This is a genomic window from Robiginitalea myxolifaciens (assembly GCF_900115205.1).
Classification (GTDB): domain Bacteria; phylum Bacteroidota; class Bacteroidia; order Flavobacteriales; family Flavobacteriaceae; genus Robiginitalea; species Robiginitalea myxolifaciens.
Genome location: NZ_FOYQ01000001.1, coordinates 1,556,996 through 1,672,338 on the forward strand (window position 1 = coordinate 1,556,996; position 115,343 = coordinate 1,672,338).

99 protein-coding genes (2 of these 99 running past the window's edge) are annotated in these 115,343 nt (G+C 50.8%); 47 read left to right on the forward strand and 52 right to left on the reverse strand.

All coding sequences use genetic code 11. The features are described 5' to 3' along the window. A protein-coding gene (locus BM318_RS06860) for a sensor histidine kinase (RefSeq protein WP_092981736.1) crosses the window boundary here: on the reverse strand, nt 1-133 show its 5' portion. 1,016 nt of this gene lie to the left of the window's left edge; 133 of the gene's 1,149 nt are visible here — the first part of the coding sequence; its start codon is at nt 131-133; the stop codon falls past the left edge of the window. A 110-nt stretch (nt 134-243) separates the two neighbouring features. On the opposite strand from BM318_RS06860, the gene BM318_RS06865 reads away from it, so the two are divergent. From BM318_RS06865 to aat, 4 genes are all read left to right on the forward strand, one after another. Beyond that, nucleotides 244-1,140 (forward strand): flavin reductase family protein, encoded by an 897-nt coding sequence (locus BM318_RS06865; protein WP_092981738.1) that lies wholly within the window; start codon nt 244-246, stop codon nt 1,138-1,140. Between the two features lie 64 nt (nt 1,141-1,204). Further along, the gene (locus BM318_RS06870) at nt 1,205-1,582 is read left to right on the forward strand and encodes a DUF3127 domain-containing protein (protein WP_092981740.1); all 378 of its coding nucleotides are present in this window, start codon (nt 1,205-1,207) and stop codon (nt 1,580-1,582) included. Nucleotides 1,583-1,621: 39 nt separating this feature from the next. Further along, nucleotides 1,622-3,040: a short-chain fatty acid transporter gene (locus BM318_RS06875; RefSeq protein WP_092981742.1), complete on the forward strand. Its 1,419-nt coding sequence runs from the start codon at nt 1,622-1,624 to the stop codon at nt 3,038-3,040. A gap of 18 nt (nt 3,041-3,058) precedes the next feature. Further along, complete coding sequence (gene aat, locus BM318_RS06880) at nt 3,059-3,724, forward strand: leucyl/phenylalanyl-tRNA--protein transferase (protein ID WP_092981744.1); 666 nt, start codon at nt 3,059-3,061, stop codon at nt 3,722-3,724. Here the strand turns inward: aat and BM318_RS06885 are convergent. The 4 genes from BM318_RS06885 to BM318_RS06900 are packed head-to-tail and all read right to left on the reverse strand — an operon-like array spanning nt 3,711 to nt 5,950. After that, a complete protein-coding gene (locus BM318_RS06885) occupies nt 3,711-4,427 on the reverse strand; it encodes a DUF2490 domain-containing protein (protein WP_092981746.1) in 717 nt (238 codons plus the stop codon). The two genes, aat and BM318_RS06885, sit on opposite strands and share 14 nt — an antisense overlap. Then, on the reverse strand, nt 4,414-5,022 hold the full coding sequence (locus BM318_RS06890; protein WP_092981748.1) for a hypothetical protein: 609 nt from the start codon (nt 5,020-5,022) through the stop codon (nt 4,414-4,416). Before BM318_RS06890 ends, BM318_RS06885 begins: the two co-directional genes overlap by 14 nt. Beyond that, nucleotides 5,009-5,572 (reverse strand): DNA-3-methyladenine glycosylase I, encoded by a 564-nt coding sequence (locus BM318_RS06895; protein ID WP_092981750.1) that lies wholly within the window; start codon nt 5,570-5,572, stop codon nt 5,009-5,011. The genes BM318_RS06890 and BM318_RS06895 overlap by 14 nt, the downstream gene beginning before the upstream one ends. A 27-nt stretch (nt 5,573-5,599) precedes the next feature. Further along, nucleotides 5,600-5,950, reverse strand: a complete 351-nt coding sequence (locus tag BM318_RS06900; protein WP_143099936.1) for a hypothetical protein — start codon at nt 5,948-5,950, stop codon at nt 5,600-5,602. Nucleotides 5,951-6,107: 157 nt separating this feature from the next. On the opposite strand from BM318_RS06900, the gene BM318_RS06905 reads away from it, so the two are divergent. Genes BM318_RS06905 through BM318_RS06930 form a run of 6 tightly spaced genes read left to right on the forward strand, consistent with a single transcriptional unit; the run spans nt 6,108 to nt 12,990 of the window. Further along, nucleotides 6,108-6,797: a TetR/AcrR family transcriptional regulator gene (locus BM318_RS06905; RefSeq protein WP_092981754.1), complete on the forward strand. Its 690-nt coding sequence runs from the start codon at nt 6,108-6,110 to the stop codon at nt 6,795-6,797. Continuing rightward, nucleotides 6,781-8,448 carry a peptidase domain-containing ABC transporter gene (locus BM318_RS06910; RefSeq protein WP_092981756.1) on the forward strand — a complete coding sequence of 556 codons (1,668 nt, stop codon included), beginning with the start codon at nt 6,781-6,783 and terminating at the stop codon, nt 8,446-8,448. The genes BM318_RS06905 and BM318_RS06910 overlap by 17 nt, the downstream gene beginning before the upstream one ends. 6 nt (nt 8,449-8,454) lie before the next feature. Further along, nucleotides 8,455-9,807 carry an HlyD family secretion protein gene (locus BM318_RS06915; protein ID WP_092981758.1) on the forward strand — a complete coding sequence of 451 codons (1,353 nt, stop codon included), beginning with the start codon at nt 8,455-8,457 and terminating at the stop codon, nt 9,805-9,807. Next, the gene (locus BM318_RS06920) at nt 9,804-11,420 is read left to right on the forward strand and encodes a TolC family protein (protein ID WP_245759761.1); all 1,617 of its coding nucleotides are present in this window, start codon (nt 9,804-9,806) and stop codon (nt 11,418-11,420) included. The genes BM318_RS06915 and BM318_RS06920 overlap by 4 nt, the downstream gene beginning before the upstream one ends. A 31-nt stretch (nt 11,421-11,451) precedes the next feature. Further along, entirely contained in the window at nt 11,452-12,318 is an 867-nt protein-coding gene (locus BM318_RS06925) for a YitT family protein (RefSeq protein ID WP_245759762.1), read from the forward strand. A gap of 30 nt (nt 12,319-12,348) precedes the next feature. Further along, on the forward strand, nt 12,349-12,990 hold the full coding sequence (locus BM318_RS06930) for a thioredoxin family protein (RefSeq protein WP_092981762.1): 642 nt from the start codon (nt 12,349-12,351) through the stop codon (nt 12,988-12,990). Here BM318_RS06930 and BM318_RS06935 read toward each other — a convergent pair. The 5 genes from BM318_RS06935 to BM318_RS06955 are packed head-to-tail and all read right to left on the reverse strand — an operon-like array spanning nt 12,978 to nt 16,444. Next, the gene (locus BM318_RS06935; RefSeq protein WP_092981764.1) at nt 12,978-13,694 is read right to left on the reverse strand and encodes a hypothetical protein; all 717 of its coding nucleotides are present in this window, start codon (nt 13,692-13,694) and stop codon (nt 12,978-12,980) included. The two genes, BM318_RS06930 and BM318_RS06935, sit on opposite strands and share 13 nt — an antisense overlap. A gap of 26 nt (nt 13,695-13,720) precedes the next feature. After that, on the reverse strand, nt 13,721-14,473 hold the full coding sequence (truB, locus tag BM318_RS06940; RefSeq protein ID WP_092981766.1) for a tRNA pseudouridine(55) synthase TruB: 753 nt from the start codon (nt 14,471-14,473) through the stop codon (nt 13,721-13,723). A gap of 3 nt (nt 14,474-14,476) precedes the next feature. Next, complete coding sequence (locus tag BM318_RS06945) at nt 14,477-15,274, reverse strand: undecaprenyl-diphosphate phosphatase (RefSeq protein ID WP_092981768.1); 798 nt, start codon at nt 15,272-15,274, stop codon at nt 14,477-14,479. Next, nucleotides 15,275-15,547 carry a DUF3098 domain-containing protein gene (locus BM318_RS06950; protein ID WP_092981770.1) on the reverse strand — a complete coding sequence of 91 codons (273 nt, stop codon included), beginning with the start codon at nt 15,545-15,547 and terminating at the stop codon, nt 15,275-15,277. An 18-nt stretch (nt 15,548-15,565) separates the two neighbouring features. Next, nucleotides 15,566-16,444: a cell division protein FtsX gene (locus BM318_RS06955; RefSeq protein ID WP_092981772.1), complete on the reverse strand. Its 879-nt coding sequence runs from the start codon at nt 16,442-16,444 to the stop codon at nt 15,566-15,568. 102 nt (nt 16,445-16,546) lie between these two features. Here BM318_RS06955 and leuS point away from each other — a divergent pair, with 102 nt between their 5' ends. The 3 genes from leuS (at nt 16,547) to BM318_RS06970 (ending at nt 21,505) form a co-directional block, all read left to right on the forward strand. Then, nucleotides 16,547-19,384, forward strand: coding sequence for a leucine--tRNA ligase (gene leuS, locus BM318_RS06960; RefSeq protein ID WP_092981774.1), 2,838 nt, complete (start codon nt 16,547-16,549; stop codon nt 19,382-19,384). Nucleotides 19,385-19,591: 207 nt separating this feature from the next. Then, on the forward strand, nt 19,592-20,695 hold the full coding sequence (ald, locus tag BM318_RS06965; protein WP_092981775.1) for an alanine dehydrogenase: 1,104 nt from the start codon (nt 19,592-19,594) through the stop codon (nt 20,693-20,695). 114 nt (nt 20,696-20,809) lie between these two features. Beyond that, nucleotides 20,810-21,505 carry a zinc metallopeptidase gene (locus BM318_RS06970; RefSeq protein ID WP_092981776.1) on the forward strand — a complete coding sequence of 232 codons (696 nt, stop codon included), beginning with the start codon at nt 20,810-20,812 and terminating at the stop codon, nt 21,503-21,505. 15 nt (nt 21,506-21,520) lie between these two features. Here BM318_RS06970 and BM318_RS06975 read toward each other — a convergent pair whose 3' ends face one another. Both BM318_RS06975 and BM318_RS06980 read right to left on the reverse strand, forming a co-directional pair. Then, nucleotides 21,521-21,991 (reverse strand): Lrp/AsnC ligand binding domain-containing protein, encoded by a 471-nt coding sequence (locus BM318_RS06975; protein ID WP_092981777.1) that lies wholly within the window; start codon nt 21,989-21,991, stop codon nt 21,521-21,523. A gap of 41 nt (nt 21,992-22,032) precedes the next feature. Beyond that, the gene (locus tag BM318_RS06980; protein WP_092981778.1) at nt 22,033-23,406 is read right to left on the reverse strand and encodes a saccharopine dehydrogenase family protein; all 1,374 of its coding nucleotides are present in this window, start codon (nt 23,404-23,406) and stop codon (nt 22,033-22,035) included. 68 nt (nt 23,407-23,474) lie between these two features. Here BM318_RS06980 and BM318_RS06985 point away from each other — a divergent pair, with 68 nt between their 5' ends. Next, nucleotides 23,475-23,858 (forward strand): DUF423 domain-containing protein, encoded by a 384-nt coding sequence (locus BM318_RS06985; protein WP_092981780.1) that lies wholly within the window; start codon nt 23,475-23,477, stop codon nt 23,856-23,858. 68 nt (nt 23,859-23,926) lie between these two features. Continuing rightward, nucleotides 23,927-25,543: a phosphoenolpyruvate carboxykinase (ATP) gene (gene pckA, locus BM318_RS06990; protein ID WP_092981782.1), complete on the forward strand. Its 1,617-nt coding sequence runs from the start codon at nt 23,927-23,929 to the stop codon at nt 25,541-25,543. Between the two features lie 90 nt (nt 25,544-25,633). Here pckA and BM318_RS06995 read toward each other — a convergent pair whose 3' ends face one another. The 3 genes from BM318_RS06995 to BM318_RS07005 are packed head-to-tail and all read right to left on the reverse strand — an operon-like array spanning nt 25,634 to nt 28,740. Next, nucleotides 25,634-26,380: a uroporphyrinogen-III synthase gene (locus tag BM318_RS06995; RefSeq protein ID WP_092981784.1), complete on the reverse strand. Its 747-nt coding sequence runs from the start codon at nt 26,378-26,380 to the stop codon at nt 25,634-25,636. A gap of 4 nt (nt 26,381-26,384) precedes the next feature. Then, a complete protein-coding gene (locus BM318_RS07000; protein WP_092981785.1) occupies nt 26,385-27,044 on the reverse strand; it encodes a DUF4271 domain-containing protein in 660 nt (219 codons plus the stop codon). Between the two features lie 22 nt (nt 27,045-27,066). Further along, entirely contained in the window at nt 27,067-28,740 is a 1,674-nt protein-coding gene (locus BM318_RS07005) for an ArnT family glycosyltransferase (RefSeq protein ID WP_218154990.1), read from the reverse strand. 97 nt (nt 28,741-28,837) lie between these two features. Between BM318_RS07005 and BM318_RS07010 the strand changes: the two genes are divergently transcribed. The 3 genes from BM318_RS07010 to BM318_RS07020 are packed head-to-tail and all read left to right on the forward strand — an operon-like array spanning nt 28,838 to nt 31,358. Beyond that, complete coding sequence (locus BM318_RS07010) at nt 28,838-29,569, forward strand: polyprenol monophosphomannose synthase (protein WP_092981788.1); 732 nt, start codon at nt 28,838-28,840, stop codon at nt 29,567-29,569. Between the two features lie 9 nt (nt 29,570-29,578). Beyond that, nucleotides 29,579-30,916 carry a dihydroorotase gene (locus tag BM318_RS07015; protein WP_092981790.1) on the forward strand — a complete coding sequence of 446 codons (1,338 nt, stop codon included), beginning with the start codon at nt 29,579-29,581 and terminating at the stop codon, nt 30,914-30,916. Nucleotides 30,917-30,953: 37 nt separating this feature from the next. Then, on the forward strand, nt 30,954-31,358 hold the full coding sequence (locus tag BM318_RS07020; protein ID WP_092981791.1) for a DUF4296 domain-containing protein: 405 nt from the start codon (nt 30,954-30,956) through the stop codon (nt 31,356-31,358). Here BM318_RS07020 and BM318_RS07025 read toward each other — a convergent pair. Next, nucleotides 31,327-32,349: an NAD-dependent epimerase/dehydratase family protein gene (locus tag BM318_RS07025; RefSeq protein WP_092981793.1), complete on the reverse strand. Its 1,023-nt coding sequence runs from the start codon at nt 32,347-32,349 to the stop codon at nt 31,327-31,329. The genes BM318_RS07020 and BM318_RS07025 overlap by 32 nt on opposite strands. A gap of 51 nt (nt 32,350-32,400) precedes the next feature. Here BM318_RS07025 and tyrS point away from each other — a divergent pair, with 51 nt between their 5' ends. After that, nucleotides 32,401-33,696, forward strand: coding sequence for a tyrosine--tRNA ligase (gene tyrS / locus BM318_RS07030; RefSeq protein WP_092981794.1), 1,296 nt, complete (start codon nt 32,401-32,403; stop codon nt 33,694-33,696). Then, the gene (locus BM318_RS07035) at nt 33,697-34,386 is read left to right on the forward strand and encodes a hypothetical protein (RefSeq protein ID WP_092981795.1); all 690 of its coding nucleotides are present in this window, start codon (nt 33,697-33,699) and stop codon (nt 34,384-34,386) included. 7 nt (nt 34,387-34,393) lie between these two features. Here BM318_RS07035 and BM318_RS07040 read toward each other — a convergent pair whose 3' ends face one another. The 3 genes from BM318_RS07040 to BM318_RS07050 form a co-directional block, all read right to left on the reverse strand. Continuing rightward, a complete protein-coding gene (locus tag BM318_RS07040) occupies nt 34,394-35,365 on the reverse strand; it encodes a long-chain-fatty-acid--protein ligase (protein ID WP_092981796.1) in 972 nt (323 codons plus the stop codon). 33 nt (nt 35,366-35,398) lie between these two features. After that, entirely contained in the window at nt 35,399-35,713 is a 315-nt protein-coding gene (locus BM318_RS07045) for a T9SS type A sorting domain-containing protein (RefSeq protein WP_177218268.1), read from the reverse strand. A gap of 146 nt (nt 35,714-35,859) precedes the next feature. After that, on the reverse strand, nt 35,860-36,168 hold the full coding sequence (locus BM318_RS07050) for a T9SS type A sorting domain-containing protein (protein ID WP_092981800.1): 309 nt from the start codon (nt 36,166-36,168) through the stop codon (nt 35,860-35,862). Nucleotides 36,169-36,390: 222 nt separating this feature from the next. On the opposite strand from BM318_RS07050, the gene BM318_RS07055 reads away from it, so the two are divergent. From BM318_RS07055 to BM318_RS07100, 10 genes are all read left to right on the forward strand, one after another. Then, nucleotides 36,391-37,074 (forward strand): response regulator transcription factor, encoded by a 684-nt coding sequence (locus BM318_RS07055; RefSeq protein WP_092981802.1) that lies wholly within the window; start codon nt 36,391-36,393, stop codon nt 37,072-37,074. Then, complete coding sequence (locus BM318_RS07060; RefSeq protein ID WP_092981804.1) at nt 37,074-38,123, forward strand: sensor histidine kinase; 1,050 nt, start codon at nt 37,074-37,076, stop codon at nt 38,121-38,123. The genes BM318_RS07055 and BM318_RS07060 overlap by 1 nt, the downstream gene beginning before the upstream one ends. Nucleotide 38,124: 1 nt before the next feature. After that, nucleotides 38,125-38,802, forward strand: a complete 678-nt coding sequence (gene trmB / locus BM318_RS07065) for a tRNA (guanosine(46)-N7)-methyltransferase TrmB (protein WP_092981806.1) — start codon at nt 38,125-38,127, stop codon at nt 38,800-38,802. Further along, a complete protein-coding gene (locus BM318_RS07070; protein WP_092981807.1) occupies nt 38,799-39,428 on the forward strand; it encodes a LysE family transporter in 630 nt (209 codons plus the stop codon). Before trmB ends, BM318_RS07070 begins: the two co-directional genes overlap by 4 nt. Nucleotides 39,429-39,439: 11 nt before the next feature. Beyond that, complete coding sequence (locus BM318_RS07075) at nt 39,440-39,772, forward strand: MGMT family protein (RefSeq protein WP_092981808.1); 333 nt, start codon at nt 39,440-39,442, stop codon at nt 39,770-39,772. Nucleotides 39,773-39,826: 54 nt separating this feature from the next. After that, nucleotides 39,827-40,972 carry an Mrp/NBP35 family ATP-binding protein gene (locus BM318_RS07080; RefSeq protein WP_092981809.1) on the forward strand — a complete coding sequence of 382 codons (1,146 nt, stop codon included), beginning with the start codon at nt 39,827-39,829 and terminating at the stop codon, nt 40,970-40,972. 3 nt (nt 40,973-40,975) lie between these two features. After that, the gene (locus BM318_RS07085) at nt 40,976-41,215 is read left to right on the forward strand and encodes a NifU family protein (RefSeq protein WP_092981810.1); all 240 of its coding nucleotides are present in this window, start codon (nt 40,976-40,978) and stop codon (nt 41,213-41,215) included. Then, nucleotides 41,212-42,273 (forward strand): NAD(P)/FAD-dependent oxidoreductase, encoded by a 1,062-nt coding sequence (locus BM318_RS07090; RefSeq protein WP_092981812.1) that lies wholly within the window; start codon nt 41,212-41,214, stop codon nt 42,271-42,273. The genes BM318_RS07085 and BM318_RS07090 overlap by 4 nt, the downstream gene beginning before the upstream one ends. A 34-nt stretch (nt 42,274-42,307) precedes the next feature. Continuing rightward, nucleotides 42,308-42,637 carry a 2Fe-2S iron-sulfur cluster-binding protein gene (locus BM318_RS07095; protein WP_092981813.1) on the forward strand — a complete coding sequence of 110 codons (330 nt, stop codon included), beginning with the start codon at nt 42,308-42,310 and terminating at the stop codon, nt 42,635-42,637. Between the two features lie 79 nt (nt 42,638-42,716). Further along, a complete protein-coding gene (locus BM318_RS07100) occupies nt 42,717-45,164 on the forward strand; it encodes a penicillin acylase family protein (protein ID WP_092981815.1) in 2,448 nt (815 codons plus the stop codon). Here the strand turns inward: BM318_RS07100 and BM318_RS07105 are convergent. The 6 genes from BM318_RS07105 to BM318_RS07130 form a co-directional block, all read right to left on the reverse strand. After that, nucleotides 45,161-45,814 (reverse strand): hypothetical protein, encoded by a 654-nt coding sequence (locus tag BM318_RS07105; RefSeq protein WP_092981817.1) that lies wholly within the window; start codon nt 45,812-45,814, stop codon nt 45,161-45,163. The two genes, BM318_RS07100 and BM318_RS07105, sit on opposite strands and share 4 nt — an antisense overlap. Nucleotides 45,815-45,902: 88 nt before the next feature. After that, nucleotides 45,903-47,051 carry a D-TA family PLP-dependent enzyme gene (locus BM318_RS07110; protein ID WP_092981818.1) on the reverse strand — a complete coding sequence of 383 codons (1,149 nt, stop codon included), beginning with the start codon at nt 47,049-47,051 and terminating at the stop codon, nt 45,903-45,905. A 3-nt stretch (nt 47,052-47,054) separates the two neighbouring features. Continuing rightward, nucleotides 47,055-48,377 carry a gluconate:H+ symporter gene (locus BM318_RS07115; protein WP_092981819.1) on the reverse strand — a complete coding sequence of 441 codons (1,323 nt, stop codon included), beginning with the start codon at nt 48,375-48,377 and terminating at the stop codon, nt 47,055-47,057. Nucleotides 48,378-48,408: 31 nt separating this feature from the next. Next, entirely contained in the window at nt 48,409-49,560 is a 1,152-nt protein-coding gene (locus tag BM318_RS07120) for an acyltransferase family protein (protein WP_092981820.1), read from the reverse strand. A 92-nt stretch (nt 49,561-49,652) separates the two neighbouring features. Beyond that, nucleotides 49,653-50,828 carry a helix-turn-helix domain-containing protein gene (locus BM318_RS07125; RefSeq protein ID WP_092981821.1) on the reverse strand — a complete coding sequence of 392 codons (1,176 nt, stop codon included), beginning with the start codon at nt 50,826-50,828 and terminating at the stop codon, nt 49,653-49,655. Beyond that, on the reverse strand, nt 50,825-51,730 hold the full coding sequence (locus BM318_RS07130; RefSeq protein WP_092981822.1) for a metallophosphoesterase: 906 nt from the start codon (nt 51,728-51,730) through the stop codon (nt 50,825-50,827). Before BM318_RS07130 ends, BM318_RS07125 begins: the two co-directional genes overlap by 4 nt. A 139-nt stretch (nt 51,731-51,869) precedes the next feature. On the opposite strand from BM318_RS07130, the gene BM318_RS07135 reads away from it, so the two are divergent. Further along, entirely contained in the window at nt 51,870-54,245 is a 2,376-nt protein-coding gene (locus tag BM318_RS07135) for a GAF domain-containing protein (RefSeq protein ID WP_092981823.1), read from the forward strand. A gap of 11 nt (nt 54,246-54,256) precedes the next feature. Here the strand turns inward: BM318_RS07135 and BM318_RS07140 are convergent, their stop codons facing one another. Next, a complete protein-coding gene (locus BM318_RS07140; RefSeq protein ID WP_092981824.1) occupies nt 54,257-55,462 on the reverse strand; it encodes a Pycsar system effector family protein in 1,206 nt (401 codons plus the stop codon). Between the two features lie 12 nt (nt 55,463-55,474). Here BM318_RS07140 and BM318_RS07145 point away from each other — a divergent pair, with 12 nt between their 5' ends. Continuing rightward, the gene (locus BM318_RS07145) at nt 55,475-59,311 is read left to right on the forward strand and encodes a metallophosphoesterase (protein ID WP_245759763.1); all 3,837 of its coding nucleotides are present in this window, start codon (nt 55,475-55,477) and stop codon (nt 59,309-59,311) included. On the opposite strand, the gene BM318_RS07150 is transcribed toward BM318_RS07145, so the two are convergent. Next, entirely contained in the window at nt 59,301-60,197 is an 897-nt protein-coding gene (locus BM318_RS07150) for an NHL repeat-containing protein (protein ID WP_092981825.1), read from the reverse strand. The two genes, BM318_RS07145 and BM318_RS07150, sit on opposite strands and share 11 nt — an antisense overlap. Before the next feature lie 100 nt (nt 60,198-60,297). Between BM318_RS07150 and BM318_RS07155 the strand changes: the two genes are divergently transcribed. Then, nucleotides 60,298-61,950 (forward strand): solute:sodium symporter family transporter, encoded by a 1,653-nt coding sequence (locus BM318_RS07155; RefSeq protein ID WP_092981826.1) that lies wholly within the window; start codon nt 60,298-60,300, stop codon nt 61,948-61,950. An 8-nt stretch (nt 61,951-61,958) separates the two neighbouring features. Here the strand turns inward: BM318_RS07155 and BM318_RS07160 are convergent, their stop codons facing one another. From BM318_RS07160 to BM318_RS07190, 7 genes are all read right to left on the reverse strand, one after another. Further along, on the reverse strand, nt 61,959-62,873 hold the full coding sequence (locus BM318_RS07160; RefSeq protein ID WP_092981827.1) for a GyrI-like domain-containing protein: 915 nt from the start codon (nt 62,871-62,873) through the stop codon (nt 61,959-61,961). Nucleotides 62,874-62,897: 24 nt separating this feature from the next. After that, nucleotides 62,898-64,265 carry a vanadium-dependent haloperoxidase gene (locus BM318_RS07165; protein WP_092981828.1) on the reverse strand — a complete coding sequence of 456 codons (1,368 nt, stop codon included), beginning with the start codon at nt 64,263-64,265 and terminating at the stop codon, nt 62,898-62,900. 4 nt (nt 64,266-64,269) lie between these two features. Beyond that, the gene (locus BM318_RS07170; RefSeq protein WP_092981829.1) at nt 64,270-67,533 is read right to left on the reverse strand and encodes a VCBS repeat-containing protein; all 3,264 of its coding nucleotides are present in this window, start codon (nt 67,531-67,533) and stop codon (nt 64,270-64,272) included. After that, on the reverse strand, nt 67,533-70,925 hold the full coding sequence (locus BM318_RS07175) for a VCBS repeat-containing protein (protein WP_092982111.1): 3,393 nt from the start codon (nt 70,923-70,925) through the stop codon (nt 67,533-67,535). The genes BM318_RS07170 and BM318_RS07175 overlap by 1 nt, the downstream gene beginning before the upstream one ends. Continuing rightward, on the reverse strand, nt 70,912-74,325 hold the full coding sequence (locus tag BM318_RS07180; protein WP_092981830.1) for a VCBS repeat-containing protein: 3,414 nt from the start codon (nt 74,323-74,325) through the stop codon (nt 70,912-70,914). The genes BM318_RS07175 and BM318_RS07180 overlap by 14 nt, the downstream gene beginning before the upstream one ends. Before the next feature lie 226 nt (nt 74,326-74,551). After that, nucleotides 74,552-76,171: a RagB/SusD family nutrient uptake outer membrane protein gene (locus tag BM318_RS07185; protein ID WP_092981831.1), complete on the reverse strand. Its 1,620-nt coding sequence runs from the start codon at nt 76,169-76,171 to the stop codon at nt 74,552-74,554. A 17-nt stretch (nt 76,172-76,188) separates the two neighbouring features. Next, nucleotides 76,189-79,317, reverse strand: coding sequence for a SusC/RagA family TonB-linked outer membrane protein (locus BM318_RS07190; RefSeq protein WP_092981832.1), 3,129 nt, complete (start codon nt 79,315-79,317; stop codon nt 76,189-76,191). Nucleotides 79,318-79,714: 397 nt separating this feature from the next. On the opposite strand from BM318_RS07190, the gene BM318_RS07195 reads away from it, so the two are divergent. The 5 genes from BM318_RS07195 (at nt 79,715) to BM318_RS07215 (ending at nt 87,547) form a co-directional block, all read left to right on the forward strand. Continuing rightward, the gene (locus tag BM318_RS07195; RefSeq protein ID WP_092981833.1) at nt 79,715-80,761 is read left to right on the forward strand and encodes a LacI family DNA-binding transcriptional regulator; all 1,047 of its coding nucleotides are present in this window, start codon (nt 79,715-79,717) and stop codon (nt 80,759-80,761) included. A gap of 18 nt (nt 80,762-80,779) precedes the next feature. Next, a complete protein-coding gene (pgmB, locus tag BM318_RS07200) occupies nt 80,780-81,430 on the forward strand; it encodes a beta-phosphoglucomutase (protein ID WP_092981834.1) in 651 nt (216 codons plus the stop codon). A gap of 17 nt (nt 81,431-81,447) precedes the next feature. After that, entirely contained in the window at nt 81,448-83,754 is a 2,307-nt protein-coding gene (locus BM318_RS07205) for a glycoside hydrolase family 65 protein (protein ID WP_092981835.1), read from the forward strand. Between the two features lie 63 nt (nt 83,755-83,817). Continuing rightward, nucleotides 83,818-85,644 (forward strand): glycoside hydrolase family 13 protein, encoded by a 1,827-nt coding sequence (locus BM318_RS07210; RefSeq protein ID WP_092981836.1) that lies wholly within the window; start codon nt 83,818-83,820, stop codon nt 85,642-85,644. Between the two features lie 25 nt (nt 85,645-85,669). Further along, entirely contained in the window at nt 85,670-87,547 is a 1,878-nt protein-coding gene (locus BM318_RS07215; RefSeq protein WP_092981837.1) for an alpha-amylase family glycosyl hydrolase, read from the forward strand. 76 nt (nt 87,548-87,623) lie between these two features. Here BM318_RS07215 and BM318_RS07220 read toward each other — a convergent pair whose 3' ends face one another. Next, the gene (locus tag BM318_RS07220; RefSeq protein WP_092981838.1) at nt 87,624-88,055 is read right to left on the reverse strand and encodes a hypothetical protein; all 432 of its coding nucleotides are present in this window, start codon (nt 88,053-88,055) and stop codon (nt 87,624-87,626) included. 141 nt (nt 88,056-88,196) lie between these two features. Here BM318_RS07220 and BM318_RS07225 point away from each other — a divergent pair, with 141 nt between their 5' ends. Further along, nucleotides 88,197-88,940, forward strand: a complete 744-nt coding sequence (locus tag BM318_RS07225; RefSeq protein WP_092981839.1) for a glycerophosphodiester phosphodiesterase — start codon at nt 88,197-88,199, stop codon at nt 88,938-88,940. After that, entirely contained in the window at nt 88,940-90,256 is a 1,317-nt protein-coding gene (locus BM318_RS07230) for a BaiN/RdsA family NAD(P)/FAD-dependent oxidoreductase (protein ID WP_092981840.1), read from the forward strand. Before BM318_RS07225 ends, BM318_RS07230 begins: the two co-directional genes overlap by 1 nt. A gap of 16 nt (nt 90,257-90,272) precedes the next feature. On the opposite strand, the gene BM318_RS07235 is transcribed toward BM318_RS07230, so the two are convergent. The 3 genes from BM318_RS07235 to BM318_RS07245 form a co-directional block, all read right to left on the reverse strand. Continuing rightward, entirely contained in the window at nt 90,273-91,004 is a 732-nt protein-coding gene (locus BM318_RS07235) for an MIP/aquaporin family protein (RefSeq protein WP_092981841.1), read from the reverse strand. A 30-nt stretch (nt 91,005-91,034) separates the two neighbouring features. Next, nucleotides 91,035-92,531: a glycerol kinase GlpK gene (gene glpK, locus BM318_RS07240; protein WP_092981842.1), complete on the reverse strand. Its 1,497-nt coding sequence runs from the start codon at nt 92,529-92,531 to the stop codon at nt 91,035-91,037. Between the two features lie 77 nt (nt 92,532-92,608). After that, nucleotides 92,609-93,091, reverse strand: coding sequence for a TspO/MBR family protein (locus BM318_RS07245; RefSeq protein ID WP_092981843.1), 483 nt, complete (start codon nt 93,089-93,091; stop codon nt 92,609-92,611). A gap of 70 nt (nt 93,092-93,161) precedes the next feature. Here BM318_RS07245 and BM318_RS07250 point away from each other — a divergent pair, with 70 nt between their 5' ends. The 5 genes from BM318_RS07250 to BM318_RS07270 all read left to right on the forward strand — a co-directional run bounded on the left by BM318_RS07250 (nt 93,162) and on the right by BM318_RS07270 (nt 98,119). Then, entirely contained in the window at nt 93,162-94,280 is a 1,119-nt protein-coding gene (locus tag BM318_RS07250) for a diphosphomevalonate decarboxylase (protein ID WP_092982112.1), read from the forward strand. Between the two features lie 69 nt (nt 94,281-94,349). Further along, nucleotides 94,350-95,288: a mevalonate kinase family protein gene (locus BM318_RS07255; RefSeq protein WP_092981844.1), complete on the forward strand. Its 939-nt coding sequence runs from the start codon at nt 94,350-94,352 to the stop codon at nt 95,286-95,288. Nucleotides 95,289-95,299: 11 nt separating this feature from the next. After that, a complete protein-coding gene (locus tag BM318_RS07260) occupies nt 95,300-96,205 on the forward strand; it encodes a geranylgeranylglycerol-phosphate geranylgeranyltransferase (protein ID WP_092981845.1) in 906 nt (301 codons plus the stop codon). A gap of 27 nt (nt 96,206-96,232) precedes the next feature. Beyond that, a complete protein-coding gene (locus tag BM318_RS07265; RefSeq protein WP_245759764.1) occupies nt 96,233-97,204 on the forward strand; it encodes a carbon-nitrogen hydrolase family protein in 972 nt (323 codons plus the stop codon). A gap of 18 nt (nt 97,205-97,222) precedes the next feature. Next, nucleotides 97,223-98,119, forward strand: a complete 897-nt coding sequence (locus BM318_RS07270) for a pseudouridine synthase (protein WP_092981847.1) — start codon at nt 97,223-97,225, stop codon at nt 98,117-98,119. A 25-nt stretch (nt 98,120-98,144) separates the two neighbouring features. On the opposite strand, the gene argH is transcribed toward BM318_RS07270, so the two are convergent. The 14 genes from argH to BM318_RS07340 form a co-directional block, all read right to left on the reverse strand. Next, entirely contained in the window at nt 98,145-99,431 is a 1,287-nt protein-coding gene (argH, locus tag BM318_RS07275; protein WP_092981848.1) for an argininosuccinate lyase, read from the reverse strand. Between the two features lie 4 nt (nt 99,432-99,435). Further along, nucleotides 99,436-100,503: a M20 family metallo-hydrolase gene (locus BM318_RS07280; RefSeq protein ID WP_092981849.1), complete on the reverse strand. Its 1,068-nt coding sequence runs from the start codon at nt 100,501-100,503 to the stop codon at nt 99,436-99,438. A gap of 26 nt (nt 100,504-100,529) precedes the next feature. After that, a complete protein-coding gene (gene argB / locus BM318_RS07285) occupies nt 100,530-101,312 on the reverse strand; it encodes an acetylglutamate kinase (protein ID WP_092981850.1) in 783 nt (260 codons plus the stop codon). A 12-nt stretch (nt 101,313-101,324) separates the two neighbouring features. Beyond that, a complete protein-coding gene (locus tag BM318_RS07290; protein WP_092981851.1) occupies nt 101,325-102,293 on the reverse strand; it encodes a Rossmann-fold NAD(P)-binding domain-containing protein in 969 nt (322 codons plus the stop codon). A 33-nt stretch (nt 102,294-102,326) separates the two neighbouring features. Further along, complete coding sequence (locus BM318_RS07295) at nt 102,327-103,454, reverse strand: aspartate aminotransferase family protein (protein ID WP_092981852.1); 1,128 nt, start codon at nt 103,452-103,454, stop codon at nt 102,327-102,329. A 2-nt stretch (nt 103,455-103,456) separates the two neighbouring features. Next, on the reverse strand, nt 103,457-104,251 hold the full coding sequence (gene proC / locus BM318_RS07300; RefSeq protein ID WP_092981853.1) for a pyrroline-5-carboxylate reductase: 795 nt from the start codon (nt 104,249-104,251) through the stop codon (nt 103,457-103,459). A gap of 10 nt (nt 104,252-104,261) precedes the next feature. Further along, nucleotides 104,262-105,236, reverse strand: coding sequence for an N-acetyl-gamma-glutamyl-phosphate reductase (gene argC / locus BM318_RS07305; protein WP_092981854.1), 975 nt, complete (start codon nt 105,234-105,236; stop codon nt 104,262-104,264). Beyond that, nucleotides 105,233-106,417, reverse strand: a complete 1,185-nt coding sequence (gene argG / locus BM318_RS07310; protein ID WP_092981855.1) for an argininosuccinate synthase — start codon at nt 106,415-106,417, stop codon at nt 105,233-105,235. The genes argC and argG overlap by 4 nt, the downstream gene beginning before the upstream one ends. After that, nucleotides 106,414-107,028 (reverse strand): GNAT family N-acetyltransferase, encoded by a 615-nt coding sequence (locus BM318_RS07315; protein ID WP_092981856.1) that lies wholly within the window; start codon nt 107,026-107,028, stop codon nt 106,414-106,416. Before BM318_RS07315 ends, argG begins: the two co-directional genes overlap by 4 nt. A gap of 197 nt (nt 107,029-107,225) precedes the next feature. Next, nucleotides 107,226-108,614, reverse strand: coding sequence for an MptA/MptB family glycosyltransferase (locus tag BM318_RS07320; RefSeq protein WP_092981857.1), 1,389 nt, complete (start codon nt 108,612-108,614; stop codon nt 107,226-107,228). A 61-nt stretch (nt 108,615-108,675) separates the two neighbouring features. Next, a complete protein-coding gene (locus tag BM318_RS07325; RefSeq protein WP_092981858.1) occupies nt 108,676-110,160 on the reverse strand; it encodes a cellulose synthase family protein in 1,485 nt (494 codons plus the stop codon). Nucleotide 110,161: 1 nt separating this feature from the next. Continuing rightward, the gene (locus BM318_RS07330) at nt 110,162-110,854 is read right to left on the reverse strand and encodes a glycosyltransferase family 2 protein (RefSeq protein ID WP_092981859.1); all 693 of its coding nucleotides are present in this window, start codon (nt 110,852-110,854) and stop codon (nt 110,162-110,164) included. An 8-nt stretch (nt 110,855-110,862) separates the two neighbouring features. Next, on the reverse strand, nt 110,863-112,446 hold the full coding sequence (locus BM318_RS07335; protein WP_092981860.1) for a 4Fe-4S binding protein: 1,584 nt from the start codon (nt 112,444-112,446) through the stop codon (nt 110,863-110,865). A 7-nt stretch (nt 112,447-112,453) separates the two neighbouring features. Then, complete coding sequence (locus BM318_RS07340) at nt 112,454-113,779, reverse strand: NAD(P)/FAD-dependent oxidoreductase (RefSeq protein WP_092982113.1); 1,326 nt, start codon at nt 113,777-113,779, stop codon at nt 112,454-112,456. A 90-nt stretch (nt 113,780-113,869) separates the two neighbouring features. Here BM318_RS07340 and BM318_RS07345 point away from each other — a divergent pair, with 90 nt between their 5' ends. Next, on the forward strand, nt 113,870-114,892 hold the full coding sequence (locus BM318_RS07345) for a glycoside hydrolase family 113 (RefSeq protein WP_143099937.1): 1,023 nt from the start codon (nt 113,870-113,872) through the stop codon (nt 114,890-114,892). A 61-nt stretch (nt 114,893-114,953) separates the two neighbouring features. Next, on the forward strand, nt 114,954-115,343 hold the 5' end (the start) of the coding sequence (locus BM318_RS07350; RefSeq protein ID WP_092981861.1) for an N-acetylmuramoyl-L-alanine amidase family protein. It continues 762 nt past the right edge of the window; the window shows 390 of its 1,152 coding nt (coding positions 1-390); it begins with the start codon at nt 114,954-114,956; the stop codon falls past the right edge of the window.

Here is a 115,343-nt window from a genome sequence, read left to right on the forward strand (position 1 = left end):
CCATTTTGTGCCGTTCTTCCTCCTTGAATTTTTTAAAGAAGCTGTTGGTATTCCACAGGATCAGGCTTACGATCACAAAGGCCGAGATCAGGAGTACGGCGTTGGTGATTTTTTTTGGTGGATTAAAGCGCATGGCCGGCGGGTAGGTATTGGTAAAGATAACTCAATTTAGCCGGTTTTGTTGTGGACAAGTGCCCGCCGGCAGCCTTCGCTTTGGACCTAAATTTCCCTACCTTTGGCGCTATGTCTGAATCGATCTTAAGTTTGGATCCCAAGGAGCTGGAAACGCGGGAAGTACACAGCTTTTTGCTGGGTGCCGTTGGCCCCAGGCCCATTGCTTTTGCCAGTACTATGGGTAGTGGAAGTACGCCGAATTTATCGCCCTACAGCTTCTTCAATGTCTTCAGCGCGAATCCCCCGGTCATGATCTTTTCTCCTGCCCGCCGGGTCCGTGACAACACGGTAAAGCACACCCTGGAAAATATACGTTCCAACAAGGAAGTAGTGATCAATACCGTGAGCTATGAGATGGTTCAGCAAATGTCCCTGGCCAGTACAGAGTATCCCCGCGGGGTCAATGAATTCGAAAAGGCGGGATTCACCATGCTGCCTTCTGAAGTGGTGCGTCCGCCCCGGGTTGCCGAATCTCCCGCTCAATTCGAATGCAAGGTGACGAAAATTGTTCCCCTGGGCCGCAAGGGCGGTGCGGGGAATCTCATTTTTTCTGAAGTCGTCCGCATGCATTTTAAAACAGGAATACTCAATGCGCAGGGGTTTCCCGATCCTCAAAAACAGGACCTGGTTTCCCGAATGGGAGGAAATTGGTACAGCCGGGCAAACAACGGTTTGTTTGAGGTGGAAAAACCACTTTCCACCCTGGGAATTGGCGTAGATCAGATCCCTGCACCCATACGATTGAGTAAGGTGCTTACCGGAAATGACCTGGGTCGCCTGGGCAATATCGAACAGCTCCCCAATGCGAAAGCTGTAACCGGCTTTGTAAATGCCAACCTTCAGGTTCGCAAGCTATTGAGTGCCGGAGATACCGAGGCCATTCACCGACAGGCCGCTAAATTGCTCGAAGCCGGAGACACCCATTCGGCCTGGTGCCTTTTACTGGCCGGCTTAGGAGGAGAATAGTGTATTGGGAAGCACAACGGAATATCGAACACGAACAACAACAATTATTACTGCAAATACAGCGATGGAAGTACAAGGAACAATTAAAAAAATAGACGAGACAAAGACTTTTGGATCCAACGGGTTCCGCAAAAGAGAATTGGTGCTGACCACGGAGGATCAGTACCCGCAACACCTGCTCATTGAATTTGTACAGGACAAAACCGATCTGCTGGATGCCTACAAAGAAGGACAGCAAATTAAAGTTAGCATTAACCTGAGAGGAAGGGAATGGACCAGCCCTCAGGGAGAGGTAAAGTACTTCAATTCAATTCAGGGTTGGCGGATCGAAGCCCTGCAGGCAGAACAGGCCGAAGGCGGGATGCCTCCTGTTCCTCCCATGGACGCTTTTGAGCCAGCCGATGACATCAAGGAAGAGGATTACGACGACCTGCCTTTCTAACAGGCTACAGGCCGCACCCGGGTAGGGCAAGCATTGTTTATGGGGATATCGAAGCTTATAGCCACGGCTTACCGAAGGTTTCTGCCTTCCCCTCTGGCTATTGCTATTTTGCTCACGGCCCTGACCGTAGTGCTGGCCCTGGCTTTTGGCCGTTTTGAGGCGGAAGGAAATGCATTGGTCCAGGTTCTCGATGCCTGGGAAAAGGGGCTATGGAACCGCGACCTGCTGGTTTTTGCCTACCAGATGATGCTGATCCTGGTCCTCGGGCATGTATTGGTCCTCAGCCGGCCAGCTGGCCGATTGATCAACCGCCTGACCAGCGGGATACATTCTAACGCACAGGCCGCTGTTATCGTAGGGATTTCCACCATGTTGGTGGCCTTTTTCAATTGGGGGCTGGGTCTGATTTTCGGGGCCATCCTGGCCAGAAAAGTGGGGGAGGCTGCCCATGAGAAGGGCTTGTCTATAAACTATCCGCTTATTGGGGCCTGCGGGTATCTGGGGCTAATGGTCTGGCATGGGGGGATCAGCGGGTCAGCCCCTATCAAAGCGTCTGAGGCGGGTCATGTAGCAGCCTTGTTGTCCCAGAATACCGGGTTGGCGGCTTTTGCCGATCTTCCCTCCAGTATTTCGACCTCCGCCACGATCTTTTCCATCCAGAATCTTTTGATTTTTGCCGCGGTCCTTACCGTTTGCGGGTTGGTTGCCTATACCCTTGGCAAACGGGATACCCCCAGTGCCGGAACAGCTGCCTGGTTTGCGGGCGGTGAGCCCGGAAGCAGGCACATTTCTGCCGCAGAAAATGCATCTCCGGTAAAAAACCCGCAGGCCGGAGGAGCTGAGCGCATTGATCGCTCCCCCTTCGTTGCAACCGGGTTTGCCCTGCTGATTTTCGGGGCCTTCCTGCTTCAATATTTGCCCGCCTTGCGCAGTCTAAACCTCAATCCCGATATGCTCAATTTGTTTATGCTGGGTCTTGCTGTACTCCTTCATGGCTCCCTGGCCAATTTTGGAAAAGCGGTAGAGGAAGCTATTGGAGATACCTCCGGGATACTCATTCAGTTTCCGCTCTATTTCGGGATTATGGGGATCATGAATAACTGTGGGCTGGTAGAACAGATATCCGACTTGTTTGTACAATGGGGAACACCGGGAAGCCTGCCCATATTAACGTTCTTCAGTGCCGGTCTGGTCAATATTTTCGTTCCCAGCGGAGGGGGACAGTGGGCCGTACAGGGGCCTATATTCCTGGAGGCGGCCTTAAAACTCGATATCCCCTTATCCAAGGCACTCATGGCACTGGCCTATGGAGACCAGCTGACCAATATGCTGCAGCCCTTCTGGGCACTGCCATTGCTGGGCATTACCCGATTAAAGGCCCGTGAAATCCTTCCCTATTCCCTGATATTTATGCTTGCAGGGGGTAGCATTTACCTGCTGGGTTTATTACTTTGGTAGGGTGTAAACAGCCCTGCGATGTCGAATTCCAGAACCCCGGTTCCCTTGCTTACTGAAGCCCTGGTTTTTCCCGCGCCCGAACTCGCCGGACCGGAAGGCTTGCTCGCGGTGGGCGGCGATCTGCGACCTGAACGGCTGTTGCTGGCCTATCGCATGGGTATTTTTCCCTGGTTCAATGAGGATTCCCTGATTCTTTGGTGGAGTCCCGATCCGCGAATGGTACTGTACCCGGAGGAATTGAAAATCAGCAAGAGTATGCGCAGCGTGATCCGCAAAGGCAGGTTTCAGGTAACCCGGAACCGGGACTTTGCGGCAGTAGTTTCTCAATGTGCGCGTACACCGCGAAAAGATCAGGAAGGAACATGGATTACCGAGCGGATGGAAGAAGCATATCTGGAACTACATAAACGGGGCCATGCGGTCTCGTATGAAGTCTGGGAGGAAGGGACCCTGGTTGGGGGACTCTACGGGGTGGAACTCGGACATGTTTTTTGTGGAGAAAGTATGTTCAGTACAACCAGCAATGCCTCTAAGGTTGGGTTTATCCACATGGTCCAAGAGCAACAAAAAAAAGGATGTGTGCTTATCGATTGCCAGATTCATAGCGATCACCTGGAGAGTCTGGGCGCGCGGGAAATCCCGAGGGCGGTATTTTTGGAGCAGCTCGCCGCTAAAGACTGCTAACCCAGGACAATTGCCAGAACAAGACCTTTTCCGTTTCCCCCTGGAAATTTTCCCAGCGAATTTCGGGCCCTGCCTGGACTTTACTATTTGCGGTAACCCGCCATCCGATCCAACCGGTTAACCGTAAGTCATATTCCGGCCTGTTTCCGCTGGCTACGCTTAGCAAGTTTTCCGCGCTGCCAATCCAATACGCCTCCCCCACGTCGGTATTTTCCCCCTGCAATGGCCCGTCAATAGCCAGGCGATACCGGAATCTATGGATAGTGCCTGCCTCCCGGATGCGCTGTTCGGCCCGGAATCGGTGCCCAAAGCGCAAAACCGCTGGTTTCAAGGTGGTGTTGAATTGCTGGGTAAGCCGCAACTCATTGCCCGCTTCCGGTTCAAAAGGATTCCGAAATCGGTATTGAATCCCAAAACTCAAGGTCTGATTTCCGCTTAGCGCATATTGCGTAAACAGTACGGCATCTAGTTGACGGGTCTGCAAATCATAGGCCGCATCGCGATAGTAAAAAGTCCGCAGGTTCAGGGCGGCATTCTGGCTTACCCGAGGGCTTAGTTTGTAACTCAAGGCCACGGATGGCTGTAAATAGCCCGTAAAGTTTTCCTGAGCCTTCAATCCATCATGCGTCCAACTAATGAGTATCAGCCAGAATAGATACAGGGACTTGCCCCACCAATTCCCGGACCGCTTAGTAGAGTACATGATCGTAATTCGGCGGCAGCGATTTTCTCAAGTTTAAAAATCTGCCGTTAGCATCGTAGAGGATCTCATAATTCAGGAATCCTCTGTCTGTCCTGGCCTGAACGATTATTTCGTATCGGATTTCCGGGAGGATCAGATTTTGAAAAGCTTTTTGCAGGGTGCTTTCTGCCGAGGGAAAGGCTTCCCGGGGATACTGCTGCTGAATTTTCCGAACGCGGTACTTGCTGAAACGCTGGTTGAGGTCCCCGGTAATGGCCTTCCAACTATCGGTTGGAATATCCACCGGTTTAATGCGCACTTCCACATCCTCCAACTCCCCTTCAGCCGAAAATTCCACACTGTAGTGCAGGCGAACGTACTTGAATTTTACCTCGTAACTGCTGCGATTGCTGTCGATCTCCCGGTAGAATCGCAATCGCCGCACTTCGGGCAGATAGTTTTCTACGGATTGCAGCGCTTTGGCCGGGAACTGGTCTTTGCGAATACGAAATTCCCGTTCGTATTTGATGTTATTCGAGGCTTTGTTATTGCCGGCTTCCTGAGCCTGCCCGCTGAAAAATACCATCAGAATTATCAGGACGCTAAACTTCTTCATAGCGAAAACATTGGGTTTCGTGATCGTTAACCATACCGGTGGCCTGCATAAAGGCATAAACAACGGTACTCCCCACAAAAGAAAACCCCTTTTTTTTCAGGTCTTTACTAAGCGCATCCGAAAGGGGCGTGGTCGCAGGGGCTTCCTTATAGTTGGATACCTGATTTACAATGGGCTTTCCACCTATAAAATCCCAGAGGTATGCACTAAAGGATCCATAGGATTCGCGTACCCGGATAAAAGCCTGGGCATTGGTAACCGCCGCTTTGATTTTCAAACGATTCCGAATAATCCCGGGATCGTTCCGAAGGGCTTCCATGCGCGCCTCGTCGTACCTGGCAACCTTCTCAAAATCGAATTGATCAAAGACCTTCCGAAAGTGATCCCTTTTCCGCAGCACGGTAATCCAACTCAGGCCGGCCTGGAAGGTTTCGAGGATTAAAAATTCAAAAAGCTTGTAGTCGTCCCGCAGCGGAACCCCCCATTCGGTATCGTGGTAAGCTTCATAGACAGGGTCGCCCTTACACCAGGGACAGCGGTAGGTTTCCATGCCATGAAGTTAGGATATTCTGCCGGATTATCGCACCGGTTTTAACTCTCCCGAGTTTACCGCTTCGGGCCAGCTTGCAGGCAGGGTACGGTAGTGGCGGAAGAATTTTCTGCCGTCGGTAGCTTCGAGCACCAAGCGAATCTGCCCGTCTTCCCGGATAACTTCTTTTACCACCACTTTGCGATGGTTTAAACTCTTGGCAGTGGCCACGGAACCTCTTTTGATCAGGATGTTGGGTTTGGGGACACCCACGTATGCGAAGCGGTTGTTTTCAGGAACCTGGAGGGTAAAAGTATCCCCTTCCTCTACAGTAGTTGCCTGAGCCTGAGAAGTTAAAACACCAGCCATAATTGCGAAAATGACAAATAAAGACCTCATAATTACGAATAATTTAAAATTAACATCAATTACTCCACTTACTTTGCAAAATTAACAAATTTCTACAAAACTACGGTAGCAATACTTTTGTTAAATAATAGTTAATCTACCTATATATGATAGTATTACTATTATTTTAGCGCAAAATTTCTGGACCATGCAGAATCTCATACATCATATCCAGATCACCATTAATCCCGGGATTTACCTGAAAAATCCCGAGTCGTCTGATTTGGGTAAGCGAATGATTAGTGAAGGCATCCATATGATTGCTAGTTCGGGCTTCGACAACTTCACCTTCAGGAAATTAGGAGAGCGGATCGGTTCCAATGAGAGTTCCGTGTACCGCTATTTTGAGAATAAGCACAAATTCCTGATTTATCTGACTTCCTGGTACTGGGGGTGGTTGGAATACAGGTTGGTCCTGGAGACCAACAGCATTACCGATGCCAGAGAGAAATTAGATCGGGCGCTAACGGTAATCACCCAGCCGGTCGAAACCGACGATGCCTTTGGGCATATCGATGAGGTTGCCCTTAACCGGATCATGGTCAATGAATATTCCAAGCCGTTTCTGACCGCTGAAGTAGATGAAGAAAACAAGGCTGGGTATTTTGAAATTTACAAACGCCTGATTGCACGGGTCTCTGAAATGATATCGAATGTTTTACCAGACTATCCCTACTCAAATAGCCTGGTAAGTACCATTCTGGAGGGTTCTTTACACCAGTATTTTCTGGCAGCGCACTTTCCCTCGCTGACAAACTGTAATGATCCGCAGGACCTTACCAAATTCTTCAAACAGGTAGTATTCTCATCTTTAGATACATATGGAAAAGAAAAATAAGACCTTGACCAGCTGGCAGCGGTTGGTAGGATTACTGAACCTGGAACGCAAGGACGTTCTGCAGATTTTCTACTATGCCATTTTTGCGGGCTTGGTGAATCTTTCGCTTCCCCTTGGAATTCAGGCCATAATAAACCTGATCCAGGGAGCGCAGGTGAGCACGTCATGGATAGTCCTGGTTGTCCTGGTAACGCTGGGCGTTGCCTTCGTTGGCGTATTACAGCTCATGCAGATTAGAATTATTGAGAACCTGCAGCAGAAAATTTTTACCCTGTCTTCTTTCGAATTTGCATTCCGATTCCCAAAAATTCGGATGAAGGAGCTTACGAATTACTATCCCCCGGAATTGGCCAACCGCTTTTTTGATACCCTTACGGTACAAAAGTCACTGGCCAAAATCCTGATCGATTTCCCCGCCGCCTTGTTGCAGATAATTTTCGGATTAATGCTGCTATCGTTTTACCACCCATTTTTCATTATCTACGGTTTGCTTTTGATCCTGTTGATTTACGTGGTGTTTAAGTTTACCGTTCGAAAAGGAATGCAGACCAGCTTGCTGGAGTCGAAACACAAGTACCGGGTTGCGCACTGGATCCAGGAAATTGCCCGCTCCATCGTGAGTTTTAAGCTATCGGGACAAACCTCCCATGCACTGGACAAGAATGATACGCTGGTGGCCAATTACCTGGAGGCCCGTGAAAGTCACTTCCGGGTTCTGGTACTGCAGTTTATACAGATGATTGGATTCAAAGTCCTGGTAACTGCTGGATTGTTATTGATAGGAGGACTTTTGGTTCTGAACCAGGAGATGAATATTGGTCAGTTTGTGGCTGCAGAACTCATTATTCTCCTCGTTATCGGCTCCGTGGAGAAGCTGATACTGGGTCTGGAGACCTTCTACGATTTGCTTACCTCGCTGGAGAAGCTCGGGCAGGTGGTCGATAAGGAATTGGAAGACCAGGAGGGTGAAAAACCCTTCAAGATAGGCCAGGATTTGCTCGTGCGACTCGAAAACGTATCCTATTCGGTTCCCGACAGAGACAAAAAAATATTAGACAACATCAACCTGGAAATCCTACCGCGAACCTCAACAGTCATTCAAGGGCCTCCGGGATCGGGTAAGACCACCTTACTGCGAATGATCGCAGGAATTCTGGAACCTACGGAAGGCCGGATATTTATCAATGATGTCTCTATCAAAGCAATTCATTTGAACCACTACAGGGCTATGGTCGGTCAATCCCTTCCAGAGGAGAGTCCTTTTGAAGGTACGATCCTAGACAATCTCACTTTCGGAGATTCCAGTATCGAACAAGAGCGAGTCTACGAAGTCCTGGAAGCCTTAGATCTGCTAAAGTTTGTTCAAGAACAACCCAAAGGTATTAAGACGGTTTTATACCCTGAGGGTCGTCAGATACCTTACACGGTTTCAAAGAAAATAGTCCTGGCTCGAAGTATACTGCATAAGCCAAGCCTGCTCATTTTGAAAGATCCCCTGGATCAGTTCGGACAGCAGGAATCAGATAAAATCATGAAATACCTAACAGACAGATCGCATACCTGGGCCTTGGTGGTTGTGAGCACCAACCCATTATGGGCCGATCGTTGTGGCCGGACGATCAAGATCGAGAACGGGAAACAAGTAAAATAAAATCTTATGCTGAATATCAGTAACAGCCCTTTGCACGGCAAAGTAGACATGAGTCGGTTTAAAGCCTCGCGTCGTGTATTCCACAGGCGGCACTACAAGTATTTCAATCGCTTTCTGTTGGCATTTGCAGGTATTGGCTTAATTGTTCTCTTCCTTCCATGGACTCAGAACATTCGCGGGAGAGGTTTCCTGACGACCCTGACTCCGGAGCAGCGACCACAAACCATTCAATCCCCGATACCCGGAAGGATAGAACGCTGGTACGTGCGGGAAGGAGATTATGTAGAAGCCGGGGATACCATCCTGTTTGTTTCCGAGGTCAAGAACGAATACTTTGACCCGCTGCTTTTGACCCGGACACAACAACAGATCGATGCCAAGAGCCGAGCGGTTTCGAGTTATCAGCAAAAAGTTCTGGCGCTCGACTCCCAGGTAGGAGCCCTGATAAACGAGCGTGAATTGAAATTGGAACAGGCGCGTAATAAATTGATCCAGGCCAATCTGAAAGTTCAAAGCGATAGTATAGATCTGGAGGCCGCTAAAACCCAGATTACTATTGCCCAGCGGCAATATGACCGGACGGCACTCTTGCAGGAAGAAGGTCTCAAGGCAGTCACTGATGTCGAAGAAAAACGACTCAAATTGCAGGAATCGCAGGCCAAATTGATCTCGCAGGAAAATAAACTCTATGCGGCAAAAAACGAGGTAATCAACGCCAAAGTAGAGATTGGGCGCATACAGGCGGAGTATACCGATAAAATTTCGAAAGCCAGATCGGACCGGGCTACTGCGGAATCCTCGCAGTTCGATTCGGAAGCACAGGTAACTAAACTGGAGAATGAATATTCCAACTACGAGCGGCGAACAGATCTCTACTATATTCGAGCCCCCCGCAGCGGTTATATCAATAAAGCCCTGCAGGGCGGAGTAGGGGAAACCTTTAAAGAAGGCGATGAATTGGTAGGGATAATGCCGGCAAAAGTAGACCTTGCTGTGGAATCTTTCGTTGACCCTCTGGACCTGCCTCTGGTACACCGGGGGGAAAAAGTGCGCATCCAGTTCGACGGATGGCCGGTGATAATCTTCAGTGGTTGGCCCAATGTAAGTTACGGTACCTATGGGGGAACCATTGTTGCTGTAGAAACCTACATCAGCCCTAATGGGAAATATCGAATATTGATAGCACCTGATCCTGATGATCACCCGTGGCCGGAAGATCTGCGTGTTGGCTCCGGGGCCCAAACCATTGCCCTGCTGAATGATGTTCCTATTTGGTTTGAGTTATGGCGACAGCTAAACGGTTTCCCACCGAATTACTATCAGCCAGAAGATAACATGGCCCAAACAAAGAAAAAATGACCAGGAGATTTCCTGCCATATTAGTTTTGCTCATGCTTTGGGCAGGAGGATTGACGGCCCAGGTACCGCCAACCCTTCCGGAAGGGGCGGCGCGTCAAATTCCGGCTATCCCTGATTCCCTTAAGCCAGCCATACCGGACAGTCTTATCAGGCCAGGGATGGCTATTGATTTGCCACCTGTCCCATCAGCTTTGCCAGCTTCGGACCCGCGCCAAAACCAACGGTATGCCGATGATACAGCCTTGGATACACTGGTGCCCGATTCCCTGGTTCTGGGATTCCGGGAGTACCTGGCCTTTGTGAAACAATTCCATCCTGTTGCCCGTCAGGCTCAATTGGTCCTGGCCAGTGCCGAAGCCAATCTGTTGCGTTCCCGAGGCGGCTTTGATCCAAAACTGGCCGTGGATTACGACCGGAAGAAATTCAAGGGCACGGAATACTACGACAGGCTCAATGCGACCTTTAAAATCCCAACCTGGTTTGGGGTGGAATTTAAAGGGCAATTCGAGCAAAACGAAGGTGATTTTCTGAACCCCGAGGACTCCGTACCAACAGATGGACTATACAGTGCGGGGGTAAGTGTCTCCGTTTTGAAAGGATTTTGGATCAATGAGCGGATGGCTACCCTGAGGAAGGCACGGTTTTTTGAGCGTCAGAGCCAGGCCGACCGGGACATCCTGATCAACAAAATACTCTACGATGCTTCCCAGGCCTATTTTGACTGGCTCCAATCCTATCGGGACCTCCTGGTCTACGAGGGCTTCCTGCAGAATGCCGAGTTGCGCTACGAAGGTATCCGCCGTTCGGCCCTGGCCGGAGATATTGCAGGTATCGATACCACTGAAGCCGGAATAGCGGTGCAAAACCGAATGTTGAGCCTGGAACAGGCAAAGGTAATGTATCGGAACAAATCCCTGGAGTTATCGAATTTCCTCTGGCTCGACGACAATATTCCGATTGAGATTCAGGATGCGGTGCGCCCGGAGATTGACCCGGCCAGAGCCGTGGATATAGCCCTGGACCTGGATAATGTCATTGCCGATAGTCTGGATCTGACGGCACATCCCAAATTGCGTTCTCTGGACAACAAGGTGCGGGGATTGCTCGTCGACAAGCGACTTAAGATCAACCAGCTTCTGCCCCAGCTCGATGTGGAGTACAATTTCCTCACAGAGACCCCGGAATTTATAAACTCTTTCGAAACCCAGGAGTACAAGGGGGGAATAACGTTCAGCGTTCCCCTGTTTCTGCGCAAGGAACGGGGAGCCCTGCGCATGGCTAAATTTAAGCTTCAGGATGCCCAGTTCGAAAGGGATAATGCCTTTGTGAGTATTCGCAACAAATTGGCGGCGTTGAGCAATGAACTGGAATCCTTCGAGCGGCAAAATTTACTGATTTCCGGGATTGTCAGGGACTACAGGATCATGCTCCAGGCCGAAGAGCGCAAGTTCAGTTTTGGGGAGAGTTCCATATTCCTGATCAATTCCCGGGAGCGTTCCCTGATCGATGCCCGGCTTAAATCCAATGAGGTTCAGAACAAGTATTTGCTCACCAAAGCGAAACTATTTAAAGCCCTGGCGATTAATCCGGAGCTGGAATTGCAGGACCCTTGAGCCTGGTCAAATTAAATTACAGCATGCAAAATTGAAAGCTGGCCATAGTAAATATCGATTTCCCGGGGCGGACATTCTCCTGATTATTGCCGGGGTATTTTCTGCCGCCTTCGGGCTGGAGGGGTTCCTCTTGCCCAATCAGTTCATCGATGGCGGGGCTACGGGGATTTCCCTGCTGATTACCGAGGTTACCCAAACCCCACTGTCGTTAATGATCCTAATCGTGAATGCCCCCTTTATTCTCTTGGGATTTCGCGTTGTGGGAAAGTGGTTTGCGCTGAAAACCATGGGTTCGATTGCCTTGCTGGCCCTGGTATTGTTCGTTTTTGATTTCCCGGAAATTACCGAAGACAAGGTTTTGGTATCCGTATTCGGGGGATTTTTCCTGGGGGCAGGCATCGGCCTATCCATTCGGGGGGGATCTGTACTGGACGGGACCGAAATCCTGGCCATATTCCTCAGTCGTCGCTCCGGGTTAAAGATTGGGGATATCATTATCCTGGTCAACATCATAATCTTCCTGACGGCTGCTTATTTCCTATCCATCGAAGCAGCGTTGTACTCCATGCTAGCCTATTTGGCGGCCTCCAAAACACTTGACTTTGTGGTGGACGGCCTGGAGGAATACACCGCCGTGACCATCATTTCTACTGAGAGCGAGGCCGTACGCCTGATGATTGTAAACACCATGAAGCGCGGGCTTACCCTGATCCCTGTTCGGGGCGGGTATCGGGAGGAAGGCGAACATACCGATTACCAGGCCATCTATACCGTGATTACCCGACTGGAAATCTACAAGCTCTATCGCGAGCTGGATCGGATCGATCCCGATGCTTTTGTGGTAATGAGCAGGATAAGCGATACCCGGGGAGGGATGATCAAAAAGAGGACCCTGTAAGTAATCTCAGGATAGTACTACTAATGCCCCATGACAAATCGAGCAGACACACTCCTGAATGAAACGATTCGCGCCGGCCTGAAACAGGCGCTCAAGGACTCCTGGTCCTACTCGCAGTATCGGGAGGAAATGGCGCGGCAGGTCGAGGCCGGAGAGACCTCTGGAATACAGCAAAGCCCGGATCGCATACAATATACCCTCTTGAACCACCGCCGGATGAAGCGCTGGGAGAAAACCTTTCGGTTTCCCGAGACTGTTGCCAGCAAAATTAAGGACCTCCTCGCGGCTACGTCTGCCCCAAAGCGTACCTGGCTGGTACTCACCGAAACCTGGTGTGGCGATGCCGCCCCCATGCTACCGCTAGCCGATGCTTTTGCACGGGCCATACCCGGAATAGATTTGCGCATTGCTTCCCGGGACGACCACCCCGAGTTGATGGAGCAGTTCAGAACCGATGGTGCCCTATCGATTCCCAAGTTGCTGATACTGGATCAAAACCAGGAAAAAGTGCTGGCCGAATGGGGCCCGCGTCCTGTACCGGCTAGAAAATTGGTACAGGATTATAAAGCCGCACATGGAAAATTAACGGCCGAATTCCGGGAGGAATTGCAGCAGTGGTACAATAAAGACAGGGGACAGCATATCGCTGAGGAGTTGGCCTATTTACTCTGAAATAAATAGGTAATGGTGCCTTTTTGAGTAGCGCGCCCTGAACTGTTGAAACGGGCCTGCAGCGCATAAGCAATCGCATTATCTACGAGGCATCCGTTGTCCGTTCCAGAACTTTTGGCATTAAAGGAGGCTTCGGTTACAAATCCACGGGAGTCTACCTCGATATTGATAACCACCTTTCCTCCTTCGATACAGGTATAGATCGGTGGGGGAAGTTCGTACGCATTCCGCTCGACAAGGGAATACGTAATCGAAGTACGCTTGTCCTTCAGATAATTGGTGTATTCCTTTTTCTCCGCTTCTTTTTCGCCGAGCAGTTGTTTGGCTTCCTCCCTTTTTTGGGCGAGTTCTTTAAGGGTTTCGGCATATTCCCCTTCTCCCGGAGTTGCGTCACTATCGGAGGCATCCATTTGGCGTTCTGCCATCAGTTCTTCTAGCGTCTTCAGGGGTTCGGGCTGTCCAAAAGTGGGTTTGGCCGTCTCGTTCATGGCCATGTGGCTCTTGATCGGATCAGCGGCTTCGGCTTCCCGAAGTTCCTCTTCCTGGCGGATCAATTCCTCCAGCACCTCATCGGCCAGGGCCATTTCAATGACGTATTCCTCCTCAACTTCGGCGCCCAGGTGAATGTTGAACAGGGTCAATACAACGATACCCAGCGTAAAGCCGGTTATTAGCATTGCCAATTGACTGCGGTTCAAATTCATATTCCTATAACCGTTTTTAAAGGGATTTATTTTATTCCCCGGGGGAGTTCCCCCTTGGATTTGTCGGGAGGAATGGGGTAGCCTGCTTCCCGGAATATTCCCTTTATTTCATTAGGTGTCTGAGCATTATATACGTGATAATCGCCTATTTTGGTTCTTTTCAAGGCACTTAAGTAAGCCCCGGATCCCAGGTCCTGCCCGAAATCATGGACCAGGGAACGGATATAGGTGCCCTTGCCACAAGCCACGCGAAAGTCGATTTCCGGCAGTGCAATCCGCGTCAGATCAAAAGCGGTGACCTGAACGGATCTAGCCGGGATATCCGGGGTTTCCCCTTTCCGGGCCAATTCATAAAGGCGTTTGCCGTCTTTCTTCACTGCGGAGAAAACAGGCGGGCGTTGTTGGATATTCCCGAGGAATTTTTGAGTGCTCGCCTCCAGATACGCCTCCTCGAGGTGATCCCAGGGCCCAAAGGGTTCCGGTTCCGTTTCCAGGTCATAAGAAGGGGTGGTTGCCCCCAAAACCAGGGTGCCGGTGTATTCTTTGGGTTGTCCTTGAAGCTCCGCAATGGTCTTTGTTTTTCGGCCCGTACAAATAAGTAACAGGCCTGTAGCCAGGGGATCCAGGGTACCGGCATGACCGACTTTTATTTTCCGCAAGCCAAAGGCTTTACGAATAGTCCATCGAATGGCGTTTACGGCCTGGAAGCTCGACCAACCATAGGGTTTGTCCACTAACAGTACCTGTCCTTCCAGAAAGGCTTCTTTGCTGAGTTCCATAGGTTATAACCACCAGACTCCCGCGGCAATTGCCAGCAGGCCAACGACCAGGCAATATACGGCAAAAACGGTGAGGCGGCTGTTGCGCACCAGGCGTATCATCCAGGTGCAGGCGAGCAGGCCGGCTACAAAAGCGGCAATAAATCCGGCTGCCATGGGTCCATAGAGGGCTTCCTCCAACACCAATTCCCCGCCCAGGATATCCCGGGCAATTTTCCCAAGGATCAGGGGAACGACCATCAGAAATGAAAAACGTGCGGCTTTGCTCTTGTCGATCCCCAATAACACGGAGGTCGCTATGGTTGCCCCACTTCTGGAGATTCCCGGGAGCATGGCAATGGCCTGGGAGATCCCGATAATAATCGAGTGGCCATAACCCACGTTGCGGGTGGTATTCCGGGCTTTGTCTGCCAGGAAAAGCAGGACGCCGGTAAGCAGGAGCATCCCGCCGACAAAGGCGATATCTCCTGAGAAAAATTGTTCCAATTCCGCTTCAAAGAAAAGGCCAACCAGCACGGCTGGGATCATGGAAAGTACAATCTTCAGGGAAAATCGAAACTCTTCATTGTTCTTAAATCGAAAGAGGCCGCGCAGGATATCTGCAACATCCTTACGGTAGACCACCAGGGTGCTCAGGGCAGTGGCAAAGTGCAGGACTACGGTAAAGAGCAGGCTTTCCTGAGGAAGCGAATCATCTCCCAATAGGGCCTTGCCCAATTCCAGGTGTCCGCTGGAGGAAACTGGCAGAAACTCGGTCAGCCCCTGGATTATCCCGAGCAGAATGGCATCGAGCAGATCCAATTAATTCTTGTTCTTTTTGGAAGGAGAGGCGAGTATCGCATAGACCTGTATACCCAGGCCAATCAAAACCAGGGTAGGTGCCAGGCGAATACGCCGAAAACTGAATATACTTTCATCAAAGACATTGGGGTCGTCGCTGCCACCCCCTGCCATGAGGATGTAGCCCAGGGCTATCAGGCCAAGACCAACAAACATAAGCTGGTAGTTGCGCTTCTGGAAGATAAACTCCTTGCGGGGCTTCTGCGAATCGGTGGGTTTCTTCGATTTGCTCATAGGGCAAAGTTACGGGAATCAATAATATAAATCGTCCGTTCTCAGGTTAAGGAAGCGCTGGGTAGCAAAATAAGTGCTGGCCGAGGATATAACGATACCCAGCAGCAGTACCCCTCCGAATACCATCCCCAATTCCGGGAGGTCTTCAAACAGTCCCAGTTCGGGGAAATTCTGATTCAGGTAGTAAAGTAGCCCATAGAGTCCAAGTAAGGCCAGGCCGGCGCCTATGAGCCCAAGCTTGATGTTGTTCCATATAAAGGGCCTGCGGATAAAGGATTTGGTGGCCCCAACCATCTGCATGGTTTTGATGATAAAGCGTTTGGAATAGATCGATAGGCGGATGGAACTATTGATCAGTAGGACCGCAATCAGAGTGAACACGCCGGAGGCGATCAGGATGCCCAGCCCAATGCGCCGGGTATTTTCGGTCAGCAGTGCAATGGTAGGTCGGTCGTAGCTCACTTCCTCAATAAAGGGACGCTCGGCCAGGGCCGCCGCGATCGAATCGATTTGTTCTGGCGACACATAAGCGGCATTCAGGTGCACATCTATGGAATTTTTCAGTGGATTTTCCCCCAGGAACTCCATAAAATCTTCGCCGATTTCCTCGCTGTGCAGGGCAGCAGCTTCTTCCTTGGAGACAAAATCGGCCGATTTGGTGTACTCCGAGAGCACCAGTTGTTTCTGCAGCTGGTCAATTTCCACCTGATTGGCGGTATCGCTGAAAAACACGGAGATGGTTATTTGTTCTTTAAAATGGTCGGCCAGCTTGCGCGTATTGAGCACCAACAAGCCCAGGATACCCAGCAGGAAGAGCACCAGGGCGATGCTCAGGATAACGGAGAAATAAGAGGATATCAGCTTGCGCTTTTGATATCGTTCGAAGGACTTGCTCATGAGGGCATTAACAATACTCAAAAATAGGAAAGTATATGGATTCCTTTTATTTTTGCGCGGAATAAATAGACCGGGCGTCCGCCCTGCAGAATCCCCGCAAACATGCAGTACAATTTCAGGGAAATCGAGTCCAGGTGGCAGCGCTTTTGGGCGGAAAACCAAACCTTCCGCGCTGAGCACCCCAACGAGAAACCCAAGTTCTATGCCCTAACTATGTTTCCCTACCCTTCCGGGGCCGGGCTGCACGTCGGGCACCCCCTGGGTTATATTGCCTGCGATATTTATGCGCGCTATAAGCGGCATCAGGGATTTAATGTCCTGCAGCCCATGGGATACGATTCCTTTGGATTGCCTGCGGAGCAATACGCTATCCAGACCGGGCAACATCCGGCCATCACTACCCGCACCAACATTGCACGCTACCGCGAACAACTAGACCAGTTGGGCTTTTCCTATGATTGGAGCCGGCAAGTCCGCACTTCAGACCCGGAGTACTACCACTGGACCCAATGGGTTTTCATGCAATTGTTCGATTCCTGGTATAATAGGGACAGCGATAAGGCAGAGCATTTGACTACCCTGATCTCGGCATTCGAGGCCGGTGGAAATACAGCGGTGAATGCAGCCTGTGACGAGGATACGCCGGCGTTTACCGCAGCCGAGTGGCAGGCCATGAGCGAGGCGGAACAGCAGCGCATCCTACTGAAGTACCGCCTGACATACCTGGCCGATACTGAGGTAAACTGGTGTCCTGAGCTGGGAACTGTATTGGCCAATGATGAGGTAGTCAACGGGGTTTCCGAACGCGGGGGCTATCCGGTGATTAGAAAAAAAATGACCCAGTGGAGCATGCGTATTACCGCTTATGCCCAACGCCTGCTCGATGGCCTGGACACCATTGACTGGCCCCAGCCGTTGAAGGATGCCCAGACCAACTGGATCGGTCGCTCCAAGGGAGCCTCGGTGACCTTTCGTTCCAAACCTGTTAAACCGGGAGGGGAGCGGTACGACCTGGAAGTATTTACCACACGGCCCGATACCATCTATGGGGTTAGTTTCATGACCCTTGCACCGGAGCACGACCTGGTTCCCGAATTAACCACTGAAGCACAGCGTGAAGCTGTCGAAGCCTATGTGGAGGCGTCTGCCCGGCGGAGTGAACGCGAGCGTATGGCCGATGTAAAGTCCATCAGCGGAGTATTTACCGGAGCGTATGCCGAGCACCCTCTAACGGGAGAAGACATTCCGATTTGGATCGGGGATTACGTCCTGGCCGGCTACGGAACCGGAGCGGTGATGGCGGTGCCCTGCGGGGACCAACGCGACTACGATTTTGCGAAACACTTTGACCTGCCCATTCCCAACATCTTCGAAGGAGTCTCCATCGAGGAGGAGGCCTATGCCGACAAGGCAGGCACGGTAATCGCCAACTCTGATTTTATCAATGGCATGGGCTACAAGGAGGCCTCCAATGCTGTGATTGAGGCCCTGGAAGCCAAAGGATTGGGCAAGGGGACGATAAACTACCGCCTGCGGGATGCAGTCTTTAGCCGACAGCGGTACTGGGGGGAGCCTTTTCCGGTGTATTACGATGCCGAGGGACTTCCGCACCTGATCCCGGAGGACTGCCTGCCCCTGGAATTACCTGAGGTGGAAAAATACCTGCCTACTGAAACCGGGGAACCTCCTCTGGGGAACGCCACCCACTGGGCCTGGGATGCCGAGACCCTGAGCGTCACGGCAAATGACCGCATCGACCACAAAACCGTATTTCCATTGGAGTTGAACACCATGCCCGGATGGGCGGGGAGCTCCCAGTATTTCAACCGCTATATGGACCCGGACAATAGCGCGGCCCTGGTAGGCGATCAGGCCATCGGATACTGGCAGGATGTCGACCTCTACATTGGAGGAAGCGAGCACGCCACAGGACACCTGTTGTATTCGCGTTTCTGGCAATACTTTATGTACGACCGGGGTTGGGTGCCGGTGGAGGAATACGCCAAAAAACTCATCAATCAGGGAATGATCCTGGGGACGAGTGCGGTGGTATACCGCAAGAGTGGCACCAACACCTATCTGAGCAAGGGATTGATCGGCGATCAGCAGGTCGAGGAATTGCGGGTAGATGTAAACCTTATTAATGCTTCGGACGAATTGGATCTCGAGGCGCTCCGAAAGTGGCAACCCCAGTACGCAGATGCCGAATTCGAACTTGAGGACGGGGCATATGTTGTAGGCAGGGAAGTCGAAAAGATGTCCAAGCGCTGGTATAACGTCGTTAACCCCGATCAGATCTGTGAGGAATACGGGGCGGATTCACTCCGACTCTACGAAATGTTCCTGGGACCCCTGGAACAATCCAAGCCCTGGAATACCGCCGGACTAAGCGGGGTGCACAATTTCCTGAAAAAGTTGTGGAAGCTCTATCACCAGGGAGCTGATCGCAGCTTTGAGGTACTGGACGATAAGGCTTCCGCCGAGAACATGAAAACCTTGCACAAGACCATCAAGAAAGTCCAGGACGATATCGAAGGGTTCTCCTTTAATACGACGGTCTCCTCATTGATGATCTGCGTGAATGAACTCACCAGTCAGGGATGCCGACAGCGAGATGTGCTGGAGCCACTAGCCATCCTGCTTTCCCCTTATGCTCCCCACATCGCTGAGGAGCTCTGGAAAAAGTTAGGGCATACCGATTCCATCGCCTTTGCCGCCTTCCCGCAATTTGAGGAGAAGTATCTGGTGGAACAAAGCAAGGAATATCCCATTTCCTTCAACGGAAAAATGCGCTTTACCCTGGAACTTCCCCTGGATCTCAGCCGGGAGGAAATTGAAGCACAGGTCATGGCCGACGCCCGCACTCAGAAACAGCTAGACGGGCGTACTCCGAAAAAGGTAATTGTGGTTCCCGGAAAGATTGTCAATATCGTCGGGTAAGGACTTTAGCCTATCGCCAACCGGCCCCCTGTCACTTCGTGAATAACTTGTTGAAAACCTGAATTAGTTGGGTGCTACCCCCATCAAAAAAGGGGGTAGTTTTGGGGTATCAATCGAAATCGTAGTGAATACCCCTGCTTTTATCGATTTTTCTTCTCTCGCTCCTCAGGAGGTTGCATCTTCAGCTTCGAACACAAAATTTTTCCCATGGTAATAGGTATTCCAAAGGAGATTAAGAACAATGAGAGCCGCGTGGGCATGACGCCTGCCGGGGTACTCGAGCTCGTACAAAAAGGCCATACCGTCTATGTGCAAACCGGGGCTGGCCTGGGTAGCGGATTTACAGATGGCGATTACAAGAAAGTCGGGGCACATATCCTCGATACCATAGGGCAGGTCTATGCGATCAGCGAGATGATTGTAAAGGTCAAGGAGCCCATTGCTGAGGAATACGGAATGGTGCAAAAGAACCAGATCGTATTTACCTACTTCCACTTCGCTTCCAGTTTGCAACTTACCGAAGCCATGATGGAGAGCAAGGCAATTTGTATTGCCTATGAAACGGTTGAGGAATCGGACGGTTCCCTCCCGCTGCTCACTCCAATGTCAGAAGTGGCCGGCCGAATGGCCATACAGCAAGGGGCGAAATACCTGGAGAAGCCCAAAAAAGGGCGCGGGGTATTGCTCGGCGGTGTTCCCGGGGTGCCACCGGGACGCGTACTGGTCCTGGGCGCCGGGGTAGTAGGAATCCAGGCGGCAAAAATGGCAGCCGGTTTGGGCGCGCATGTGACCATTCTGGATATCAATATGAAGCGGCTCCGTTATGTCAATGACGTGATGCCACCCCATGTGGTAACGGAATTCTCCAATGAGTTCAATATCCGCAAGCACGTTGCCACCCACGATCTTATTGTCGGGGGGGTTCTGGTCAAAGGAGGTCGCGCTCCAAAACTGATTACCCGGGATATGCTCAAGCTTATGCATCCGGGAGCGGTAATCGTGGATGTTGCGGTAGATCAGGGAGGTTGCGTAGAAACGTCTCATCCTACCACCCACGAAGATCCGGTATTTATCATTGACGATGTGGTCCATTATTGCGTGGCCAATATGCCGGGGGCAGTGCCCTATACCTCTACCCTGGCGCTTACCAATGTAACGCTCCCTTACGTGCTGGAACTGGCCGACAAAGGCTGGGAAGCAGCATGTGCGGATAATCCCTGTTTGAACAAGGGATTGAATATAATACGTGGCGAAGTAGTCCACGACGGTATCGCTGAGGCCTTTGGCTTTGACGAAAAATGGGTAGTCTGACAGGCCCCACCCTGACAGAATTACCTGTTTCACCCCACAGTGCGGAAATCCGGTCCTTTGGCCGGGTTTTTGCGTTATATGGAGTATCTTTAATTACCTAAAACGCTAGAAATCATGATGGGATACTATATATTAATCGGTGCGATTGCCCTGGTCAGCTGGCTGGTTAGCGCACAGCTCAAGCGTAAGTTTAAGCACTATTCCAAGGTGCATTTGCGCAATGGGATGAGTGGGGCTGAAATCGCCGAAAAAATGCTTTCCGACCACGGTATTCGCGATGTAAAAGTCATCAGTACCGCCGGAATGCTCACCGACCACTACAACCCGAGAAACAAGACGGTTAACCTCAGTGAAGGGGTCTATCACCAGCGCAATGCTGCCGCTGCTGCCGTAGCTGCCCACGAGGTGGGCCACGCCGTGCAGCATGCCCAGGCCTACGAATGGCTGACCATGCGCTCCAAACTGGTCCCTGTGGTCAGTGTAACTTCGAGTATGTCTATGTGGGTAGTATTGGGAGGTATTATCCTCGGAGCTGCCCAGGGTGTAGGGATTGGATTCTGGGTGGCTGTAGCCGGGCTCATTATGATGGGCATGGCTACCTTATTCAGTTTTATTACCCTTCCCGTGGAGTACGATGCCAGCAATCGTGCCCTGGCCTGGCTCAAAACCAAAAATGTCGTTACCCCCGAGGAATTCAAAGGCTCGGAGGACGCCCTGAAGTGGGCCGCGCGCACCTATCTGGTTGCGGCGATCGGTTCCCTGGCTACCCTGGTTTATTGGGGCTTACAGGTTTTTGGCGGAAGAGATTAGAAAAAACCGGCCGTATCAGATACTGATCTGCCGGTCTATCTGCTGATCCAGCGAAATGAAGGTTTCTGTTCTTGAGACGCCTTCAATTTGCTGGATTTTTTTATTGAGGACCACCATCAGGTGTTCGTTGTCCTGGCAAAGCACTTTAATCAGAATGGACCAATTGCCCGTGGTGTAGTGGCATTCGAGTACCTCGGGTATTTTTTCGAGTTCCCCTACGGCACGGGGGTTGCTCATGGCCTTATCCAGGTAAATCCCGATATAAGCCATAGTGGTGTAGCCCAAAACCCTGGGGTTCACTACAAACTTGGAGCCTGACAAGAGTCCCGACTTTTCGAGTTTTCTGAGTCGCTGGTGGATAGCAGCCCCGGAGATCCCAATATTCCGGGCAATCTCAAGAATAGGGGTACGGGCGTCTGTCATCAATTGACGCAAAATCTTTTTATCGATTCCATCCAAAGGAAGCGGGCCGGTCTTGGATTTCATGAGCTACGAGTTACGCCTTAAAGATAAGGCAACTCTTTGGCTTAGCTCGCTACCGAATCCGGGTTGTATCCCAAATAGGGTTTTTCTACTTCCCGGAAGACGATTCCATTTTTCGCCAGGCCTTCGATTACCGGGTTGTAAATCTCTGCACTAATCGGGATCTGTACCCCGCGGGCCGAAACTTCCCCATTGAGGATTCTCAGGGTTCCCATGGCAACCGGCAAGCCTACGGTTTTGGCCATGGCCGTGAGGGAGGGGTTTTCTCCAAGAACCACCATATGGGCGTCCATCTGGTGTTTTTTTCCGCCCAGGCTATACCCGAATTTGTGATACATCACAATCATATCCTGGTCTTCCGGGCCCAGGGTCCAGGAAGATTCCAGTATTTCCTGCAGGATCCGTGCCGGGCTGGCGTTGGCCTGGGTAATTTTCAGATCGCCGTCGAAAAGCTGTAATTCCATCAATTTCCCCCAGAGGATATCGTCCTGATCGATTTTGAGGTAGTGGCGTAACTTTAGTTCCACGGAGTCCGTAGGGGAATAAGGCAGGAACAGATTGGTGAAATCCCGGTAGGACATCCCTTGGGAATTGGCGATTTGGTAGCTGTCGTCGGTCATCCCGAGCTGAACAAAAATATTCCACGCCCGGGAGTACCCCACACGGCGTATGGTACCCCGGTAGAGGGTCAGCGCATCCTGCAATCCATAAGCTTCCCGGTAGCTCAGGGAATCCCGATTCGCATATACTTCGAAAGTGCCGTAGCCCTCGATCTCCAAAAATTCGGTGCGGCGGAACAACTTGTGGTACGGGATGTATTTATAAGTGCCTTCCTGAATGAATTTTGCGGCTCCGCCCTGACCGGCAAGGACCACGTTCCGTGGGTTCCAGGTAAATTTATAGTTCCAGAGGTTGGTGTCGGATTGGGGGGCAACCAACCCGCCGGTAAAGGATTCAAAGAGCAGTAGCTCACCGCCTTTGGACTTGATACGATCGATCACTTGCATCGCACTCATGTGGTCGATCCCAGGGTCCAATCCCATCTCATTGAGGAAGATGAGATCTTTAGCGCGCACTTCTGCATCCAGGGCGCGCATTCCTTCACTCACATAAGAGGCTGTAACCAGATTGCGCTCGCATTCCAGACAGTCCTTGGCCAGCTCCAGGTGCAGGCTTGGGGGTAGCATGGAAATGACGATATCGGCCTGGGAAACCGCTTCCCGCCGCGCCGGCGCATCGGCAATGTCGAGCTGAAAAACCTCAGACCGATCGTGCCGGAGAACAGCTTCCGGGAGATTATCGGGCTCTTTGTCGGCAATCCGCAAAACAAGATCCTGGGCCATACTTTCTTCCAGGAGATAATGGATCAAATACGATGCGGATTTTCCAGCGCCTACCAGAAGGATGGTTCTCGGCATAGTGCGTAGCTTTAGGGTATCAAAGGTATCAAAATGTTACATTTGTAAAAATATTGAGCAAACTGGTTATGAACAAAACAATTTTAGCGACCGGAGCTGTTTTGGGTGGGATTGCTGTGGTCCTGGGAGCGCTGGGTGCGCATGCCCTTGAGGCCCTGCTCGAACCGGATGCCTTATCCAGCTTTGGGACCGCTACGGACTACCAGATGATTCATGCCCTTTTTCTGCTATTTCTTGGGGTAGTACCGCTTCCGGATTCGGATAAACGGTGGATCTATCGCCTGATATTTTGGGGGGTTATTTGTTTCTCCGGATCCATTTACCTGCTCACTTTGGGACCATTGCTGGGAATAGACCCGGGATTCCTCTTTTGGGTTACGCCACTGGGGGGATTATTACTCATAGGTGGCTGGGTCCTGTTGCTTATCCGGGTTTTACGGTCGTTGGCCTAACTTATGAGAATTTTCTCGCCCTAACCCCTATATTTTTCTAATTTTGCACAACAAAAAACAACTGTAGAATGCCTTCATCTGCTTCAATTACGAAAACGATTTCGTTAACTCCTTATGGAATAAATCCCGGGACGGTGCACTACCAGTTATCCCCCGAAGAATTACATAGGATTACACTGGAAAAAAAGATGGGCCGCGAGGCCGACTCGGGAGCCCTCGCTATTGAGACCGGGGAGTTTACGGGTCGTTCTCCCATGGATCGCTTTATCGTAAAAGATAGTGTTACCGAAGAACGGATTTGGTGGGGTTCCGTCAACATTCCTTTTGAGCCGGAAGCATTCGACAAATTATACGATAAGGTTACGGCCTACCTGGGTGGAAAAGAAGTTTTTGTCCGGGATTGTTTTGCCTGTGCCGACCCCCAGTACCGAATGCCTATCCGGGCAATTAACGAATATCCCTGGTCCAACCTTTTCGTGTACAATATGTTTATCCGGCCAGAGCAGGATCAGTTGGAGGATTTTACTCCGGAATGGACGGTGGTAAACGCCCCTGGTTTTATGGCCGATCCGGAAGTAGACGGAACGCGGCAACACAACTTTGCCATTCTGAACTTCACCCGTAAAATTGCCCTGATCGGGGGGACGGGATATACCGGGGAAATCAAGAAAGGAATATTCTCCGCACTGAACTTTATCCTCCCGACCTTTAAAAATACCCTGCCGATGCACTGTTCGGCCAATGTCGGGGACAACGGGGAGACGGCCATCTTTTTTGGCCTCTCCGGAACCGGGAAAACCACCCTGTCTACCGACCCAACACGTAAACTGATTGGGGACGATGAGCACGGGTGGACCGCACAGGACCGCATTTTTAACTTTGAAGGGGGCTGCTATGCCAAGGTAATTAACCTATCCGAAGAAAAGGAACCGGAAATTTACCGCGCCATTAAAAAAGGAGCTATCCTGGAGAATATCGTGATGGACGATCAGGGGAAGGTAGATTTTGCCGATACCAGCATTACCCAGAATACCCGGGTAAGTTATCCCCTTACCCATATTGAAAACAGACAGGTACCTTCTATCGGAGGAAACCCAAAACATATTTTCTTCCTTACGGCAGATGCCTTCGGGGTTATTCCACCTATTTCCCGCTTAACCCCGGCCCAGGCTGCCTACCACTTTATTTCGGGCTATACCGCAAAAGTAGCCGGCACGGAAGCCGGAGTCAATGAACCGGTACCCTCATTTTCAGCTTGTTTCGGAGCACCTTTTATGCCGCTGCACCCGACGGCCTATGCCGAAATGCTCAGCAGGAAAATGAAAGAAGCCGGAACTAATGTCTGGTTGATCAATACGGGCTGGACCGGCGGACCTTACGGGGTAGGAACCCGGATGAAACTGGAATATACCCGTGCTATGATCCATGCCGCCCTTAGTGGCGAGTTGGGGCTATACTCCTACGACACCTACCACATCCATTCGGTCTTCGGGGTAGCACAACCCAGAGAATGTCCTGGCGTACCGACCAGCGTGTTGAGTCCACGGGCAACCTGGAACGACGATGAGGCCTATTATACCATGGCCTTCAAGCTCACCAACGCTTTCCGGGAAAACTTCAAGAAATTTGAGCAATACGCCAGCGAGGAAATTCGCCGGGGCGGACCACAGCGTTACGCCTTCTAAGGAATGTTGTCTATCGGACTAGGCAGCTGTGCCAATAAAAAGAAAAAGGCTTCCCGAGGGAAGCCTTTTTTAGTGCGTTGTAAGTCTGTATTATTTCTTATTTACCGTATTGATATACTTCTGAAGGGCCATCGACATGGATGGGGTTTCAGGAGTAGGCGCCTGAATGTCGATGCGCAGGCCGGCATCGGTAGCGGCGTTTACCGTAGAATTTCCGAAAACAGCTATACGCGTATTGTTTTGCTCGAAATCCGGGAAGTTTTTCAAAAGGGATTCAATGCCTGATGGGCTAAAGAATACCAGGATATCGTAGTAGACGTCCCTGAGGTCGGAGAGGTCACTGATCACGGTGCGGTAAAAAATTCCTCTTGTCCAGCGAATTCCTGATTTCTCAAGCGTTTCAGGAATCTGTGGTTTCAGGACATCCGAAGAAGGCAGGAGGTATTCCTCGTCCTTATATTTTTTGAACAGCGGGAGCAGGTCTACAAAATTGCGTTTCCCAACATAAATCTTCCGCTTGCGATAGACTACATACTTCTGAAGGTAGTAGGCTACGGCTTCTGACTGGCAGAAATACTTCATGGTGTCCGGCACCTTGAAGCGCATTTCTTCGGCAATCCGGAAATAGTGGTCTACCGAATTACGGCTGGTCAGGATTACAGCCGTGTATTGGGAGAGGTCAATCTTTTGCTGGCGGACGGTTTTCGCATCCACCCCTTCCACATGGATAAATGGCCGAAAATCGACTTTTACCTTTTCCTTTTCAATGAGTCTGGAATACGGACTGTTCTCCATTTTTGGTTCCGGTTGGGAAACCAGAATCGTCTTTACCTTCATACCGTCAAGCGTTTACCAAATTCGAAATGATCAATAAGGGCGCAATTTCGAGTGCGCAAAGGTACAAAATAAAATAGAAAAACTGCGAAGCGATCGCGTTTTGATGAATTTTCAAGACCCCTACATAACCGACCAGGTTGATTACAAAAAAAAGCCCGGCAGCAAGGGTTATAATGCCCATGGAACCCGGCCACACATAGGTGAGCAGGAGATTCGCAACAAAGAGCACGATCCCGGAGTAATTCAGGTAGCTCAGCTTATTGAAGATTATGGATCCGATGAGTTTTTGATTTCCAAAGATGAAACCGCTTGCCAATTGCAATAAGACCTTAAGCAGGATATAGCCCAAAATTCCTCCCAGGAAAATAAAATAGATGGGTATCTCTCCAAAGTCGGGCAGCAACTCCAAAGCCTGCAAAGCGAAAAAGACAAAAAGCGCCAGGTTGAGGAGTTGGAACAGGGTAAGGGTCATATGAAACCCACTCAGCAAGCGTCCCTTTTTGTTGTACAGCATAACGTACTTGTTGTTAAAAGGGAGGATGATAAAATTCAAAAACCGACCTTGAAACCACCACCGGGCAAAAACCAGACACAACAGGGCTATAAAGAATATCCCTGTGATCCAATCTTTGGAACTGACTACCCGCTCAAGTGCTTCGTTCATTGTACTGTTTTCGTTTTCAAGTTTAGTCCCTGATCAACTCCTGAGGATCGCCATTTAAGCCCCAGGGCAATTCTTTCTGCCGCAATACCGCCCGTAAATAAGCCTGATCTTCGGCCCATTGCTCGGGAAGGGAGAAACCAAAATACAGGGTATCTCCGGGCTGAAGCTGCGCGCCGGCCGCATCCGGAAGAACAGGCTTCAGTGGCTGGATTTGCTCCGTTTTCTTGTACGCATCCATATAGGCAATCCCGAATTGTAAATCGCCCAATGATACGGGTTGGTCGTAGGTATTCAAGACCCAGAATCGGGCTATTTCGCCGGCCTTAATCCCATCGATTTCGCTTGCTGTGTTCCGCTCGTGTATAACACCTGCCTTTAACTGCCTGTAGGAGTTGAGCGCTTCGATAAACTGTCCGTATTTGGTGTCGCCTTTTCCATTCTTATAGGCAAAAGGTGTTTCCGGCAAGGGTCCGGTCAGGGAAAGGAAAACGCGTTCCCCCTGAAATACGGCCTCTGAATTATCTATGCTGTACTGGTTTTTGCGGTAGAAGGCATTGTTGAGGCTGTAGCTCGGATTTCCGGAATAGAACTGATACATCGCAGCCTGGCGGTACGAATTTTCAAAGATAACCTTGGCCCCATCCGCTACCGTGTCTACTTCCGCTACCCAGTTTTTATTTCCGTGGGTTTCGAAATAGAGGGGAAGGGCTGCGGGAACGACCAACCATATCCGCAGGTAGCCCAATATGAGGAGGTTTGCTATTCCGGCCCGTACAATCCATTTGCGCATGGTGGCATTTTCCAACAACTGATTCCCGATAATAATGGCGGCTGGGATGCAGACCGCAATCAGCCACTGGGTTTGTACGCGGCGTTGCAGGCTGGAAATAAAGAAGAAGATCAGGATCCCCCAAGTAAGGGTACGCAGGGCTTTCCCCCATTGATCGGCGGGTTTATAACGCCAAAGGCCCCAATAAACCAGGGGGAAGGTCAGCCCGAAAAGTGCAAGGAGGTTTACCAGGTATCCCAGGGTGAATTTGGTAAAGCTATACGGTTGGTTGGGGCGTTCAAAAAGATGGTACTCCACCGAGATAAAATCCTGTTGGTACAACCAATTCAGGTGTGGGGCATAGGCCAGGAGGGAAATCCCCAGGGCCAGCCAGGCCCAGCGGTTTTTGAGCAGTGACAGGTTGGAAAAAAGCACAAACAAGATCACCAGCGCACCGTGATACTTGCTGTACATTAAAGCGGCCATGGTTAATCCGAGGCCCAGGGCAGTTAACCCACCCGGCCGGTCCAAAAATTTACGGTAAACCCACAAAAACAGGGCAGTAAAGAAGATTAGCGGGGTATCGGGAAGGCTGAGGAATCCATAGGCATGGAGCAGTACAATCGAGAGCAGCCAGACACTGATTTGCGGAATATATTCTTTCTTTTTGGGGTGTCCGATCATGGACCATATCAGGGCGAGTGTACCGATGCCCATAAGACAGGCGATCAAGCGCGTCCCCAGTTCTGCCTTAAACAGCAGGCCGCCAAGGGTGATCATCCAGGCGACCATGGGTGGGTGATCAAAATATCCCCAGGCAGGATGCTGTGCATAGTACCAATAATAAGCCTCGTCGAATAGTAATTCCGTTTGGCCTGCCTGGAGCAGGTTGAGCCCCAGCAGCGCGCCGGGTATTATCAAAAGCAATGGCGGAATTTTCCGTGGCATAGGTCAGCAATCGGGTCAAAGTTACAAAGTTTGGTACGGTTGTCTCAAATGGGGTATTTTTGGCAAAAATCCAGACATGTCCGAAGGACTGGTCATTATTCCCACCTATAACGAGCTCGAGAATATCGAGCGCATAATCCGTGCGGTCTTTGAATTACCCAAGGCCTATGATGTTCTGGTGGTAGACGATGCCTCTCCGGACGGTACCGCCGCCGTGGTACAGCAACTAATGACTGTTTTCCCGGATCGTTTACACCTGGAAATGCGCCAGGGAAAGACGGGATTGGGAACCGCTTATATCCATGGTTTCAAATGGGCGCTGGAGCGGGATTACCAGTATATTTTCGAAATGGACGCCGACTTCTCCCACCGCCCAACAGACCTCCCAAGGTTGCATAGGGCTTGCCTGGACGGTGCGGATGTGGCCGTTGGCTCCCGCTACAAGAAAGGGGTTAATGTGGTTAACTGGCCCTTGTATCGGATCCTGCTTTCGTACGGGGCATCGTTCTATGTGAAATTGATTACCGGGATGCGCGTCCACGATCCTACAGCCGGGTTTGTGTGTTACAGGCGAAAAGTTCTCGAGGCCCTTGACCTGGACCAGGTCCGATTTGTGGGCTATGCTTTCCAGATCGAAATGAAGTACCGCGCCTACCGCAAAAAGTTTAAAATTCAGGAAGTCTCCATCGTTTTCACAGACCGGGAACACGGGCAATCCAAAATGAGCAAGACCATAATCTGGGAGGCCATTTTCGGGGTTTTGGGCATGCGGGTGCGCAGCTTGCTGAAAATGAATGGATACGGATAAATTACCGCTATGAAGAAAACACTGCTGACCAATGCACGATTGGTAAATGAGGGCGAAATCCGCGAAGGGGATTTGCTTATTGAAGGAGAGCGAATTGCCCGTATCGATTCCGGGATCAGTGATCCCAATGCCCGCGTAATCGATTTGGAAGGTAGTTTTTTGATGCCGGGAGGAATCGATGATCAGGTACATTTTCGTGAGCCGGGATTAACCCATAAGGGGAATATTGCTACCGAGAGCCGCGCAGCGGTTGCGGGGGGGATTACCACCTTTATGGAACAGCCCAATACCAAACCACAGACCACCAGTATTGAAGCCCTGGAGGCGAAACACGCCCTGGCGGCCGAGTCGGCCCATGCGAATTATTCCTTCCTGTTCGGGGGAACGAACGACAACCTGGAGGAACTGAAAAGACTCGACCCTTTAAGTTGTTCCGGGGTTAAGCTTTTTCTGGGATCTTCGACCGGAAACATGTTAGTCGACGATGAAAAAGTGCTCGAAAGTATCTTCCGCAGCACGCAGTTGGTTATTTCTGCCCATTGTGAGGATGAAACCACCATTCGGGAAAATCTCGAACGCTACAACAAGAAATACGGCGATGACATCCCAATGTCCTGTCACCCCGAGATCCGCAGTGAAGAAGCCTGTTATTTAAGTTCGAGTAAAGCGGTAGCCCTGGCCAGGGCCACCGGGGCCAGACTTCATGTTTTCCACTTGAGTACAGCAAAGGAAACCGAGTTGTTTCGCAATGATATTCCACTGGCCGAGAAGCAAATTACCGCTGAGGTTTGCCTGCACCACCTGTGGTTCAGCGATGCGGAATACGAAAACAAGGGTTCCCTGATTAAATGGAATCCTGCGGTGAAAACCGCGGCCGATCGCGAAGGACTCTGGGAGGCCCTACTGGACGATCGAATCGACATCATTGCCACAGACCACGCCCCGCACACCTGGGAGGAAAAACAAAATCCATATACCTCGGCCCCATCGGGAGGGCCACTGGTTCAGCATTTGATTCCCGCCCTGATGGAGAAATCCCTCGATGGGGTTATTTCCCCAGAACGCATCGTTGAGAAACTTTGTCATAACCCGGCAATCCGCTTTGACATTGCAGACCGGGGTTATTTGCGGGAAGGGTTCTATGCGGATTTGGCGGTAGTCGAAACCAATTCGCCCTGGACGGTAGCTAAGGAAAACCTCCTGTATAAGTGTGGGTGGTCCCCCTTTGAAGGCACCCGATTCCGTTCCCGTATTTCCCATACCTTTGTCAATGGCCATCTGGCTTTTGAACAGGGCCAGGTCGCAGCAGAACGCCACGCGAAGCGCCTGACTTTTAACAGGCAGTAGCATTTATAAACGCATCAACCGTTCAAAATACAAGGCTTTGAAAAGCAAATTCCTTACCTGTCGTAATTTATTCCTTGCCGGAATCCTGCTGTGTCTGCCGGTAAGCTGCGGGGAGGAATTGGTTGAGCGTCCCAAAAATTTGATCCCTCAGGAAGCAATGACCGATATCCTTTATGATCTCTCCTTGTTAGACGCCATTGATGATACCTATCCGGGCACCCTGGAGGACAACGATATTGAGGTAATGGAGTTGATCTTTGAAAAATACAGCGTGGATAGTGCACAATTCATTCAGAGCGATCGCTATTATGCTTCCCAGCCGCATCTCTATGAAGCGATCTACCAGGAATTGCATGACCGCTTAAAGAAGCAACGGGATAGTGTCAGCCAAATCCTCAGCCCAACTCGTGCTAAGGATTCGACGCGTTCAAATACGCCCTGACGCTACGTTCAATTACTGCATCTATTGGCTCGAATTCAAAATTCAGGACCTCTCTGATCCTGGAGGCATCGTATTCCCGTTTCCGGGTCAATGAACGCGCTACATCACGACTGAGTCTTCGCTTGCGTCCGCTGATGCGGGCTCCTAGCCAATCCAGGCGCCAAAGGAGTTCCAGGTGCCAGGATTTAAGCTGTTTCGAAGGGGCTCTAACTTCCTGCATTCCTTCCGCTTGAAAGGCCGCTGCAATCTTCGCAAATAAGGAAGCGTAGCTCAGGTGATTCCCGACCAGGATATAGCGCTGCCCGAATTGTTGTTCCCGTACCAGTCGTAGCATGCATCGGGCCACATCCCAGGCACCGACAAAACCGCTGGATCCCGGTATGGCATAGCGCAACCCATTGGCTACAGCCGGGACCAACTGTCCGCTCCCGCTGTTCCAGGGCCCCGTGCCCAGGATTACTCCGGGATTGACAATAACGGTATTGAGCCCTTCCTGACTTGCCCTCCAGACTTCCATCTCCCCGAGATACTTACTGGTGGCGTACAAGTTGGTGCGGGAAGGATCCCAGGCATCTTCTTCGCTTACGGTTTCGGTAATTCCCCCTATAGTAGCCACGGAACTGGCATAGCAAAAGGTTTGAACACCCTTGGCCAAGGCAATATTCACCAGGTTCTGGGTGCCTTCCCAGTTGACTTTGAGTAGCTGATCCCGGTCACGCGGATCAAAACTTACCAGGCCGGCGCAGTGGTAAATGGTTTCGACCCCTTCCAGGGCCAGCTCCAATTGCGGGATATCGTCTAAGGCGGCTGGGACCCACTCCAGGGTATTCCAGGCAGCTTCGAGCGCTGGATTTTCGAACAGAACGCGCTTCTTCAAACTTTCGCGATCACTGCCTTCCCGATAAGTCAGTCGCAGTTTTTCACTTTTTTCCAGCAAATACACCAGCAAATGCCCCCCTAGAATTCCCGTGCTGCCCGTAATCAGGATCATGGCCTAAAAGTAGCTATTCTTAGTGTATCTTTGCGCCGAAATACGCATCACATGGTTTCGAATTTTGTAGCCGAACTTCAGTGGAGGGGTATGATACACGATGTCATGCCAGGAACCGAAGAGCATTTGCTCAGCGGGGTTCAAGCGGCTTATGTGGGAATCGACCCCACAGCCGACTCCCTGCATATTGGCCACCTGGTTGGGGTAATGATGTTACGCCATTTTCAGCAGGCCGGACATAAACCCATAGCCCTTATCGGGGGAGCTACCGGAATGATTGGCGATCCTTCGGGGAAATCCCAGGAACGCAACTTGCTCGATGAGGCAACCCTGCGCAAAAATCAACAGGCGCTGAAGGAGCAACTCTCCAGATTCCTTGACTTCGATAGCGACAATGCGAATGCTGCCGAAATGGTCAACAACTACGATTGGATGAAAGACTTCAGTTTTCTGGAATTCATCCGGGATGTAGGCAAGCACATAACCGTAAACTATATGATGGCCAAGGATTCGGTGCGCAAGCGGCTTTCGGAGGACGCCTCCGAGGGGATGTCTTTTACTGAATTCACCTACCAGTTGGTGCAGGGATATGATTTCCTGCATCTCTATCGCTCCCACAATTGTACCCTGCAGATGGGGGGAAGCGACCAATGGGGAAATATTACCACCGGCACTGAATTGATCCGCCGGATTGGAGGTGGCAAAGGCTATGCCCTGACTTGCCCGCTGATCACCAAAGCCGACGGGACCAAGTTCGGTAAGACTGAAAGCGGAAATGTTTGGCTGGACGCCAACCGAACGTCCCCCTATAAGTTTTACCAGTATTGGCTCAATACCTCAGATGAGGATGCCGAGAAGTATATCAAGATCTTCACTTTCTTAAGCCGGGAGGAAATCGAAGCCCTCACAGCCACCCACCGGGAAGCGCCGCATCGCCGGGCGTTACAGCTCAAGCTTGCGGAGGAACTGACCGTATTGGTGCACTCTGAGGAGGCGCTTGAAAACGCGCGTCAGGCGAGTGAGATTCTATTTGGAAAAGCTACTTCCGAAGCCCTTAAGGCGTTGGATGAGACCACGTTCAGCGAAGTTTTTGAAGGCGTGCCTCAGGCCGAGATCCAGCGTTCTGATCTCGAGGAAGGGATGGACATGATTGCCGCCCTTTCGGCCCGCACCGGATTTTTGAAATCCAATGGGGAAGCCCGGCGGGAATTATCGCAAAATTCTATTTCGGTCAATAAATCCAAGGTAGATGAAAGCTATCGCCTGGGTACTTCCGACCTGATCAGCGATAAATTTGTGCTCTTGCAACGCGGCAAGAAGAATTACTTCGTTTTGGTGGTGAAATAAATGGAATCGGGTGCGCTATACCTCCCCAAAGCCACTCGCCTCAGTCGGGAGTTTTTTGGCATGTCCTTGCTGGAGGCATCCAGCGCTGACAATACCGTGACTTTTCTGGAGGACCTAGTTGGAAAACTTACCGAAGGCCTCGGAAAAGTAAGCGTGTATCCCATGATTTCCATGAGTAATCATCACCCGGAATTTTTGGGATGGCCCATTGAGAATCTCAAAAGTTTTCTGATTTCTTCATACGCATCCCGTGCTCGAGATCCTTTTGAAGATGCCCAGGTGTGTCTAGCGAGAGAATATGGATACCAAAACTGGCAGGAAGTCAAAGAATCCCCGGTACAGTTTACAGCATCTTTCGAACAAGCGCTCAAAGCTTTGTTGAACGGGGAACTCCAAAACTTAGAAGCACTCTTGCGCGTGGAAACTTCGTTGACACAGGCAATTTCTCCTTTTGCGCATCGGGCGACCTTGTTACATTATGCAGCAAGTAATGGCGTTGAAATCTGGAGGCAACAAGTCCCGAATAATTTGAGTGAGGGTGTAGGTCTCTTGTTGCGTTATGGAGCAAATCCTAAATCCGTGATGAAAGTATATGGAGGAGAGTTCGATGTAATTGCGCTTTTGGATAGTAGTGCCCATCCTAAGGATGCCGGGTGCTATGAAGCGGTGCGCGCTGAACTTCCAAAGTGATTCTTTGTCAAAGGACCAATAGGTTACACCCGCGTACATCCGAGTGATCGAATCGGCCGAGCACTTCAAAGCTCCCGTCTGCAAAACCCTTACCGAGGTCCTGGGTAGCCAGGAAGGCACAGGAATTTCTATTGGCCAGATCAATGACGTTGATTCCCCCTGTCTTGCGCTGAGGAATGTAATGAAAGGGGTCTTCGGTATCCCGGAATAGAACCCGCATCCAGGGTGGCGTTCGAAACCTGCCATCTCCTTTGGAGTATCCCTGAGAAAGCAATTCGGTCATCCCGTATTCCGAGTGGATGCGCTCCACCCCGAAACCTTTACAGAGAATGGCGTGTAAATCCTCCCGCACGATCTCTTTACGCCGGCCTTTCATACCTCCGGTTTCCATAATAATGGTCCTTTCCAACTTAAGGCGGTGGGTTTCTGCGATATCGAGTAAGGCAAAGGATACGCCTATTAACAATACGGGCTCAGTTCCCTTATCGAGGGTAGTGAGCTTCCTGATTATTTCTTCCGTGGTTCCCCCGAGGTATCCGCTTTTCGGATTTCCGCTCATTCGCATCAGCTCGTCGACCATAAAAATGAGGGAGGAATCGGGTCGTTCGGCGTATGAGGGAAGCAGGGCAACGATACAATAATTAGCGGGGTTCCCATAAAAGTGTTCAAATCCGAGGCGAAAGCTTTCCCGATATATTTCGAGATCGGTCACCAGGTGCTGGCTTCGGTCCTGTCCTGTGGTTCCGCTGCTTCGAAAAATGGTTTGGGTTGGGATTCCCTGCGGTTTTAATTCGTGGGTTTTGAAAAATTCTACAGGGAGAAAAGGAATTTCCTCGAGGGAACGAACCGTGTGCGGAGTGCGATGAAGCAAATCGCAAAATTCGCGATACGCCCCGATTCGCTCGTATTGCTCCCTGAAAAGTGAGAGGCTAACGGATTCGAAATTTGCTGAATTAATAGTATGTAAGGGGCCGGCCATGGGGAGATTTACCCCAAAAATAGCTAAAACCCTTTAGCGTACGATGAGCTTTTTGGTGGTGGATTTCCCTTGCTGAACTATGCGAACCATGTAGACGCCCGGACTTAAATCTCGAATATCGAGTGTGTTGCCCAGGATTCTTCGGTGCAGAACGGCCTTTCCGAAAATATCGTAGACGGCAATTTCCTTGGGTGCGCGGTTTTGGGTAACGATCTCCACATGCGGGCCTGGTGCCGGATTCGGGTGTATCCGTACTTCCAGATCGGGCGATCCCGGCCGCTCAGGCAACTGTTGAGCCTGGAGACTAAGAGTGCCCAGTAAGAATAGCAATAGGTAGAAGTGCTTCACGAGCCGTATTGATTTGGGATCAATACCTTAAAAGTAAGGGATACAGCCTGTTATCCTTTCGAATTGTTGTGAACTGCGTTAAAATGTGTGTAAACGGAAATGGGTGTGCCGTTGGTCGATAATTTGTGCCGTTGGTCGATGCTAACCTACTTCACAATCAGTTTTCGGGTAGCTACTTTATCCTTCTCCAGGACCTGTATCAGGTAGACTCCTGCGCTAAGCTGAGACAGGTTCAATTCATTGCCCAGGATGGTGGTTTCCAGCACCGGGGTACCCAGGACATCGTAAATCCGAATTTTTTTGGCGGAATTGGAGGCGGTAACTATGGTAACTTTCCCTTGGGTAACGGGGTTTGGATACATCTTGAAACCCTCAATATCACTACCCTGAGTCCCTTGCTGTGCAAAGGCTCCGGTCATGAAAAAAAGTAATAGCAGGGTGTAGAGATGCTTCATAGTTCGTGTTGCGCAAAACACATGCCACAAATATAGTATTTTTGACTGCCGGGGAAATGCAGTGCTCCTTAAAGTTAGCGATTTTTCGACAAAATGCAACGGGCCTGAGCCCGGACAGCCGCCGGCAGCCACCGCGGGTCCTTACTACATTAAATTAAGGTTAATACTAGGCCTGCCCCGCTTTAATTATTTAATTTTATACTTCCACCAAACTTGAATGCAATGAAAAAGCAGGATATCAAAATTTTGCTGGTCGACGATGAACCGGATATTCTGGAAATCCTGAGTTATAATTTAAGTTCCGAAGGCTATCAGGTTTACACGGCTAAGAATGGCGCAGAAGGTGTGGAGAAGGCCCGTAAAAAGCAACCCCACCTGATCATTCTCGATGTGATGATGCCTGAAATGGATGGGATTGAAGCCTGCGAGCAAATTCGTAATACCAAGGGCCTTGAAGATACGATTATCACCTTCCTAACCGCCAGGAGTGAGGACTATTCCCAGGTGGCCGGTTTCGATGCCGGAGCAGACGATTATATAACCAAGCCTATCAAACCCAAGGTTTTTCTCAGCAAAGTAAAAGCGCTGCTGCGTCGCCTGAAGAATGACGAAAACGTCAGTGAAATTATGCGCGTAGGGAAACTGGTGATCAACCGGGAGGAATACAAAGTAGTGAACCACGGCGAAGAATTGATCCTGCCTCGCAAGGAATTTGAATTGCTTTCCCTTTTGGCTTCAAAGCCGGACAAGGTTTTTAAGCGGGAAGTTATTCTGGATAAAGTCTGGGGACAGGAAGTCGTTGTCGGGGGACGTACGATCGATGTTCACATCCGGAAATTGCGCGAAAAAATTGGTGAAGATCACTTCAAAACTGTCAAAGGAGTAGGCTATAAGTTTGTGCAGTAATGGCTGCCACCCTTAAAAAGTCCTATCGCTTTGCCTTTAGGTCTGCCCTGTTTATTACCCTTGGCTTGTTGCTGCTGTTGGGAATCCTCTTCTTTTTTGTACCTGCCCTGAAACCGTACTGGATCTGGTTACTGCCTTTGGCTGTCCTAGTATTCGCTACATCCTTTCTGGTAATCCAGGTTCGGGCCGAGAAATTTATCTACGGCCGGATCAAGCAAATCTACGACGATGTTTCCCTCTTGGAATCCTCAACGCTTACGTCTGCTCCGGTAACCACGGATATGAAAACCCTTACCGCCGAGATCGAGAAGTTTGCCAAGGATAAAAAGGTAGAAATAGATACCCTGAGAATCCGGGAGGAATATCGCAAGGAATTTCTGGGAAACGTAAGCCATGAACTAAAAACCCCGCTCTTTACGGTTCAGGGATATATCCACACGCTCCTCGATGGGGCTATGGAAGACAAGAAAGTGCGGAAAAAATACCTGCAGCGGGCGGCCAAGGGGGTAGATCGGCTCATCTACATCATCAAGGACCTGGATCTCATTACCAAGCTCGAGATTGGCGATCTTCACCTGGAGGTTTCCGACTTTGACATTATTGAGCTGATCAGCAATGTTTTTGACCTGCTGGAAATGAAAGCGGCCAAGAAAGGTATCGCGCTTGTCTTTGACATGGATTACCCAAAGCCTATTTACGTGCGGGGAGACAAGGAGAAGATCCAGCAAGTGCTTACCAATTTGGTGGTGAATTCGATCAAGTATGGCTCTCAGGATGGTACCACAGAGGTCAGTGTCGAGAACCTGATAAAAAACAAAGTAATAGTTCGAGTTACCGATAATGGGGAAGGGATTGCCGAAGAGCATTTAACCCGGCTCTTTGAGCGCTTTTACCGGGTCGATAAAAGCGGGAGTCGCAAAGAAGGAGGAAGTGGCCTTGGCCTAGCCATTGTCAAGCACATTATCGAAGCCCATAACGAAAAGATATACGTGGAAAGTGTGATCGATGTAGGTTCGGAATTCTCTTTTACCCTGGAAAAGTCGAAATAATATGGGGAGTAAAAACAAACTCAAACGGTTTCGGGAAAATGCCACTTTCTCAAATGTCGTGCAACCAGGGAGGGAGGAACTGCTGGCAGGAACATTTGAAATGGCGGGGCAGTGGCGTGCTTTCTTTGAAAATGAGCTCCCGATTGTCCTGGAACTGGGATGCGGCAAGGGAGAATATACCCTTGGGCTGGCCCGGCGAAACCCATCCGCGAATTACATTGGCGTAGATATCAAAGGCGCCAGGCTTTGGCGCGGCGCCAAGACTGCCCTGGAAGAAGGCCTGGACAACGCTGCCTTTTTGAGGACCCACATTGAATTGATCGACCGGGTGTTTGCCCCGGGGGAAGTTCAGGAAATCTGGATCACCTTCCCCGATCCTCAGATTAAGTACAAGCGCACCAAACATCGGATGACCAATCCGGAATTCCTGGAGCGCTATAAGCGCATCTTAGGCCCGGGAGGAAGGATTCATTTGAAAACCGATAGCGAATTCATGCACGGATATACCCTGGGCCTGCTCCAGGGAAGCGGATATACGGTGGAATATTCCAACCACAACATCTACCACAATGGCGGTGCCCCTGCCGAAGCTATGGCAATCCAGACCTTTTACGAAAAACAGTATCTTGAACAGGGAAAAGCCATAACCTATATGAGCTTTCGCCTGGATAACCGATGACCCACCATTTAATATTATTTTTTGCCACATTTTCTGCGGCATTTATGGCTACTGTGCCTCCCGGACTGCTCAATTTGAATGCGGCGAAGGTCTCTGTGGAAAAAGGAAAGAGCTACGGGGTAATTTTTAGCCTGGGAGTTGCATCGATGATCGTGATCCAGGCTTTTGTCGCAGTCTGGATTTCCAAGTTCTTATTCCGCAACCCCGAGGTGATCGTCTGGCTTCAAAAGGCCGCCCTGATCGTCTTTGGTTTCTTTGCCATCTACTTCTTTGTACTAGCGCGTAAAAACGCGGAAAAACCGGTAAAACTGGTGCAGGTTAGTCGCAAGAACAGTTTCTTCAAGGGCATGCTGCTGGCAGCCTTGAATTTTTTGACCATCCCCTATTACAGTGCCCTGAATGCCATGTGGAATGCTTCGGGCTGGATTAAATTTGAGTTCTGGGATATCGCCGTATTTATCGTTGCTGCGGGCTCGGGCTCCTTTGTGGTTCTCTACCTGTATACGGTGTATTTTACCAAGCTGGAGGCGCGAAGCACTGCATTTTCCAAGAATTCCAATTATATCCTGAGTATTCTAATGCTTGTGCTGCTGGTCATTACGCTGATACGGATATTCTATACCTGATACAAGTTCCAATGGCAAAAGACCGATCCGACTTTTTTCAACGCGTCTATGAAGTGGTACGCCTGGTTCCTTATGGGAGGGTAACTTCCTATGGCGCAATTGCCCGTTATCTGGGAGCTACCCGGAGTGCCCGGGTGGTCGGATGGGCCATGAACAGTTCCCATGGGATGGAAGATGTACCTGCCCATCGGGTGGTAAACCGCGTAGGCTTGCTTACGGGAAAACACCATTTTGGGGGGACTACTTTAATGCAGCAATTGCTGGAAAATGAAGGTGTCGCCGTCAACGAAAACAAGGTGGTGAATTTTGACGAACATTTCTGGGATCCTTCCCGGGAACTATGATTCCCAATGTCGGTTTCAAGCCGTATCTTTGTGGCCTGCTTTTAAAGCAAGTCTATGGGAACAACACTCGATAAAAATAAAATACGCGAGGCGCTGAGTCTGATAAGTGTGCCGGGTGAAGGCCAGAACCTGGTCGAAAGCGGTGCCCTGCGAAATATTCAGGTTTTCGGGGACGAGGTCATTCTGGACCTGACCATTGCGAATCCCAGCCTGCAAGCGCGGAAAAAGACCGAAGTCAGTGCCATGCAGATCATCCACGAGCACGTCCATCCCAAAGCTAAAATTACGGTCAATGTAAAAGTGGATGCCCCAAAGGCGCCAAAGCCCAACCAAATCCGCGGCAAGGCGATCCCGGGTATCCAGAACATCATTGCAGTGGCCAGTGGTAAAGGAGGCGTTGGAAAATCTACGGTAACGGCAAATCTCGCAGTAAGCCTCGCCCAAATGGGCTTTGATGTAGGTATACTTGACGCGGATATCTACGGCCCTTCCATCCCGATCATGTTCGATGTGGCTCATGAAAAGCCCCTGTCGGTCAATGTAGACGGGAAATCGCGCATGCGTCCTGTGGAGAGTTATGGGGTAAAAGTTTTGTCAATCGGGTTTTTCACCCAGCCCGACCAGGCGGTGATCTGGAGGGGTCCCATGGCCGCTAAGGCCCTGAATCAAATGATTTTCGATGCGCACTGGGGGGAATTGGATTTCCTCCTGGTAGATCTGCCCCCTGGCACCGGCGATATCCACCTGAGCATTATGCAATCCCTTCCCGTAACGGGTGCCGTAGTGGTCAGCACACCGCAACAGGTGGCCCTGGCCGATGCGCGTAAGGGTGTGGCCATGTTCCGGCAGGAAGCCATTCAGGTGCCTGTTCTCGGTATCGTGGAGAATATGGCCTATTTTAGTCCTGCAGAACTGCCGGATAATAAGTATTATATTTTCGGGCAGGAAGGCGCCCGTAACCTGGCCGGAGATTTGGAAATCCCTTTCTTAGGTGAAATTCCACTGGTTCAAAGTATTCGGGAGGCTGGAGATGTAGGACGTCCTGCTGCCTTGCAGGAAGGAACCTTGCTCCGGGAAGCATTCGATGAAGTTTGCCGCAATGCGGTCCAGGAACTGGTCGTTCGCAACAAAGAGCTGCCCCCAACGGAAGCCATTAAGATCACCACTATGGCAGGATGCTCAGCGGTAAAAAAGAAGTAAGAGATGACAGCGGAAGAACTCAAGACTAAAGTAGAGATAGCCCTGGAGGAGATTCGCCCTTTCCTTCAGAGCGACGGGGGAGATATTACCCTGGTCGATATCGTCGATGGAAAACTGGTCAAAGTACGACTGGAAGGAAATTGCGTGGGCTGTACCGTAAATCAAATGACCTTAAAAAGCGGGGTGGAAATGACCATCAAGAAACACGCCCCACAAATTGAAGCTGTACAGAATATTGCATGATTACCTCCGATATCCTCATCATTGGTGCCGGACCTACCGGGTTATTTGCAGTTTTTGAAGCAGGCCTGCTGCAGTTGAAGTGCCATTTAATCGATGCGCTTCCACAGCCAGGTGGGCAGCTTGCCGAACTCTATCCAAAAAAACCGATTTACGATATCCCGGGCTATCCTGAAGTCCTCGCCGGAGAACTGGTCGAGAACCTGATGGAACAAATCCGTCCTTTTCAACCCGGATTTACCCTGGGCACCCGGGCAGAAACCCTGGAAAAACAGGACGATGGAACTTTTATTGTAACCACTGCAGATGGCACCAAACACAAGGCGCCTGTGGTGGCTATTGCCGGGGGATTAGGCAGTTTTGAACCGCGAAAACCACAACTACCTGGCCTGGAAGCCTATGAGGACAAGGGGGTGGCTTACATGGTTAAAGACCCCGAAATTTACCGCGGCAAAAGGGTGCTGATTGCAGGGGGAGGGGACTCCGCCCTGGACTGGAGCATTTTCCTTGCCGATATAGCCTCCGAGTTGACCCTTATTCACAGGCGCACTGAATTCCGAGGGGCGTTGGATTCTGTGGAAAAGGTCCAGGAACTAAAAGACAGTGGGAAGATTCGTTTGATCACACCAGCCGAAATCGTCGGGTTGGGGGGCGATGGCAAGGTAGAATTTGCCGAAGTCCAGATCACAGGTAGTGAAGAGGCAGCCGAACGCCTTGAAATCGATGCCTTTATCCCGCTTTTTGGTTTGTCTCCAAAACTGGGTCCCATAGGCAACTGGGGCTTGGAAATTGAAAAGAACGCCATCCGCGTCGATAACACCCTGGATTATCAAACCAATATTCCCGGGGTTTATGCCATTGGAGATGTGAATACCTATCCCGGCAAGCTCAAGTTAATCCTTTGCGGTTTCCACGAGGCTACACTAATGTGCCAGAGCGCCTATCAACGCATTTACCCCGACAAGCGCTATGTGATGAAATACACCACTGTGGGGGGTATCACCGGTTTTGACGGTTCCCGCAAGGAAGCTCCTAAAGCTGTAGTGCGTTCAATCGATTAAGAAAGTAAAGGGAGTTTTAACCGACTACACTGCTATGAGCGAAGTAAAAATCACCATCACCGATCGGGAGGGCACAGCGCACCAGGTTGACGCACCTACCGATATGAACATGAACCTGATGGAACTCATCAGGGCCTATGAATTAGCTCCGGAGGGTACCATTGGAATTTGTGGAGGGATGGCGATGTGCGCTTCCTGTCAATGTTATGTGAAGAGCGAGCACCCGCTACCGGAAAAATCCGATGAGGAGGAGGCCATGCTTTCCGAGGCATTCCATGTTCGCGACAACAGCCGCCTGGGGTGTCAGATCCACCTGACGGATTCCCTGGAGGGCCTGGAGGTGGAAATCGCACCGGAATCCTAAGCGCACCTTCCCGGGTGGTCCTCAATGCTCAGGTACACTCCTCTTTTTCTTAACTTACGGAAACTTTAAAACCAACCGGATGAAACGAGCCTTCCTCCTGGCAATCCTGCCCTGCCTGCTATTAAGCTGTGGACAACAAACAGAAACCGGGAACTCCCAAATAAATACCGGAACTTCCCAGGGAGATTCCGAAATCTCGAAATGGGAAGCCCAGGCCAATCGCATTACAATCATACGAGATGATTTTGGCGTTCCCCATGTCTATGGGAAGACCGATGCAGATGCGGTTTTTGGCTTGCTCTACGCCCAGTGCGAAGACGACTTTAACCGGGTAGAGCAGAATTACATCTGGGCTATAGGCCGGCTGGCGGAAGTCGAAGGGGAGGAAGCCCTCTACAGCGATCTGCGCGCCCGATTATTCATGAGCCAGGAAGAGGCGATAGCTGCCTATGAAAGCAGTCCCCCCTGGTTGCAGGAGCTCTGCCGGGCCTTCGCCGATGGAATCAATTACTACCTGCATACCCATCCGGAAGTAACGCCCCGGCTCCTTACCCGTTTTGAGCCCTGGATGCCCATGTATTTCAGTGAAGGGTCGATTGGCGGAGATATCGAGCGGGTCAGTACCCGCCGTCTCGAGGCGTTATATGCGAATGATTCGCTGCCGCTCCCATTTCTGAAACCGAAATCTGCAATGCAGGAGGCTGCTTCGATTCCAGGCAACAGCGAGCATACTGAAAGCCTGTTTGCCGCAAACAGTAGTAAACCCATTCCGGGACTGGAGGCTTATAGCGCAAACGGCAGGCTTCTTCCGGTAGAGCCCGCAGGATCTAATGGAATAGCCATATCCGGGGAGCTAACGGAGTCCGGCAATACCCTGTTGCTGATCAACCCGCATACTTCTTTCTATTTCCGGGGGGAAGTCCATATGGTGAGCGAAGAAGGGTTGAATGCCTACGGAGCCGTTACCTGGGGGCAGTTTTTTATCTATCAGGGATTTAACGAAAAAACGGGCTGGATGCATACTTCCACCTATACCGATGTGATCGATGAATTCGAAGAGGATATTACCTGGATTGAAGAGCAGCCCATGTATGCCTTTGGCGAAGAGTTCCGCCCGGTCGAATCCTCCGAAGTTACCCTCTCCTACAAGGATGGGGATGGGATCAAGCAAAAAACCTTCCCCCTGTATCATACCCATCACGGACCTATTACCCATAGTTCCAATGGACGCCCGGTTGCCACGGCAATGATGTGGGAGCCTGCAACGGCTTTGGAGCAATCCTATACCCGAACCAAGCAGGAGGGCTATTCAGGGTTTCGCAAGATGATGGACCTGCGGACGAATTCTTCTAACAATACGGTATATGCCGATGCGGAAGGAAACATCGCGTATTTCCACGGGAATTTCATACCCAAGCGCGATCCTCAGTTTAATTACCGCAAGCCGGTAGACGGGAGTGATCCGGCTACTGATTGGCAGGGCCTGCATACCGTTGATGAAAGCATCCACCTGCTGAACCCGGGTAACGGCTGGTTACAGAATTGTAACTCAACGCCCTATACGGCAGCTTTGGAATACAGTCCTAAGGCAGAAGATTATCCGGAATACATGACTATGAACCGGGAAAATTACCGGGGGGTACACGCTGTAGAGTTGCTGACAGACCGTTCGGGGTATACCCTGGACAACCTGATAAGCCTGGCCTACGATCCCTACCTCCCCGCCTTTGAAATTCTTATTCCCGGGATATTGGAGGCTTATGATCTGTATAAGGCCAGCAACGGCCTGGACCTGCTTCAAACGCGAATCGACCGCCGGGCCGCTGAACAGGGAGAGACGGAAAGCGCGCGGGCTAAAATAGCATTAGATTCCCCGGAATTTGAAGCAGCGATAGAAGCGCTCCGGGCCTGGGATTTTCGAACCGGGGAGGAATCTGCTGCCATGACCCTTGCCCATTTCTATGGGGATCGTTACGATCGGCAGGCGCAAAAACCGGCGCAGATGTCCCGGGAAGAATGGCGGCAAATGAGCGGGATGGCCTTTACGCAATACCTGGGAACAGATTCTCCCCTTACGGAAAGGCTGGAAGTTTTTCAGGATGTTCTGGAGCAGTTGGAGGCCGATTTTGGAGCTACGCTTATTCCCTGGGGGGAAGTGAATCGCTACCAACGCCTCGACGGTTCCATCCGCCAGGCCTTTAATGATTCCCTGCCCAGTATGCCTATCGGTTTTGCCTCCGGGCGATGGGGAGCCCTGGCCGCTTACGGCGCCCGCTACCACAACAACACCAAGCGCATTTACGGTACCCGGGGAAACAGTTTTGTAGCGGTGGTTGAATTCGGGGATAAGGTCCGGGCCAAATCGATACTGGCCGGAGGGCAATCCGGTGATCCGGAGTCTCCTCATTTCGATGATCAGGCGCAGGACTACGCCGATGTAAACTTTAAGGAAGTTCCGTTCTATAAGGAGGATGTCGAAGCGCGTGAACAAGAGCGATACCACCCGGGGCAGCGCGGCGGGGATTAGTTTTCCCCTTCCTTGACGATAATGAGGGAGGCCTTGGAGCCTGTCGACAAGAGCCACTTGTTGGAGTAGAGCAACTGGCCTTTTTCGTCATAGACGTCGATCTGAGCGGTATTGGGACCGGTAGATCCCTGATTGAGGGCTTCGAATTCCAAACGGTTAAATCCCCGGTCGAGCTCCACATTAATCCCTTTGTAGGCCCCTGTAAGCAGGATATTGTGTTCTGCAACCCGGCCATTGACGTAAATGCGAACCCGATCCCCATCTACGAATTCATGATCCCGGCAAACAATGCCCACAAACTTAGCGGTAGTTTTGAAATCCCCCAGGTACATATCCCCGTAGTGCTCACTCCCTTTACCCTTGCCGGGAGCTTCAATATTGGGCGAAAGCACCAGGTCGTGTCCGGCCTGTTTCAATTCCCTGTCCGGTAGCATTTTAACCTCATTGCGCTTTTTCTCGATTTCAAACCCGGCTGCCCGGTCCAGGGAAGCAGGAATTCTCAAGCCACTATTGGTGTTGGCATTAGGACTAACTCCAGTATCCGGATTCTCCGGAAGTGTTTCAATAGACCGCTGATCCGGTAAATCGCCCTGGGCCAAAGCAGGGGAGCTACAGCATATGCAAACAATGAAAATTAGGAGTAGTCTCATAGCAAATGGGGCACCGCAAGGCGTACCCGTTTTCTTTTTAGCTAACGTAAAATTAGCAAATACCTTGCCGGACTGCTCTAAATTGCTGTTAAATATGCGCCTGGTAATCCCGGGCAGCAACCTTCCAGCTGTCCGTTACGGCGTGGTTTTCGACCACCAGAAGCTGGGGATATTTCGCTACCGTAGGACAAATGTGCATGGGGATGCCATAGACCTCCTGCCCGATTGCAAGATTTTCGGCTTGCTCATAGGCCACTACAAGGTGTTCTTCGCTTTGCCCGGTTTGTGTGCTATTTTCCAGGCCCAGCAGGGCTACGCGTGGAAATTGCATTTCAGGGGCAATGGCTTTGTGCCCCAGGTCCAGACAGAGGATTCCGGGGGCTGGTTTGCTGATTATCCGGGTGAGGAGGACGGCTGCCGGAAGGAAGCCCATTTCCGGGAAACTCGAACCATAGCGGGCATCCCATAGCAGGGTAGTCCCAGGACTCAAAATAACGGATTCCCGATACAAGTGGGTTGGAAAACTGGGAGAACCTCCTGCAATCACGACGGGTACCGGATAGCCCGCTTGTTCCAGGGATTCCCTGAGCGAAACTACGGCTTTGAACGCCTGGTCGCTATCGGCCTGCCGCTGTGATGGATCGGGATTTCGCAGATGGCCATCATAAGCGTGGAATCCATGAGGCTCCAGCCCGGGATAGGTCCTAATGGCCATGTAGCATGCCGCGGCTTCCTTGCCGGGTGTAACCCCGGTGCGGTTCATACCCGTGTTGAGGTCCAGGTAAATACCAAGAGGTCGCTGCTCTGCTGCCCAAAGCGCACCAAGTTGTTGCAGGACCTGCGTATTATCTACCAGCGCTGCGAACCTGACGTCTGGATAATTGCGAAATAGCTCCAGGAGCCGCATTTGGTCCGGGCCTACCGGTTGATAGGCCAGCAGGATGTCATTTACCCCGCATTCCGCAAGCATTTCGGCCTCGGAAAGTGTCGCGCATTTGAACTTATCTATTCCCGCTTCCAGCTGCATGGCCACGATTTCCTTGGTCTTGTGGGTTTTCACATGCGGGCGTAGCCGGTCCGGACTACCGGCCAGGGTGATCATCCGGCGTATGTTGTGCCTGATGCGCTCGGGATATACCAGGAGGGCCGGGCTGCCGTGTTTTTCAGGTTCATTTAAGGCATACCAGGGGAGGCTTTCCGGGGATTGACCTGAATTACTTTCAAGAGGAAAAGACATGCACTAAAGACTTATGAATTGATTTAGAATCAGCACGCCGACAAGGCCCATGACCCCTACCGCTGTTTCCATAACGGTCCAGGTTTTGAGGGTATCTTTTACGCTGAGGCTGAAATATTCTTTGAATAACCAGAAGCCACTATCGTTCACGTGGGACAACATTAGGCTACCTGAACCAATGGCCAGAACCATCAACTCCGGACTGACCCCTCCTCCCTGAACCAGAGGAAGCATGATTCCTGCGGCTGTAAGACCTGCAACGGTGGCGGAGCCCACGCAGACGCGAATCAATGTAGCCAGCCCCCAACCGAGCAGCAAAGGCGAAATGGAAGATTCCTGCATGACTTCCCCGATATAGGCACTGACCCCACTGGCCACCAGGACCTGCTTCAGGGCGCCGGAACCGGCGATAATCATAAAGATCATCGTTACCCCGGTAACCCCTTCCCCCAGGGAATTCATGACTTGTTCCATGGTACGTCCCCTGCTGAGGCCAAGGGTAAAGATGGCCAGCAGAACGGCAAGCAGCATGGCAATCACCGGATCTCCCAGGGTTTCCAGGATATCCCTGAGCCAATGACCTTCGGAAAGCAAAAGCCCACCCAAAGCAGCCAAGGCAATGAGGATAACAGGTAACAGGGCGGTGAGGATACTGGTGCTCATAGCGGGCATCTCGTGATCCTTCAACAATACCGGGTTTACAAATTCTTTCAACGGGCTCGCCTTGATGTTTTTGAACCTTCGGGAAAGGATCGGTCCGGCCACGACTATAGCCGGGATGGCTACGATGATCCCGTAGAGGAGGGTTTTGCCAAAATCGGCCTGGAACATCTCGGCGATAGAAGTAGGTGCCGGATGCGGAGGAAGGTATCCGTGGGTTACCGAAAGGGACGCCAGCATGGGGATTCCCACATAGAGCAAGGGCAGGCCTGTGGAAGCAGCAATGGTAAATACCAGGGGGATCAGAATTACAAAGCCTACAGAATAAAACATCGGGATCCCGACGATAAACCCGGTTAGCACAACGGCCCATTGAACGTTCTTTTTGCCGAAGCGATCGACCAGTACGGAGGTAATTCGCTGTGCTGCACCGCTATCGGCCACCAGCTTACCTAACATGGCCCCAAGTCCCAGGATCAGGATCAGGGAACCGAGGATATCGCCAATACCCTGTTTGATGGCATCGATTAAGTCTGGGATGCTTAGCCCTTGTGCGAGTCCTACCCCCAGGGAAACAATTATAAAGGCCAGAAAGGCATTCAGTTTAAAACGGGCAATCAGCAGGAATAACAACAGGATTCCCCCTGCGACAATCAATATGGGCATGGTCGTTTCTTAAGGTTGCGGCCCTAAGATACTATTTTCCGACAGGCTCGGAGACGGGAATGCTTTTCCTTCGCTTTAACCCAAAAACCGGGTGCAGCAGGCGAACGGGCCGGATCAGGAAGTGATACAACAACCAGCTAATTCCAAAGGTACCGACAGTCAGGAGTGTAAATTCCCAAAATAGCCCCAAATCCACATCCATAAGATAGTAAGCCAGGATTACGGTAATGGTTTGGTGCAGGATATAAAATGGATAGACAGCGCGGTTGCAGTAGCTCAGCAGGGCGCTGGGTTTATTGAGCCAAACCGAGGCATACCCGAATAATACAAAAATCCAGGTCCATATATTCACTACTTTAAGAGCTCCTTCGACCAGGTGGCGGGCCAGACCGTCTTCGAAATACCAGACAAAGATCAGGGAAGCAAAAAGGAAGCATCCCATCAGGAAGTTGCGCTTCCGGTATTTCCGTACATGCTCCCAGAAAACGTCCCCGGCGCTGATCAGCAGGAACCCAAAAAAGAAGAGGGATCCAAAGGAGGCCAGCGCAAACCAGTCGCCTATCAGGGCGTGGGTTACATTGAAAAACGGTTCCAGCAGTACCTCATAAAGAAAGAGGGGGATACAGAAATAAAGCCAACCCCAGGGCGTGCTCAACCAGTTTTTTACCCAGGTGACGATACGGGATGGACGTTCCCTCAGGCGTTTGAAAGGCCTGGCGAGGATCAAAGAGAATATCAACAAGTAAGGCAGAAACCAGAGATGGTGCCAGCTGATGTTCCCGTCGGGATAAGGTCCGCCGGAAAAGGCATGCATAGGCCAGAAATCGAAATAGCTCCCGTTGAAGGCACCTGTGGCAAGGCGTTCGATGTAGATCTGTGGGGGAACAATAAAGAGCATCCCGAAGGCGAGGGGTATATAAAGCCGGTAGAGGCGTTCTTTGGCGTAGGCTCCTGGGGAACGGAGTCCATAGGCATAATAGGTACCCATTCCTGAGATCACAAACAGGATGGGCAGCCTCCACTGATTCACAAAGAGCATGGGCCATCTGAGTTCGGGATAGATGATGTCGTTTTTAATATGCCAGCCCCAGGGAACAAAAAACATCCCTACGTGGTAGAAAATGAGCAGGGCAAAAACCCCGACGCGTAACCAGTCCAAATCGTATCTCCTTGTGTGTGCCATGATAAAATGATTTGAAGCAAAGATGACCGCTGAAATTGAGAAATCCCCGGATTTCGGGGCCTGAGATGTATGAAATTGAGATTCCGGACGCTTTAGGAGGTCGATGTCCCCTTCATAAATTGTGAAGGCGACATGCCGCGATGCTTCTTAAAGGCCTCGTAAAAGGCAGACTTTGAGCGGAACCCTACGCTTTTCCCGATCGCCTCAATGGTCAGTTGTTTGTAGTCTGTACTTCGAAGGCGTTCACAGGCCAGATTCACGCGAAATCCATTGAGGTAGTCGTTAAAGTTTCCCCCCGTACCCTGATTGACGAGACGGCTTACCTTATTGGCATGGATTTCCAACGCCTGGGCAGCTCCGTTGAGGGAGGCATCATGTGCGGTAAAGAATTCGGGATCACTCACGATGGCCTTGAGTTTTTCCAGATCCAGATCCCGGTCGGCCGCTCCCTGGGTTTCATACTTATCGAGCAACCAGGTTTGCTGGAAGAATCGGGATTCGGATACGAAAACCACGATGGTAAATGCCATAATCGCAAAGGTGAGCAGGGTAATAAAGTGGTCCCCGCTATCGTCTTTGAAATTAATGTATACCCCCAGCAGAAGTGCAAATACAATGAACAGCAGGATCAGGATGTAGCTGGAAAAGCGATACTTGGATATTCGTACCCCGGAGGCGGGAGACCCAAAGGACTTTCGATTTTTAAACCAGGTCCAAAAGGTTAGGATGCCATAGGCCGAAAAACTCAATAATAATAACCAGCGGTGGTGGTTCTTGATCAGGGCGTAACCGTAGGTGGTGCCGTCGGGTACCGCGACAAAAGGAAGGTCCTTGAAATAAGCCCCTTTGTAGGCATTGTATTTAACTGAAAGGGGTTGGGTATAATAGCCGATTTGGGACAGGGCATAGAGCACGGCAGGCGCAATATGCAGGAAAATCCATTGCAATTTCAAGGGTCTGCGCAAGACCAGAAATCGTACGCTCAAATACATCAGCGGTGCGATGAGCAGGGTTAAGGGTTCGGTGGAATCGTTCCAGGCCAGGGAGTACTTCATCCACCCGGTATAGCAGAGAAAGGTATCCAGGGTAACCAGGGAAACACAGGCGATAAAGCAGGCAAAATAGGTAAGGGACCGATTTTCCCGCGGTGCCCGAAACGCGATGACGCCGGCCAGTAGCAGGCCCATAAAAGCGCCGGTAAAAACCAGGTAGGAGACCAGGTTATGCCGCAGCGGAATTTGTTCGATGAGTTCCCCAAGCTCGGTCATGACTTTTTAATTGCAGCGTAGTCTGATAGTTTTTCAGGACCTTCAAGCAGCTTCCGAACCACTTGCAAAATGCCTTCTTCCGTAGTGGCTATTTGCCATTTGATGAGGCTGATTTTTCCTTCTGAAATTTCAATCCCCGTAATACTTCTGGGATGTACACAGCTTCCATCGTTAAAGAGCGGGATTTCCCCAGGTTCCGGGAACCGGGGCCGGTGGGTATGCCCCACAATAGTCATCAGGAGGTTGCGATCCAGGATCCAGCGCTTGATTCGCTTTTCGATCCGGATGAGTTCCCGATAGTTTTTTGCGGGGGAAGTAGGATCGGCTATCCCCCACACCTGCAGCGGTTTCCATAACACGCGTACTAAAAATCGACTCCACCGCCAGAAGGTATAATTCCACCAGTCGGCCTGGTGTCCGTGGCAACAAAATATTTCCTGTCCGGTTTCCGTGTGTTGTAGTCGAATGGCCTCTTCATAGCGAATCCCTTCGAATAGTTCCTTGTCCTTGCCATCGATGGGTTCAAAGTAACTGCTCAGGTGCTTTTCTACATAGGCGGGGTCCTGATATACCATGTCGTGGTTGCCCCAAATCATAAACAGGCGTTTTTCCAGATGAAATTTACGCAACAGGCCATAGACATTCTTATGGGCTTCGAAAAGGGATTCGAAGTGGATGTTTTCCCAAAGCTCATCGCCATCGCCCAGTTCCATATACTGGAAACCCTCCCGGTAATAGTGCTTGAGGGCATGAAAATAGATGTTGCGGTTATTGGAGAAATCGTCGGCGAAAGAGTTGTCCCCCCGATGGCAATCGCTGAAAAAGATTATTCGGGAAGTATCGTCGAACGGGACAATCCTGGCCTGGTCATAGGCCCTGCCCAGACGCCGCTTAGTAGACATGACTTTTTTTATAAATATCCAAAAAATGATGGAAACATACCAAGACTACCGGGCCGTTGATCGAGGAATTTCAACCGATTTAGGGGCAATTTTGTAATTTTATCCTCCCCATTGAGACTAATGGGTTAAAATTTGGGGAATGCAGCAGGAATCTCCCGCAAAATATCTCGTCAGCTTTGATAAGTACCTCAGGTATTACGATGAGCTTCTGAAAACCGGTAACGACTGGCAAAAGGAGCACGCGCGTCTTATCCTGGAGGCACAGGCCGCCATACCCGAACTCCGCGAAGGATTCGACGATGTGACCAAGCTGGAAACCTACCGGGATGTTCTGGAAATTGTACTCCAGGATGCGTTCTCCGGGGTTCTCGGGAAAAATGAGATCAAGGCACTTTCACTGCCGTATCACAATATTTTATTCATGCCTTCGCCCCGGCTTCAGGGAATTCTCAAGGCAGCAGGGGACGATTTCACCCCGAACCTCCGCAACAGTAACGAGGAGGATTTCGACTACATCATGGCCTGTACCGTGATCCTCAATTTTTATTATGGGTATTCCCTGGACTATTCCCGGCCTTACTTTTTCGAGATTCCGGATGCCAATGGGGTCATAAACTACTATCGCGTGATGTACAACGCGGATTTTGTAGACATCATTCCCACAGAAAATACGCCAGAAATCACCCAGAGCGATGTTGATGAACTTTTGGAGCATCCTGAAGATGTGGAAATCTGGAAGTCAAAATTTCCTCCCGGATGTTTCGTGATGAAAGGTTTTGTGCTGGCGAACATGTTTAATGTTACTGCCGAGCATTCTATCTCCTCCATAAAGTCTGAACTGATTGCCAGTGATAAGCGGGGGAATGAGAACTTCATGTCCGACCTGCAGGATACCTTCCGATCATTTTTCAAGCAAACCGATCTCAGGGTAGGTTTTGCTACCTACAACGCCAAAGAGGAGAGCTTTGAACGGGTTTACGGATCCGGCTTTAAAAGCTTTATCCTGGGCAATAAGGAAATGGCCGAATGTTCTGAAGCGCTATGCTCAGGTTCCTATAAAAAACTGCTTTCCGATAAGTCGTACTTCGTTATACCGGATGTAGCCCGTATCCACGAGGAAGCACAGGGAGAGCCCTTTTGGGATAACCTCATGGAGCAAGGCATCGGAAGTTGCATTTTTGCCCCGATTGCCAATGAGGACAACCTGCTCGGGATTTTGGAAATTGTTTCCGAAACACCCAATACCCTCAATGGGGTAAATGCCACCAAATTAGACGATGTCATGCCTTATATCGTCTCTGCTGTGGTCCGTTCTAAAATAGAAGAGGAAAACCTGATCGACGCTGTAATTCAGCACGAATGCACCACGGTACACGAATCTGTACTTTGGAAGTTCAAGGATGAGGCCCGAAAATTTATCCAGGAGCGACTCGAAGGAAGGGAACCGGCTTTCGGGGAAATACGTTTCGACAATGTGAGTCCGCTCTATGGTCAGGTGGATATTCGGGAGTCCTCTACAGCGAGGAACGCCGCCATTCAGAAAGACCTGATGATCCATTTATCCAAAATACTGGATATCCTGATGCTGGTGGCGGAAGGAACTGGTCTGCCGGTCTATGAAGAATTGATTTTCCGGGTGAACAAACACCTGGACGAGATTAAGGAATACCTGCATACCAACAGCGAACAGGGAATTTTCAAGTTTGTACAGGAGGAGATCAATCCTGTTTTTGATCATATCAAAACCCTGGATCCAAAGTATCGGGTAGCAGTCGAAAGCTACGAAGCAGACATGGATCCTGCTACCGGATCTTATTACGACCACCGCAGGAATTACGACCAGAGTGTAAGCAAGATCAATAAGACCCTAACCGGTTTGCTCGACCATCGCCAGCGGGATGCGCAAAGCATGTTCCCCCATTATTTTGAGCGCTATAAGACCGACGGGGTAGAACACAATATGTATATCGGGGATTCCCTGGCAGAAAACCAGAATTACAACCCGCTTTACCTGGCCAATCTCAAGTTATGGCAATTGCAGGTTTTGGTGGAGATGGAAAATGCCCATTACAATCTCAAGGGTCAGCTACCCGTACCCCTGGATGTGGCCTCCCTGATCCTGGTCTATAATACCTCCCTTTCGATCCGCTTCCGGCAGGACGAAAAACGCTTCGATGTGGATGGCACCTACAATGCGCGGTACGAAGTCATCAAAAAACGGATCGATAAATCCCTGATAAAGGGAACCCGGGAGCGATTAACCCAGGCGGGAAAACTATCCATTATTTATTCCCAGAAGGAAGATGAGGTAGAGTATCTGCGCTACATCACTTACCTGAAATCCAAAGGATTTTTTACCAATAATATCGAGATTGTAGAGCTCGAAGGATTGCAGGGAGTAGCCGGTCTTAAAGCGATCCGTGCGGAAATTCTCTATCGCAAAGATGGGGAAGACAGAACTCGTGAAAAGGAGCTCTACACCTACGACGACCTCATGCAGGAACTCGAAGGTTAGTCCGGAACTGATCAGGCTGCAAGCTCCAGGATACTTCGATCCGGCCCAAAGAACTTCAGGGCAATAAAGAAAGCAATTACCGATAGGATCATCCCCGCCAGGAAAATGGTGTAGGTAAGGCGTAAAAGTTTGTACTTGCGGTTTAGTACCAGGCCCAAAAAGTAAAGATCTTTGGTTAGGGTGTTGTACACATAATCCTTGTCCTGGATCAGCTCCCGCATGGCCCATTCATAATCCGGCAGCTTCATTTTGTGGAAATTTCCGAAGAACAAGAGATTTACTTTCCGATTGGCCACATCCTCCTTGGTAAATTCTCCCGAAGTGATATTGGGCCGCGTCGCAATGATGGAAAGCGACATGGAGATGATGCTGAAGATCAGGAATATGATGGTAGGAACCAGGAGGTAGTCGTTGGAGGGATTGTCCAATTTCGGAATCAGGTTGGCGATCACCAGGGAGATGATAATGGCGTTTACAGACAGGAGGATATTGGCTTTTGTGTCTGCTATATCACTCAATTTCAAGTGATTACGCATAGACACCCGATAGAGCGTCTGAATTCCCCTTTCCGGGCTCTCGCTCTTAAACTTGGCCTTGAGTTTTTCCTTCTTGGCCAGCTTCAGGCGTTTTTTCTTGTCCTTAAGCAATCGGCCGACATTATCGTCTTTTCCGGCCTGCCAGTTTTCAATGGCGTAATCCGTGTAAAACCGGTGTTCGGTACGGAGCATGGTAATGTTGGCTTCTCGCCATTCCGTATCGTCGTAATGGGCAATGTTCAGCAGGGCTAATTCCCTGCGCAATAACTCGGCAGTTTCCCGGTAGCTTTTTTGTGCGAAATGGGAAGTATCTGCATCCCGAAGAATTTCCTGGTGTAGATTCTCGGGTTCGTAAAAGCGTTTTGTGGCGCGGATCAGGGCATTGACCGCTTCAATCCTATCTGGCTTAACCCCTTCTTTTTCAAAGAATGCCGTAGCTATCTCACAGCTGCTTTCCTCGTGTTCCTCGTGTCCTTTGGTAAAACCGGTATCGTGGAACCAGGCGGCAAGCAGCAGGTTTTCGGCATCCTCATCCTTCACGCCAAGGGCATCTGTCAATTCTTTTGTACTTTGTACAACCCGCTGGGTATGCCTTAAGTTGTGGTAGAGGAAACTCTGGTCCAGGGCCTCTGAAAGTAATTGGGTGGCATAATTTTCAACGGCGGTCAACAACGAACTCATAGCTGGCATTTAGTGCAATCCAAAGTACAAAATTTTCACCGGGTAGGGTTAAGGCGTTTCAGGGCAGTTGCGCTGACCCTCTTTATGACGGCCATGCTGGTTTCCTGCGCCACCTATAGCCCCAAATATGCCGAAGGAGAAGGGCTGCCGCTTCCTGAGACATCGACTACCGGGGCAACTACAACCCCGGCCTATCGGATGTTTCTCATTGGCGATGCCGGACTTTCCCCTGCCGATGGACCCAATCCTGTTCTCAGGCGATTTAAAGATCGTCTCGGGAAGAATGAGGCCCCGGCACTGGCTGTATTTTTAGGAGATAACATATATCCCTCCGGCCTCCCCGATCCCAAGGACGATCCTCAGCACTATGCCGAAGCAAAGTATCACCTGGATGCCCAGCTGGGAACGGTATCCGACTTCAATGGAAGAACAGTTTTTATCCCCGGGAATCACGATTGGTATAGCGAGGGGGTCAAGGGCCTGAAGCGTCAGGAGAAATACGTAGAAGATGTCCTGGATGAGAAGGATGTTTTCCTCCCTGAAAATGGATGCCCTATTGAAGTCGAAGAATTGTCGGATTCCGTTGTGCTGATAGTCGTCGACTCCGAATGGTACATTACCAATTGGGACCGTAAGCCAACCATAAATGACGATTGTGAAATCAAGAGCCGCCAGGTGTTTCTGGCCGAGTTGGAAAGCGAAATCAAAAAATACTCCGAGCGCACGATCCTGCTTGCACTCCACCATCCCATGTATAGTTATGGGGAGCACGGGGGGTATTTTAGCTTCCAACAGCAACTCTATCCCAAAAAGAAAGTTGGGCCGCTACCCGTATTGGGGAGTCTGATCAATCTGGTACGTACTACGGGCGGCGTTTCGCCGGAAGATCTCTACCACAAGCGCTATACCGACTTGAGACGGCGTGTTCGGACGCTGGCCCAATTCGGAGAACGCGTAATCCTGGCCTCAGGCCACGAGCACACCCTGCAATTTATCCGGGAAGACGGCCTGCAGCAAATTGTAAGTGGGGCCGGGGCAAAGAAAGGATCTACCAACTTATCGGGAGGCAGTTTGTTTTCCACAGGGCAGCGGGGTTATGCGGTAGTAGATCTCATGGAGGATGGACAAACCGATGTACGGTACTATACAGTTGCGGACAGCGGGGAGGAGACCCTTGCCTATAGGACTGAGCTTTTTGGTCCTTACCAGCCTCCGTTAGTGCAGGGTGATATCAGTAATTATTTACCGGACAGTCCACAGTTCCAGGCCAATGCCCGGCCCACCGGGACTGTTAGTACGGCTGAAGCTTCAAAGTCCGGATCGCCAAAGGTAAAGGCGTCGATTTATACCCAGGAGGAAATAGAGAAGAGCGGGTTTTACCGCAAGCTCTGGGGGGAGCGATACCGGGAGTATTACGGCAGGCAGGTCGAAGTACCTGTTGTGGCCATCGACACCCTATACGGCGGACTGGTGCCGGTTCGCAAGGGGGGTGGACAGCAATCCAAATCCCTGCGCCTTGAACACGCCAGTGGCAAACAATACGTGATGCGCGCCATGCGGAAACAGGCCCAGCAGAACCTGCAGGCAATGGTGTTCCAGAATCAGTTTGTGATGGGCCAACTCGATAATACGGTCACTGAAAACCTGCTGGAGGATATATATACCGGGGCGCATCCCTATGCCCCGTACGCCTTGGATCTGCTCATGGATTCCCTGGATATCTACCACACCAATCCCCGTTTGTTCTACGTGCCGCGACAACCCGCATTGGGGCGCTACAACGATGATTTTGGCGACGAGCTCTATATGATCGAGGAACATCCTTCGGAAGGGCACGAGGAGTTGGCGAGTTTCGGGTTCGCCAAGGACATCGAAAGTACCCGGGACATGTTGGAAAAACTTCGGGAAGACGAGAAATACCGCATCGACAAAGAAAGTTATATCCGGGCCCGCCTCTTCGATATGTTGGTGGGGGATTGGGACCGGCACCAGGATCAGTGGCGCTGGGCGGAGTTTAAATATTCGGACAGTGTGGTTTATAAGCCCATTCCCCGCGACCGGGATCAGGTATTTTCCATACTCGGCGATGGGTGGATCGGGGGCGTTTTGACTCGATTGGTTCCAGCTGTTCAAAAAATGGAGGGCTTCCATGAGGAAATTCGAAATCTGCGCAGTTTCAATACCAATCCCTTCCCCCTGGATCGCATCTTACTGAGCAATTCGGAACGGGAGCAATGGCTTGCCCAGGCCCGGCGTATCAGGAGTACCCTGAATTCGGAACTCATCAGGAAGTCCCTTTCGGCCATGCCCGTTGAGGTCCAGGATGAGCGCCTGGAGGAAATCCAGCGAATCCTGCTCCTTCGCCTGGAACAATTGGAGGCCTTCGCTGCCGAATATCACGAAATTCTTCAGCGGGAGCCCTTGCTGTTCGGCACCGATAAGGACGACTATTTCCGCGTTACCGGAACCCCTGAAAAGGGCGTACGGGTGCAAGCCTATCGGATTATCGACGGCAAGCCGGAGAAACAGTTTGTAGATCGGGTATTCTATCCGGAGCAAACCCGCGAAATACAGATCTACGGCCTGGACGACAAAGACGAATTCGAAATCGATGTGCCGGCGGGCAATCGCATCCGGGTACGGATAATCGGGGGTCTGGGTCGTGAAAAGTATAGCGGTGGCAAAGGGGGTCGGACAACGATCTTTGATTTCAAAAGCAAAAAATCAGATTTCGGAGAAGGGCTCAGGGCCCGGAAGGTGCTTACGGATAACTACCAGATCAATACCTTCCAGCCGTTACAGCCTTCCGGAGATACGAACCTTTGGATTCCATCACTCGGATTCAACCCCGACGATGGCTTTAGCCTGGGTGCGAGCTATTCGTTTATGCGTATGGGCTTTCGCAGGAATCCGTTTACGGCAAAACATTCCGTCAGCGCTGGTTTTTTCCTGGCTACCAGTGGCTATGACCTCAGGTATACCGGAGAATTTGCCGGATTATTTGGCCGGTGGAACCTGGAGCTGGAGACGCGGTATACCAGTCCTAATTTTACCCGGAACTTCTTTGGTTTCGGAAATGAAACCGAGAATCCGGACGATGAACTCGGCCTGGATTACAACCGGGTGCGCACACGTATTTTTCGATTTACCCCAGCCCTGAGATGGCGGGGACCTTTAGGAGGAAGCCTGAGATTGGGGGCAGGATATGAGCGGGTTACCGTCGAAGAAACCACGGATCGTTTTGTAAACACCTTTTATCAGGATAACGGGGAAGAATCCGGTTTGGGCTTCCTCAATATTTTTGGAGCGTATTCCTATGAAAACCGCAACAATCCGGCATTTCCGACTATAGGATTGGGCGTAGGGCTGGAGGCGGGTTACACCCAGCGCCTGGAAGATAGCGGCAACTTTGGGTTTGTCATTCCGGAGTTGAGTCTGGACCATAAACTGAATCGCTCGGAATCGTTGGTGTTGGCTACACGTTGGAAGGCCCATTTCAATATTGGGAACGGGTATGAGTTTTATCAGGGCGCTCAGATCGGGGCAAACGATGGCCCCAGGAGCTATCGCTTTCAGCGCTTTACCGGGAAAACTGCCTATTACCAGCTAACGGATCTGCGTTGGCAATTCTCCCGCACGCGCACCGGTGTCCTCCCCGTGAATCCCGGTATCTTCGCAGGCTTCGATTATGGTCGGGTCTGGCAACCCGGCGATGCTTCTTCCCGCTGGCACAATTCCTACGGGGGAGGCTTCTTCATCAACAGCCTGGATGTGCTCAATCTGAATGCTGCGCTCTTTCACGGAGCCGATGGTTTCCGCTTTACCTTCGGGTTTGGATTTATTTTTTAAAGGCGGGGTAAGGCAGTTCAAACCGATACAGATTACCACCCCGGCCATGCGACCGCTCATCGGCCAGATAGAGCAGGGTATTCGTCACAAAACTTATCGATTCGAGCTGAGACCGTGTTTCCAGGTCAATTACCCGGGGGGTCTGAGAGAAGCTTCTCTTTCCGAAATCCTCGTAAACGAAGAGTTTGCCGTAGGAAAGCAAAACAAGGCGCTCTCCTGAAGGAGACAAAGTGGCCCCGGTGATTTGGCAGGTTTCGAAATCCCTGCAGAGCTGTAATTGCGTGATGTGGGACGCTTCATAGGTTCCGGTGCTATCTGGAATACGCCAGACATCGGCGGTTCCATCGAACGGATCGGAGCGGTTTTTACCTATGATGTAGAGCATGCCCTGGTAATGGAAAAGGGCCTCCGCATCGAAGCGCATGCTGTCGGAAGTTGGTGGAAATTCTTCCTGCTCTGGATAGTTAAAATCCAGTCTCTCTGCATCGATTTTATCGCCGGGTTCTATCCTGGGATCCGGGACTTTATAAATCCTGAGGTTTTTCCGCGAATTGCCATTATTCCCAAAATCACCTATATAGACATTTCCCAGGCTGTCGGCCGCCAGTGCTTCCCAGTCCTTATTTCCTCCTCCCTTTACTTTAAAGCTGCGAAGTAGCTGACCACTGGTATCTACTTCGAACAGCCGGTCGGGATTGGAGCTGTCTTCGATAACCCATACAGCTGCCTCCCCGGCAGCCCACATTCCCGATACTTCATTGAGGGATTTGGGAAAATCTGCCACTACTTCCAGTTTACCGTGTTGTGCACAGCCCATGGAGGTGCCCAGCAAACACAGGGTTAGCATTTTGAAGGAAAACAGCGTGCACCGAAGCCGGGATCTCATACCCTAAAGATACGCCGGAACCAGGACCTGAAGGCTTTTTCCCGGCTAATTCAATGGAAACTAATATATTTAATGGCTAAACCATCCAAAACAAACTGAAATGATTGGCATTCTTTCCTTCGTGGGATTTACCCTTCTGGTAGCGGTAATTTCTTATCTGGCCACACGTAAAACAAATGAGGCAACCTCCGATGGCTATTTCCTGGGAGGAAGAAGCCTGACAGCAGGCGTCATTGCCGGCTCACTACTGCTCACCAATTTATCCACTGAGCAAATTGTGGGGCTCAACGGAAGTGCCTATCGCGACGGGCTTTCCGTGATGGCCTGGGAAACCCTCGCTGCGATTACCATGGTGGTCACCGCGATGTTCCTCCTGCCCCGCTATCTGAAAGGCGGACTTACCACTGTGCCTCAATTCCTGGCCAAACGATTCGATGTCACTACGAAAACGATTACCTCAGCCCTGTTTCTCACAGGTTACGTGGTGGTTCTGCTTCCTGTTATCCTGTATTCCGGGTCAGTTGCCATAAGTGGAATGTTTGACGTACCCACTTTGTTAGGGGTTTCGGAGTCTGCGGCCATTGTGATATGTATCTGGGGAATCGGAATAATCGGATCGATTTATGCGGTCTTCGGGGGCTTAAAAGCGGTAGCCGTATCCGATAGTGTCAATGCGGTGGGCTTACTGATCGGCGGGGTAATGATACCCGTATTTGGCTTGATGGCTATAGGGGATGGCAGCGTTATGGGCGGTCTGGATACGCTTATGGCTGCCGATCCGAAGCGTTTTGATTCAACGGGGGAATCCTGGCAGGAAGTACCCTTCTCAACAATTTTTACCGGAATGATGTTGGTGCAGCTCTTTTACTGGGGGACCAACCAGCAGATCATCCAGCGGGCCCTGGCTGCTAAGAACCTTGCCGAAGGCCAGAAAGGTTTGTTGCTGGCATCCTTTGTCAAGATTCTGGGTCCGATTATCCTGGTTCTACCCGGGATGATTGCTTATCATTATTTTGACGGAGGCCTGGCCTCGAGTAATATGGCCTATCCCGAATTGGTTCGCGCCGTGTTGCCGACCGCCCTGGTCGGATTCTTTGCCGCAGTGCTTTTCGGGGCTATCCTGAGCTCCTTCAACAGTGTCCTGAACTCTTCCGTGACCCTTTTTGGAATCGATATTTACAAGCAGCATATCAATAAGGAAGCTTCCGAGGCTACTGTAGTGAAATACGGGAAGATATTTGGTGTGGTTCTGGCCCTGGCGGCCATGTTCGTGGCCCCGGTAATTGAAAAAGCGGGAAGTATATTCGAATACCTGCAACAAGCCAATGGGATATACAGCATTCCTATCCTGACGATTATTGTAGTAGGGTATTTAACCAAAAGGGTGCCTGCTATTGCAGCCAAAGTGGCCATCGTCCTGGGCTCAGGACTCTACATCATAAGCCAGTTTATCATCGGTCCCTCCCGAGTCGAAAGTGCCCTTGCGGCGGCGGAAGCTGCCGGGATCACTGGAGAAACTGCGCTGCGCCAGGTACAGGCGGACGCCTATCCGCATTACCTGCACGTCATGGCAATACTCTTCCTGCTCAATGTGGGAATAATGCTCCTGATTGGTAAACTAAGGCCGAATGCACAACCTTATGAACTGGAGTATACCCGACAGGTGGAAATTACGCCTTACCGATATATTAAGCCGGTCGGGATCGCCGTAATCGTTATTGTGATTGGGATTTATATTGCGTTTGCAAAATAATACACGGCTTACTCGGTCGCTCCCTGCTCCTCTTCTTTGATCGGAAGGAAAATTTCAGCCTTCCATCGGGTGGCATCGCCTCCGAGGGTTGGGTTGTTGTAGAAAATTTCTACCGGGGTTTCTTCCACCTCAAAGCCTTGCTCTTCGGCATAAGTCAATAAAGCATACCAAGCCCGGTCTGAGGTGATATAATTGCCGTTGTAGGTAGCTTTCAAAGCCCGGTCCGGAAAAATCCTCTTGTATTGAATCAGCGGGTGTTCGGGTAAGTTGTCCGAACGCACGATTGGAAAGGCAAATTTGAATTTCAGGCTATCTGTTTGCCGATCCCAATTATCCACGATCACCATAGGCGGGCCGTTCAGTTGCACTTTATTGCTGAGCATTATGTTGCTCATAAACTGATAATGGTCCATCATGCCCCCGGCCTTCCCGTGCTGATCACTTTCCAGTTCAACGTAGGCGTAGAAAGTACTGGGCAATTCACCGATTCCCTCGATATTCACTTTAAACTGATCTACGTGTTCATTGAGTCCGTCCAGATAGTCCGTAAGCATGCGTCGGCTGATCTTTCCAACCGTACTTCCGCCCGTAAGGACATCCCAGCGGTTGGCCAGGCTGTGTTCGACATCCCGAATCCCAACACGGACCTGGGTAGTACTGTCGGTAAGCGGCTCCAGGTGCCAGGAGTACTGGTGAATGGAATCCCCGGCCTGCACCTCCTGTTCAAAGTCCAAAATACTGCCCTTTTCTACCTCAGAGTCCAGCGTACCCGCCGTCTGATGCCAGATTTTCACGCTTTGGTTAACAGTGCCCGGAAATGAAGGGGCCTCAAAACGCACGATATAATCATAGGGATAGACAAAGAAATATCCGATTCCTGCTACTAGAACCAAAACGACGGTTCCGATAAGAAACTTCTTCATGTATTTCGGCTTTTATTTGACCTGTTAGTTTGTGTTTTCCGAATTATTTTGAGCCAGGGAGGATTGCTCCTCCATTTGCAGATTACCTACTACGAAACGTCCCAGATTACGACCCTGGGTAATTCCCACTTCCACGGCTGCGCGATAATGAATGCCTCCATACATGCGGCTGATAGCAGCTTCCTCAGCGGCGGCGCGGAAGGAAGTAAAGGAACGCACCGGCAACCCGTAGGCAAGTTCGGTATCGTCGTCAAAGGCAAAGTCATCCCCGAAAAGACTGGTCAGGGCCTCGGCTGCTGCGTTTGAAACTACGCTGTGTCCGCTGGTGTATTCCGGGAATGGGGGCGTTTGCAATACCGGCTTCCAGTTTTCGTCTATATGTTCATTGATGAGTGTCTCCGGACGGATCAGGTTGGAGCGATATTTCTCGTCCCAGCAACTGATGAATCCATCCATAATGGCAATGGATGTTTTGGTGTAGGCCTGGACAGTTTGGTCAAAATCCCGATCTGTTTTCCGGCAGGCGATTTTGGTAATTCCGATCCAGTGTGCCCCGGGACTGATTTTTTTGGTTGCGAACATTAAGTGGCCACGCGTTACCGAAACATAGGGGTTGCAATCCCAGAATTGTGCAATGGCTACCTCTTCAGATTCGTCTCCTTTCGCCGTAATTTCATTGGAAATATCATATACTTCCCGGACCTCTTTGTAGAAGGCCGATTCCGGATCCATAGAGAACGGAGGGGGCGGGGTTGGCTTAAACTGATTGGCCGAATCGATCACAAACGGGCGGATCTCCTTCCAATGGGGTTCGATACCCTCCATGTAGGCCGGAGGGGTTGGTTGCCAGCGCGAAGGATCCGACGTATCCACGGTAAATTTGGACATGGTACGGGTTTGCTTGTAGTTGTCCTTATCCATCCAGGCAGCGATAAACTCAGCGACTTCCAGGCCATAGTCTCGTGAAGCCTCAAAGGTTTGCGCATCTTTTTCTCCCCAGTCCAGATAAAGACTATCCCGCATTGTGGTGAGGCGGTCTTCTGAGAAGATTAAACGCCTTCCCAGGTCCATATGGGCTACCAGGGCTGCGACACGGAAATTGACCGGAGCCTCTGCTTTTGGGGAAGGGATTGCCCCGAGATCCGTAAGCTGACCTGCCAGGGACTTGAGTTCAGAGTTTTCCTGTGCCATGATTTCATAGGCCGCAATGTTCGGGTAGGCATATACCCGGCTGGCTACCGGTGGGCTGAAGATATCGTGAACCATGATATCGGTTAACCGGTCTACTGAGGCGTGAAAGTGCTCCGGGCTAATGTCAATGGGCTCGGGTTCCTTACCGCAGGAAACCAGGAGCACGACGAGTACGATTGTGATTAATTTGCTGATTTTCATCGCTTTATTCTTTTGAATTTAATTGGTAGAGTTGTGCTGTGGTGTTGTTAAAAACAGCGAGTAAATGAGGTATTCCATTTAGCTGTATTATTTCCAGGTCACGCAGGGATTTGTTGGCAAAATCAAGTCCGAGTTCATACCCGAAACTCATTTTGCTTTCTCCCTCAATCAGGACTCCGGAAAATCCGTCAAATTTACCCTGATAGGGTTTAACGCCAAAATAATTTCCTCCTGCAAGGACCTCCTCCTGGCCATCACCGTCAAAATCATAGACGAGCAGGCTTGTAACAGGCGATACCTGTATGGCTTCCGGGAAAGGGACAAACTCGAAGCGTCCCTGATTGTTTCGCAGGTAGCCGGATCGCAATTCACTTACCTCCAGTACGCGGGCCCCTTCCAGTTGCTCAGCCTCAAAAATTTCCTCCAGAGTCTTACCTGCAAATCTCTGGTAGCTCGGGTATTTTTTGCGGAGGAATACCAGCTGGGAACCCAGATCGTCCAGGCCACTTAGCGGGTAGTAGGCACCTCCCTTATGGGTGGCGAGGATGGGGTCGGTACTCCCGTTACGGTCAAAATCATCCAGGTAAATGCGCATCGGATGGGCTGCGCTTGCCGAGAATTTAGAATTGGTGCCCCAATTTCCAAGGATAAAATCCACATCTCCGTCTGCGTCGATGTCATGGGCTGCGGCCGCCTGCCAAAGCCCTTGTGGAGCATCCAGGGGTGCCTGCTCAAAGCCTTCTCCGGTATTGCGCAGTAATAAGGGAGCCATCCACTCGCCAATGATCAACAAGTCGGGTTTACCATCGGCATCGAAATCGGTCCAAAGCGCATCGGTGACCATGCCCAGATCTTCTCCGGCAAAGCCCGAATCGGGTACCAGATTACCCTCCTGATTTTCGAGCAGGAATGAGGTGGGAAGCTGCCCAAAACGCCCCGTAATACTCTGGTTCCCGACAAAGACATCCAAGTCCCCATCCCCGTCGTAATCCATGGGCCTTAGGATGGCGGTGTTTGCAAATCCGGGATCCAGAGGTCTGGCAATAATACCTTCGCCCTTGTTTTGATACAGCATATTCTGCAGGTTCTCTGAATCGCCGAAATAATCCGATCCGCCGTTACCTATGAGTAATTCGGACATACCATCGCCATCCAGATCGCAGAGTTTCGCATTTATATTTTCAGGGATACTATCCCGCAGTACCCGGGTCCAGGGGGAATCATCCCCGGGGCTCAGGCGTTGAAGCCATCCGTCTTCTTGCAGATAAATGGCTGGGGGAACGCGTTTGGAGCCGCCCAGAAAGAGGTCCTGATCCCCATCGCCGTCAAGGTCGCCTACCGCTGTTGCGGGGCCGCGATCGGCCAGGCTGTAGGGCAGGAGCTTCTCCCGGTTAAAATCGGTGTAATTGTCCTCCTGGTGTACAAAATCCAGCCCCAGGGAATCGGGGATTCGCTTGAAAATACTATTCGCTGATCGGGGCGCGCGAACGTAGGGACGCGTATTTTCCGGACTCAGGGTCAGGGTAGTATTTATCCCGGGCTGCTCCACAACCTGGTAGGAACCATCGGGCCAGAGAATCTTGAGGGAATCTGCAGCGGCCTCCCCCAATCCAAAATGAAGGATGGGTTCACTGGAAGCCTGGAACCCACGCATCGGAAAGAGTTCCCGGAACAGGGTTTTACCTTCACTGTACAGGTAGGCTTTGGTGCCGATACCAAATGTGTTTTTTTCCGTGTACTTCAGGCGGAGTTTGAGATAATTACCCGCTCCATTTTTGCGATTGACCAACACGCTTACCGGGGCATTGAGGTTGCTTACCACAAGGTCCAGGTCCCCATCGTTGTCCAGGTCGCCCCAGGCCGAGGCCCCGGACAGGGAACTATCTTTGCGGATCCAGTTGTCACTACGGTCCGTAAAGCCAAAACCGGGTTCCCCCTGGAAGATATAATTATGGGCGTTTCCACTGGGCATCATCTCCAGTGCCCGCTGGTCTACCAGCCGGGTATTGTCCATTTTGTTGCTGATTTGCTCGCTCGAAATGAAGCGGACAAAATCCAGATCATTCGGACGTTTGGGGATGCCGTTGGCTATAAATAAGTCCTGATTCCCATCGAGGTCGTAATCGGCAAAGAGCGCGCTCCAGCTCCAGTCGGTAGCGGCAACCCCGCTCATAAGAGCGGTCTCTGTAAAACGTCCGTCGGGCTGGTTTACGTAGAGCATATTGCGTGTAAACTGGTAGTAGTAACCGTATTGCTCGATACGCATTTTCTGGGTCTGGATGTTGTCGTCTCCTTCTGAGGCTTTCAGAGGGCGTTCATCTTCGGGAAGCATATCCAGGGAGATCAGGTCCGGAAGCCCATCATTGTTGATGTCTGCGGCATCACTACCCATGGAAAAGCGACTGGTATGGCCAAAATATTCCCGAAGGCTTTCGGAGAAGGTCCCATCCCCATTATTGAGGTAGTAGTAATCGTCTTCGTGGAAATCATTCCCGATATACAGGTCCGGATAGCCATCCTGATTAAAATCGGATACGGCGATACCCAGGCCGTAGCCGTTGATTCCCCCATATATCCCCGCAGCTTCGCTCACATCGGTGAATCGGCCGTTGTCGTTTCTCAGGAGCTTGTCTCCTGTTTCATAACTCCGCTGGTTACGCAACGAGGCCTGCCCGTAACTGTCCTGCGTGTGCACAGCATGGTTCAGCAGATATAGATCGAGATCGCCGTCCAGATCATAATCAAAGAAGGCGGCATTGGAACTGTAGGAGTCTAAATCCAGGCCGTATTTTGCGGCGCTTTCGGTAAAGGTCATGTCCCCATTGTTGATGAACAGCTCGTTATGACCGCGAAAGCCGTTGATCCCCACTACGGCGCAGACATAGATGTCCAGGAGCCCATCGCCATTTACATCGGCCATGACGCTCCCGGTATTCCAGGTACTGTTTCCCGCAACGCCCGCCTTTTCAGTGATATCTTCAAATTCCATATCCCCGAGGTTGCGGTATAAGCGATTGCCAACCTGATTTCCGGAGAGGTATACATCGGCGAGTCCATCACCATCGATATCCCCGATGGCTACTCCGCCACCGTTATAGAAATACAGGTAATCCAGGATGTTGAGCTCCTCGGTTTCCACCAGTGTATTCTCGAAGGTAATCCCGGTTTTCTCCGGGCTGGGCTCCTCAAAAAGGTCTCCCCCGCGCTGGCAAGCCCCCAGGAATACAACTGCGAGGCTACAAAGTATATGTAGAGGACGGATCTGCATTACGGAATAAGGGTGTTTGGTTCGATTTCATAGAGCTTGGGCGCTGCTGAATTAACGGCTGCCAAAATAAAGCGCCGTCCCGAATTATCGCGTAACTCCCTTAGATATTTGACCTCTTCCCGGATGGAAAACCCACTGCGATCAAAGGATTGCCACTCAAAGTTCAGGGATCCATCGCCCAGCAAAACATTTCCCAATCCGGCGTCGAGACGCGAATATTGCGGCTTGAATTCGAAATTATTCCCACCCAGCACCAAATCGAGGTTGCCATCGGCATTCAGGTCCGTGCAGCTGATATCACAGATACAGGAGAGTTGAACCCGTGGAGGCAAGGGGACGATCCGGAATTGGCCGTTGCCCTCGTTGACCGCAATCACCGAAGTGGACATGGAGGCTTCTTTGACCAGGGATTGCCCGATAATATCGGCTGGGAAGAGCTCTTGAATGGTACGCCGGGCGTAGACCGAAGCTTTCAGGTTTTCCTTTTTTAAGGAGACGATTTGTGCAGTGAGCTCCTTTTTCTGGTGAAGCGGATAATCTCCCAGGCTATCAGTCAGGGTAACTACTTGCTCCAGGGTCCCGTTATTGTCGTAATCGTTGATCCACATTTTCATGGGCTTTCCCGGACTTGGCTTGTAATGGAGGTTGGTCCCCTGGTTGCCCAGGATCAAGTCCATATCCCCATCCTTATCTAAGTCGGCTGTAGCGACGGAGAGCCACCATCCGCTCAGGCTGTCGAGGGAGGAAGGCATGCTGCTCAGGCGGCGTCCGGTATTTCGGTAAATGCCCGGGCTCCCCCAGTCCGATACGGTAATCAGGTCTTGTCGGCCGTCTCCGTCCATGTCGGCCCAGGTGGCGGAGGTAACCATTCCAGCTTTGGATAGGTCATTACCCCGGCTTTGGGTGGCATCCCTGAAATTCCCGTTGCCGTCATTCTCCAGGAGGAGGTGGTCTGGGTCTACCCCGTAAACACCAACCACAGAACGCGATCCCAGAAATACATCTATGTCCCCGTCCTGATCAAAGTCGAGGGGATTCACTGTAGAAACGTTGGTAAAAGCCGAAGGGAGGGAAGCGGGGGAGGTGCTGAAATTACCGGTGCCATCGTTCAGATAAAGCCTTGGGATATAAGTGCGACCCTGCCCGGCCTGATTTCCTCCTGAACCAACCAGCAAGTCCTGGTCCCCATCTCCGTCAGCATCAAAAAACGCAGCTGCCGTATCTTCATAACTGGCATCCTGAGTAAAGGCTCCTGTAGCTTTCTCCTGTAATTTTCCGTTACCGCGATGCAGGTAGAGTTTCCCGGCCTGCCCGGAGGCGCCTCCGAGGTAAAAATCGTCATTGCCATCCCCATTGACATCGGCTACCGCGAGGGCCGGGCCTTCTTGTGAAAGTTTGGAATAGATCAAACCTTCATGGTCAAAATCATTGTACGGATCCTCGCTGTGGGGGGCCAGCCCCAGATCAATTTCCCGCATCAGAGGGGACTCCTGCATTCCGGATTGTCCGTTAGTTGCCCAATTCAAACCGCTTTCATCGGCTTCCCATTGAATGGTCACTTCTTTATTCGCCGCTATATCCCGCAGGGTTTGACGACTGCGATCCGGCCAGAATACGTGTAAGGAATCCAGTTGTGTAGCACTGCCCAGGCCAAAAGTAATCGCATAATCTACAGAAGACTGAAATCCACGGGACGGGATGAGTTCCTGGATAAATACGGATTCCCCGGCATAGGCCTTTACCGTAGCCCCTACGGCAAAAGGATTTTTATCCTTACCCTTCAGGCGTACCCTGAGGTAGTTGTGCTCTTTTTTGCTATCCGTCTCATTGCGGTAGAGGTGGGCCGGCATATTGACATTATTCACGACCAGGTCCAGATCCCCATCATTATCCAGATCCCCATAGGCAGCGCCATTAGAGCGGGTAGGCATCTCAAAGCCCCAGTCGGCGTTGGCATTGTCGAAGGTGAGGTCGCCCTTATTGCGGAAGGCGTAATTCGGCTGTGGCTTAATGGGCATTTTCTGGATTATGGAATCGATGGATTCCTTTCGCCCGGTAAGTGCCATTTTCTGGATGATCTCATTGGCAAAGAAGTCTACGAAATCCAGGTCGGTCAGGTCGTGGTTAATCCCATTGGTTACGAAAATATCGCGCATTCCGTCATTGTCCATATCGAACATAAGACCCGCCCAGCTCCAGTCTGTAGCGTGGACTCCACTGTAGTAAGCTATTTCGGAATAGGTTCCATTGCCATTGTTGAGCTGCAGGGTGTTTTGAATATACTGGTTCCCAAAATCCTTCCCCTCCTTGAGTTTATAGACATTGTAGCCCTCGAATTCCATGACCGATTTTACGCGCTGTTCGGCTTCCGGCAACATGTCGGTAATGAAGATATCCTGCTGCCCATCGTTGTTGATGTCCCCGATATCGATTCCCATGGCCGAAAGACTCAGGTGCCCGGTGCGTTCCATGATCTCTTCGTTGAAGGTGCCATCCTGCTGATTGATGTAGAGGTAATCCCGCTCGTAGAAATCGTTGGAGACATAAATGTCCGGATAAAAATCCCCATTGAAGTCGGTAACCAAAACGCCGAGGCCAAAGCCGATGAGGCTCCCGTAGATCCCGGCATCCTCGCTCACATCGGTAAATACCCCATCGTCGTTTCTCAGGAGCATATCCCCGACACCCCGGAAAATATGTGGGACCCCTTCCCAGTCCTGGGCGCGCACCTTGCGCTGCTCCGCATAACCCAGGCTGCTTACAGGAATATTACTGTTATTCAGGATGTAGGCATCCAGATCCCCATCCAGGTCGTAATCAAAGAAACTGGCGTGTGTGGTGAAGCCGGTCTCGGCCAGATTGTAATCGCCTGCCGCCTCTGTAAAAGTGAGATCCCCGTTATTGATATACAGGTCATTGTCGTGGTTGTTGCCTTCCATGTTGCCGGCGTTACTCACGTAGATATCCAACCAGCCATCGGCGTTGACATCGGCCATGGTTACCCCGGTAGACCAGGGCTTAGTCCCCAATACCCCAGCCTGTTCGCTGATATCTTCGAATTTAAAATCTCCCTTGTTGAGGTAGAGGCGATTCTGGACCATATTCCCGGTCAGGAAGATGTCAGTGAGCCCATCGTTGTTGATGTCTCCCAGGGCAACGCCGCCTCCATTATAGAAATTGCGATACTTAAAGATGTTGAAATCCTTTTGGTTTTGTATTTGGTTTTCAAAGGTTACCCCGGTACTATCTGGAGGCAGGAGCGTAAATAAAGTAGCTTCCTTTGCAGTGGCATCGTCCTCCGTGCTGGAATCCCCGCATCCCGTAAGCATCAGGAGTCCGAGGCATAGCCCGGTAAAAAGGAATTGGGACAAAAATTGTTTACTTACTGACATTGTGCTGTATTTCATTCGTTTGTTCTCTTAGTGTCAGGATAATTGGCGTATCGTCATTGCGTGCAATGATAAAAGCTTTTTTAGTACCGACATTTAAACGGTTCCATTTTCTGGCCGCTCCGGAAACGGGAGCGATCATTTGCGGAGCCCATTGGAATACTCCTGCCGCACTACCCAGCAATACGGGTCCCTGCAAGGCATCGGGTCGTCCCAATTGGGTGCTGACCTGGAAATGATTTCCGAGTGGAAGCAGGTCGGCATGCCCATCCTTATTAAAATCCGCGATGCCAAAGTCAAAGACAGGGGCGGCCTGAGTGATCGCGGGCAGCGGAATTTTTTTGAAACTGCCCTTCCCGTCGTTCAGGAAAAGACAACTGCGTAGTTCGGTAACTGATTTATAGGTAGCGGCTGCTAACTTTTCCTTACCCAATAACTCTTCTAGGCTGGCCTCCGCAAAGGCTCTGTAGGTTGGGAAGTTTTTGCGTAAATGCGGCAATTGCTTTACAATTTCATCCCGGGAGGCAAAAGGGGTCTCCACGCCCTGGTGGTAATAGGTTATCAGGGGCTCTTCCCGGCCATTGTCATCAAAATCACTGCGGTAGAGTTGCAGGGGGAAGGCTTCAGTTGCTTCCAAGCGGGTGTTGGTTCCCCAATTCCCGGCAACAAAATCTAGATCTCCGTCTCCATCGGCGTCCAGGGTTCGAATGGCATTCCAGAGTCCGGTTTCTCCCTGGAGCCCATCAGAGGAATCCAGGCGGAATTGCCCGTTGCTCCATCGTAAAATGCCAGGCGCATTCCAATGTCCGACCAGGAGTAATTCCGGGTGGCTATCCCCATCGAGATCGGCCCATTCCATATCGGTAATGCTCCCAAAGGTATTCAGCCCAGGGGCCAGTTCCCGCGTGGCATCCCTAAAAACGCCCTTACCGTCGTTGATAAGCAGAGCGTGCCTGGGACTGGCGCCGAATGCACCGGATTGTGCATCGGCACTTAAGACCAGGTCCAGGTCGCCATCCCGGTCAAAATCTGCGGCAATCACATCGGAGGCGTTCAGGGTACAATCCGGGAAAGCATCGGATTTTTGTTCGGGCAGACCATTGCGGTTCAGATAGAGCCTTGGCCTCAGCGGTTCCCCGCCGGTAAATTCATTCCCCCCGCTTACTACGACAAGATCTTTTTGGGCATCCCCGTCAAAGTCTGCAAATAGCGCTGCGGTATCTTCATGCAACGCAATGGACTGGAACAGGTCTTCCATAACTGGCTCAAAGCTGCCATTAGCCCTTTGCAACAGGAGTTGCGAAGCCTGGTGTTTGGCGCCTCCCAGGAAAACGTCGTCCCGGCCATCCCCATCAAAATCACCGACCGCCAGGCCAGGCCCTTCGTTAGACTGTGCAAAAGGGATCAGCGGTTCCCGGTCAAAGTCCAAAGTTGGATTCTCCTGATGCCGGAAGACAAACAGGGAATCGAGCTGCTGCCAGATAGCGCTCTGATCCACCGGATCCGAATTAGTTACTTGTCCTGCCCCTCCAGGCTTGGCCTCTTGTGCGTCGGCTTCCCGAAGATGGAGTTCGCTTTGTTCCAGGCTTAGCCTGCCTAAGTGTTGAACTTTTCCTCCTGGCCAGCGAACCGTAACGGAATCTATAGCTTCGAGATTTCCCAGCCCAAAGTGCAGCACGTTGGGTAGGGCAGAAAGGTAGCCCCGGGTAGTATAATTTTCGCGGTATTGGACGCCATCCCGGGTATAAAGATGGATCTGGGCGCCAATTCCCCGGGTATTGGACTCGGCACCTGATAAGACAACCTTCAGGCTTTTACCGCTGCTCCCTGTATTCTCAAGAATGGAGACGGGTCGGTCAGTATGGCTAACCACCAGGTCCAGGTCCCCGTCGTTGTCCAGATCGGCGTAGGCAGTGCCCTGGCTGTAAGTGGCATCCCCGGGGAGCCAGGATTGACTCATGTTTTCGAATGTCAGGTTCCCGGTGTTGCGAAATATGTAATTGGTAGCAATTTTCGGCGGAATTTCCTGGGTGAGCGGCATGTCGGGTTGCTTCATGCCGGCATCGATCCGGCGCTGAATGTCATCGTTGGCAATGAAATTCATGTAATCCATATCGTTGGTAGCCCCTTTGATTCCGTTGCTGATAAAAACATCTTGTTGGCCATCATTATCAAAATCGGCGATAAGACTGCCCCAGGACCATTCCGTACTGGCCAACCCGCTGAGGAAGGCTATTTCTGAAAAACGCCCGTCTCCCAGGTTTAGCTGCAAGGTGTTTTGCATATACTGCGGCCCGTAGCCATGACCCAGATACTGCTGATAGATGGGGAAAGGATATTCCAGGCCCGATGTTTTATACGTAATCAGGTCTTCCGGGAGCATATCCAGGGAAAGGATGTCGGGAAGGCCGTCGTTGTTGAGGTCGGCTATATCATTTCCCATACTAAAGTGGGAGGTGTGGCCAATTGTGGGAACACGGTTTGTCGTTGTTTCCTCCGGGTTAGTGTCGATTACTTCAAGAAAGGTTCCATCGCCCTGATTGATATAGAGGTAATCGTTTTCGAAAAAATCATTGCCGACATAGATATCGGGATAACCATCCCCGTTGATGTCCGAGATTCCCAGGCCCAGGCCGTATCCAGCGCGCCCCTGATAAATTCCGGCGACGGCACTTACATCGGTAAAGGTATTCCCATCGTTGCGCAAGAGGATGTCCCCGGCCCGGGCATCAAATTCTTTGCGCTGGCTACCCCGGCCATAATTGCGGTTGGGGTGTACAGAATGGTTCAGGAGGAAAACATCGAGGTCCCCATCCAGGTCATAGTCAAAAAAGCTGGCTTGTGTAGAAAGGGTCTCCAGATCCAGTCCGTAGGCTGCGGCCATTTCGCGAAATTGAGGAATGCCGTTGGCATCATTGCCCTGATTGATATAGAGCAGGTTGCGTCCTTTCAGGGCACGGTATCCACCAGGCTTGCATACATACAGGTCTTCCAGGCCATCCCCATTGACATCGGCGTGGGTGACTCCGGTAGTCCAAAGCGTATCCTGGGAAATCCCTGCATGTTCGCTGACACGTTCAAAATTTAAATTACCCCGGTTAATATAAAGGGCGTCAGGAGCCTGATTGGCCACCAGGTAAATATCCGGCAATCCGTCCTGGTTGTAGTCCGCAACAGAGACGCCTCCCCCGTTGTAATAGTACAGGTAGTTCAGGATATTCAATTCAGGGGTTTCCTGCAGCTCATTTATAAAGTCGATCCCGGTCCGAGCCGAAGACAGTTCGCGGAACCGGGTGTCTGCTTTTTCTGCACAACCGAAGGGCACGGTGAGCCCGACGAAAAGCAACGCTATCGCCAATAACCGGCCAGGTGAATTCGGGTATGTAAATTCCTGATTTGTCATACATGCCTGTGCAGCATGCAAAATTAAGCATATGGCCAATAAATAAAGGATTCAAGGCCGTATCTGGAGGAAGTATTAGCGGTCTGTTAGCTGCATTAATTTTTCATTAATCATTTCTTCCTCGAAGCAAGAAACAAATAGTAGCGTTTGCAGGAATCAAAAAAGGCCGCTCAACTGAGCGGCCTTTTGCTTTATGATATAAGGAGTGATCTCCTTGTGTGAATTCCTAGTATCCAGGATTCTGTTGCAGGTTCGGGTTAGCCAGAAGCTGCGGCAGTGGAATAGGGAAGAGCAGACGACGGGCGTCGGTATCTTCTTTGAATTCCCAGTTACGCAGGTAACGACCAAAACGAATCATGTTGTTACGGTGCCATCCTTCTGCAAAAAGCTCGCGAGCAAACTCGTCAGCAATAGCATCCAGGTTAACAGATCCCAGTGGAGTGGCACTACGCAATACACGCAGGTCATTCACCATGGAAGTTGCATCCTGTCCGAGACGGGCCATAGCTTCAGCCTTCAACAGATAGGCATCTGCGTAACGAAGCATGATGTTGTGATTCTGGAATCCACCATCGTAACGTGGGTTGTACTTCATAACACGGATACCTGTTTTCTCATCGTTGTTGATCAGGTTGGCATTTCCGTCTCCGTCAGTAAAGTCACGCTCGAAAGCAAGTGGGTTACCAGGACGATCCTGCAATGGAGTTCCGTCAAGGGCGTATTGTTGCCCGATCAGGAATCCGTAACCAACGTTAGAACCATCTTCAAATCCTCCGTTGTCGGAAGTTCCGGCAGCTCCGGTGAAAGGCACTCCAATGTTTGGAACACCACCGCGGCGCTCTTCCTGGTTATCCAGGGGAGCAGCATTCAGGTCACCATCATAACGGTTGTTATTGGCATCTCCTTCAAACAGATCGTAATATTCTGCCAAAGTGGAGAACCCGTTCCATCCACCTCCACCGAGACCGGTAGAGTTGTAGTGAAGTCCGTTAAAGATACGGTTACCTACTCCAGTTTCTGCCCACCAGATGGTTTCGGAATCCGCAGTAGAACGGAAAATATCAAAGTATCCAGCTTGAAGCGCATAGCCATCTGCCTCAATCGCATCTACAAGGCTAATAACTTGCTGCAGGTCTGCAGGATCAGGAGTTCCTCCTCCACCTGTCAGTTGATTCACATAGATGTGACGGTTAATTAGAACCTTAGCCTTCATCAGGCGTGCAGCAGCCTTACTGGCGCGTTTCAGGTCTCCGGTACCAGCAGCAACTGCAGGAAGTCCTGCGATTGCAGCATCAAGGTCGGCCAGGATAAAATCAACAGCTGCCGCTCCAGTCAGTACAGAAGGTACTTCAGAAGAAGATAACTGCGTATCCCGGAATGGAACTTGTCCGAAGAGATCCAGAATGGTAAACATATTATAGGCGCGCAGGAAGCTTGCCTCAGCGGCTACGTCCGCAGAAGCTCCACTACGAGAGTCGAGAATCTGAGAGGCGAGCAGTTGGTTCGCATTGTACTGGTCAAAAGGAGTAAGGATGTCAGTTTCCTCAAAGCCCCAGCTGTGCTGGTGCAGTTTTCTCCAGCGACCGTTGTCACCCCAGTCAGCCCCACGAGTAGGGATCAAAAGGGCGTCGGTAGTCACCTCATACAGTGCGTAACGGTTAGCCTGGTCACCCCACTGACCGTATACTTGGCTGTATAACTGGTTCAGTGCAGAGGCTGGATCTTCAAGACCCTGGAATCCTTCGGTAATGAAGGAATCCGTTTCCTCTATCTCCAGGTCCGTACAGGAACCTAAAGCAAAGGTAGCTGCAAGTGATAAGAGAGAATATTTAAATAGTCTTTTCATGAGTCACAATTTTTATTTTAGAAAGAAGCGTTAATTCCAAAGGTTACTGTTAAAGGATTTGGGAACGCTGACCAGTCAATTCCACGAGTTGGTACTCCGGAACCAAGTTGTCCGGTTTGTACGGTTACCTCAGGATCGATACCGCTGTAATCTGTCCACAGCGCCAGATTCTGTCCGGTAAGTGAGAATCGCAGTGTCTTAAACGTTCCGTCACCACTCAGAGGCACATTGTAGCCAATGGTTGCGTTCTGGAAGCGAACAAAATCACCTTTTTCAAGAAAACGGGTAGAAACAGCGGTAGAAGCACCACCATTTTCACCTGCATTGGCCGCGGCAACAGTTACGTTACGAGAGGTAACGATCTGCCCGGCGTTGAATAAGGCGTTCGCAGTGTTGTTGTACACTGAGAATCCGAATTGTCCGTTGAAGAATGCACTGGCATCCCAGTTCTTGTAAGAGAAATTCAGGTTTAAACCAGTAGTTACATCAGGAAGGGCATCTTCACCGATAAACTTCTTATCGGAATCAGGATCACCAACTCCATTGCCGTCTACATCCTCGTAAGTTGGGTTTCCATCACCGTCAAATCCGGTGAATTCTGCCATGTACCAGGAGAAGATAGACTGTCCGGCTTCGAATCGCTGAGCGAAAGCTCCGGAAAGACCTGGTCCTGCAATTTCACCTGTGTTGATAGAACCGGCGAAATCCTGGATCTCGTTCTCGTTGTATGCAATGTTGAAGGAAGCTCCGAAAGTTGCATCCTCAGTCTGAATGAAATCGTAGTTCAGGGACAATTCAATACCCTGGTTGATGATGCTTGCATCTACGTTACCGAATTGGAATGGGTTCGTAGAAGGTGCAGCAGGTGGCGTCTGTAACAGAACGTCAGTGGTTTCGCTGCGGTAAACATCGATACTACCATTAAAGCGATCCAGGTTGAATCCGAAATCCAAACCAGCGTTGAAGTTCAGTGTTTCCTCCCAGCGCAGGTCAGGAACATCAGTTGCAACGATGCTCAGACCGTTCGGGTTAACGTTGTTATTGTTGTCGATACCCAGACCGGCAAAACGCTGACGGGCAACGAAGTTACCGTATCCTAATCCATCCTGGTTACCAGTGATACCAGCACTCAGACGAAGTTTTAAGGTAGAAACTGCATCCCCTACGAAATCCTCTTCAGCAATCTGCCATGCGAAAGCACCAGATGGGAAGTATCCGTATTGGTTTTCAGGACCGAATCGGGAAGATCCATCCGCACGCATGGTAGCAGTAAAGATGTATTTCCCGGCGTGGGCATATTCCACACGTCCGAAGAATGATTGCAGTTCGTCAGTGTTATCTCCAGTGTCCGCAGTAAGGGCAATAACCTTACGTTGGAAATTCAGTGGATTAACCTCTCCGGCAACTACATCAGGGAACAGTCGGTTTACGATCAGTCCGGTAGTGTTGGCGGCGAAGTAATACTGCTGATAGGAAGAACCAGCCAATTGAGCGGCTGCCTGGTTTGCAGTAAAACGCAGGTCTTCACCCATTTTGTTCAGATCTGAAGTACCGAATCCACGTCCAGCAACCCCGCGCCCGGAGGTACGGAAATCCTGGTAAGCATAACCGGCAAGGGCAGTAAGGTTGCCATTGTCGAATTGCTTGGTGTAGTTTAAGGTAGCTTCAAGCGTTTTGTTTTCAAGGAATCGGGTATTATAGGTACCGAATCCGGCGAATTCCGCAATCTGAATGTTCTGCAGGTTTGTACTCAATACAGAAGTGTTTTCAGATTCTGACTTATCGTAACCCAAATTCACCTTAGCAGATAACTCAGGAGTTAATTTGTACTCCGCTGAGGCATTGATCAGGAAACGATTGGTGTTGGTCAGGTTCTGCGTTTCAGCCAGGTAGTTAGCTGGTTGCAGCAGTCCACCTCCATCGTCAAAACCAGGGTTAGCTGGCCAGGTTGGGTTGGCTGAGTAAGCAGCACCTAAGATATCCCCACGGAAACCAGCTCCGGCAGCGAGTGGTGGTTGCTCACGATTCACCCGGCTCACAGAGGCCTGCAGTCCGAGGATTAGTTTATCGTCGAGCAAACGCTGATTAAGGTTGATACGTCCTGTAATCCTTTCGAATTCGGACTTCTCAACAACACCAAATTGCTTTTGATATCCAAAGGTAGCGCGAACGTTACCACTTCCATAGTTGCGGGAATACGCAATGTTGTGGTTGGAAGAGGCAGCTGTTCGCATGATAACATCCTGCCAGTTGGTATTAGCACCAAAATCCACATTGTCGGGATTTCCACCGTAGTCTTCTACAGCCTGCAGGAATTGATTTCTGTCTAACAGGTCAAATTGACGTACCGGAGTGGAAATACTGAGGTTAGAAGACCATTCAATAGTTCCTCCGCTGGCGGTACGACCACTTTTAGTGGTAATGATCACTACCCCGTTAGATCCTCGGGAACCGTAGATTGCGGTTGCAGAGGCGTCTTTCAGGATACTGATACTTTCAATATCATTCGGGTTAAGGAAGTTCAGTGGGTTACCCGTTTCACTACCACCTTGTCCGGTATCACCGGATGCATCGGTACCCTGACCGAAAAGTGGCACTCCGTCAACAACGAAGAGCGGATTGTTATTACCACGAACAGAGTTGGAACCACGAATGTTAATCTGGATTCCAGCACCTGGTTCACCACTCACCTGCTGGATGTTAACACCCGCAGCTTTACCCTGAATCAATTGTTCAGGGGAAGTGATGACACCTCCGTTAAAGTCCTCCGCAGTAACGGCCGTTACCGAACCTGTTGCATCTTTTACCGTAGTCTGTCCATATCCAATGATAACCACTTCATCGAGTGCCGTAGCATCCTCGCTCAGGGTTACATTAATAGTAGACTGTCCGTTTACGGCAACTTCCTGGGTGGCATAACCGATGTAGCTGATCACCAGCGTAGCATCTTCGGCAACCCCGTCAAGGGTATAATTACCGTCGAAATCGGTTTGCGTACCCGTCGTTGTTCCTTTAACAACGACACTCGCTCCTGGGAGCGGGCCGGTCGCATCCGAAACCGTTCCAGATACTTCTTGGGCCTGAGCCAATCCAAAGCATAAAAATGCTCCGGTCAGCAACAAGCTTTTCAGTAGCGTAATCTTCATAGATAGTGGATTTTGAGTTTAGTTAATTTAATTCAAGTTTAATTCAAGGGGTCAAAGTATGTAAAAAAAATGTTAATCTCCCAGTTTTAAAGGCGTGGGAGATCACGAAAACGTTTTCGTGTTAATAACTTTGCGTTTTTGAGTATGCCGATTTTTTATCGCGGGCTAAAATTTGGTATTCGTAATGTGGAGTGGTCTATTTTGTTGATTTGCGAACAAATATAGTATTTTTTTATTCTCTTAACAATTTATTAAATTCTCGCAGCCAGCGTATTCCCTGGGATAATATCCTAAAAGAAATAACCCTTTTTCCTGATCTCATAAAGTCGTAACTTCCAAAACTGTTGGGTATTTCAATATTGAGATAGCTCAAAAAGGGACTTATTAATCCAGTGGCGTGAAACGCAAAATCACCCTTAAACACATTGCGAGAGAACTCGACGTAAGTATCTCTACCGTTTCCAAGGCGCTTAAGAACAGCCCGGAAATCAGTAAGGATACGCGCGAGAAGGTTCAGGCTTTTGCGAGGCTATACAATTATAAACCCAACAACATTGCGATAAGCCTTAAAAACAAGCGCACCCGAAATATCGGCGTAATCATTCCCGATATCGTCCATCATTTCTTTACTACTGTATTCCGGGGCATAGAGCATTATGCCAATGATCGGGGGTATAATGTAATTGTATGTGTCTCTGACGAATCCTTTGATAAGGAAGTGGTCAATATGGAATTGCTTGCGAATGGAAGTATCGACGGCTTCATTATGGCGCTCTCGGCCGAGACGCAGCAGAAGCAGGATTTTAACCACCTCAAGGAACTTGGGGAGCAAGGGATCCCACTCGTCCTTTTTGACCGAGTTACTTCCGAGGTTGCCTGCGACAAGGTTATCATTGACGACCAGGCGGCTGCGCAAATGGCGACCCAGCGATTAATAGATTCTGGTAAAAAGCGAATTGCACTATTTACTACGGAGTCTTTTCTCAATGTAAGCGCTAAACGGGAGGCCGGGTATCGAAGAGCTCTTGAAAAAAGCGGCTTGGGGGTGGACGATAATTTGATCATCCGCTTACCCCACCAGTTCGAAGAAGAAACATTAAGTGCAGCATTTTTTGAAAGCCAGGAATTCGATGCAGTGTTGTGCGTGAATGAAATTTTTGCCATCCGCGCTATGCGAATCGCTCAGGAACTCCAACGGGATATTCCCGGGGAGATCTCTTTTATCGGTTTTACCGATGGGTTGCTTTCGAAATATGCCAATCCCGGACTTACTGCAATAGCCCAGCACGGAGAGGAAATGGGACGGGTTGCGGCAGAATTACTAATTGACAGGGTGGAAGAAGAGGATGACCTGGAGCAGGAGCTTCCGCCTTATCGCACATGTATCATCCCTGTTTCCCTTATCGAAAGGGAATCGACGCAATTGGCTCCTTCCAAAAACTAAGCTATATTTAGCTCCCTTATGAACGGATTTATTTTTGACCTGGATGGCGTGATAGTCGATACCGCTAAGTATCACTACCTGGCCTGGAAAAATCTGGCCGACGAGCTGGGGGTTCCATTTACCGAAGAAGACAATGAACATTTCAAGGGGGTTAGCCGCAAACGCTGCCTGGAAATACTATTGGAGATGGGGAATATAAGCCTTCCTCAATCCGAATTTGATCGCCTGCTGGTCGAAAAGAATGAGGACTACCTTAGTTATATAGAACAAATGGACGAATCGGAAATACTTCCGGACGTCCCCAAGGTCCTCAATTATCTCAGGGAGCGAAATATTCCAATGGCTTTGGGGTCGGCCAGCAAGAATGCCCGGGCTATTTTAAAGAAGGTGAATCTAACGGAGTATTTCCAGACCATTGTAGATGGTACGCAAGTCACCGCGGCCAAACCGGACCCGCAGGTATTTCTCATCGCTGCCGAGCGCCTGGGAACTGATCCGGATGCCTGTGTAGTTTTTGAGGATGCCCTGGCTGGGATTGAGGCAGCGAACCGGGCAAATATGTTGAGTATTGGTATTGGAGAGCCGGAAACACTCACAGATGCCCGACACGTATTCCGGGATTTTACAGAAATCAGTACAGCATTTATCGAGTCCTTGCTCGACCATTAACTTAAGCGAAACACCAAATGAATCAGGATTATATTATTGCGGACCCCTGGTCCCTTATCGAAGAAGGATTTCAGCCCGAGCGCGTTAAATCGTCGGAGAGTCTTTTCAGCATGGGTAATGGCGCTATGGGACAACGCGCCAATTTTGAAGAGTCGTATAGCGGATCTACCTTCCAGGGGAGCTATATCGGCGGCGTGTATTACCCGGATAAGACCCGGGTGGGCTGGTGGAAGAACGGTTACCCCGAGTATTTTGCCAAGGTCCTGAATGCCCCCAACTGGATTGGCATTGATGTATCTGCAGACGGACAGGTGCTTGACCTGAATACCGCTAAGGCAGTTGCCAATTTCCGCCGGGAGCTCAATATGAAGGAGGGCTGGTACAGCAGGAGTTTCGAGGTCACTTTTTCCAATGACCTGAAATTGCAAATCAAAGCCGTGCGCTTCCTCTCCATGAAGTGGGACGAGGCCGGAGCTATTAAATACAGTGTTACCCCTTTAAACCGAAAAGCAAATCTGAGGTTCGAACCCTATCTCGATAGCGGGATTACCAATGAAGATACGAATTGGGACGACCCTTTCTGGGAAACGACTTCCGTGCGTTCCAGTGGGAACCGGGCCTACATTGAAGCGCATACCTTAAAGACGCGTTTTCACACCTGTACCTTTATGGATGCCCGACTGGAATCCGACGGAAAAGATCTGGAGCTTAAACCTCAGGAGGTGATTGGCCAAAAGCGTATTGGCCTGGCCTATGACCTTGAGGTAAATGAGGGTCAAACGGTTGACCTGGTTAAAATAGGCGGATACACCGTAGGCACCAATCACGACAAGGACAAGCTAACGGAGGCGGCCGATGCGGTTATGGATCTGGCTACCGGAGCCGGATTCGAGCAGCTATTGGAGGATCAGCGCCAGGCCTGGGCGGCCGTGTGGGAGATGAGTGACATTACCATTGAAGGAGACGTAAAGGCGCAACAAGGGATCCGTTTTAATATCTTCCACCTGAACCAGACCTATACCGGGCGGGATTCCCGACTGAATATCGGACCCAAAGGATTTACCGGAGAGAAATATGGCGGAAGTACATACTGGGATACCGAGGCCTATTGTATTCCTTTTTACATGGCTACCAAGGACCAGCACGTGGCGCGTAACCTGCTGAAGTACCGGTATAACCATTTGGAGAAAGCTATTGAAAATGCGCAGAAACTCGGTTTCAAGGACGGGGCAGCCCTCTACCCGATGGTTACGATGAATGGGGAGGAATGCCACAATGAATGGGAAATCACCTTTGAGGAAATCCACCGTAATGGGGCCATTGCCTTCGCGATATACAATTATTACCGGTATACCGGAGACTATAGCTACATCCCGGAGATGGGGTTGGAGGTACTCATTGGCATTGCGCGATTCTGGCACCAGCGGGCAACCTTCTCGGAGCACAAGGATAAATATGTGATCCTCGGGGTTACCGGACCAAACGAATACGAGAATAATGTCAACAACAACTGGTACACCAACTACATGGCTCGTTGGTGTATCCAATGGACCCTGGAGCAGCTCGATAAGGTTGAGGAAGGGTACCCGGAAGACTACACCCGGATTGTCGGGCATACCAAACTGACCGACCGGGAAACAGAACAGTGGGCCAAGGTGGCCGACAATATGTATTTCCCGCGATCCGAGGAACACAATATCTATCTGCAACAGGATGGCTTTTTGGACAAGGAGCTGGTCACGGTCGACAAATTGAGTCGCAGTGAGCGCCCCATCAACCAGAAATGGAGTTGGGACCGTATCCTGCGTTCCCCTTATATCAAGCAGGCCGATACCCTGCAGGGCTTCTATTTCTTTGAAGACCATTTCACAGTGGATCAGCTGGAGCGGCATTTCGATTTTTACGAGCCCTTTACAGTACATGAATCCTCCCTTTCCCCCTGCGTGCACGCGATTCAGGCAGCACGCTTAGGCCGGATGGAGCAGGCATACACATTTTACCTGAGGACCTCTCGACTGGATCTTGACGATTACAATAAGGAGGTGCATGAAGGCTTGCATATCACTTCCATGGCAGGGACCTGGATGAGTATTGTGGAAGGATTTGGCGGCATGCGAATCCGGGAAGACAAACTCAGTTTCAGACCGCAGATCCCGGAACAGTGGAAATCCTTTTCCTTTAAGATCAATTTCCGTAATCGCATCCTCAAAGTCAAAGTCTCGGCCAGTGGAAGCAGTTTTGAGCTCGATTCACAGGAGGAAATGTCTATCCGTGTAAACGATAAGCGCGTTGTCCTGAGTCCGGGGAAAACTACAGATGCCTAGAAGATGGGGGCTTTGGTGTCGAATCGGGGACTTTTCGGGACTATAGCCGCAATATTGCTGCTGATGACTACCGCGCCCTTACATGCCCAGTTGCGGGCAGAACCACCCGATTGGTGGCTCGGAATGAACAATCCGAAACTGCAATTGATGGTCATTGGGGAAGGTATTGGCAGAACTACGCCATCCCTGGATTATACCGGGGTAAGTCTGGACGCCTGGCACACAGCCACCAGCCCCAACTACCTTTTTCTCGATCTGATTATTGGTCCGGAAGCCTCAGCGGGGACCCTTCCCCTTAGATTTGTATTTCCCGACGGACGCAGCGAAAACCTGAGTTATCCGTTACAGGAACGGGAACGTCCGGCCAGCGCCTATACCGGCTTTGATGCCACAGATGTAATTTACCTGATTACGCCGGATCGGTTTGCCAATGGAAATCCTGAGAACGACCGTTGGCCCGGGATGCGGGAGCAAAAAGTCGATCGGACCGACGATTACGGTCGGCACGGGGGAGATATTCAAGGGATCAGGGACCATTTAGATTATTTGGCCGACATGGGCTTTACGGCGCTCTGGTCCAGTCCCCTGCTAGAGAATGACATGCCAGAATCCTCATACCACGGCTATGCAATTACTGATTTCTATAAAGTAGACCCGCGTTTTGGAACCTTGGAGGAATACAAAGCGCTGAGTGCGGAGGCGGCCTCCCGGGGGATAAAACTCATAATGGATCAGGTGGCCAACCACTGCGGTTTATACCACTGGTGGATGGAGGATTTGCCCTTTACCGACTGGATCCATTACCAAAAAGAATGGCAACAAGGCCAGCCTTATACCGTCACCAACCACCAGCGTACCGTGAATCAGGATGCCTATGCTTCGGAGGCGGACCGGGAACTGATGAATGCCGGTTGGTTTGTTCCCTCAATGCCGGATCTGAACCAGGACAATCCTTTCCTGGCGCGATACCTGATCCAAAACAGTATTTGGTGGGTCGAAACCCTGAACCTCGGGGGAATACGCCAGGATACCTACCCCTATCCCGATAAGGACTTCATGGCAGAATGGGCCCGCGCTATCATGGAAGAGTATCCCAACTTCAATATTGTTGGAGAAGAATGGAGCTATAATCCCCTATTGGTCGCTTATTGGCAACATGGAATGGCCAACAGGGACGGGTACCAGTCCTGGCTGCGCAGTACTATGGATTTTCCGCTGCAGCAGGATTTGGTAAGCGCCCTGAATCAGGAGGAAGGCTGGGATGCTGGCCTCAATGTCCTCTACCAGTCGTTGGCGAATGACTTTAATTATCCCAGACCAGAGGATTTGCTGGTTTTTGCGGATAACCACGATATGGATCGCCTGTTTACCCAGGTAAAAGAATCCCCGCAACGCGCCGAGATGGCCATGGCTTTTGTGCTGACCGCCCCAAGGACCCCCCAGGTTTATTACGGGACGGAAATCCTCATGGAAAATTCGGCCAAACCGGGCGATCATGGCCTGATCCGTACGGAATTCCCGGGAGGATGGGCCGATTCCCCGGTTAATGCCTTTACCGGGAAAGGGCTGTCGCCTGCGCAGAAAACCATGCAACTGCGCATGCGCCGCTTGCTTCAGTACAGGAAGGGAAGTTGGGCTTTGAAGTCGGGCAGCACGCTGCATTTCTCGCCCCAGGACGGGGTCTACCTCATGGCCCGTAAGTTTGAAGAAGAGACGGTGGTCCTCCTGCTGAACAAAAATAAGGCGCCCTACACCCTGGAACTGGAGCGATTTTCAGAATTGGGAGTCTCCGGGGAGCTGTGGGAAGTATTGCGGGAAAAAACCGTGAAGTGGTCGGGGAAACTGAACCTTGACGCTCCTGGCGCTTATATCCTGACAACAAGTAAATAACCCATTGACGCAACCCTGGATAACCATGAAACACCTGAAGCTCATCGCATTACTGGCACTTTTCACAATGGGTTGTGAAGATGCCCCAAAAAATTCCACCCCAACCGAAAAAAAGACTGAAATGAAGGAAGCTCGAAAAGCCGTAGTCTATCAGGTATTTGCCCGCTTGTTTGGCAACACCAACACCACCAATACTCCCTGGGGAACTCTGGAAGAAAATGGGGTTGGAAAATTTGCTGATTTTACGCCGGAAGCCCTGGAGGCCATCCGCGATCTCGGGGTTACCCATATTTGGTATACCGGGGTGCCACACCACGCACTGGTTACAGACTATTCCGATTATGGGATTGCTCCTGACGATCCCGATGTGGTAAAGGGCCGGGCCGGTTCGCCTTATGCCGTTAAGGATTACTACAATGTGAATCCGGACCTCGCTGTGGACCCGGATAAGCGACTGGAGGAATTCAAAGCACTGGTGGAGCGTACGCATGCAGCCGGAATGCAGGTAATCATCGATATCGTTCCCAATCACGTAGCGCGTAACTACGAAGGAAAGTCTACTCCGGAAGGAAAACGCCCCTTTGGCGCCGATGATGACACCAGTCAGGCGTATTTGCCCACCAATGATTTCTACTACATACCCGGGGCGGAATTCCGCGTTCCCCAATGGCGGGATGGATATCAACCCCTGGGTGGGGAACAACATCCCATGGCCGATGGGCGCTACCGGGAAGTACCGGCCCGATGGACGGGCAATGGCTCGCGTTTGGCGCAGCCAGACATGAACGATTGGTACGAAACGGTCAAAGTAAATTACGGCGTTAGCCCGGAAGGGGAATACGCTTTTGAACGCTTGCCGGAGGAATACAGCAATAAGGACTACAAGGAGCATCATGCCTTCTGGACGGGTAAAGAAGTGCCCCCTAGCTGGGAAAAATTCAGGGACATTGCGCTCTACTGGCTGGAGCTTGGCGTAGATGGATTTCGCTATGATATGGCCGAAATGGTGCCGGTGGAATTCTGGAGCTATCTCAATGCCCATATCAAAATGGTCCGGGAGGATGCCTTTTTAATGGCCGAAGTCTACAATCCGCAACTCTATCGCACCTATATCCATAAGGGAAAGATGGATTATCTCTACGATAAGGTCGAATTATACGACAGCCTGAAACATATCATTAAGGGGTACGGCTGGACAGACCATATCCCGGTAGTTCAGAACGGGCTAATGGATATCGAACATCATATGCTCCATTTCCTGGAGAATCACGACGAGCAACGCCTGCCTTCTCCGGATTTTGCCGGAAGCGCTGAGAAAGGGAAACCAGCCATGGTCGTTTCGGCCACGCTCAGTACCTCGCCCACCATGATTTATTTCGGGCAGGAAGTAGGAGAACCTGGGGCAGAGAACGCCGGATTTGGCTCGCCCACGCGCACCTCAATTTTCGATTATATCGGGGTGCCCCACCACCAACGCTGGATGAATAACGGAGCCTTTGACGGGGGGATGTTGAGCCCGGAAGAAAAGGAACTGCGTGATTTTTACAGCAGGCTGCTGAATTTCACCATCAGTTCTCCGGCCCTTATGGGCGACTACAGGGACATCCATTATTTCAACAAGGACAATACTCCAGGATATGATCACCGCATTTATTCATTTGTCCGTTGGAGTGATCAGGAAAAACTAATTATCGTTAGCAATTTTGATGCCGACAGATCTTATGAACTTTCCCTGCAGCTTCCCCCTGAGATTATAGAGGCCTGGAAACTGGATCCGGGGCATTACCCGTTAAAAGAACAATTGTACGGGCAGCAAAATCCGGAGCTTGCGATTGCGAATGGCCAGGCTCGGGTTCCCATCCGGGTTGGGCCGCTGGAATCGCTGATACTGAAGTTAGAATAGGGAAGGAAATCAACTCCCAAAGCGCAATAAAAAAGGCCGGGGTTACCCGGCCTTTCTCATAAGCTTTAAAACGAAATCAAGCCGCTTCTTTTGAAGCTGTAGCCTTGTAGACCAGGGCAATAACCAATCCGATCAAGCCGTAGTAGACAATATCGATCACTGCCTCCACAACGTGCCCTGTGGTGTCCATCATGTTGGAGGTACCCATCCAGACGAGCCCCATTCCAACACCTACAAATAATCCAATCCAGGCGCCAAACTGAAATCCCTGACCTGCACTGTGATGTCCGCGCGCCCACTTACCGTAAAGCGAGCTCATCGCAAAGGCACCAATGAGATTACCCAGGAAAATCATCCCGAGGTTCATATCCTCATCGCTTTTCATCACGTCCGCCAGAGAATGCTGTTCAAAGAAGTCTGCAGTGGCCATACCCCAAATCAGGTACCCCAGAATAAACATCGTCAGCGTCGCCGCCAACGTAGCTAAAAGATTTTGTTTTGAAAACATTTTGCTTGGTTAATTGGTTAATAATGAGTACAATATAGCAAACTTAGCGATCCGCTGCTCAGATTAGGCCGAAATATTTCCAGCAGCACTTTCCCGGAATATCCGCGACTTCGTATTTTTAGGCGCTTTAAAAATTGACCGATGAAGTATTTCTGGAGTGTTTTATTACTATTGCTTATGACTGCCTGTACCCCATCGAAATCTCCATTAATTATTGGACATCGCGGGGCCATGGGATATGAAACCGAAAATACCATAGCCTCCATTGAAAAGGCCATGGAACTGGGGGTCGATATGATAGAGATCGATGTTTTCCGAATTTCCAGTGGGGAGATCGCGGTCTTCCACGACGAACGCGTGGATCGTTTGGCCAACGGAGCCGGACGTATCGAAGATTACAATATGTTCGATATGCGAGCCCTGGTCCTGGATGGCGGCCACGGGATCCCGATTTTGCAGGACGTATTGAAAACGGTAAACGCCCAGGTGCCTCTCAATATCGAATTGAAAGGAGCGAATACTTCGGACCGGGTCAATTTCATTACCGATTACTACATAAAGGAACGGGGATGGTCGGCCGATCAATTCCTGATCTCCAGTTTCAATTGGGATGAACTCCGGGAATTCCGCACATTGGATCCGGAAGCCCGGATTGCCGTCCTTACAGAAGGAAATCCCGAGGATGCCATAGGCGTTGCCAGGGAATTGGGCGCAGAGGCCATCAATCCTTCTGTAGCTACCGTAACAGCCGAACGTGTTCAAGCGGTTCACGACGCCGGGTTTAAAGTATATGTCTGGACCGTCAACGATCCGGAACTCTTTGCCAGTCTTAAAGAAATGGGTGTGGACGGCGTGTTTTCTGACTACCCGGACCGCATGCGCTGATGCCGGATACCGACCGATACGATCTGATAGTTATTGGCGGGGGAGCAGCTGGCTTTTACGGAGCAATTCATGTTGCGCGCAGAGCAAAAGGCGCGCGTATTTTAATCTTGGAAAAATCGCGGCAGTGTTTGTCTAAGGTCCTGATCTCAGGTGGCGGCCGGTGCAATGTTACCCACAGGCCGTTAGAACCCGCAGCGCTTTCCGCGAATTATCCCAGGGGTCAAAAAGCCTTGATCGGTCCTTTTCACAGGCACGCGAGCTCGGAGGTAATTCACTTTTTTGAGGAGCTCGGGGTTCGCTTAAAGACGGAGGATGATGGCCGTGTTTTTCCGGTTAGCGACTCCTCCGAAGAAATTGCGGGAGCCCTTGAAAAAGAGGCTGGGAAATTGGGCATTGAAGTCCGGACTTCCGCTGGGGTTACGGATCTGGCGATGCATGAACATGACCCCCAAGATCCCAAGGCGCAATCCACCTACGAAGTATTTACCAAAACGACATCTTTCCGCAGCAGGACCCTCTTACTCGCATGTGGAAGTAGCCCCACGATTTGGCGGGTAATGGGTAAATTCGGTTACCGGATAGTGTCTCCGGTACCTTCGCTATTTACCTTCAATATCGATGACGCCCGATTGGATGGGTTGCAGGGGATAAGCGTTCCGGCCCAGGTAGAATTACTTCCTCCTGAATTTCCGAAACCGGCGAAACCTTCGCTTCATCTGCGTTCGCTTAAACGTTCCGGGAGCCTGATAGAAACAGGCCCCCTGCTCATTACCCATTGGGGAATCAGTGGCCCTCCGGTCTTGCGGCTGTCGGCATGGGCTGCCCGATACCTGAGTGAACTGGGGTATCGATTTCAAGTGCGTATTAATTGGATACCCGATTATCATCCGGGGAGCGTGCCTCAGCTCTTGGAGGAAGTACGTCTGAGCGATCCGGCAAAAAGTCTGAGCCGAACGCGACCCATTGAGCTGCCACAACGGCTTTGGCAAGCCCTGGTGGAAGGTGCAGGGATTTCCCTGAATAAGCGATGGGGCGAACTATCGAAAGCTGCGATTCGGGAGTTGGCCAACCAGCTGACGGCGGCTACTTTCGAAGTTCGGGGGAAGAGTACCTTCAAGGAGGAGTTTGTCACCGCAGGAGGTCTTGATCTTCGGGATTTTAATGGGAAGACTTTTGAAAGCAAAAAGCACCCGGGGCTCTACGCTGCGGGGGAAGTCCTCAACATCGACGCCATTACCGGAGGATTCAATTTCCAGGGGGCATGGACAGGCGCTTATATCGCGGCCGAATCCCTGAGTGAAGCCCTTACCACCTAACAGTAAGCCCCAATAATTACCCCAGGACCAAATAAAGGCCGGCAGCCACAAGGGCTCCGAGTACAGGTCCTGCTATAGGCACCCAACTGTAGCCCCAACCACTTGCTCCCTTCCCGCTTATGGGGACCAGCGCATGGATGATCCTCGGACCGAGGTCGCGGGCGGGATTGATCGCATATCCGGTTGTACCGCCCAGTGATAATCCAATCCCCCAGACCAAAAGGGCAACAGGTAAAGCCCCGAGTGATCCCAGGCCAATAGTGGTTTCTGGCTCGGTTAAGGTGGCGTCGGTAAAATACAGCACGGTAAATACCAAGACAAAGGTTCCGATCGCTTCACTCAATATGTTGAGCCCTCGATTGGCAATAGCAGGTCCGGTGCTGAATACCCCGAGCTGTGCTCCCGGATCTGCGGTTTGGTTAAAATGGTCCCTGTGGGTAAGCCAGACAAAGAACGCGCCGAGCATGGCCCCCAATACTTGGGCCAGGACATAGGCGGGTACCTCTGCCCAGGGGAACTCCCCGGCCGCGGCCAGGCCAATACTCACTGCGGGATTGATGTGCGCTCCGCTATATGGCCCGGCAATAGCGACGGCCGAAAAAACGGCAAAGGCCCATCCTGTAGTAATCACAATCCAACCACTTCCATGGCCGTAAGTCTTCTCCAGGGTAACATTTGCGTTTACCCCACATCCCAAAAGGATAAGGATAAAAGTTCCGATAAACTCTGCAACAAAGGTTGACGTCATTGGGTTTTCTGTTTATGGTTGATGGAATATTTACGCGTCTGCAGCCCAGGCTTCTACTGCCCTTACGGCCCGGTACCATCCCTGAATTCCTTTTTCGATTTGCTCTCGTTCGGGGTTGGGATTGAATTTTTTATCGGTTTGCCAAAGCCCTGCGATTTCCTCCTCACTATTCCAAAAGCCAACGGCTAGGCCAGCCAGGAATGCGGCACCCATAACTGTTGTTTCCACGATTTTCGGACGGACTGTGGTCGTATTCAGAACGTCGGCCTGAAATTGCATCATCAGATTGTTCACAGTTGCCCCACCATCGACGCGAAGTTCACCAACCGGGATCCCGGAATCTGCCTCCATGGCCCCCAGGATATCTTTAGTCTGATAAGCGATGGATTCGAGCGCTGCCCGCGCCAGATGGGCATCGGTAGTACCCCGGGTGAGCCCGAAAATACTTCCCCGTGCTTGCTGGTTCCAGTGTGGAGCGCCCAGTCCTGCAAATGCCGGTACCAGGTAAACCCCGTCGGTATCGGCAACCTGAGTTGCCAGGGTTTCGACATCCGAAGAATTTTCGATCAGTTTAAGTCCGTCTCGTAGCCATTGGACAACGGCTCCCGCAATGAAAATGCTGCCTTCCAGGACGTAGGTGGTTTGGCCCTTAATCCTCCAGCCAATAGAGGTGAGTAGATTGTGTTGGCTCACTATGGGTTCCTGACCGATATTCATCAGCATAAAGCAACCGGTACCGTAGGTATTCTTGACCATGCCCTTTTCTGTACACATCTGTCCGAAAAGCGCAGCTTGTTGGTCCCCGGCGATTCCGGCAATGGGAATCGGGGCCCCGAGGAAATCGGCCAGGGTATCTCCGTAAATTTCACTGGAATCTTTTACCTCTGGCAGCAAGCTTTCGGGCACATCCAATATTTCGAGTAATTCGGTATCCCATTGCTGATCCACGATATTAAAGAAAAGTGTTCTGCAGGCATTGGTGGCATCGGTAATGTGGAGTTTTCCTCCTGTCATCTTCCAGATCAGCCAGGTGTCAATGGTCCCCATAAGTAATTCCCCAGCAGCCGCGCGTTCACGTACCCCGTCTACATTGTCGAGGATCCATTTTACCTTGGTTCCCGAAAAATAAGCGTCGATTACCAGGCCGGTTTTTTCCCGCACCTTAGGCTGAAGCCCCCTTTTTTTGAGTTCCTCGCAATAGGCGGCGGTTCGCTTGTCCTGCCACACAATGGCGTGGTAAACGGGTTCCCCGGAATGCTTATCCCAGACTACTACAGTTTCCCGTTGGTTTGTAATGCCAATACCCTTGATTTGGGAAGCCTCAATGCTGGCATTTTCGAGGGCCTTCCGCGCCATATCCCGTTGTACCTCCCAGATTTCCTCAGCATCGTGTTCTACCCAGCCGGCCTGGGGGAAATGTTGTTTGAATTCTTTTTGCGCAGATGCAATTATAGCACCCTTATGATCAAAGATTAACGCTCTGCAACTCGTGGTGCCCTGATCGAGGGCCAGGATATAGTGTTCCATAAAATCAAAGTATCCCCTAAAAATAGCAGAATTTATGGAAAAGTTAGCAGGGCAGTGGGTGCCCGAGTTCCCCAGCGCTAATTCAAGAGAACAATAGCGAGATTCAAGGCGCTGGCAAATGCGACCCAGGCCAGATACGGAGCCAATAGCCAGGCGGCAGTTTTATTGACAACCCGGAACTGGCGTATGGTTACGATTATCATTATCGCCAACAGTACAATAATTACCAGAGCCCAGACCGGGCTTCGAAGTCCGAAAAAAACGATGCTCCAACTCCCATTGAGTAACAATTGTATGCCAAAAGCGTAAAGTGCGGACTTGACCCAAAGGTGGTGGAACCCACGACTCCAGATCAGGCCGGCGGCCCATCCCATCATCACGTACAACAAGGTCCAAACCGGGCCAAATAACCAGTTGGGCGGTGTAAAAAAGGGCTTATTCAGGGTGGTGTACCAACTGCTAACCGAGCTCGCTGTAGCCATCGCACCGAGGAAGCCTATCAACAGGCAAATAGTAATGGCCAGGATTATCCGTGTATAGGTCCTTTGTGCGGTTCGCATGGTTCAAAAGGTAATAAAATTTCGCTTGGGCCACCGCCACGAATCGCCCTATCTTTGCGGAAAAGAGCAGATGAACGACTCCGAATTCCACTTTCAGGGCAACCCCGATCTTTTGCCAGATTCCGGCAGCACTTCCTGGAGCGCTCCCAGTAATATTGCCCTGGTGAAGTATTGGGGGAAATATCCGGTGCAACTCCCTGCGAATCCCTCCCTGAGTTTTACCCTGGAAGCCTGTGCAACCCGGACAACTCTGGAATTCGAGAAAGTCTCCGAACACGCTTCATCGCTAGCAGATACAGACAAGCTAAAAGTTTTTCTCGACGGCCAGCCAGCTCCGGATTTTGAGCCCAAGATTTACAAATTCCTCGAGCGGATCAGCCCGTATATGCCCTTCGTCAATGGGCTTAAATTGCGCTTGAATACGGGGAATACCTTTCCCCATAGTAGCGGAATTGCCTCTTCGGCCAGTGGGATGGCTGCTCTTTCCCTTTGCCTGCTCGAAATCGAAAAACAGCTGGATCCCCACATGGATTCCTTACGCTTTAGTAGAAAGGCTTCGTTTTTAGCACGCCTCGGATCCGGTTCGGCCTGTCGCAGTATCGAGGGCGGGCTGGTATTATGGGGAGCCGCGGAAGGTGTGCCTGGGAGCAGTGATTTGTATGGCATCACCTATCCCGGGGAAACCGATCCTGTATTTCAAACGTATCACGATACCATTCTGTTAGTGGATCGCGGGAAAAAAGAAGTAAGCAGTACGGCAGGCCATGGATTAATGGAAGGCCACCCCTTTGCACAGGCCAGATTCCAGCAGGCCCGGGAGAACATTTCCAGACTGGAGGATATTCTCAAGCGAGGGGATCTCAATGCATTTTGTGAATTGGTTGAGGTAGAGGCGTTAAGCCTGCATGCCCTGATGATGAGTGGCGAACCCTCATATCTTTTGATGAAACCCGGTACCCTGGCAGTGATTGAAAAGGTGCGCCGATTCCGGAAAGAAAGCGGACTACCCCTTTGCTTTACCCTCGATGCGGGAGCTAATGTCCATTTGTTGTATCCAGGGGCGCTATCGGCTAAAGTATACCCCTTTATCCAGCAGGAATTGCTGAGCTACGCCCAGGATGGGGCACATATCTGTGACCGTGTAGGGAAAGGAGCCCGGCCATTGACCCTGCACCGACGAAATAATTGAGTTAACACCTCGTTTAGAGGGTCGTATGCATAAGTTTTGTACTTTTGACTTGCAATTGGCATTGCCACTATGAAAGGACCGCTTTTTTACTCTAAAATCCTGTTATTCGGAGAATACGGGATTATCAAAGATTCCCGGGGTCTGTCCATTCCCTACAATTTCTTCAAAGGAGCCTTAAAGAAGGATACTGCGCCCAGTGAAGCGGCACAGCATTCCAACCAGAAGTTGCGCGATTTCGCAAACTACCTGGAGTCGGTGCAGGAGGAAATGGGAGATAAGGTCACCTTTAATCTGGAGCTTTTCAAAGCTGATCTCGAAGAAGGGATGTATTTTGACAGTTCCATCCCCCAGGGATACGGTGTGGGCAGCAGTGGCGCATTGGTTGCTGCGATCTACGACCGCTACGCCAATGAAAAAATCACGGTTCTTGAAAACCTTACACGGGACAAACTCTTAGACCTGAAGGAAATTTTCGGGAAAATGGAATCTTTCTTCCACGGGAAATCCTCTGGTCTGGACCCGCTGAACAGTTATTTGAGCCTCCCTATCCTGATCCATTCCAAAGATCATATTGAATCTACCAGCATTCCTTCCCAGAATCCGGGAGGTAAAGGTGCCGTATTCCTGCTGGACAGTGGAATTACCGGGGAAACAGCCCCAATGGTTCAGATCTTTATGGAGAAAATGAAGCAGGAGGGTTTCCGCAAAGTACTCAAGGATAAATTTATCCGGTATACCGACGCCTGCGTCGAGGATTTTGTAAGTGGAAATGTACATTCACTTCTGGGGAACATCAAACAACTCTCCCGGGTAGTCCTGAACCATTTTAAACCCATGATCCCTAAAGAATTCCACACACTCTGGAAGCAGGGAATTGAAACCAACGCGTATTACCTCAAGCTTTGTGGTTCAGGCGGAGGAGGTTATATCCTAGGATTTACAGAAGACCTGGACAAGGCCAGGGAATCCCTTAAGGGATACAATCTGGAGGTGGTCTACAACTTCTAGACCCCGCCATCATGCTCAGCCGTAAAAACCGACTTCGCATCCTGAGGCTGCTGAGCTTGATTTCAATTGTACGCGGATACAACATCCTGATCATTGTCCTGGCACAATACCTGGCGTCCATCTTTATTATGGCCCCGGACCTGCCTTTGGGGGCCGTTCTTTTTGACCCGAAACTGGCGGTACTGGTGCTTTGTACAGCCCTGGTAATAGCCGCGGGTTATATCATCAATAGTTTTTACGATTCGGAGAAAGACCTGATCAATAAGCCCCGCAAGTCCATGCTCGATCGCCTGGTTCCTCAGCGTTCAAAGATCTATGCTTACTTCGTCTTCAATTTCCTGGGGGTGCTGCTGGCGGCCTATGTCAGTTTCCGGGCTACGGTATTTTTTGCGGCCTATATTTTCGGGATTTGGGTCTATTCCCACCGCTTGAAAAAAATAGCTTTTGTCGGCAACCTCGCCTCGGCAATCCTCGCGATCACGCCTTTCTTTGCCATCTTCGTTTACTATAAGAACTTCGATACAGTCATCTTTGTCCATGCCATTTTCCTTTTTCTATTAATCCTTGCCAGGGAAATGATCAAGGACCTGGAAAACCTGGCCGGGGACCTGGCCCAGAACTATCGGACCGTAGCCGTGCGTTTCGGGGCCAAATTTTCAAAGCAATGCATTGTGGTGCTGGTAGCCCTGGCCATTGCCGATGCCCTCTTGTTGATTTTTAACTTTGAAGTAGGCCGTATGGATTTGTATTTTGCCGCGGCGATTCTGGCCTTGCTTTTCTTTATGGGACTCCTGTTGCGGGCACGGAACAAGGCCAATTATGTATGGCTGCACAACATCCTGAAATTCATCATTGTCTCCGGGGTATTCAGTATCTTACTCATTGATCTGGACCTGGTTCTGGATCGTTTTCAATAGTCCATGGGGAACGCTTCAAAAAACAACATGAAAGTATGTCTGGCCCAACTCACGCCAGTCTGGCTAAATCGGGACGCTACCCTGAAGCGGGCGATGGAGGCCATGGCCGAAGCAGCCGCTGAAGGTGCTGCCCTGATCGTTTTTCCGGAGGCATTCTGCCCCGGCTATCCTTTTTGGCTGGCCTATACGGAAGGAGCGTCCTGGGAAAAGCCGGTCAATAAGGAGTTACACGCCCACTACATGAAGGAGGCGGTGTGCCTGGAATCCGGTCATCTCAATGCGATTTGCGAACAAGCCAAATCCCTGAGACTTGCGGTCTATTTGGGTATCGTGGAACGCCCGTTGGACCGGGGGGGACACAGCCTCTATTGCAGCCTGGTCTATATCGATGAGCAGGGGACCATTGCCTCGGTCCATCGGAAGTTACAACCCACCTATGACGAACGTCTTTGCTGGGCTCCCGGAGATGGAAACGGACTGCAGGCGCATGACTTGAATGGCTTTCGCCTTGGCGGTTTGAATTGCTGGGAAAACTGGATGCCACTGGCCCGCGCTTCTTTATATGCGCTTGGAACCAATGTGCATATTGCGGTATGGCCCGGCAGCGATTACAACACGCGTGAGATTACCCGCTTTATCGCCCGGGAAAGCCGCTCTTATGTGCTGTCGGTTAGTTCCGTGATGGTTCGGGAAGACCTTCCCACGGAACTTCCTCATCGGAACCTGATAGTGGAAAAAGGCCCTGAAGCATATGCCAATGGCGGTTCTTGTGTGGCCGGACCCGATGCGGAATGGGTACTCGAACCCCAGATCGGTGTAGCTGGCCTGTTCTATGCGGAATTATCTCTGGATGCAGTATATCAGGAGCGCCAGAATTTTGATCCCAGTGGCCACTACAGTCGCCCCGATGTCACACGACTCCTGGTAAATCGCGAACGGCAGGGAATCGTTAATCCTGAAGGGATAAGTAATTCCGAAGGGGATACGTTTATTTCGTAGTTTTGCCGAAAATTCAGGATGGGTCGTTCAGAACAGAAGGGAAATCAAAAGAACTCCGGTAGTCGGGGAGGCAGCGGACGTCGCGCCTCCGGAAGGCAAGGTGGGAATTACCGCAAAAAGAGTTATGCCCGGGGGAATGCTCCCATTGGCAAGCCAGCCGGAAAATCCACGGGCCGGAGCCCTAAGAAAAGTGGGGGAGACTCAGACCTGATCCGCCTCAACCGGTTTATCGCCAATGCGGGTATTTGTTCGCGCCGCGAAGCGGATACCTTTATTGCGGCCGGTAACGTCTCGGTAAACGGAAAGGTGATCACCGAGATGGGCTACAAAGTAAAGCCCGGTGATGAGGTCCGGTTCGATGGCCGGTTACTGAAAAGCGAAAAGAAGGAATATATCCTCCTGAACAAGCCCAAGAATTTCATTACCACTACCCGGGACGAAAAAGGCCGCCGTACAGTTATGGAATTGATTTCCGGCGCAAGCAGGTCGCGTTTACTTCCGGTAGGACGTCTTGATCGAAATACTACGGGACTGTTGTTGTTTACCAATGATGGGGACCTGGCCAAAAAGCTGACACATCCCAGGCACGGCGTGCAGAAGATTTACCATGTAGAACTCGACAAAAGCTTCAAAGCAGCCGACATGGCAAAGATTGAAGCCGGATTGGAATTGGAGGACGGCCCGGTAACCGTAGACGAGATAAGCTATGTGGAAGGCAAAAGCAAACGGGAGGTAGGTCTTCGAATCCACAGTGGCCGTAACCGAATCGTCCGACGAATTTTTGAACATCTCGGCTATGAGGTGGTCCGCCTGGATCGGGTGGTCTTTGCCGGATTGACCAAAAAAGACTTACCGCGGGGACACTGGCGCAAACTAACAAATCAGGAGCTTAACCAACTTCAGATGATCTCCTGATTCAAAGCCGGGGCACTTATTTGATTTACCCCTTAAGGGCCTGTGTCATTTTGGCCCGGATTTCCTCCAAACAAAGATTACCGATACTGCCTTGATGCGTATGTTTGGCATCTGTTACCGGCTTATAGGTGCCGGCTGCAATGGCCTCGCCCATCTCCCGATAGGCATCGCGAAACGGCATGCCTTCCAATACGCGTTCATTCAGGGTGTCAACGCTGTACAGGTAGTCGTATTTAGGGTCTTTTAGAATGTCTATACGCACGCGAATTTCAGCTAAACTACTCGTTGCCATCTCGAGGCAGGACTTTAACTGTTCCACTGCAGGAAGTAATAATTCCTTGGTGAGTTGGAGATCGCGGTGATACCCACTGGTTAAATTGGTGGTCAGGAGGAATAATTGGTTGGGCAAACCTTGCAGGAGGTTACATTTTCCGCGGATTAGTTCGAATATATCCGGGTTCTTCTTATGGGGCATGATACTGCTCCCTGTAGTCAGGTGGTCCGGGAAACTTATAAAGTCAAAGTTCTGGCTCATGTACAGGCAAATATCCATGGCAAACTTACCCAGGGTAGCTGCTACCGAAGCCATGGCGGTTGCCGTGGTTCGCTCTACCTTCCCACGGCCCATTTGGGCAGCGACAACATTGTATTTTAAGGTTTCGAATCCGAGGGCTTTCGTGGTCATTTCACGATCGATCGGGAAGGAGCTGCCATAACCTGCGGCGCTCCCCAGAGGATTCTGATCGGCAACACGCTCTGCTGCGTTCAGGAGGAAAACATCGTCGATCAGGCTTTCGGCATAGGCCGAAAACCAGAGGCCAAAGGAGGAAGGCATAGCAACCTGCAAATGCGTATACCCGGGTAACGGTACCGATTGATGTTCCTCAGCCAGCGTCATCAGCCGATTGAAAAGCCCTTCCACCTGCCCGCGAATGCCACTGAGTTCCGCCTTGAGGTATAATTGTAAGGCTACCAGAATCTGATCGTTTCGGGATCGGGCGGTATGGATTTTTTTCCCGGTATCTCCAAGCCGCTCGGTGAGCAGGTATTCAATTCGGGAATGCATATCCTCGAAGTCCGAACCAATAGTGAATTTCCCGGCGGTTACTTCCTCGGCCATTTCATCCAGGGCCGTTATCAGCGATGTAGCTTCTTCCCCGGTGATGAGGCCTGCCTGCCCCAGCATTTGAGCATGTGCCCGGGAAGCCTGAATATCGTATTGGACCAAAAGTAAATCCAGTTCCCGGTCCTGACCAACTGTAAACTGGTCTGTTTTTGCATCGGCCCCCTGGCCTTTGTCCCAAAGTTTCATAGTGCTATCGTAGGAATTTCTCGAGGATTTGCACGTAAAGCGCTATTCCCTCTTCGATTTCATAAAGGTAAATAAATTCGTCCGCGGAATGGGAGCGTGTACTGTCTCCAGGCCCTAATTTCAGGGAGTCGCAACTCAAGGCAGCCTGGTCCGAAAGGGTAGGAGAACCATAGGTGCTCCTGCCCAGGGAAAGGCCGGCTTTCACCAGGGCATGATCGGCCGGGATGCTGGAGGAATTCAACCGGAGCGAACGCGGCTTAAGATCGCAGGGCGCTTCCTCCTGGAGGATCTCCGCTATTTCCGCATTGGAATAGCAATCGTTCACCCGCACATCGATTACCAGGTCTACCTTGGCAGGGACCACATTGTGCTGGCTTCCCCCTGCAATTTGGGTAACCGTAAGCTTTACCTCCCCAAGGACTTCGGAAACCTTTTCAAAGCGGTAGTTCTTAAACCACTCCAGCACCGGGATACAGTTATAGAGTGAATTATTGTCGTTAGGGTGTGCAGCGTGCGACGGCGTGCCGTGTACTTCCCCTTCGAAAATTACCAGGCCCTTTTCGGCTATGGCCAATTGCATTAGGGTGGGCTCCCCGACAATGGCCACATCGATGGGAGGCAATACGCTGAGCATGCTGTTCAACCCGTTTGGCCCGGAGTTCTCCTCTTCTGCAGAGGCAATAATGACAATATTGTGACTCAGGTCTTTTTGCGGATACCAATAGGCAAAAGTAGCCAGCAAACTAACCAGGCAGCCTCCGGCATCATTGCTCCCCAGGCCAAAGAGTTTTCCGTCTGCCACATCCGGCGAATAAGGATCCCGGGTGTAGGCCGAATTGGGCTTAACCGTATCGTGGTGGGAATTGAGCAGCAATAGAGGTTTGTCTTCCTGGTAATCCGCATTGAAGGCATAGATATTATGATCCCTTTGCTGATAGGGAATGCCTTCCGCTTCCAGCCAGGCAGCGATCAGGGAGGCGGTGCCCCCTTCTTCTCCCGAGAAGGATTGGGTGCGGATCAGGTCTTTCAGCAGCGATATCGCCCGTTCCGTGAGGTATTTAATGTCTTTCATAAGGCAGTTGTCTTGTAAAAGTTCCGCTATGCATGATGCAAACGGGTGTGTTCGTTTTCAGTTGATTTCAGGATGGCTGGGGCCCCCACGCGTACCACCCGGACCCCGCGCTTCATGGCGTCGAAACCGTTGTGCAATTTGGGGAGCATCCCGGTAGCGATAATTCCATCGGCGGCGAGTTGGGCACACTGTGTCGGATTGAGCTCGGTCAGCAAGCTGCCGGGATCATTCACATCGGTAAGCACCCCGGGTTTGTCAAAGCAATAGATCAATTCACAGTCGTAGGAAGCACTGAGGGAAACCGCTATTTCCGCTGCAATGGTATCGGCATTGGTGTTGAGCATCTGGCCAGCCCCATCGTGGGTGAGGGCACAGCAGACAGGGACCAGCCCCATTGCTACGAAGGCTTTGAGCCGGTCGTGATTCACCCCTTGAACATCGCCGACCCATCCGAAATCGATTGTGCCAACCGGACGTTTTACAGCACGGATAATATCGGCATCGGCCCCGCTAAGCCCGAGGGCCGGGCAGCCCAGTGCCTGTAATTTGGCCACCAGGGATTTGTTACCCCAACCGGCATATACCATGAGCGCAATTTCGAGGGTTTCGGCATCTGTGATTCGGCGGCCATCGACCATTTTAGGCGGAATCCCGAGCCGATTTCCCAATTCAGAAGCCCGCGCACCACCCCCGTGGATGAGTATTTTCGGGCCTTCCAGTTGGGTGAATGCCCGGCAAAATGCCTTAAGGCTTTCGTCTTGTTCCAGGAAAGCCCCGCCTATCTTAACTACCGTGAGTTTTTGATTCATCTCATTGTTGGTTTAGCGGAGCATATGGGACAGCGCCAGGCTTGCAGCCACCGTGCGATTTGCGGCCTGCTCCATAATCAGGGTTTGCGATCCGTCGAGCACGGCATCTTCCACAACAACATTGCGCCGGACGGGTAAGCAGTGCATGAAGCGGGCATGGCCCAACTTATCAGCGGTCATCATCCAGGAAGGATCCTCGGTCAGTACTTTCCCGTAGTCGCTATAGCTACTCCAGTTCTTGACATAGACAAAGTCGGCATCCTTCAGGGCGGCTTGCTGGTCGTAAGTGGGTTTTAGTTCTCCCATGGCCCAGGACGATAATTCATATCCCTTGGGGTGGGTAACCACCAATTCCACGGGCATTCGCCGGAATATCCGCAGGAAGGAATTCGGTACGGCATGTGGAAGGGCTCTTGGGTGCGGAGCCCAGCTCAACACCACTTTGGGAACCTTCCCACCAGAGGGGATTGCTTGCCCCGCTTGGCCGCTGGCAATCTGGAACTGATCCACCGTCAGGGCATCGGCCAGTGCCTGCAACGGATGCGCGGTTGCGCTCTCCATATTCAAAACCGGGATTCCGGAATGTTCCATAAACCCCTTGAGGACCCGCTCCTGCAAATCGATTTCCCGATCTTTCAGGCCGGGAAAGGCCCGGATTCCGATGAGGTCGGCGTATTGGGCTACTACTCCCGCCGCTTCCCGGATATGTTCGGCTGTCCCTCCATCCATGCGAACCCCATCTTCAAACTCCAGGTTCCATCCGTCAGAACCCACATTCATAACCATCACCTCCAGGCCCAGGTTGCGAGCCGCTTTCTGGGTACTGAGGCGGGTCCTGAGGCTGTTATTGAAAAATAACAGGCAAATCGTTTTCCCGGCACCCAGGTGTGAAAGGGAAATAGGGTCCTGAGCCAGGGCCCTACCGCGCTCCAGCCAATCCGGAAGGTCTGTTATATCGTCTGTGGTGAAATAGTGGTTCATATCTGGCTTATGTTTTTAAAAGCTTTGTTGCGGCTACCCCAACTCTTGCTGCAGGGCTTCAAATAAGAGGTCAAATTCGGCCGTTCCGATTCCCAGGGGCGGAAGTATTCGGAGGACCTTTTTATGCTTCGCACTTCCGGTAAATATGCGGTGCTCAAAAATCAGGCGTTTTCGTAAAGCGGCCACTTCAAAATCGAATTCCAGGCCGAGCATAAGCCCTTTACCCCGGATCTGGCGAATGCCGGGTAAGGCTGCAGCGCGCTCCCTGAAATACGCTTCCATACGGGCTGCATTTTCGATCAGTTTTTCTTTCTCGAGTGCCTCCAGGACACCCAGGGTAGCGGCACAGGCCAAATGATTTCCACCAAAGGTTGTCCCCAACATGCCGTGGGATGGCACAATTTCGGGGGCAATCAGTACCCCGCCAACCGGAAAGCCATTACCCATTCCTTTCGCCATACTGATGATCCCGGGTCGGGCATCGCTGTGCTGGAAGGCGAAAAATTTACCGCTGCGTCCAAATCCCGACTGTACTTCATCGGCGATTAGTACAGCTTCGTATTCCCGGCACAAACGGGAAGCGGCCGTATAGAATTCGGGAGTAGCCATATCCAGGCCACCAACTCCCTGGATTCCTTCGAGGATCACCGCGCAGACGTCCCCGGACTGAAGCGCTGCTTCGAGCTTGTCGATTTGGTTCAGGGGCAGGAAAGTTACCTTGTGCCCTGCGTTTAGCGGAGCTACAATTTTTGGATTGTCTGTGGCCGCAACGGCTGCAGAAGTGCGCCCGTGAAAACTGTTTTCAAAGGCGATTACCTGATCCTTTCCCGTATGGAAGGAGGCCAGTTTCAGGGCATTTTCATTTGCCTCGGCCCCGGAATTACACAGGAATAGCTGGTGCTCCGGGAGTCCGGCTTGCCGGCCCAATTCCCGGGAGAGTTCCTCCTGCAATGGATTCAGAACAGAATTGCTGTAAAAGGAGATGCGATCGAGCTGGTCTTTGATTCGGGCCACATAATCCGGGTGGCCGTGACCGATTGAGATTACGGCATGTCCGCCGTAGAGGTCAAGATACTTTTGGCCTTCGGCATCGGTAACCCAGCAGCCGCTGGCAGCAACCGGGCAGATATCGTAAAGGGGATAAACGTCGAACAGGGGCATGGTTAACCTTTTCTGATTTGTGATATTTTATCGTAAGACGAAACAATCCCACGGATCAATGAAGAACTCAGGCCCTGGTGCTCCATTTCGTTGAGTCCTTCAATGGTACATCCCATGGGCGTCGTTACCCGGTCAATTTCGGCTTCGGGATGGCTTCCTGAACGGATGAGTAGTTCTGAAGCGCCCCTGCAGGTATGCATGGCGAGTTTCTGAGCTTCCTCTGCGTCGAAACCAAGTTGAATGGCCCCCTGGGTAGTGGCCCGGATGAGTCGCATCCAAAAGGCAATTCCACTCGCACAGATTACGGTGGCTGCCTGCATGCGCGCCTCGGGAATAACCATGGAATGCCCCATTCGGTTAAAGATGGCCCCAGCCAGTTCCAGGCGTTTCTGCCCGGCGGTATTCGCACAGAGGCAGGTCATGGAATGCCCTACGGAGATAGCCGTATTGGGCATGGCTCGGATAATGTAACGGTCGCTGCCAATAAGTTGCTCGATCCGCTCAATGCTAAACCCGGTAATGGTCGAGATAATTACGTGATTATCGTGAAGCAAATCGGCAACCGATTCCAGGATTTGCTGGAAATGCCCAGGCTGGACGGCAAAGATCAGTATGTCCGAAGCGGCTACCGCAGCCCGGTTATCCGACCCAATATGGACGTTTCCGTATTCCTCAAAATGACTCAGGCTCGCTGTATTGCGGCGGGTTAAGTGCATGGTGGTGGCGCCTCCGCTATGCAGGATGCCTTCCGCTATTGAAAGGCCCAGATTTCCCGCTCCTATGATTGCTATTTTCATGGTGTTGTTCTTAAAATGCGCTTCCCTTGAGCTTCAGGCCGGTGGGTTGTTCCAGTCCGAAAATCAGATTCATATTTTCTACCGCCTGACCAGAAGCACCCTTCAGGAGGTTGTCGATTACCGAGGTAATGAGTAAGTACCCGTTATGCAGATGTAAATGCAGGTGGGCATAGTTGGTGTTCACCACTTGTTTCAGGTTTACAGGAGCTGTTGAAAGTGCGGTAAACGCTGCGGATTCATAGTATTTCTGGTAGCGTTCCTGAGCTTCCTCCAGGCTCCCGCTGAACGCCGTATAGGCGGTGGCAAAGATTCCCCTTGCGAAATTTCCACGGACCGGTAAAAACAGCAGCTCCCCGGTCTCGGGATCGAGTTGTTGTAAACTCTGATTGATCTCCCCCAGGTGTTGGTGGGTAAAGGGTTTATACCAGCTAACATTGTTATTACGCCAGCTAAAGTGGGTAGTGTCGGCAGGTGTTACACCGGCTCCGGTACTGCCCGTAACGGCGTTGATATGGATGGTTTGCTGCAGTTGGTTGCTTGCCGCAAGGGGAAGCAGAGCCAGTTGAATCGCTGTTGCAAAACATCCTGGATTCGCAATATACCGGGCCTGGGAAATGATCTCGCGCTGTAATTCAGGAAGACCATAGACAAACGTTTTCCCGTCCAGGGTGTTGGTTGCTGCGAGCCTGAAATCGTTGCTGAGATCAATGATCTTCGTTTCCTTTGAAAATTGATTTTTGGACAGGAAATCCCTGGAATTACCATGCCCTAAACAAAGGAATACGACGTCGATTTCGGGATCTATCTCGCCGGAGAATAGCATGTCGGTTTCCCCCAGCAAATCCGGGTGGGCACTATGCAGCGGTTTACCCGCTCTTGTGGTACTAAATACAAAGCCCAGGTCTGCCTCGGGATGATTTAAAATCAGGCGAATCAGTTCTCCACCGGTATATCCGGAACCTCCGATAATTCCAGCTTTTATCATTGGTTGTGAACTTGTTGGGCAATCCGGCCCGAGTTAGATAATATTTTGATAAATCCTTTGGCTTCTTCGGCACTCCACCCCTTATTCATTTCCCCGTAGCTGCCGAATTTCGAATCCATCAGGTCGTTTTTAGAACGGATTCCCTGGAGCTCAAAACGATAAGGCAAAAGCTTCACCAGTACCTCCCCGCTCACGTGGCGTTGGGAATCTGTCAGGAAGGCTTCAATATTCCGCATGACCTCGTCCAGGTACTGTCCTTCGTGCAACAACATGCCGTAGAAGCTGGCTTGTTGCTCTTTTTGAAATTGCTGCCACTTACTCAATGTATGTTTCTCCAGCAGGTGGTGTGCCTTGATGGTGATCAGGGCTGCCGCCGCTTCAAAACCAACCCGCCCTTTGATGCCGATAATGGTATCTCCTACGTGGATGTCACGTCCGATACCGTAGGGACCGGCGAGGGCCTCCAGTTTTTGGATATTGGCCACGGGGGAATCACTTTCGCCATTGAGGGAAACGAGTTCGCCCTGCTCAAAACCCAGAACAATCTCCTGGGGTTCCACCGCGTTGGCGGTGGTGGGATAGGCGTGTTCGGGCAGGGCTTTTTCGGACCCAAGGGTTTCCTCCCCGCCCACAGAAGTGCCCCATAAACCTTTATTGATCGAGTACTTGGCTTTTTCCCAGGCATATGGGATACCATTGGCCTGGAGGTATTCGATTTCCGCCTCTCGGGAAAGTTTTTTGTCCCGGATGGGGGTGATGATTTCGATATCGGGCGCCAGGGTTTGGAAGATCAGGTCAAAGCGTACCTGATCGTTCCCGGCTCCGGTGCTGCCATGGGCAATATGAGTGGCGCCAATGGATTTGGCATATGCGATGATCTCCAGGGCTTGTACGATACGCTCGGCGCTTACGGAGAGGGGGTAGGTATTGTTTCGCAGGACATTGCCGAAGATGAGATACTTAACCACTTTTTCATAGAAAGTGGAAACGGCGTCGATTGCCTTGTAGTCGGTTGCACCTAACTCCAGGGCCCGCGCCCGGATCCCTTCGAGTTCTTCGGTGTCAAATCCCCCGGTATTTACCGTTACGGCGTGAACTTCATAGCCTTCTTCTTTGGAGAGCCAGTGTGCGCAGTAGGAGGTATCCAGCCCACCACTGTAGGCCAAAACGAGTTTTTTCATGATTTTTTCTTTTTTAAGAAGAGCGATTCCTTGATGGATTTGAGCCGCTCAAAAGATTTTCGATCGATATTTTTATCCTGCTTTTTAGGATCCGAAGGGTCGTATAGCATGCCGGTACACAGACACATTTTACGCTCGGTCCGTGTGAGGATGTCGAAGTTCTTGCAGGTCTGGCAACCTTTCCAGAATTCCGGGTCGTCGGTGAGTTCGGAAAAGGTTACGGGTTGATATCCCAGTTCGTAATTCATTTTCATTACGGCAAGCCCGGTGGTAATGCCGAATATTTTGGCGTCCGGGAACTTTTTCCGGCTCAAATCAAAAATGGACTTCTTGATTTTTTTGGCCAGTCCCTGTTTACGGTAGTCCGGATGCACGATCAGGCCGGAGTTGGCCACGTATTTCTGGTGCCCCCAGACTTCGATATAGCAGAACCCGGCAAAGCGGTCCCCATCCAGGGCAATAACCCCATTGCCATTTTGGATCCGCTTAATGATGTATTCCGGGGTGCGTTTGGCAATTCCGGTTCCGCGAACTTTGGCCGATTCCGCCAGGGTATCGCAAATAACCTGGGCGTACTTAATATGTGATGCATCAGCAATTAGAATGTCCATTGCCTATACTGATTTATTGCAAAATGTGATGTAAAGAAGAGATCGAGAGGGGAATTGGACGCACCTAATTCCAAGACATAAGAACACCCTTACGGGCGGCGGCGGCGCGCCTCGGGCAAGCGTACCGGACGGGGCCGGACTAATACAGCGATATGAAGTTTGTCGCTCATGGAATTCCAAATGTAATAACAAAATCCCTAAACCTGGGGGTTTTGCGTTTCATTTTTAACAAATGTCACAAATTCCCGGCGGTTTCTGATGATTTCATAAATCAACATACCAAAGACAGGCAAGTATTCGATCCACAGCCATAGCGTAGCTTCTTCCACCTGCGTTCCCGAGTAGGCGGTATAGGAAATCATCACCAGTAAGGACCACAACAATACAAAGCGAAAACGGGTAAACAGGGAAAGGATCAGCGGCAGGATGAGGTACCAGGGATGAACCACGGCACTGCTGAAATAATAGATAGCCAGCACGGCAAGGGCACCCGAGAACCAGGTTTTTAACTGGCGCATCCTCGGGTGGAAGGTGAGGACAATACAGCTTCCCGCGGTAATCCAGGGGACGATTTCTCCGTACCGTGCAATGAATTCCCATGGCTTCTCTCCCTGGCGTTCGGCAAACCATTCAAAGACCCGGTAGATCCCCGCATTAAATTCAAAATTGGCGAACCACAATTTCAGGGTAGCCGCATAGTGTTCGGGGAATGCTGCAAAGTACAAAGGGTAAAGCAACCCCAGCAGGCATAGTCCTGTAATCAAATAGAATCCGACGGCTCGCTTGAAACCCAGTAGGGGTAGCATAAGCGGAAGGAGCATCAGGGGAATCAGTTTCAGGGCAATGGAAAGGGCAAAAGGAATCGCGGCCAGGACCCACCCAAAACGATGCAGCACAAACAGTGCCAGCACCAGGAAAAATCCCATGACACCTTCAAAATGTAAATTTCCGGTAAGCTCTATGATGACCAGTGGATTCAGGAAGTACCAGAAGATCATCCAGGACGCCTTATTCAGCCGGAACAACAAACGCCTTCCAAAGTACAGTAGCCCGATATCGGCGGCCAGAATGAGCAGGCGCATGGCCACAATACTACCCATAACGGTCTTTCCACCCAGCCAGGTACAAAACGCAAAAAGATATTGATTAAAGGGCGGGTAGTTGCTGTAGTTGCGGGCGCTTAACTCCCCCATACCCTGATACAGGGTTTCGGCTACCGGGGCCAGGCTTTCGGGGATCCCCTGGGCCATTATCCCATCAGGAGTGTAGGCGTAGGGATTTAGCCCCGAGTTAAGCAGGATTCCATCCCAGATAAAACGATAAAAATCCTGGGACAAATTCGGTTCTGCCATCCAGAAGACCAGACGGAATAAGATTCCGGCAACCACCAGGAAGCGGAAATTCCATTTTTCGAATTGGATAAGCTTATAGCAAAGAAAGAACAGGGCCCCAAAGAGCGTAAGCAGTTTCCAGGTATCGCTGCGAACCAGGTTGTGCGCAAACGTTCCATAGAACAGCAGGCTCAGGAGCAAGAGCAGAATGGAAATCCGGTGCAGGTTCCAGAAGGTCACCAGGGCCCGGGCCATAGGTGTTTGGTTTGGTTACTCCTGCAATTAACTAAAAAAATTCAGGAAATCCGTGTGCCGATCAGGCCTTCGCGGTAAGGGACTTGAAAAAGACGAAACCGAAGCCGAGGAACAACATGAAGTGGAATGGGAACAAACCAAAATCATTCAGCGGAATGGCACTGTACATCCCAAAGAGGAAGTATACCATCAGGGCAAACTCCAGCACCATATTCGGACTGAGTTTTTTGGTCAGGTATTTATTGCCTTTCCAGCTATCGGCCAGGTTATTGATATTGAACTTCGGCGTCCTGACGAACTCAGAGCGTTTTCCCATATGCCCTTCCAGGACAGCTACGGTGTTGTGCAGCGAGAAGCCCAGGGCAACAGAGAAGAATGTGAAGAACAATTTGATGTAGTCTACAAAGTTATCCAGGCTGCTTCCCTGAATACTTTTGTAGGTAAACCAGTAGCAGACAAACAGGATAATGGTGCTGACAATAAAGAAGCTGGTAACCTCAAATACCCAGTCGAGGTGACCGTAAATATTCTTGATATACAACATGGGGATGCTCAGCAGGGCAACGATAAATACACAGAGGAACATGGTGCTGTTGAGCAGGTGCATGACCCCGTGGAATTTTGTCTTGAACGGAATGTTTTTCGCGCGGATTACGCTTTGAACCGTCTTGCGGAAGTTTTCGGCCCCACCTTTGTTCCAGCGGAATTGCTGGGAGCGGGCGGCGGAAATAACTACCGGTAATTCTGCAGGGGTTTCCACATCCTCAAGGTACTTGAATTTCCAGTTCTTTAACTGGGCGCGGTAACTCAGGTCGAGATCTTCGGTGAGGGTATCACCCTCCCAGTTCCCGGCATCGAAGATGCAGGTCTTCCTCCAGATTCCGGCGGTACCGTTAAAGTTGATGAAGTGTCCTTTGGAATTACGTCCGACCTGTTCCAGGGTAAAGTGGGCGTCCAGGGCAAACGCCTGGATCTTGGTCAGGGTGGAGTAGTCGCGGTTGATATGACCCCAGCGGGTTTGAACCACTCCGATTTCCTCATCCTTGAAATAGGGAACGGTTTTCTTAAGCCAGTCTTTTCCAGGGAGGAAGTCGGCATCGAAAATAGCGATGAATTCCCCCTTGGCGATTTCGAGCCCTTCTTTGAGTGCTCCAGCCTTGAATCCTTCGCGATTTTCACGACGTATATGTTTAATGTCCAGGCCGGTTTTAGCGAGTTCCTCGATCATCGTTGCAGTCTGGTGGACGGAATCGTCCGTAGAGTCGTCGAGGACCTGGATTTCAAGCTTGCTTTTTGGATATTCGATCTGGGCGATATTCTCCAGCAAACGCTCCACCACATACTCCTCATTATAAATAGGAAGCTGTATGGTAACGAATGGAATTTCTTTGGGATCCAGCAAGTTGAATTTAGGCGCTTCCTGGTTGCTGCGTTTGTGCCCCAGGTAGTTCAGGAGCAGGTTTAGCTGCGAGAGGCTATAGAAGAAAATCAAGAGCAGCGCAAGGCTGTAAACTGCAATGATAATGTAGGCAATAGTTAGTCCCATATTAGCTAAAACTGTGTTTGAAAATCCAACCCAGGATTTTTATGCCCGCAAATATACTACCTTTTATGGTTCCGGATACCTTCGAGACTCCAATTCTTTTTTTGTAACGCACTGGTACTTCGGTATATCGCAGCTTCTTTCGCAGGGCTTTTAGCTGCATTTCCACTGTCCAGCCGTATGTTTTGTCTTCCATTTCCAGAGACTGCAAGGCGTCGAATTGAATCGCCCTGAAAGGTCCCAGGTCGGTATATTTTGCCCGATACAACAAACGCATCAGGGAAGTTGCCAACCAATTGCCGAAAATTTGCTGGGGCGTCATGGATCCGGGTTCACGCAGTTCTTTGCGGCGCGCTCCGATCACCATTTCGGCCTCTCCGGCAAGGACAGGTCCTGCAACCTTGGGCAACTCTTCGGGGTAATCCGAATAGTCCCCATCCATAAATACGATAATATCATGGGGTTTGGATTTTTTGGCGAAATATTCTATCCCGGTTAGACAGGCGTATCCGTAACCGCGATTCCCTTCGCTGAGCACCGTGGCCCCTCCAGCTCGCGCTTTGGCAGTAGTTTGGTCTGAGGAATCGTTATCCACTACAACCGTTTCGGTAACCAGTTCCGGAATTTCCGCCAGAACTTTTCCAATGGAATCCTCCTCGTTGTGAGCAGGGATAATGAGGTAAATTTTTGAACGCATTGGCGCCTTTAGGAGGATTTGTTTACGTATTCCATCAGGTCTACATCATTGCCCAATAATACTTCTGTGGGATTAATGCGACCCTCCAGGGGGCCGTTTTCAAGGCGTAATACCCCGCGCGGGCAAACCGCCGAACAGATACCACAGCCTACACAACTTGCCCTTACAATGTTTTCGCCCTTTTGTGCATAGGCGCGAACATCGATACCCATTTCGCAATAGGCCGAACAGTTCCCGCAACTGATGCATTGCCCGCCGTTGGTCGTGATCCGGAATCGGGAAAAGAGGCGTTGCTGTAATCCCATAATGGCTGCCATAGGGCATCCAAAACGGCACCAAACGCGGCTGCCGAAAATGGGGTAGAAGCCCGTGCCGATTACTCCTGAGAACACGCTTCCAATCAGGAAACTGTACGATTTTCTCAGGCTTTCAGACTTAAAGAGGAAGACATGTCCGGAGTCGCTTAGGAAATGGAAGGCGATCAGGCCCATGATAATCACCATATACCCGATTGCCCCGTAGCGGGCATCTTTTTTGAGTTGCTCCCGTCGGTAGATCATGATCCAGGCAAAAACCAGGGTAAGCAGGCCGGCAACACCCAGCAGGAACTGGGATTTACTCAGCCAGTATTTGGAATTGTCCGGGCCCAGGTAGGAATAAATGACCGCTGTGGTCATCAACACCACAAATACGAGTACGGAATGAACCACCCACCGTTCAACTTTCCAGGCAAACTTGCTTTTGTCGCTCAGCTGGCGGAAGGAGTCTCCGGCGGTTTCGGCCAGGGCACCACATCCGCAAACCCAGGAGCAGTACCAGCGTTTCCCGTAGAAATACGTCAGAATAGGAGTGATCACCAAAATGGAGAGTATCCCGAAAATGAGCATGGCCAGGCCCAGGTTCCCGTTTTCGATAAAGGCATTAATCCGATAGCGTTCGAAGTTGTAATAGTTCAGGGGCCATACATTCTTTAGATCATAATAGGGCAGGTCGCCATTGAGGCGTGCCATAATTTCCGGAATCAGAAAGGCAAAGCAAAGCTGAAAGAACATAACGCTGCATGTGCGAATGATTTCGTAGCGGTTATGCCGGTACTTCCAGATGAATTTGGCGCCAAAGGCCAGGATGGCCAGGGTGTATAAACTACCGTAGACAAACCATTGGCTGGCCGGGTTGCCACTCAACGCCCGGCTCAGGGGATCAAAAAGTGCAATCAGACCCCGGTTAGGCCCGTCGGAAACCAGCCCGAGGTACTCCGGATAGAAATAAAGTACGATGTAGAAACCGGTGAGGACGATGCCGAGGCCCCAGGCCCAGATGCCCCTGCCGGAAATAGACTTAAAGAGGACCCCATTGTTTTTGATTCCTTTGGGCAAGCCCTTGTAGGCTGCAGCTGAAAACCAAAGTGTCCCAATAAAAATCAGGGTCAGGGAAGCGGTTAACCAAACGGCCGGGTTTGGAATATCGATTCCAAAAAGGGCCAGCGCAAAGATGAAAAGTCCGCAAAATCCAAGTAACACTGCCAGGCGCTGCGAGGTATTCAGGGCCTTGGGCGGCCCTCCGGCCAGGGAAAGTGATGCTGTTGTATTCATGGTTGGTTTAGTTTTGAGTTAATTCCTGGGCAGTATGTTTTGATAAATGTTGCTGGAAGGCTTTTTGAATTTCCGGATAGTAGGTTCGGTAGAATTCCGGATCAAAATGTGCCTGGGGCAGATTAGCCATTACCGTTTCGGCCGAAGCTCCGGCACTAAGCCAGGCATCGAAAGTTTCATGCCTTAGCCGCATTCCAAAATTATTTAGTCCCAGAAATTTTCCACTGGCCTTATCATAGGCCATGGTCAGGCATATTTTTTCACTCGGGTGCCTCCAGTGGAAGTGGGCTTCCTCCTCAGATTTGTTGCGTTCACTGAAGACCCATCCATAAGTCTGATATTCGATATCCAGGAATTTGGCCGAATTAAACCAATGCCCCGGATTGTATTGTCGCCTGTTCCCGCAAAGGGTCTGAGCTACGGTTTCCCCCATCATGCGCCCGGTATACCAAACCGCTTCTACTGCTCGTCGGTTTCCGATCGCCTCCCGTTGCTGAGCGCAATCCCCAATGGCATAGATGTCCGGGAGATTGGTCTCCAGAAACCGGTTCACCAAAACCCCTTTGTCCGTTTCGATGCCACTGCCCTCCAGAAACCCGATATTGGGTCGCACTCCGGCGGTTAGCCCTACCAGGTCGCATTCAATGGTTTCCCCTTTGTCGGTTACCACAGCTCGGGCTCGTCCGTTTTCGTCGGCGAGGATCTCCGTGAGGTTGGTGCTCAGGTGTAAATCAATGTGGTGTTCCCGAATGTGCTCATTGATCATGGCCGATTCTCCGGCGGGCAACACCCCATTCCAGAAACTGGATTCCCGGACCAGGAAGGTTACCGGGATATCCCGGGTGGTGAGCATTTCGGCCAGTTCTATCCCAATAAGTCCGCCTCCGACAATGACGGCGCGTTTGCATACTTTATTATTGGGGGCATTCTCCTCCAGGGCATCCAGGTCCTGCTTGGAATACAATCCCTGTACCCCATCGAGATCCTGTCCCGGCCAACCAAACTTATTGGGCTGAGAACCGGTGGCAATGATCAAAGCGTCATAGCTCAGGCTTCCCCCACCTTCGAACTCCAGTGTTTTTTTATCAGGGACTACCCGGCTCACCCGGGCGTTTTTGAGGCCGATGCGGTTCTTTTTCCAAAAATGGTTCTCGTAGGGTTTGGTCTGCTCGTAAGTAAGGTGCCCCATATAGATATACATCAGGGCGGTACGGGAGAAGAAGTGATCGGTTTCTGCTGAAATCAGGGTGATTTCGTGGTCTGAATTTTTTCGGATATGCCGGGCGGCAGTAACCCCGGAAATTCCATTTCCAATGATGGCTATATGCATAATTGGCGGTTTGTTTTTGGGTTGGTCGGAAAAAAGATACGAACTTATCAGGGCGGAGGGTAAATTCTCATAAATATTTATCTTTAAGCAGCTATGACATCCTTCCTGAAGTATACTTTTGGACTGCTCGCTGCCACCCTGGTAGCGGGCTGTGCTGCCCAGCAAGCCCCGATTGACCGGGTGAACGGAGTGAGCTTTGTCGCCTCCCGGGAGCCTGCCACCCAGGCCCATGTAAACTCCATGCTGGCAGTCAATGCCGATTTTGCCGCGGTCATGCCATTCGGATTTATCCGCGAACCCAACGACCCGGAAATCATTTTCGACACCGATCGGCAATGGTTTGGCGAAACCCGTAAGGGGGCCAAGCAGTATTCCAAACTGTTGCAGGAAAACAAGGTAAGGATCATGATTAAGCCGCAATTGTGGATCTGGAGGGGAATCTTTACCGGGGATTTGGAGATGCAAACCGAAGAAGACTGGGTGCGGTTAGAAGCGCAGTATCGGGATTTCATTCTCAACTATGCCGCCCTGGCCGAAGAGGTCGATGCGGAAATCTTTTGTATCGGCACGGAACTGGAGGAATTCGTGGCCGCCCGCCCGGAGTACTGGGATAACCTGATTGCAGAAATTCGGGGAATATATTCCGGAAAACTTACCTATGCGGCCAACTGGGATGAATATCCGCGGACACCATTTTGGGCGAAGTTGGATTATATCGGGTTGGATGCCTATTTCCCCCTGTCCGAAGCCCGGGATCCCGATGTAGAAGAATTGCGGGCGGGATGGCAGCGTTGGAAAACGGATATCAAGACCCTTTCTGATTCCATTGCCCGTCCGGTTTTGTTTACGGAATACGGGTACCGCTCCATGGATTATACCGCTGAGAAACCCTGGCTCGTTGACAGCGAAAATCAACGGGTAAACCTCGAGGCACAAGCCAATGCGATGACTGCCCTTTTTCAGGAGTTTTGGTCGGAACCCTGGTTTGCCGGGGGGTTCGTGTGGAAATGGTTTATACACCATCCCATGTCGGGGGGTCCGGATAATAACCGGTTTACCCCGCAGAATAAGCCCGCAGAGGGAGTCATCCGCCAATTTTATCGCCAGGCAAACTAAGCCTTCTTGATTTGTTGCATTTCGGCAAGTTTTTTGATAACCTTTGTAAAACGGTCATCGAATGGTGCGCCCCTTCATCCTTTTATTTCTTGCCTGTTTTCTGGCATTCCCGGCCTTCTCCCAGGAAGCTGAGCATTCGGACAGTCTCTTATTGGCAGTAGCTTCTCCTGGAGATGGCGCGTACTCTTTGCTCCGCAAACACGGGATCAACCCTGGGGAATTCCTGACAGCATTTATGGAGATCAATGCCCAGAAATTGGGCGAGGATGGACAACTCAGCGCAGGAACTACCTATTTTCTCCCGGTAACGGAATCCGGGGATCCGGTACTTGCATCGGGACCAGCTCCGCCTGAGGTTGTACCTGCCGTTACTCCTGAAGACCAGCCTGAAGAGGAGCCAAAAGACGAAGCTGAAGACGTGGCTTCTGGGTCGGAGCCAGATGTTACTGCT

Coding starts and splice junctions, on each gene's coding strand:
- BM318_RS06865 (WP_092981738.1), top strand. CDS start 244: ATGTCTGAATCGATCTTAAGTTTGGATCCCAAGGAGCTGGAAACGCGG.
- BM318_RS06870 (WP_092981740.1), top strand. CDS start 1,205: ATGGAAGTACAAGGAACAATTAAAAAAATAGACGAGACAAAGACTTTT.
- BM318_RS06875 (WP_092981742.1), top strand. CDS start 1,622: ATGGGGATATCGAAGCTTATAGCCACGGCTTACCGAAGGTTTCTGCCT.
- aat (WP_092981744.1), top strand. CDS start 3,059: ATGTCGAATTCCAGAACCCCGGTTCCCTTGCTTACTGAAGCCCTGGTT.
- BM318_RS06885 (WP_092981746.1), bottom strand. CDS start 4,427: ATGTACTCTACTAAGCGGTCCGGGAATTGGTGGGGCAAGTCCCTGTAT.
- BM318_RS06890 (WP_092981748.1), bottom strand. CDS start 5,022: ATGAAGAAGTTTAGCGTCCTGATAATTCTGATGGTATTTTTCAGCGGG.
- BM318_RS06895 (WP_092981750.1), bottom strand. CDS start 5,572: ATGGAAACCTACCGCTGTCCCTGGTGTAAGGGCGACCCTGTCTATGAA.
- BM318_RS06900 (WP_143099936.1), bottom strand. CDS start 5,950: ATGAGGTCTTTATTTGTCATTTTCGCAATTATGGCTGGTGTTTTAACT.
- BM318_RS06905 (WP_092981754.1), top strand. CDS start 6,108: ATGCAGAATCTCATACATCATATCCAGATCACCATTAATCCCGGGATT.
- BM318_RS06910 (WP_092981756.1), top strand. CDS start 6,781: ATGGAAAAGAAAAATAAGACCTTGACCAGCTGGCAGCGGTTGGTAGGA.
- BM318_RS06915 (WP_092981758.1), top strand. CDS start 8,455: ATGCTGAATATCAGTAACAGCCCTTTGCACGGCAAAGTAGACATGAGT.
- BM318_RS06920 (WP_245759761.1), top strand. CDS start 9,804: ATGACCAGGAGATTTCCTGCCATATTAGTTTTGCTCATGCTTTGGGCA.
- BM318_RS06930 (WP_092981762.1), top strand. CDS start 12,349: ATGACAAATCGAGCAGACACACTCCTGAATGAAACGATTCGCGCCGGC.
- BM318_RS06935 (WP_092981764.1), bottom strand. CDS start 13,694: ATGAATTTGAACCGCAGTCAATTGGCAATGCTAATAACCGGCTTTACG.
- truB (WP_092981766.1), bottom strand. CDS start 14,473: ATGGAACTCAGCAAAGAAGCCTTTCTGGAAGGACAGGTACTGTTAGTG.
- BM318_RS06950 (WP_092981770.1), bottom strand. CDS start 15,547: ATGAGCAAATCGAAGAAACCCACCGATTCGCAGAAGCCCCGCAAGGAG.
- BM318_RS06955 (WP_092981772.1), bottom strand. CDS start 16,444: ATGAGCAAGTCCTTCGAACGATATCAAAAGCGCAAGCTGATATCCTCT.
- leuS (WP_092981774.1), top strand. CDS start 16,547: ATGCAGTACAATTTCAGGGAAATCGAGTCCAGGTGGCAGCGCTTTTGG.
- ald (WP_092981775.1), top strand. CDS start 19,592: ATGGTAATAGGTATTCCAAAGGAGATTAAGAACAATGAGAGCCGCGTG.
- BM318_RS06970 (WP_092981776.1), top strand. CDS start 20,810: ATGATGGGATACTATATATTAATCGGTGCGATTGCCCTGGTCAGCTGG.
- BM318_RS06975 (WP_092981777.1), bottom strand. CDS start 21,991: ATGAAATCCAAGACCGGCCCGCTTCCTTTGGATGGAATCGATAAAAAG.
- BM318_RS06980 (WP_092981778.1), bottom strand. CDS start 23,406: ATGCCGAGAACCATCCTTCTGGTAGGCGCTGGAAAATCCGCATCGTAT.
- BM318_RS06985 (WP_092981780.1), top strand. CDS start 23,475: ATGAACAAAACAATTTTAGCGACCGGAGCTGTTTTGGGTGGGATTGCT.
- pckA (WP_092981782.1), top strand. CDS start 23,927: ATGCCTTCATCTGCTTCAATTACGAAAACGATTTCGTTAACTCCTTAT.
- BM318_RS06995 (WP_092981784.1), bottom strand. CDS start 26,380: ATGAAGGTAAAGACGATTCTGGTTTCCCAACCGGAACCAAAAATGGAG.
- BM318_RS07000 (WP_092981785.1), bottom strand. CDS start 27,044: ATGAACGAAGCACTTGAGCGGGTAGTCAGTTCCAAAGATTGGATCACA.
- BM318_RS07010 (WP_092981788.1), top strand. CDS start 28,838: ATGTCCGAAGGACTGGTCATTATTCCCACCTATAACGAGCTCGAGAAT.
- BM318_RS07015 (WP_092981790.1), top strand. CDS start 29,579: ATGAAGAAAACACTGCTGACCAATGCACGATTGGTAAATGAGGGCGAA.
- BM318_RS07025 (WP_092981793.1), bottom strand. CDS start 32,349: ATGATCCTGATTACGGGCAGCACGGGAATTCTAGGGGGGCATTTGCTG.
- tyrS (WP_092981794.1), top strand. CDS start 32,401: ATGGTTTCGAATTTTGTAGCCGAACTTCAGTGGAGGGGTATGATACAC.
- BM318_RS07035 (WP_092981795.1), top strand. CDS start 33,697: ATGGAATCGGGTGCGCTATACCTCCCCAAAGCCACTCGCCTCAGTCGG.
- BM318_RS07040 (WP_092981796.1), bottom strand. CDS start 35,365: ATGGCCGGCCCCTTACATACTATTAATTCAGCAAATTTCGAATCCGTT.
- BM318_RS07050 (WP_092981800.1), bottom strand. CDS start 36,168: ATGAAGCATCTCTACACCCTGCTATTACTTTTTTTCATGACCGGAGCC.
- BM318_RS07055 (WP_092981802.1), top strand. CDS start 36,391: ATGAAAAAGCAGGATATCAAAATTTTGCTGGTCGACGATGAACCGGAT.
- BM318_RS07060 (WP_092981804.1), top strand. CDS start 37,074: ATGGCTGCCACCCTTAAAAAGTCCTATCGCTTTGCCTTTAGGTCTGCC.
- trmB (WP_092981806.1), top strand. CDS start 38,125: ATGGGGAGTAAAAACAAACTCAAACGGTTTCGGGAAAATGCCACTTTC.
- BM318_RS07070 (WP_092981807.1), top strand. CDS start 38,799: ATGACCCACCATTTAATATTATTTTTTGCCACATTTTCTGCGGCATTT.
- BM318_RS07075 (WP_092981808.1), top strand. CDS start 39,440: ATGGCAAAAGACCGATCCGACTTTTTTCAACGCGTCTATGAAGTGGTA.
- BM318_RS07080 (WP_092981809.1), top strand. CDS start 39,827: ATGGGAACAACACTCGATAAAAATAAAATACGCGAGGCGCTGAGTCTG.
- BM318_RS07085 (WP_092981810.1), top strand. CDS start 40,976: ATGACAGCGGAAGAACTCAAGACTAAAGTAGAGATAGCCCTGGAGGAG.
- BM318_RS07090 (WP_092981812.1), top strand. CDS start 41,212: ATGATTACCTCCGATATCCTCATCATTGGTGCCGGACCTACCGGGTTA.
- BM318_RS07095 (WP_092981813.1), top strand. CDS start 42,308: ATGAGCGAAGTAAAAATCACCATCACCGATCGGGAGGGCACAGCGCAC.
- BM318_RS07100 (WP_092981815.1), top strand. CDS start 42,717: ATGAAACGAGCCTTCCTCCTGGCAATCCTGCCCTGCCTGCTATTAAGC.
- BM318_RS07105 (WP_092981817.1), bottom strand. CDS start 45,814: ATGAGACTACTCCTAATTTTCATTGTTTGCATATGCTGTAGCTCCCCT.
- BM318_RS07110 (WP_092981818.1), bottom strand. CDS start 47,051: ATGTCTTTTCCTCTTGAAAGTAATTCAGGTCAATCCCCGGAAAGCCTC.
- BM318_RS07115 (WP_092981819.1), bottom strand. CDS start 48,377: ATGCCCATATTGATTGTCGCAGGGGGAATCCTGTTGTTATTCCTGCTG.
- BM318_RS07120 (WP_092981820.1), bottom strand. CDS start 49,560: ATGGCACACACAAGGAGATACGATTTGGACTGGTTACGCGTCGGGGTT.
- BM318_RS07125 (WP_092981821.1), bottom strand. CDS start 50,828: ATGACCGAGCTTGGGGAACTCATCGAACAAATTCCGCTGCGGCATAAC.
- BM318_RS07130 (WP_092981822.1), bottom strand. CDS start 51,730: ATGTCTACTAAGCGGCGTCTGGGCAGGGCCTATGACCAGGCCAGGATT.
- BM318_RS07135 (WP_092981823.1), top strand. CDS start 51,870: ATGCAGCAGGAATCTCCCGCAAAATATCTCGTCAGCTTTGATAAGTAC.
- BM318_RS07140 (WP_092981824.1), bottom strand. CDS start 55,462: ATGAGTTCGTTGTTGACCGCCGTTGAAAATTATGCCACCCAATTACTT.
- BM318_RS07150 (WP_092981825.1), bottom strand. CDS start 60,197: ATGAGATCCCGGCTTCGGTGCACGCTGTTTTCCTTCAAAATGCTAACC.
- BM318_RS07155 (WP_092981826.1), top strand. CDS start 60,298: ATGATTGGCATTCTTTCCTTCGTGGGATTTACCCTTCTGGTAGCGGTA.
- BM318_RS07160 (WP_092981827.1), bottom strand. CDS start 62,873: ATGAAGAAGTTTCTTATCGGAACCGTCGTTTTGGTTCTAGTAGCAGGA.
- BM318_RS07165 (WP_092981828.1), bottom strand. CDS start 64,265: ATGAAAATCAGCAAATTAATCACAATCGTACTCGTCGTGCTCCTGGTT.
- BM318_RS07170 (WP_092981829.1), bottom strand. CDS start 67,533: ATGCAGATCCGTCCTCTACATATACTTTGTAGCCTCGCAGTTGTATTC.
- BM318_RS07175 (WP_092982111.1), bottom strand. CDS start 70,925: ATGTCAGTAAGTAAACAATTTTTGTCCCAATTCCTTTTTACCGGGCTA.
- BM318_RS07180 (WP_092981830.1), bottom strand. CDS start 74,325: ATGACAAATCAGGAATTTACATACCCGAATTCACCTGGCCGGTTATTG.
- BM318_RS07185 (WP_092981831.1), bottom strand. CDS start 76,171: ATGAAAAGACTATTTAAATATTCTCTCTTATCACTTGCAGCTACCTTT.
- BM318_RS07190 (WP_092981832.1), bottom strand. CDS start 79,317: ATGAAGATTACGCTACTGAAAAGCTTGTTGCTGACCGGAGCATTTTTA.
- pgmB (WP_092981834.1), top strand. CDS start 80,780: ATGAACGGATTTATTTTTGACCTGGATGGCGTGATAGTCGATACCGCT.
- BM318_RS07205 (WP_092981835.1), top strand. CDS start 81,448: ATGAATCAGGATTATATTATTGCGGACCCCTGGTCCCTTATCGAAGAA.
- BM318_RS07210 (WP_092981836.1), top strand. CDS start 83,818: ATGACTACCGCGCCCTTACATGCCCAGTTGCGGGCAGAACCACCCGAT.
- BM318_RS07215 (WP_092981837.1), top strand. CDS start 85,670: ATGAAACACCTGAAGCTCATCGCATTACTGGCACTTTTCACAATGGGT.
- BM318_RS07220 (WP_092981838.1), bottom strand. CDS start 88,055: ATGTTTTCAAAACAAAATCTTTTAGCTACGTTGGCGGCGACGCTGACG.
- BM318_RS07225 (WP_092981839.1), top strand. CDS start 88,197: ATGAAGTATTTCTGGAGTGTTTTATTACTATTGCTTATGACTGCCTGT.
- BM318_RS07230 (WP_092981840.1), top strand. CDS start 88,940: ATGCCGGATACCGACCGATACGATCTGATAGTTATTGGCGGGGGAGCA.
- BM318_RS07235 (WP_092981841.1), bottom strand. CDS start 91,004: ATGACGTCAACCTTTGTTGCAGAGTTTATCGGAACTTTTATCCTTATC.
- glpK (WP_092981842.1), bottom strand. CDS start 92,531: ATGGAACACTATATCCTGGCCCTCGATCAGGGCACCACGAGTTGCAGA.
- BM318_RS07245 (WP_092981843.1), bottom strand. CDS start 93,091: ATGCGAACCGCACAAAGGACCTATACACGGATAATCCTGGCCATTACT.
- BM318_RS07250 (WP_092982112.1), top strand. CDS start 93,162: ATGAACGACTCCGAATTCCACTTTCAGGGCAACCCCGATCTTTTGCCA.
- BM318_RS07255 (WP_092981844.1), top strand. CDS start 94,350: ATGAAAGGACCGCTTTTTTACTCTAAAATCCTGTTATTCGGAGAATAC.
- BM318_RS07260 (WP_092981845.1), top strand. CDS start 95,300: ATGCTCAGCCGTAAAAACCGACTTCGCATCCTGAGGCTGCTGAGCTTG.
- BM318_RS07265 (WP_245759764.1), top strand. CDS start 96,233: ATGAAAGTATGTCTGGCCCAACTCACGCCAGTCTGGCTAAATCGGGAC.
- BM318_RS07270 (WP_092981847.1), top strand. CDS start 97,223: ATGGGTCGTTCAGAACAGAAGGGAAATCAAAAGAACTCCGGTAGTCGG.
- argH (WP_092981848.1), bottom strand. CDS start 99,431: ATGAAACTTTGGGACAAAGGCCAGGGGGCCGATGCAAAAACAGACCAG.
- BM318_RS07280 (WP_092981849.1), bottom strand. CDS start 100,503: ATGAAAGACATTAAATACCTCACGGAACGGGCGATATCGCTGCTGAAA.
- argB (WP_092981850.1), bottom strand. CDS start 101,312: ATGAATCAAAAACTCACGGTAGTTAAGATAGGCGGGGCTTTCCTGGAA.
- BM318_RS07290 (WP_092981851.1), bottom strand. CDS start 102,293: ATGAACCACTATTTCACCACAGACGATATAACAGACCTTCCGGATTGG.
- BM318_RS07295 (WP_092981852.1), bottom strand. CDS start 103,454: ATGCCCCTGTTCGACGTTTATCCCCTTTACGATATCTGCCCGGTTGCT.
- proC (WP_092981853.1), bottom strand. CDS start 104,251: ATGAAAATAGCAATCATAGGAGCGGGAAATCTGGGCCTTTCAATAGCG.
- argC (WP_092981854.1), bottom strand. CDS start 105,236: ATGATAAAAGCTGGAATTATCGGAGGTTCCGGATATACCGGTGGAGAA.
- argG (WP_092981855.1), bottom strand. CDS start 106,417: ATGAAAAAACTCGTTTTGGCCTACAGTGGTGGGCTGGATACCTCCTAC.
- BM318_RS07315 (WP_092981856.1), bottom strand. CDS start 107,028: ATGGACATTCTAATTGCTGATGCATCACATATTAAGTACGCCCAGGTT.
- BM318_RS07320 (WP_092981857.1), bottom strand. CDS start 108,614: ATGGCCCGGGCCCTGGTGACCTTCTGGAACCTGCACCGGATTTCCATT.
- BM318_RS07325 (WP_092981858.1), bottom strand. CDS start 110,160: ATGGGACTAACTATTGCCTACATTATCATTGCAGTTTACAGCCTTGCG.
- BM318_RS07330 (WP_092981859.1), bottom strand. CDS start 110,854: ATGCGTTCAAAAATTTACCTCATTATCCCTGCTCACAACGAGGAGGAT.
- BM318_RS07335 (WP_092981860.1), bottom strand. CDS start 112,446: ATGAATACAACAGCATCACTTTCCCTGGCCGGAGGGCCGCCCAAGGCC.
- BM318_RS07345 (WP_143099937.1), top strand. CDS start 113,870: ATGACATCCTTCCTGAAGTATACTTTTGGACTGCTCGCTGCCACCCTG.